The following is a 110,767-nucleotide window of genomic DNA, read 5'->3' on the forward strand; positions in this document are numbered from 1 at the left end:
ATATTGATACCAATAGAATCTCTGGGCAATTAATATAGAAAATAAACTATATCCCTGCTGGAAGCGCCTCTCATGAATATCCGTCACCTGACATTCCGTTTACTGCAAGTCTATGTGGCCGTCGTGCGCAGCGGCTCGGTCAGCGAGGCGGCGCGCCAGCTTCACCTGACCCAGCCCACCGTGTCCCAGCAGCTCAAGCGGCTCGGCGAGGCGGTAGGCGAGCCGCTGCTGAACAACCGCCAGGGCCGGCTGGTGCCCACCGAAGCGGGCCGCGAGCTGTACCGGGCCAGCCGGGAGGTGCTAGGCCGCTTCGATGACTTTCAGGATTATCTGGGTGCCCTGCGCGGCGGCGAGCGCGGCCGCTTCAGCATCGCCCTGGTCAACACCGCGCAGTACGTGCTGCCGCGCCTGCTCGGCCCCTACAGCCAGGCCTTTCCCGACGTTGATGTGACGCTGCATATCGGCAACCGCCGCCAGGTGCTCACACGCTTCGAACGCCAGGACGACGATCTCTATGTGTTCAGCCATCCTCCCTCGCTGACCCACGCCCTGGCCGGGCGTTTCCTGCGCAATCCTCTGGTGGTGGTGGGCCCGCGCGGCCATCCGCTGGCGGCGCTTGAGCGTGTCATCATGAGCGACTTGCTCGAGGAACGCTTCCTGCTGCGCGAGCCGGGCTCGGCCACGCGCATGCTGTTCGAAAGCTGGCTGCAGGAGCACGGCCTGTCACTGGGGCCGACCCTGCAGATGGCCAGCAACGAGGCGATTCGCGTCGGCGTGGCGGCCGGCATGGGGCTGGCCGTGCTCTCAGAGCACGTGCTGCCGCCGGAACACCCCGACCTGGTGATTCTGCCGGTGGAGGACTTTCCCATCGAGAGCCACTGGCAGTTCATCGTGCGTCGCGACCGCCGGCTGCCCCATGCCGCCTTGGGCTTCCTGCGCTTTGCCTCGGAGCATCTCGATGAGTGCGTGCAGCCGCGCTTCCTGGCCAATGAGCTGGTAGGGCTCCTCGGGCGGCTGGGAACGGAAGCCGGGGTTTAGGTGAGCTGCGCCGTTGTCATCTTCAGCACGACTTGGCAAAGCTACCCCTGCTTAAAAGGCACACCACGATCTACAACGAAAGGAGGCTCAAGAGGATTTGACTCCCCACCTGCCGCGCCCGCGCTCCGGTACCAGGCGGCCGAAGTAGAGCAGGCCGAAGATCAGCCAGGCCAGGGTGAGTATCAATGTGAAGACCAGCACCGCCGGTGCGCCGAACTGGGCGATGAGCGGCAGTGACGCTGCGGTGAACAGCCCGCCGCCGACCACCGGTTCGAACATCAGCTGCTTGTAGCCGAAGCTTTCGAAGGCGCCGGAGCGGTTCTTGGGGTCGGCCATGCGCATCAGCAGCAGGCCGGTGACGGTTACGCCCATGGACTGGCCGAAGTCGCCGATGCCGCGCTCGAACCAGTTCTCGGGGATCACCCGCGGGGCGATCACGATCAGTACGAATAGCGACCAACCGATGCCTGCAAGTGCCAGCAGCAGGAATGGAATGAAGTGCTCGCCGAGGGCGGTGAGCGACAGGGTGGCCAGCGCCGCGACGATGGTGAAGTCCAGCGCGGTGCCGGCAATGCGCGCCATGGTGCGGCTGGAGACATGCGGTTCGAGGCCGAAGCGTGTCACGCATAGCTGCACGATCACGCCGCCGATCATGGCGATGGGGAACAGCGGCACGTGGGCGAGGATCTCCAGGCCGTCGTTGGCGGCCCAGGTCTGCTGCTCGATCCACTGCAGGGCCGTGAGGATCAGCCAGCCGATGGCGATGGCGATGCCGACCAGGCCGATATGCAGGCTCAGCGGGTCGGCGGTTTCCTCTTCCTGGGCCAGGTCTTTCTTGAACTCGCTGTACTCCTCGGTGGGCGGCAGCTCGTTCTCCTCACCCTGGGACATGGCCTGGGCCTCGTCCAGTGCATCCGAGGTCTTGCGGGTCTTGTCCAGGTGGATGACGCCGCGCCGGGCGGCGATGTTGATCATCAGCGTACCGATCAGCACGCCCGAGACGATGCCCACGGTGGCAAGCCCCAGCGCCAGGTCGGCCCCCTCCTCGAAACCGAGCTCGGCGAAGGTGTCGGCCATGCCGGCCGCGGTGCCGTGGCCGCCCTCGAAGCCGATCTCTATCAGCGCGCCGGCCATGGGGTTCATGCCGAACACGGGCGCCAGGATGATCAACGCCAGTGACAGGCCCACGACGTACTGGCCCCAGGCCATGGTCTGGCCGACCACCACCTGGGGCCCGGCACGCATCCAGATGGTGCGCAGCCCGGGAATGGGGCGGCCGATGAAGAGGGCGGCGAACACCACGTTGATCAGCAGGCCGGGCAGGGCGGCCCAGCTTTCGAAGACATACTCGGGAAACAGGCCGGCGGCTTCCTCAAAAGGGGCCGTTACCGCACGGCCCGCCACCTCGGGGCCGAGCAGCAGCAGGATCGCACCGCCGATCACCGAGCTTGGTAGGAACAGTCGCCGCAGCCAGGGCGTCACGTTACGAATGGCATTGCTGGCCAGCAGCACCAGCGAGATAAGTACCAGCGCGATGAAAAGCTCGCCCACCGTCATGGTCATGTCGATCTCCTTCCTTGGAATCGCTCTCACGCTTCGACGCGTTTAGCTTAGTCGAACTTTGGGGCGCCACGTCTTCAGCGCCAAGCGCTTTGTTGCAGCCGACGTGCTTGGCTTGCCGAGCCGGGGTTGAGCATGCCATTAGTAATAGTTGATGCGTTCAGGACCCTTTGGCGATGACACGTTTATTCAAGAAGCACTATCACCCGGCCGGGACGGCGCCGGGCACCTTGCGCAATCTCACGCTGGAGCAGACGGCCTTGCTGGGGCCCGCCAGGTACACGCTGGCCTGTCGCGATGCGGGCCGCTGGGGTGAGGTGCATGAGATCCGCCCCGCCGATATCCCAGAGGCCAGCGCACAGGGTCCGCTCTGCTGGCTGCATGTGCAGGGCATGCCCACGGCGGAGGCGCTGGAACTGCTGGGCAACCGGGTGGGGCTGCATCCGCTGGCACAGGAGGACATCCTCAACGGCGGGCAGCGGCCCAAGGTCGAACGCTTCGATGATTCGCTGGTCGTCATCCTGGGGATTCCCGAGATCGATGACGAGGGTGCGCTACATCTGTACCAGACGACCCTGTTCATGGGCGGCAATATCGTGGTCAGCGTGTTGGCGGAACGCCTTGACCCCTTCACCGAGGTGCGGCGTCGGCTCAGGGAGCGCGGTGGACGGGCGCTGTCCGAGCCCGACGACTTGCTCTATGGCCTGCTCGATGCCGCCGTGGATCACGCCTTCCCGGTGCTGGACAGCGTGGGCGAGCGCATCGAGGAGCTCGAGGTGGAAATCCTCGACCGTCCCGACAGCTCGACCCTGGAGCGGCTGCATGGCTTGAAGCGTGAGCTGATCATGCTGCGCCGCTATCTATGGCCAACGCGTGAGGTGATCAACCAGTTGCTGCGCGATCATGACGATCTGTTCACGCCCGATACGCGCATGTGGATGCGCGACGTCTACGACCACACCGTGCAGATAATGGACCTGGTGGAGAGCTATCGCGACATGACGGCGAGCCTGCTCGACGTCTATCTCTCGAGCATGAGCAATCGCCTCAACGAGAGCATGCGCACCCTGACCATCATCGCCACTGTGTTCATGCCGCTCACCTTCATCGTCGGTGTGTACGGCATGAACTTCGAACACCCCACCAGCCCGTTCGCCATGCCCGAGCTGGGCTGGTACTGGGGTTATCCGCTGGTATGGGGCGTGATGATTCTGGCGGCCGTCGCCATGGTGGCATGGTTCAAGCGCAAGCGCTGGTTTTAGCGCAGCGCAGGGCAGGTCGCGCCAGCTGCCCCGGTACCGCCGGCTGGGGGAACTCAGCCCTGGCGAGGTATCAGGGCCTGCTCCAGGGTGGCGAGCCGACCGGGAACCAGGGCATCCTCCACTGCCGTGATGCGCAGCACATGGCCCAGCGCCGGATCGGCAGGGCGGGAGATCAGCTTGCCTTCGTCCAGCAGTGCCTGGTGCACTCTTCCGGCCAGCTCGGCGCTGGCCAGCCGCAGCCCCACGAAATTGGTGGCGCTGGGCAGCACATCGGCACCCAGTTCGCGCAGGTGGGCCGCCAGGCGTTCGCGGCGCTCACGCACCGACGCCACATGGGCGTTCACCTCGGCAGGGTAGTCCAGCACGGTTTCGGCGGCGGCCTGGCTCAGCGTCGACACTGCATAGTGGATTCGTACCTTCATCATTACCGCCAGGGTTTCCGGCTCGGCGATGGCATAGCCCACCCGCAGCCCGGCCAGGCCATGGGCCTTGGAGAGAGTGCGCAGGCGAATCACGCCCGGCAGCGTACGCCGCCCGAACTCGCCGTCGGCATCCTCGCGAAAATCATGGTAGGCCTCGTCGAGCAGCAGCCAGCAGTCGGCGGGTAGCGCGTCACGCAATGCCACCACGTCGGCGTCGCGGTGCAGGTGGCCACTGGGGTTGTCGGGGTTGGCCAGGTAAACCAGGCGCGCGCGCTGTTCCCGGGCGGCCCGAGCCAGGGCGTCGAGGTCCGGTGCCAGGCGACCGGGCCCTTCGTCGTAGGGTACCTCCACCAGCCGGCAGCCGTGGCCCCGGGCAAAGTAGCTGAAGGTAGGGTACGTGCCCCTGGTGCTCACCACCACGTTGCCCTGCGCGACCACGGCGCGCAGCGAGAGTGCGATCAGGCTGTCGGCGCCGGCGTCTACCAGCATGGCCTCCAGGGGAATGCCCTTCTGCTCGGCGAGGCGCCGGCGGATGCCCAGCGCCTCGCCGTCACCGTAGCTGTAGACGTGGGCCGCCATGGCATCGCCGAAGCGTTCGCGCAGGGCCCGGTGGGGCATGTCGAGCCCCTCGTTCGAGCCCAGTTGGTGGGGGATCTCCCGGCCCAGCCGGCGCTCCAGCACGCGCACGCCGGGAAAGGGATTGTGGGGGCCGTCACCGGTCAGGTGCTCGGGAAAGTGGGGCATCGGATCCTCGTTCATGGGCTTTTTCCTTTTTCCAGCATCACGATCGCCACGGCGGCCAGCGTCAGCAGCAGGGCGAGGAATACCTTCATGCTCAACGGCTCGCCCAGCAGCAAGATGGCACTGGAGACGCCGACGGTGGGGATGATCAGGGTGCTGATGGTAGCTTGGGCGATGGTCAGTCGGTTGACGTTCATGAACCAGAGCATCTGGGCGAGGGTAATCGAAAACAACAGATGGTAGCCAAGCGCCAGCCAGGTGCTGGCTTGCCAGGCGGCCGGGGGCGGCGGTGTTTCCCTGGCCATCATCATCACGATCATGGGCACCGCACAGAGCACGAATTGCCAGCCGGTGATCACCACCGCATGGCTCTGCCAGATGCCCCGCTTCTTGATCAGCACCGTGCCCAGCGCCCATGAAAGCGCCGCCCCCAGCATGATGGCCGGCCCCGCCAGACCCTGGGGCCCACTGGCCAGCGCCATCGGCCCCAGCAGCACGAGCAGGCCGGCCTGTCCGCACGCCAGCCCCAGCCACTGGCGGCGCGTGATGCGCTGGCCGAGAAGCCACCAGCCCAGCAGCAGCGCCCAGCAGGGCATGCTGAAGGCGATGATGGCCGCCTGGGAGGTCGGCATCTTGAGCTGGCCGAAGGCCGTGGCCAGGTTGAAGCCCAGGATGGTGAAGAACCCTGTGGCGATCAGCCAGGGCCACTCGCCGGCCGGCACGCGCAGCGGCAACCGCCGCCAGCGGGCCCAGCTCATCAGCAGAAGGGCCCCCGTGGAGAAGCCGATCGCCCGCAGCGTGAAGGGCGGCACGTCCATCAGGATGAACCGCACCGCCGGCCAGTTGCCGCCCCAGAACAGGCCGATGGTGGCGATCAGCAGCAGGGTGGTCAGCCGTCTGCTGTGCCGCAGGAGGGCAAGCTGGCTGCGTGCCAGGGTCAGGTTCATCGGGTTGCGCTCGGTAACGGTGCGGCACGCTGGCGCCACCCGCTGGGACCAAGCCCGCCGCCTTTCGTCACGAGTGTCAGCGTGACCTCGCGGCTGGCTCTTTGGCCTCTCCCGGGCCGGGTTGTCTTCGGGCTCATGCCGTTTCCAGTGCCTCCGGGCGGCCGGGAATGGCCTCTAGAAGCTGCCTGGTATAGGCCTGTTGCGGAGCCAGGAAGACGTCTCGCGCCGGGCCCTGCTCGACGATTCGCCCGTGCTGCATCACGATGATGCGATCGCAGATCTGTGCCGCCACCCGCAGGTCGTGGGTGATGAACAGCAGCGACAGCGACAGCTTCTGCTTGAGCTCCTCGAGCAGTTCGAGGATCTGCGCCTGGATCGAGACGTCGAGCGCGGAAACGGCTTCGTCGGCGACGATCAGTTCCGGCTCCAGGGCCAGCGCTCGGGCGATGCCGATGCGCTGCCGCTGGCCGCCCGAGAACTCGTGGGGAAAGCGGTCGGCGGTGCCGCCCAGGCCAACGAGTTCGAGCAGCTCGTCGGCCTGGGCCATCGCCCTGGCCTTGGGCGTGCCGTTGGCGATGGGGCCCTGGGCGATGGCGTAGCCGACCCGATGGCGCGGATTGAGCGAAGCGTAGGGGTCCTGGAAGATCATCTGGACCCGGTGGCGCTCGCGGCGCAGCGCCTCACCCTTCAGGTGCATGAAGTCGGTGCCGGAGAGGTGCATGCTGCCGCTGTCAGGGTGCTCGAGCCGCACCACGCAGCGCCCCAGCGTCGACTTGCCGGAGCCCGACTCGCCCACGACGCCGACGGTCTCGCCTTTCACCAGGGCAAAGGAGACGTCGCGCAGGGCGTGGACCTCCCGCGCCGGCTTGAACAGCCCGCCTCGCGAGCGGAACACCTTGTTGAGCCCCTCGACCTTCAGCAGCGGTGTGTCGGTTTCGGCACCGCGAGCCTCGGGAATCACGTCGCTGGGAATCGCCTCGATGAGCGCCCGGGTGTAGGCGTGCCGGGGGTTGTCCAGCACCGCCTTGGCGTCGCCCAGCTCGACGACCTTGCCGTGGCGCATCACGCAGACCCGGTTGGCGATCTCAGCCACCACCCCGAAGTCGTGGGTGATGAACATGACCGCCATGCCGCGGCGGCGCTGGAGGTCGAGGATCAGCTCGAGGATCTGGGCCTGGGTCGTTACGTCCAGGGCCGTGGTCGGCTCGTCGGCGATCAGAAGCTCCGGCTCGAGGGCCAGGGCCATGGCGATCATCACCCGCTGGCGCTGCCCGCCGGAGAGCTGGAAGGGGTAGGCGCGGATGGCTTTCTCGGGCTGCGGAATGCCCACCTCGTTGAGCAGGGCCAGTGCCTTCTCCTGGCGCTCCTGCCTGTTCAGCCGGCCGTGGGCCTCGAACACTTCGCTGATCTGGGCGCCGACCCGCATCAGCGGGTTCAGGGCGGTCATCGGCTCCTGGAAGATCATGCCGATGCGCAGGCCGCGCAGCTGTCGATGCTGCTTCTCGGAGAGAGTCAGTAGGTCCTGGCCGTCGAAGATGGCCTCGCCGCCTGCCGGGCGTACCCCCTTCGGCAACAGGCCCATGACGGCGTTGGCGGCCATCGACTTGCCGGAGCCGGACTCGCCGACCACGCAGAGGATCTCGCCGGGATGGACGTCGTAGCTGACATCCTCTACGGCGTAGGCGCGATCGGCGCCCTTGGGCAGGGCGATGGTCAGCTGGCGCAGGCTCAGCAGGGGGCTTGTGTCTGTCGGGTTCATGGTGTTCCCCTCGCTCAGGAGCGCTCGCGGCTCAGTTTCGGGTTCAGGGCGTCGTCCAGCCCTTCACCCACCAGGTTGAGCGCCAGCACGGTCAGCAGGATCGCCAGCCCCGGGAAGAAGCTCAGCCACCAGGCCTGGCGAATTACCGTGCGCGCCGCCCCGATCATGTAGCCCCAGGACATCACGTTGGGGTCGCCGAGGCCGAGGAAGGAGAGCGACGATTCCAGCAGGATGGCGGTAGCGACCATCAGTGAGGCCAGCACGATGATCGGCGACAGGGTATTGGGCAGGATCTGGCGCAGGATGATAGTGCGGTTGGACTGGCCGACCAGGCGGGCCGCTTCGACGTATTCACGATGGCGCAGCGACATGAACTCGGCGCGCACCAGGCGGGCGACGGGCGGCCAGCTGACCAGCGCGATGGCCACCACGATGGAGGTCACGCTGGGCTGCATGATCGCGACCAGCACGATGGCCAGGGCGAAGTTGGGAATGGTCTGGAAGAACTCGGTGAAGCGCATCAGGGCGTCGTCGATCAGGCCGCCGTAGTAGCCGGCCATGGCGCCGAGCGGAACGCCGATCATCAGGGCCACCAGGGTCGAGACCAGCCCGATCAGCAGCGAGACCCAGGCGCCATGCATGAGCCCGGCGGCCACGTTGCGTCCCATGGTGTCGGTGCCCAGCGGAAAGCCGTCGACCTCCAGCGGGGGCAGGAAGGGCCGCTGGACCATGCGCCAGGGGGATTCGGGAAAGACAAGGGGGGCGGAAATGGCCATCAGGATGATGGTGACCAGGATGATCAGCCCGACCAGGGCCCCGCGGTTCTGGGCGAAACGGGCGAAGAAGTTCATGAGGCCTCCTTGATGCGCGGGTCGGCCAGCCGGTAGACGAGATCAGTGAGGATGTTGAACACGATCACCAGGGCGGCGGAGAAGAAGAAGATCCCGAGCAGCAGGTTGTAGTCACGCTGCATCAGCGCCTCGTACATCAGGCGGCCGATGCCGGGCCAGGCAAAAACCGTCTCGGTGAGGATCGCGCCGCCGACCATCTGCCCGGCCTGCAGGCCCGCCAGGGTGATGATCGGCAGCAGGGCGTTGCGCAGGATGTGACGGCGCTGGATGAGCCGTGGCGACAGCCCCTTGGCGCGGGCCGTCTTGACGTAGTCCTGCTGGCTGGCTTCGAGCATCGAGGTGCGCGTCATGCGGGTGTAGATGGCCATGAAGAACAGCGCGAGGGTGGTGGCGGGCAGCACCAGGTGCTTGGCGACATCCAGCGCCAGGGCCAGGCCGGTGTAGCCGGCGCCAACGGTGACCATGCCGTAGGCGGGCAGCCAGTCGAGATAGACCGAGAACAGCACCACCGCCATCAGGGCGACCCAGAACAGCGGAGTGGCGTAGAAGAGCAGGGCGAGTGCCATGATCAGCGAGCCGGTGGGCTTCTTGGCACGCGCGGCGGCCAGGGAACCGGCCAGGATGCCCAGGGCCAGCGACAGCACGAAGGCGGTACCGGTCAGCAGCAGGGTGGCGGGCATGCGCGCCATGATCAGGTCGAAGACCGGCATCTGCTGGCGGTAGGAGTAGCCGAAGTCGAGCATGGCGATGCCGGACACATAGCGCCAGAGCTGGACGTACATGGGCTGGTCGAGGCCGAACTGCTCACGCAACTGGCGCAGGAACTGCTCATCGGTGGCTCCCGCCTCCCCGGCCAGTACGGCTGCGGGATCCCCCGGTGCCATATGGATCAGAAAGAAGTTGAAGATGACGATGAGAAACAGGACGACGACGGCCTTCAGTAGCCGCATGACGATCAATCTTGCATAGAGCATGCCATTACCCCCTTGACGACATGGTGCAGGTATAGGGCGGCCGAGGGCCGCCCCAGGCGGGCTCAGCGGTCAAGCCAGGCGTTCTTGAAGCCGTCGTTGAGGCCGATGCCGGTGGTCACCAGGTCCTGCACGTCGCAGCGGTAGATGGTCGGGAAACCGAGCTCCAGCAGCCAGCCCACCGGCACGTCCTCGTGGAGGATCTCCTGGACTTCCTGGTAGTAGGCCTCCCGCTGGGAGTCCGGATAGGCGGTGGCGGCCAGGTCGAACAGCTCGTCGACCCGCTCGTTCTCGTAGCCCTGCACGTTGTTCCAGGGCGAACCCTTGGCGATGTTGCTGGAGACATAGGTGCGCGAGATGCCCAGCGCCGGGTCGCCGTACTGAAAGAGGTAGGTGAAGGCGAGGTCGTAGTCCCAGTCGCCCAGGCGCTGGTTCCAGCCGCCCACGTCGGTGGACTGGGTGCGCACATTGATCCCCACTTCGCGCAGGTTCTGCTGTACGGCTTCGGCCCAGCGCACCCAGGTCTCGCCGTAGGGGATCGGCAGCAGGCGAACCTCTTCGCCGTCGTAGCCCATCTCCTCAAGCAGCTCGCGGGCGCGCTCGGGATCGTAGTCGTACGGCGGCAGGCTATCGTCCTGGAAGCGGGCGTTGGAACCGAAGGCGGACAGCGGCACCTGGCCCAGGCCGTTCCACAGCACATCGCGGGCGAACTCGCGGTCCATGGCATACATCACCGCCTGGCGGAAGCGCTTGTCGGCGGTGGGGCCCTCGCGGTTGTTCATCCACAGCATGGCGAAGGGGCTGAAGTACTCGTGGCCCGCCTCGGTGCGGCAGGTGTTGTCCAGGGCGCTCAGCCGCGGGATGTCGAAGTTCTCGACGGAGTTGGCCGGCAGCACGTCGAGGCGGCCGTTTTCATAGGCCACCGCTCGCGAGGAGGCATCGGGGATGATGTGCCAGTTGATCCCGTCGAGGTAGGGCAGGCCCTCCTCGTAGTAGTCGTCGTTGCGCACCAGTTGGATGACGCTGCCGCGACTCCAGCGTTCGAACTTGAAGGGGCCGGTGCCGATGGGGTGGCTGTTGGCCGGATTGTCGCGGAAATCGGTCCCTTCGTAGATGTGCTTGGGCATCATCGGCATGGTGCCCGCCTCGAAGGAGAGCAGGAAGGGGCCGAAGGGGTTGTTGAGCGTAAAGACCACGGTGTGGTCGTCCGGCGCCTCAATGCTTTCCACGTGGGAGAGAATGGTGCGGGTGCGCGGGTTCATCTCGCGCAGGTAGACGTCGGTGGAGAAGACCACGTCCGCCGAGGTGAAGGGCTCGCCGTCGTGCCAGGTGACCCCTTCGTGCAAGTGGAAGGTGTAGACCAGGCCATCGTCGCTCACCTCCCAGCTATGGGCAAGCTGCGGCATCGGGTTCAGCTCGGTGTCGTAGCGCAGCAGGCTTTCGTAGATGTTGCCGGAAACGGTCTGGGTCGGGGCATTCTGGTGAACGCCGGCGATCAGTCCCGGGGGTTCCGGCTGGAGTACCGTGTTGATGACCCCGCCCGAGCGTGGCTCTGCCAGCGCCGCGGTAGAGGCCAGGGTGGCGGCGGCGATGGCAATGGTCAAAGGCTTCTTCATGGTCTACCCCGTAGTGTTATGGCTTGTTGGTGGGACAGGTCGACTCTTGCGAGCCAGGGTGGAAACGCGCGATCAGCGTTGCGTCATGGCCGACTCGCCGCTCGCAGCACTGCATCACACAAGACTTGTGTGCCAAGGGCACAGTGTTCGGGCTCCGCGTACTCCCTTTCGTTGTGGCTGATGCCTTCCCGGCAAGGAATGAACAGCATGGCGGTTGGCGTCACGTAGCTCAGGTTCACCGCGTCATGGCCGGCACCGCTCATCATGGTGAAGGGGTCCAGGCCGTGGCTGCGCGCCGCTGCCGACAGGTCATCCACTAGGGTAGTGTCGAAACGCGTCACCGGCATGTGCCAAAGCTCCTCGATGTGAGCCGTGACACCCTCGCGTTCGGCCGCCGAGGCCACGTGGGCGCGCAGGCGCTGATCGAGCTCTGCCAGGCTGGCTTCGTCGGTATGGCGTATATCGACCTGCAGGGTCACCGTGCCGGGAATCACGTTGCGCGAGGGTTCGGCGACCTGGAAGTCTCCCACTGTCAGGCGCGATACCCCTTCGGGATCCTCCAATACGGTGCTGCGCATGGCCTCGATAAAGGCGGTAGCGGCCATCAGCGGATCTCGCCGGTAGCGCATCGGCGTGGGGCCCGCATGGGCGGAATCGCCGGTAAACGTGATGTCGTACCAGCGCAGGCCCTGAACGCCGCTGACCACCCCGATGGGCAGTGCCTTGTGCTCCAGCACGGGGCCCTGTTCGATATGCAGCTCCAGATAGGCGCCCAGGGGCAGGTCGTCGCGTGTCAGGGTACCCTGGAAACCCGACTGATCGAGCGCCTGGCCAAGGGGCATGTCGGCGCGATCGCGGGCGGCGCGGAACGCCTCCAGCGAGAGGCGACCACTGTAGACGCCGCTACCGCCCATGGCGGGAGCGAATCGGCTGCCTTCCTCGTTGGTCCAGACGATGAGTTCCAGGGGGCGACGGGTGGTAATCCCCGCTTCCTCCAGCGTGCGAAAGATCTCGAGCCCCGCCAGCACCCCCAGGATGCCGTCGAATCGCCCTCCCAGCGGCTGGGTGTCCAGGTGGCTGCCGATGCCGACCGGCGCCAGGCTGTCATCGCGCCCCGGGCGGCGGATGAAAAGGTTGCCGGCCTGATCGGTGCGCCACTCACAGTTCAGCGCATCGGTCCAGGCGAGCAGCTGCCGTCTCCCTGCGATATCGTCATCGCTGAGAGCCAGGCGTCGACTGCCCCCGTTGGGCGATGGACCAATGCGGGCCATGTCCATGAGCGAAGACCAGAGTCGTTGGCTATCGATGCACGGGTTGTCGATGTACGGGCTGGGGGTGGCGCTCATGCCGCTTGTCTCCATGCCAGGTGGGATAAGATGACGCTGCGTTCGGCGTGCCGCCCAGGGCGCCTGGCGCCCTGTCGAACGGTTTCATTGAATTGCCACAGGAGGTGGGCCCGATGCGGTCTGTGCATGACACCCTTGACTGGAACTTGCTGCGAACCTTCGTGAGCATCGTTCAGGAGAAAAGCATCAGCCGGGCAGCGCAGCGCCTCAACCTTTCCCAGCCTGCGGTCAGCCTTGCGCTCAAGCGGCTGGAGTCGCACCTGGGGCAGACGCTCATCGAGCGCGGCAGCCATCGGTTCCGGGTCACCGAGGCGGGCGAGCTTGTGTATCGAGACGCGCTCGAGATTTATGCCAACGTGGCACGGCTCGGTATCACGGTGCGCGACACCTCCCCCGAAGTGGCCGGCCAGATCACGCTGCTGCTGGTCAGCGGCATCCATTGCTCGTTCCTGGACGCGGTGTTGCGCGACTTCCATGTCCAGCACCCGCGCATCACCTGTGAGGTGAGCGTCATGTCGAGCCAGGATGTGGTGCAGGCGATGCTGCAGAAGATGGGCACCGTGGGGGTTTGCCTGATGCCCCATCCGGTCGAGGGGCTCAACAGCCAGCTGCTCGCCCACCAGCGCTACCGCTTCTACTGTGGCCGCTCCCACCACCTGTTCGGCAAGCAGAATCTTCCGTTGCAGGCCCTGGGGCGCGAGCCGTTTGTCTCCTTCACCAGCGCCCAGCTGTCCGGTGCGCTGGCGGAAATCGCTGTGTTCCGCGCCAGTGCGGCCATGACCGGGGATGTGGTGGTCACCTCCAGCAGCCTGGAAGAGATCCAGCGCTTCGTGCGCGCAGGCTGGGGAATTGGCTGCTTGCCGGAGCATACGGTCCAGGCGGATGTGGACAAGGGCAACCTGTGGCCGCTGCCGCCCTATGACGGCGTGCCGAATATCGACATTCACCTGGTCTGGCACGAAGATTCTCGCTTCTCCCAGGCCGAACGGTTGTTCTTCGATTACCTGCACAGCGCCATGGCATCGGTTGGGCTGGAACAGCGGCTGCCTTGAGGTGGCCTTGGTCGAGGGCATCCTGGTCGATCCGTCTTGTTGTTTACTCTAGGGGTACCGTTCCGAATCGCATAAGACAATTTTCCATTTTTTATCCATTGTATTAGCCCTGCTTATGCACTAGCGGGGCTTTTTTTACTTGCAAACCGGCGATAAGGGTGCAAAGCATAAAAAGCATGCTGGGTGGCCTGGAGGCGGCACACGTCGTGATGCCATCAGGAATATCTACCGGCTGGCGTTCTCGCTTCCACGACAATAACGGAGTCAATTCATGCTTAGCGAGTCGGAGCGTCGGGTCATCAATGTCTGTGATGAGCTCTTTGAAGAGACCCTGTTATTGACGGAATCCTTGGTCAGGGCCTATAGCACACTGGGCAATGAGCGTGAGGCGCTTGAGATCATGGAGGCGTGGTATCGCCAGGAGGGTCTTGAGGTAAATCGAGTGCCCATGCGGCAGTCCATCCTTGACGAAATGACGGGTAATACAGCGTCGATAGAGGCCCGATACAACGTGATGGGCACGCTCAATGCGGCATCGACGGGGGCGCATCTGGTCTTCAATGGCCACTTGGATGTGGTGCCGGCGGAGCCGGCTTCCTTATGGACGCGCGCGCCCTGGGAGCCGTGGCGCGATGCTGACTGGCTCTATGGTCGAGGGGCAGGCGACATGAAGTCGGGTATCGCCGCCATGGCCATGGCTGTCAAGGCAGTTCGGCAGGCCGGTATCGCGATCGAACATCCGCTGACGCTGCAGACCGTCATCGAGGAAGAGTGTTCAGGCCATGGCGCACTGGCCTGCGTGAAGGCGGGCCATGCCGGCGATTTCGTACTCATTCCCGAGCCTTTCGGTGCCACGCTGGTGTCTGGGCAGGTGGGCGTGCTGTGGTTTCGCATCGGCCTCGATGGCGTGCCTGCCCATGTGCTTGATACCAGCGCCGGAAGCAACGCCATCGAGGCGATTGCTTCGCTGTTTGGCGCCTTGAAATCCCTGGAAACAGAGATCAATGCGATGCCTCGTCATGCGCTCTATCAAGGCATGGAAAAGCCCTTCAACCTGAATGTCGGGCGCATCGAAGGAGGCGACTGGGCCTCCAGCGTTCCTGCGCATGCGAGCCTGGAAGGTCGCCTTGGCTTTCCTCCGGATATGGCTGTCGAAGACGTCATGGAAAGGGTCAGGCGCTGTGTCGATGAGGCGACAGCAGACCTGGGGGGCGGTATCTCCAATTTAAAGGTCGATTTTCATGGTTTTCGCTCCGAAGGTGTCGTTGTCGACATGCGCCATCCTGCGATTCATTTGCTCGGAGAGTGCCACCATGACCTCACCGGTGAAGCGGTCACGTCCCGGGCCCTGACCTGCACCACTGACCTCCGGGCATTTCATGTGCATGGGGGGGTGACGGGTACCTGCTATGGACCGGTGGCAGAAAACATCCATGGCATCGGTGAGCGGGTCAATCTCGAGTCTGTGCGGCATGTACTCAAGGCCTATGCCCTGTTTCTGTGCAGGTGGGGTCGAGAAACACCGCGGGATGACACCTTGGCGCAAGGGCGCTGAATCCTACCGGCCTCGCTTCGGCGTGATGCGATGGGCCATGACTTCTCACCTTAAGGAGATGGTGCTGTGGAATTCTTCTATCACCCGGACCAGGAGCGGCATGCACCGCCCAGCTTCCTGTTGAGAGGACGGCAGGTCGCCTCACCGGAAGGGCCGGTGCGGGCGCGGATGCTACTGGAAGGCTTGGCCAGCCTGGGCATTGCGGTAACATCGCCGGCGACGACGGATAGCCCCCGCCTGCGCGAACGCCTTGCTCGGGTTCACACCAGGCGCTACCTCGACTTCCTCGAGACCATACATGCGCGCTGGTCCGCGCTTCCGGAGGCGGCCGAGGTGGTGTCGCCCAATGTGCATCCTTGCGGGGGCGGCCATCACTATCCTCGCCATCCGGTGGGTCAGGTCGGTTGGCACATGCACGACATGGCCTGTCCCCTGACGGCAGACACGTTTCGCGGCGTCATGGCGAATGCCGCCAGCGCCGAGGCGGCGGCAGAAGCCGTGCTGGCTGGTGCCGCGAGTGCCTACGCGCTGTGTCGCCCGCCGGGACACCATGCGGGGCCGGATCGCGCCGGTGGCTTCTGCTTTCTCAACAATTCGGCGTTGGCCGCCGAGGTGCTGCGCGAGCGGTATGCGCGGGTGGCGATCCTCGACGTGGATCTCCACCATGGCAACGGCACCCAGGACATCTTCTATGCCCGCGGGGACGTCTGGACCGGCTCCGTGCATGCCGATCCGGCTGACTTCTACCCGTTCTTCTGGGGCGGCGCCGACGAGACCGGCGAGGGTGAGGGCCGGGGAGCCAACCTGAATGTGCCGCTGCCGCTAGGCAGTGACGGTACTGCGTTCATGGCCGCGCTGGAGACGCTGATCGAGGCCATGTCGTCGTTTCAAGCCGAGGCGCTGGTGGTGCCGCTGGGACTCGATGCCCACCGCGATGACCCGCTGGCAGGCCTGGCACTCGAGACCGAGGATTTCGAGGCGATTGGCCGGCGCCTGGCGGCCATTGCCCTGCCTACGGTGCTGATCCAGGAAGGCGGCTACCCCACCGAACACCTGGGCCGCAACCTGGCCGCCTTCATGCGTGGCTTCAACGGGGCCGAACGCCTCGGGGAGGGATGACATGCGCGTCGTGACCGCAAGCGAGGTGGCCGCGGCGCTGCCCTGGGAACCCCTGGTGCAGCGCCTGGCACACACCTTTCGAGAAGGCGTGGAGGCGCCGCCTCGTCATCACCATGCCATGCACCGGCCCGACGGCGAGGCCACCATGCTGCTGATGCCCGCCTGGGAGCGGGCGGGCTATATCGGGGTGAAGATGGTCAACGTCTTTCCGCAGAACGCCGACCACGGGCTGCCGGCGATTGCCGGCGTCTACCTGCTGAGCGAGGGCGCCCACGGCCGCCCGCTGGCCTGCCTCGACGGCAGCGAGCTGACCCGGCGGCGCACCGCCGCGGCCTCGGCGCTGGCGGCCCGTGAGCTGGCCCGCGACGACGCCGTCACGCTGCTGGTGGTAGGCACTGGCAAGCTGGCGCCCATGGTGATCGAGGCGCATGCGGCGGTTAGGCCCATCCGGCGGGTGCGAATTTGGGGCAGGAACGCCGGCAAGGCCGCGGCGCTTGCCGCCGAGTATGCCGACCGCTTTGACAGCCGGGCGGTCAGCGACCTGGAAGCGGCTACGCGGGAGGCGGATATCATCAGCTGCGTGACGCTCTCCACGCAGCCGCTGATCCGTGGCGCCTGGCTTTCTCCCGGCACCCATCTCGACCTGATCGGGGCCTTCCGCCCGACCATGCGCGAGACCGACGCCGAGTGCCTGGTGCGTAGCGAGGTCTTCGTCGATACCTACGCCGGCGCCCGGGGCGAAGCCGGGGATCTTCTCCAGGCCATCGACGAAGGCGCCTTCGCCTTCGACGCCATTCGTGGCGACCTCGCCGAGCTGCTGCGTGGCGAGAAGCCAGGGCGCTCGTCTGCCGAAGCGATCACCTTGTTCAAGTCGGTGGGAGCGTCGCTGGAGGACCTGGCCGCAGCCATCGAGGTGTGGGAGCGGCTGGAGTTGCTCGAATGAACCGCGCGGCCACGGGTTTCTTCTGGCACGAGCGCTGCTTCTGGCATGACCAGGGCGCCATCGGAGTGTTCTCGGCGCCCGGTGAGTTCCTGCAGCCCCAGCCCGCCTCGGAAAGCCCCGAGAGCAAGCGGCGGCTCAAGAACCTGCTGGAAGCCTCGGGCCTGATCGACGAGCTTGCGGTAGGCAAGCCGCCGCCGGCCTCGCGCGAGGACCTTCAGCGCTTCCACACGCCGCGCTACCTGGACGCGCTCGAGCTCGGCGACCGCACGGGCGGGGGCGATGCCGGCGAGTGCGCCCCCTATCGGCCGGGAAGTCTGGCGGCGGCAAGCCAGGCTGCTGGCCTGGCGGTGGCTGCCATCGAGGCGGTGGCCACCGGGGCCTTGGCCAACGCCTATGCGCTGTGCCGGCCTCCCGGGCACCACGCCGAGGCCGACCGCGGCCGCGGCTTCTGCCTGCTTGGCAATATTCCGGTGGCAGTGATGCGCGCCCGTGCGCTTGGCCAGGTAGGGCGGGTGGCGATTCTCGATTGGGACGTGCATCACGGCAACGGCCAGCAGGAAGCCTTCTGGCACACCCCAGAGGTGTTGACCATCTCCGTCCACCAAGCGGGCAACTATCCGCTGGAGACCGGCGCCTTCGAGGAGCAGGGCGGGGCAGGGGCGCTCGGCACCGATCTCAACCTGCCGCTGCCCCCGGGTTGCGGCATCGGTGCGTATGAATACGCCATGGACACCCTGGTGCTGCCGGCGATCGAGGCCTTCGCGCCGGAGCTGATCGTCGTGGCCTGCGGCTATGACGCCTGCGCCAAGGACCCGCTGGGCAAGATGCTGCTCAACAGCGCCACCTTTGCGGCCATGACCGCCCGGGTGAAGGCCTTGGCCGAGCGGATCTGCCAGGGCCGCCTGGTCATGGTCCACGAGGGCGGCTACTCGGAGGGCTATGTGCCGCTGTGTGGTCATGCCGTGATCCAGACCCTGGCGGGGAGCCGGATCACCGTGCCCGACCCCCAGAATGACGAAATCGCCGCTTGGGGCTACCAGGCTCTGCAGCCCCACCAGCAGGCGCTGATCGACGGCTGGCGAGAGCACTGGCAAGCAGCCTATTGGCATAGCCCGCCACACCATGAAGGAGAAAGGAGATGACCCCGCTGCACGATCGCGATGGCTGGATCTGGATGGACGGCGAATGGCTGCCGTGGAGAGAGGCGCAGGTGCATGCGCTGACCCACACCCTGCACTACGGCATGGGCTGCTTCGAGGGCGTGCGCGCCTATGCCGGGCCCAACGGCACCCACCTGTTCCGGGTGGCCGAGCACACCCGCCGCCTGCTGGACAGCGCCCACGCCCTGGACATCCCCGTGGCCTTCGATGCCGAGACCCTGATCGACGCACAGCGCCGCTGCCTGGAGCGCAATCGGCTGGCGAGTGCCTACCTGAAGCCCACGATCTTTCTCGGCTCCGAGGGGCTTGGGCTGCGCGCTAGAGGCCTGTCGACGCACCTGATGATCGCGGCCTGGGACCTCGGCGCCTACCTGGCACCGGAGGCCGCCAGGATCGGCCTGCGCGCCCTGACTTCATCGTGGGCGCGCCACCACGTCAACATCAGCCTGTGCCGTGCCAAGACCAGCGGCCACTACGTCAACTCCATGCTGGCGCTGAACACGGCGGTGAAGGCGGGCTTCGACGAGACCATCATGCTCGACCCCGAGGGCTATGTGGCCGAGGCCTCCGCAGCCAATGTCTTCGTGGTCCGCGATGGAGTGCTGCACACCCCCGAGGTCACCTCTTGCCTGCAGGGCATCACCCGCGACAGCGTCATTCGGCTGGCCAGGGACGTGCTCGGCATGGCGGTGGTGGAGCGGCGCATCACGCGTGACGAGCTCTATCTCGCCGACGAGGCCTTCCTGACCGGGACCGCCGCCGAGATCCTGCCGCTGCGCGAGCTCGACGGCCGTCATATCGGTGCCCGCAGCGGCGCCCCTGCCGTCGGGGAGGCCATCCCAGAGGGCTCGGTTACCGCACGCCTGCAGGGTCTCTACCGTCGCCTGGTGCGCGGAGAGCTGGAAGACGACCTGGCGGCCTTCGCGGCCTGGCTGACCCCGGCGTGACGAAGCGCCAGTGCGGCGAGGTGGCACGCCAGGGGCTCCCTGATCAGGGCGCCGGCACTTAGAACGTGCCCACCAGCGAGCCCACCGCGATGAGTACGATCAGCGAGATGATCGGCCCCACCACGGCCACCGCGGCAATGTCGAGGTAGGCCTGGCGGTGCGTCAAGCCGCAGATCGACAGCAGCGTGATCACCGCGCCGTTGTGCGGCAGGGCGTCCAGACCGCCGGTGGCCACGGCGGTGACCCGGTGCAGCAGATCGGGCGAGATGCCGGCCGCCTGGCCCATGGCCAGGTAGGTATCGCCAAGGGTGGAGAGTGCGATGCTCATGCCGCCGGAGGCGGAGCCGGTCATGCCGGCCAGCAGGTTCACCGCGATGGCCAGTGAAATGAGCGGATTGTCGCCGCCGGCGGTGGTCACCCAGGCGCTGATGGCGTCGAAGGCCGCCAGCGAGGCGATTACCGAGCCGAAGCCGACCAGGCTCGCGGTATTGAAGATTGGCAGCAGCGAGGCGTTGGCCCCGCTGTCCAGCGAGGCGGTCAGCTGCTGCAGGCGCGGCCAGTTGAGCGCAATCAGCACCAGGATGGAGAGCACCAGGGCGGCGATCACCGACCACACGCCGCGTACCGACTCGATGCTGGTGGCGCCATACACCGGGTTCGCCAGGTAGCCGGTATCCATGGCCGGGATGATTACCGTGGTGAACAGCAGATTGAGCGCGATCACCAGCACGATGGGGGCTAGCGCCAGGGGCAGCGAGGGCAGCCCCTGGCGCGGCTGTGGCTGTACCTCGGCTAGGTCGAAGCCTTCCCCCGCGGCGCGCTCGCGCAGGTGATCGGCCGGGGTGGGCTCGCTGTCATGCTCGCCATAGCCTTCGCCAGCGGCGCGGGCCTGCCTGGCGCGGTAGGTGAGCCAGGCCTGGCCCAGGCCCAGCATGACCAGTCCGGTCATGATGCCGAGCCCCGGTGCGGCGAAGGGCGAGGTGCCGAAGAAGGGCATCGGGATGGCGTTCTGGATCGCCGGCGTGCCGGGCAGGGCGGTCATGGTGAAAGTGAAAGCGCCGAGCGCGATGGTGCCGGGGATCAGCCGCTTGGGCAGGTTAGCCTTGCGAAACAGCGCTGCGGCGATGGGAAACACCGCGAAGGCCACCACGAACAGCGACACGCCGCCGTAGGTCATCACCGCACAGGAGAGCACCACGGCGAGAATGGCGCGGCTTTCGCCCAGGCGCTCGACGATGGCGCCGGCCAGCACCTCGGCGCTGCCCGAATCCTCCATCAGCTTGCCGAAGATCGCTCCGAGCAGGAACAGCGGGAAGTACTGGATGATGAAGCCACCGGCCGAGCCCATGAACACCTGGGTGTAGCTGGCCAGCAGCGGCGTATCCACCGACACCAGCGCCACCAGGGCGGCCAGCGCCGGGGCCAGGATCAGCAGGCTCAGGCCGCGGTAGGCCAGGTACATCAACAAAAGCAGTGCTATGACGATGGCGGCAATGCCGGTCATGCCTCGTCTCCCTTGCCGGTCTTGCCGTCACTAGCGCCTTTGTTGTCAGGCGCCTTGTGGTTGCCCCGCTTGCTGCCGGGCGACTTGTCGGTGGGCTGTTTGTCGGCAGGCAGCTTCGCACTGGGCTCTTCGGCGCTGGGCTTGTCCTGCTTGTCCTCATCGACATCGAGGCTCGTGCCGCTGGGGCGGGCGAGTGGGCGGAAGGTGTCGCTGAACACCGCATTGAGATCGAAGGTGGAGCACTGTCCCAGCTTGTCGAAGTTCTCCTTCAGCCACAGGTCGGCCCAGCCGCGGCCCTGGCGATAGAGGCGCGAGACGAAGTCCCACTGGGCGTTGAGCTTGCTCGAGGCGGAGAGCTTTTCAACCTCCTGCTCGGCATGGATCAGATGCAGGCGCATGGAGCGGTAGCGCTCCACCTCCAGTCCTTCGGCGTCGATCAGCTGCTGCAACAGCTGAATGCTGCGCAGCTCCTTGATCAGGCTGGTATTGAAGGTGATCTCGTTGATGCGGTTGATGATGTCCCGGGCGCTGTCGGGCAGCTTCTGGCGCACCAGCGGATTGACCTGAATGACCACCAGGTCCTGGCAGTCCATGTCGTCGACCAGCGGAAACAGCGCCGGATTGCCACTGTAGCCGCCGTCCCAGTAAGCCTCGCCGTCGATCTCCACCGCTGGGAACATGAACGGCAGGCAGGCCGAGGCCATCACCGTATCCACCGTGATATCGGGCTGTGAAAAGACCTTGGCACGCCCGGTACGCACGTTGGTGGCGGTGACGTACACCTTGGCCTTGCGACACGCATTGACCCGCTCGAAATCCACCAGCTTGCAAACCAGGTCCTTAAGCGGATTGAACTTCATCGGGTTGAGCTTGGCCGGGGCGATGAGCTGGGTGAGGCTCTCGAACATCAAGTAAGTCGGCGAGTTGTCGAGGCTGCTGTTGCCCATCAGCTGGTCCCACGGCGTCGGCTGGATGGGCGAGAAGCGCGCCGCCTCGCTGACGCCGCGCCAGAAGTTGTGCAGCGCCTGGCGCGCGCCCTCGCGCCCCCCGCGGTGCAGCCCGTCGGCCAGCACCACGGCATTCATCGCGCCTGCGCTGGTACCGCTGACGCCGTCGATCTCCAGCCGCTCCTCTTCCAGCAGCCGATCCAGCACACCCCAGGTCAGGGCACCATGCGAGCCGCCGCCCTGCAGGGCGAGATCGATATGCTTGCGTTCTTCCTTGGCCATGCCATCTCCCGGTGGTTTTCATATTGCATTGCAGTATAGGCCCTTGTGGCCGGCTTGCCTCCCACGATGGCGAAATGCCGAAGTGGGCCACATCGCGCATGAGGGCTTGAACTAAAGTCTAACAAAATGGATAATATGAAAAATGCTTCCATAAATAACGTCGGAGGCGGTTCCGCGAGGACCGTAGCGAATCCATGACTACCCTGAATTTCACCAGCATCTGGGATCTGCCCTTGATCAGCCGCCGCGAGCCGACGGAACCCGCCGCGACGGCACCTGCCGCCGAGCGCTTCCTCACCATCTGGGACAGCCCACAGCGCGTCGAGTCGGCCAGCCGCAAGCGCCCGGCACGCAAGCTGCCTAAGTTCTATCTCTAAGCGGTCGGTTTCCCTGCGCCAGGCAGGGCCTGGCCAGAAAGCAAAGCGCCCATGCCGATCGGCATGGGCGCTTTTTTCAGCGTGCCTGCGCTGGGCGCGCCAAGTTACGCTTCAGCATAGTCGCACGCCGAGCAGCAGCAGCGAGGCATCGGCGGTTTGCCAGCCCCACCAGACCAGTGCCAGGGTGGCGGTCAGGGCGCTCAGCGCAGCGAGTGTCGTAAGATGCAGGCGAATCATGCCTGGGCCTCCTGTGGTGTGGCCCGCTTGACGGGCGCCTCGCTGATGAACCAGTGCAGCAGGGCGGCGATCACCGAGAGCAGAATGGCAAGCTTCCATACCACATCATAGTCGCCGTGCAGGTCGTAGAGCATGCCGCCCAGCCACACGCCGGTGAACGAGCCGACCTGATGGAACAGAAAGACGATGCCGCCGAGCATGGAGAGGTGACGTACCCCGAACACCGAGGCCACGATGCCGTTGGTCAGCGGCACGGTGGAGAGCCACAGCAAGCCGATGGCGATGCCGAACAGATAGGCGCTGGCGGGGCTCAGCGGCATGAAGACGAAGGTGGCGATCACCGCACCGCGGATCAGGTAGAGCCAACTGAGCAGGCGTGGCTTGGAATAGATGCCGCCCAGCCAGCCGGCGGCGTAGGTGCCGAAGATGTTGAACAGGCCCACTAGGGCCAGCACCGTGCTGCCGACGTGTACGGCCAGGCCGTTGTCGAACAGATAGCCGGGCAGGTGCACGCCGATGAACACCACCTGGAAGCCGCACACGAAGAAGCCCAGGCACAGTAGCCAGAAGCCGCGGTGGCCGGCGGCTTCGTCCAGCGCCTGGCGCAGCGAGAGATCCGTGGCCAGGCGCGTGGAGGGGCGGTCCTTCAGCATGGCGCCGAGCGGTACCATCATCGCCGCCAGGGCCCCCATGGCCAGCAGCGCAGCCGACCAGCCCAGCCAGCCCAGCAGCCCCAGGGTGCCTGGCAGCATGGCGAACTGGCCGAACGATCCCGCCGCACTGACGATACCCATGGCCATGCTGCGCTTCTCCGGGGCTACGGCACGCCCCACGGCGCCCAGGATCACCGAGAAGGTGGTGCCCGAGAGCCCCAGGCCGATCAGCAGCCCGGCCGAGAGCGACATGCCCAGCGCCGACTCGGAGATCCCCATGAACAGCAGGCCCAGCGCGTACAGCGCGCCGCCGATGGCCACCACCCGGGCGGCCCCATAGCGATCCGCCAGGGCGCCGGTGAAGGGCTGGGCGAAGCCCCAGATCAGGTTTTGCAGCGCCAGGGCGAAGGCGAACACCTCACGCCCCCAGCCCAGGTCGCTGCTCATTGGCGCCATGAACAGACCGAACCCATGGCGCAGCCCCATGGCCAGTGAAATGACCAGGCTGCCGAGCAGGATCAGCAGCAGCGAGTGGCGGCGAAGGGCGTCCATGGCGTATTTCCCGTTTGCAGGCTAACGAGCATGAACTATCGCCCGTTATGGGTGCGGTGACAATGTCGCTGTTTGGCGACGTCGATGTTGCCGCTGTGCCACATGTGTAACAGCGCTTTACTTCGCTATCATGAACAGTGTTCGACAAACTGGAGAAACATCATGTCACGGCGCCTGTTACTTCCTTTTGTGCTCATCTTGGCCGCGATGCTGGTGGCTGGCTGCAGCTACCAGCCCGCACGCATCAAGTCGGAACCGCTGATTGTCATCGACGACGATCGCAGCGGGCATGCCGGTCGCTTCTGTCCTCCGGGGCAGGCCAAGAAGGGGCGGTGCTAAGCCGCATCGAGGCGGCAACGCATCGGCAATCAGCTGGCAGGTAACCCCCACGGTTCACGGAGTGGGCCACTGCCGGCAGACAGCTATAGAGAGTCGCACCCAGAAGGGTGAGTACGACGACTCCGCATGGGACCTGAAGGGCATCTTCCGCTCAAGCCAAGAGGTTAATGCCATGAAACCGTTCCTGCGTCTCTTCGCCCTGGCCTTCCTGCCGCTCCTGCTGGTGCTGGCCGGCTGTAGCTATTCACCGGCACGCATCAGTCCCGAGCCGTTGGTGGTGGTCGATGGTTCCCATCGGCATCATCATGGCGACAGGCACCGCTATCGGGAACGCCATGTCGAGCGCCACTACTATTACGACGGCAGGCGTGACGACCGGCGCCGCTACCGGGGTTTCTGCCCCCCTGGCCAGGCCAAGAAAGGCCGCTGTTGAAGCATTGAGCGGTTTCACAAAGCGTCGTGGCAGGGTATTTTGAAGCCCCTGACCAGAACGCTACAAGAAGCCGACATGCTCCACGTCTGCCTGCCGTCGTGCCCTCCAGCTGAACGAACTGCCCCAAGGAGCGAGGGGGCGTGCACCGCCACCTTGGGGGCGGTGTTTGCCTGCTGCATCAAGGAAGAGCGCCATGAAGCTGTTCTATCATCCTGACCAGGCGCTGCATGCGCCGGCTTCGATTGTGCTGCACGGCCAGGAGATGCCTTCACCGGAGAGCACGAGACGGGCCGAACTGCTGGCTGCGGGCGTGACCGCCTGCGGGTTCAACCTGCTCGAACCGGATGACGTGGATACGCCGCGCCTGCGCAGCCGCCTGAGCCGTATTCACTCCGCGCGCTACCTGGCGTTTCTCGAAACCATCCATGCCCGTTGGTCTCGGCTTCAGCAGGCTTCCGGCCCGGTCACCTCCAGCGTGCACCCCTGCGGCGGTGGGCTTCTCTATCCCGAGCATCCCATCGGCCAGGCCGGCTGGCACCTGCATGACCTGACATGCCCCATCGACGCCGACAGTTTTCGCGGCATCCTGGCCAGCGCGGCCACGGCTCAGGCCGCGGCCGAAGCGTTGCTGGGCGGGCATGGCACCACGTATGCGCTGTGCCGACCGCCTGGCCATCATGCGGGCCCCGACCGGGCCGGCGGCTTCTGCTTCCTCAACAACGCGGCTCTGGCAGCCACGGTGCTGCGCGAGCATTTCTCGCGGGTGGCGATTCTCGACATCGATCTGCACCATGGCAATGGAACGCAGGATATCTTCTATTATCGCGGCGATGTCTGGACCGGCTCGCTGCACGTCGATCCTCGGCAGTCCTACCCCTACTTCTGGGGCGGGGCGAACGAGGAGGGCATGGGCGAAGGCCTGGGCGCCAACGTCAATCTGCCGCTGCCGCTCGGCAGCGACGCCGCCCGCTACCTCGACGCCCTGGATGCGCTCTCGGCACGAATGGCGGCCTTTCGCCCCGAGGCAGCGGTTGTAGCGCTGGGGCTGAACGCGCACCGCGACGACCCTGCGGGCGGCATGGCCCTGGTCACCGACGATTTTCATGCCGTGGGGCGCCGCCTGGCGGCCCTGGGCCTGCCCATGGTTCTGGTGCAGGAGGGTGGATGCCCTACCGAGAGCCTCGGGGCCAACCTGACTGCCTTGTTGAAGGGCTTGTTCGGCGAATGATCCGACCTGGCCCGTGGCACGAATGCTGTTGCTGTACCTTCCCACTAAAACAGAGGAAAAGAGATGTCGATCAACTACTTCGAAAGCAACGCCCGCATGAGCCAGGTCGCCGTGCACAATGGGACCGTCTACCTGGCCGGCCAGGTGCCGAGCGACGCCAGCGCTGACATGCGTGGTCAGACCGAGCAGGTGCTGGCGCGCATCGACGAGCTGCTGGCTCAGGCCGGCAGCTCCAAGGAGCACCTGATTTCGGCTCAGGTCTGGGTTACCGACATGGCCGAGTTCGACCAGATGAACGCCGCTTGGGAAGCCTGGGTGGTGCCGGGTCGTCCGCCGGTTCGCGCCGCGCTGGAAGCCAAGCTGGCCAAGCCCGAATGGAAGGTCGAGATCATGGTGATTGCGGCGCTTCCGCAGGCATCCGCCTCGAACTGATCGGGATACCTCGCTCACCACGCATAAGCCGGTGCCGCCTGCCGGCGTGGCCCTCGACCGCGCTGGGTCGTAGGGTGTCGCTTGGCCGGCGGCCTGGGGCAAGCAAGCGATCGCAGCAGACGCGGGAGCGACATGAGTCAAGCCTTATTCATTGGAGGATTGCAGGCGCTGTGCCTGATTGCCATGGCATGGGGGGCGGCGGCGCTGTGGTATCGCCTGCTGTTGCCGCAGCCGTGGCGCAAGGCGGTGTTGGTCGGCTGGCTGTTGCTGGCACTGTTGCTGGTCGTGCTGAACCTGCAGGGGATGCGGCTGGCGCTGCTTGGTCAGGCGCTGCTGGTGGCGGGCCTGCTGATCTGGTGGTTTCGCCTGCGCCCCACGCATGATCGCCCTTGGGCCGATGATGTCGTGCACCTGGCCACCGGCGAGGTTCGCCAAGGTGAGCTGATCCTGCCGCATGTTCGCAATTTTCGCTGGCACACCCGGGACGATGCCGATGTGGCTTGGGAGAAGCGTCGCTACGAACTTGCCAAGCTCGATTCGGTCGACCTGATCGTGTCGAGCTGGGGGCGCCCCGGCGTGGCCCATGTCATGGTCTCGTTCGGCTTTGAAGGGGCTGACTTCGTGGTCTTCTCGGTGGAGGTGCGGCGCCTGAGCGGAGAGCGGTTCTCGGAAATTGGTGGGTTCTTCCGCCAGTACGAGATTGCCATCATTGCCGCCGACGAGCGTGATGCGGTGGGCCTGCGAACCCATGTGCGCGGGGAGCGGGTTTCGCTGTTTCGCCTGCGGATGCCGCGCAGTGCGATGCGCTCGCTGCTGCTGGCCTATGTCGAGGAGGCCAACGACCTGGCCGCTTCGCCACGTTTCTATAACACCTTAACCGCCAATTGCACCACGCTGATCTTTGCCATGGCGCGAGGTATCGGTGCCCGCCTGCCGTTTGACTATCGGCTGCTGGTGACCGGTCGGTTACCTGGGTATGTCTATAAGGTGGGCGGGCTGTGGCCTGGCTTCAGCCTGCCTGAGTTGATGCGCCGCGGCCGGGTCGACGAGCGTGCCCGGCAGGCCGAGCGGGACCTGCACTTCTCGCAGCGGATACGACACGACGTCCCCGGCTGGAACGACGACCGGCGGGCCTGAAGGCAGGCTTCCAGCGCGTCGTGCGCCAAGGGTGCTGAACCAAAGAAAACGCCACGCTGCGGCTCAGCGTGGCGATGGCTCCCTTGGCATCTTCCTGATGCCCGGCTGTCCCTGGCGCACTTCCCGTGCGCCTGCTTCCGTGTCCCATAATCGGCAGTGTCCGTTGCCTTTCCCTCTTCGGGTGGCGTCATCATTTCATCTTGCCGTGACAGCGACGTGACGTCCTGAAGGCGGCGAGATGAACGCGACGCCTTTCCAGCCTAGCCGTCCGAGGCGGCCGCTTCCAGTGAGCTGAGCAACCCCCGCAGCAGCGAGAGCTCCTTGCGGCTGGGCTGGGCCCGGGCGAACAGGGCCTGCAGCTGGGCCTCGGTGCGAGCGTGGGGCTGGGTCAAAAAGCCGCTGACCTGCATCACCCGGCTTAAGTGCTCCTGGAAATGCGCCATCTGCTCGCGGGTCGGCTGACGCTCCTCGGCAGGGCGCGGCAGGCGATACTCGCTCTCGGGCCGCAGGCGCCACGCCTTGAACGTTTCATAGGCGAGTACCTGTACCGCCTGGGAGAGATTGAGGATGCCGTACTCGGGGTTGGCGGGGATGCTGACCTGATGGCTGCACAGCCGAATCTCGTCGTTGGTCAGGCCGGAGCGCTCGCGGCCGAACACCAGCGCCACCGGGTCGCTTCCCGCATTGGCCACCAGCTCCCGGGCCATCGCCTCGGGTTCGTCGTAGTGGGGCAGGGGCAGACTGCGCAGCCGGGCGCTGGCGCCCACCACCTGAACGCAGTCGGATACCGCCTCTTCCAGCGAGGCCACCACTCGGGCGCGGTCGACCACGTCCTCGGCGCCGGCCGCCAGCCGCAACGCCTCGGCATCGGGAAAGCAGCGAGGATTGACCAGCACCAGCTCGGTCAGGCCCATGGTCTTCATGGCCCGCGCCGAGGCGCCGATGTTGCCGGGGTGATAGGTCTGCACGAGTACGATACGAATGTTGGCGAGCATGGGTCGGCTTGCTGACTGATGAAGAAGACGATAGTAGCGCAAAGCGTCTCAATTGGAACGGGCCGGGGGTACCGTCGGGCCGGTTTTGCGACGGGACTGCTTCGTCTGATACATGGCCTCGTCGGCGCGAGCCAGCAAGGCTTCGATGTCCTTTTCTCCAGGACGAGAGGTGGCGACGCCCACACTGGCACCCGCGTAGTCGAGCTGGATGATACCGAGGTCGAATACTCCACGGGTCAGGTCGGAGAGACGTTGGGCAATCACCTCGCGGACCGCGTCTGGCTGCTCGCGCGGGACGTTGCCGAACACGACGAACTCGTCGCCCCCGATGCGTGCAAGGGCGTCACCATCCCGGATGCCGGCTTTCAACGTTCTTGCCATCTCGATGAGAAAGCGGTCGCCGGCATCGTGTCCATGTTGATCGTTGATGTGTTTGAATCCGTCAAGATCGATGAAAGCCAGGTGAACGGTTGTGTTCATGCGCTCCGCATTGGCCAGCGCCCGCTTGAGTTCGGTTTCCATGGCGCGGCGATTGGGGATTCCCGTCAGCGGATCGGAAAGGGCGTACTCCTTGAATGTGGTGTGCTCCTGTCTGAGAGCGTCCAGCAGCCGATCCCTTTCGAGTTGACGGGCGATCAAGCGGCTGAACATGGCGAGCAGGCGCCGCGCGCGGGGACTGACAGGTTTCTTGTGCTTGCTGGCTCCGCACAGAGTTCCGTAGAGCTCGTGCTGGCCGATATGTACCGGCTCGCTGATATAGGTCTTGAGGCCAAGGGCACTCGCTGCCTTGGAATTTCCCCAGCAGCCAGGCACATCGTCGGTGAAGGGCGTGTTCTCATCCATTGCGCGCTTGCACAGGGTGTCCCCCCAGGGCACCGTCAAGCCCTCGGGAATCTCGAGATCTCTGGAATTACGAGAGAAGACGACCCTCTGCACATTGTTTTCCGAGTCGATACGGGTCAGATAAGTCGATTCGAGTCCGGTGACGGCTTCCAGCAGCTCGAGCAGAGAATTGACCAGCGATTCCAGGCTGTCATCTTCGGCAACCGCCACGGCCAACTTGTCCAGTATGTCCACCATGCTCGTCTCGTTCTCGCTTGTGACCGGTCGTGACGGCAGCGGAGCCGACCGTTTCCACCATAGTAACGCTTTTGAAACCGAGTCACATTCCTGCAAGACCGTCCATAAAGAACAAGCCCCGCACGATGGCGGGGCTTGCGAAGGGCTAAGGGGATGGCTGGCTTACATCATGCCGCCCATACCGCCCATGCCACCCATGCCGCCCATGTCCGGACCTTCCTTCTCTTCCGGATCGTCGGCGATCATGCACTCGGTGGTGATCATCAGGCCTGCCACGGAGCCGGCGGACTGCAGCGCAGTACGGGTCACCTTGGCCGGGTCCAGCACGCCCATTTCGAACATGTCGCCGAATTCACCGGTCTGGGCGTTGTAGCCGAAGTTGCCTTCGCCTGCTTTCACCTCGTTGAGGATCACGGAAGCTTCCTGGCCGGCGTTGGTGACGATCTGACGCAGCGGAGACTCCATGGCGCGCAGCGCGATGGCGATACCGTGGGTCTGGTCCTCGTTCTCGCCCTTGAGGTCCTTGATCTTGGTCAGCACGCGCACCAGGGCGGTACCGCCGCCAGGCACCACGCCTTCCTCGACCGCAGCGCGAGTGGAGTGCAGGGCGTCTTCGACGCGGGCCTTCTTCTCCTTCATCTCGACTTCGGTAGCGGCACCGACGCGGATCACGGCAACGCCGCCGGCCAGCTTGGCGACGCGCTCCTGCAGCTTCTCGCGGTCGTAGTCGGAAGAAGTCTCTTCGATCTGCGCGCGGATCTGGTTGACGCGGGCTTCGATGTCGCCCTCGTTACCGGCGCCGTCGATGATGGTGGTGTTCTCCTTGGACATGGTGATGCGCTTGGCGCTGCCCAGGTGATCCAGGTTGGCCTGCTCCAGGGTCAGACCGACTTCCTCGGAGATCACGGTGCCGTTGGTCAGGATGGCGATGTCCTGCAGCATGGCCTTGCGACGGTCGCCGAAGCCGGGCGCCTTGGCAGCCGCAACCTTGACGATGCCGCGCATGTTGTTGACCACCAGGGTGGCCAGGGCCTCGCCTTCGATATCCTCGGCGATGATTGCCAGCGGCTTGCCGGACTTGGCGACGGCTTCCAGCACCGGCAGCAGTTCGCGGATGTTGGAGATCTTCTTGTCGACCAGCAGCAGGTAGGGGTCTTCCAGCTCGACCGCCATGGTGTCCTGGTTGGTCACGAAGTAGGGCGACAGGTAGCCGCGGTCGAACTGCATGCCTTCGACCACTTCCAGCTCGTCCTCGAAGCCGCGACCTTCGTCGACGGTGATGACGCCTTCCTTGCCGACCTTCTCCATGGCTTCGGCGATGATCTCACCGATGCGCTTGTCGCCGTTGGCGGAGATGGTGCCGACCTGGGCGATGGCCTTGGAGTCGGTGCAGGGCACGGCCAGGGCCTCGATTTCCTTGACTGCCGCGATGACGGCCTGGTCGATGCCTCGCTTCAGATCCATCGGGTTCATGCCGGCGGTCACGCCCTTCATGCCCTCGGTGACGATGGACTGGGCCAGCACGGTGGCGGTAGTGGTGCCGTCGCCGGCAACGTCGGAGGTCTTGGAAGCGACTTCCTTGACCATCTGCGCGCCCATGTTCTCGAACTTGTCCTTCAGTTCGATTTCTTTGGCCACGGAGACGCCGTCCTTGGTCACGGTCGGTGCACCGAAGGACTTGTCCAGTACCACGTTGCGGCCTTTCGGGCCCAGGGTAGCCTTGACGGCGTTGGCCAGGACGTCGACGCCACGGGCCATGCGCTTGCGGGCGTCATCGGAGAACTTGACTTGTTTCGCTGCCATTTTTCGTAACTTCCTGTGAGTTCGTGAACGACGTATGAACGGAGTTGCGTAGGAGTGGCTTAGCCTTCAACCACGGCGAGAATGTCGGACTCGCTCATGATCAGGACTTCCTCGCCATCGATCTTCTGCTTCTCGACGCCAAAGCCATCCTTGAAAATCACGGTGTCGCCAACTTTGACGTCCAGCGGGCGAACGTCACCGTTGTCGAGAATCCGGCCGTTACCGACGGCGAGCACTTCGCCACGAGTCGGCTTTTCCTGGGCGTTGCCCGGAAGCACGATGCCGCCAGCGGTTTTTTGCTCTTCTTCAACGCGACGGATGACGACGCGATCGTGCAAGGGACGGATGTTCATTGCTCACGTTCTCCTGATGGTCTGTTATGCCATGATGAAAGGCATGGCGGTTCACATCACCCTTCCAGCGCGGCTGGAAGGTGGAGGCGAGGACGCCTTCCTTGTCAAAGACGCCGAGAGGTTCTCGGCATCGTAGCCTAGTGCTGACCGTGAAATGGGGCCGGGCAAGTTCCTTTCAAGGGCCAGCACGAAAAATTTTTCGCCGCACGGTACAGCCGCCCGTGGCGCTAGCGGCGCGGCTCGTCACGGCTGATGAAATCACCTTCCAAGGGGTCACCCTGGCGGCCCTGACGGGGTTTGTCGTGGGCCTGGTGGTGCTCGGCGTCGGCATTCGTCTCCTGCTCATGTTGCCCAGGGCGAGGCCCTTGGCCACGGCCCGCGGCGGCAACCAGCACGCGAAGATGGGCGCCGGCCAGCAGCCGGCCCAGCGTGCGGCGGGCGCCGGGAACGATACATGCCAGCCCGAGCAGGTCGGAAAGAAAGCCGGGGGCCAGCAGCAGGGCACCACCGAAGATCAGCGCGGCGCCGGTCAGCAGTTCGCTGGAGGGCAGTTCGCCCTGGCTCAAGCGCTGCTTGGCCCGGCTCAATGCGGCCGTGCCCTGCCGGCGAATGAGATGCAGGCCAACGAAGCCGGTGGAGAGCAGCAGTGCCAGAGTGACCGGCAGGCCGATATAGCTGCCGACGGTAAACAGGACGACGAAGTCGAGCAGGGTGAACAGCGTGAAGAGGATCAGGATGGGCATGACGACTCCGTCTAGGTGGCTTCACGCTATGTGGGGGCGTCTGCTCGCAAATCAAGCGTAGCTGAAGGCGGCTGGCAATGGCGCTGGCCGGGCGCTACGCTGCAGTGCAAAAAGCGGCGAATCAGTTCAAGTTATGGCATCTTGCCGCCGATTAACCCTGTAGCCGCAGCTGCGGGAATAAGCGACGTCCAGGGAAGGGCGCTTGCCTGTGGGATAGCCGGCAGGCAATGAATGACAGACCACCTCTGGGGACAGTGAATGAAAGTCGAGAAACGTGTAATTGCCATTACCGGTGGGGCCCGGGGCCTCGGGCTTGCCATGGCGCGTCGCCTTGGGCGTCAGGGCGCGTTGGTGGCCTTGCTGGACACCGATGCCGACGCCATGGACAAGGCAGTATCCGCGCTGCACAAGGAGAACGTGCGAGCCAGTGCCTTCACCGTGAACGTGGCGGACGAGGCCTCGGTGAAGCAAGCCTTCGGTGCGGTGTCGGCATCGCTGGGTCCGGTCAGCGGCCTGGTGAACAATGCCGGTATCCTGCGCGATGCGCTGCTGGTCAAGGCGAAGGACGGCAAGGTCGAAAAGACCATGTCGCTGGAGCAGTGGCGGTCGGTCATCGACGTCAACCTCACCGGGGTGTTCCTGTGCGGGCGTGAAGCCGCTGCCCAGATGATCGAGGCGGAGCACGACGGGGTGATCGTCAATATCTCCAGCATTTCCCGTGCCGGCAACATGGGGCAGAGCAACTATGCGGCCGCCAAGGCTGCCGTGGTAGCGCTGACCACCACTTGGGCCAAGGAGCTGGCACGCTACGGCATTCGCGTAGGCGCGGTGGCGCCAGGTTTCATCAAGACCGACATGACGGCCTCGATGCGTGACGACATGCTGGAGAAGCTGACCTCAGGTGTCCCGCTCAGGCGCCTTGGCGACCCCGAGCATATCGCCCAGAGCGTGGCCTTCATCATCGAGAACGATTACTTCACCGGCCGCGTGATCGAGTGCGACGGCGGCCTGCGGCTGTAGCTCGTTTCAGCCATGCATCCCCAAGGCGCTTATTGAATCGACGGCCTGCTGGTGGCCTGTCGCTGGGACAGCCGCTCTAGTGCCGAAGAGATGAAGCGCAGCGAGACCGGCATTATGCCGGCCTCGCCGTGTCGCCCAACCCAGTTGTCAGAACGTGATCTGATCCCGCAGCCTGGCGACCGTCGCCGGCCCGATGCCGCTGACCCGGGTCAGGTCGTCGGCGCTCTCGTAGTCGCCGTTCGCTTCACGGTCTTCGATGATTGCCTGGGCGCGGGTTGGGCCGATACCCGGCAGTTCTGTCAGCAGCTCCGCATCGGCCGTGTTGACGTTGATGGGTGCTACCTCCTGCGCCGAGGCCAGCGTGGCCACACTAAGCATCAGGCCCAGCAAGGCGGCTCGCAAGAAACCCTTCATGGGTCTTCTCCTTTTATCGTTGTCGATGCCGGGCACCGGCTGGTGCCCCGATAAACGCTAATGCAGAACACGCTGAACCATGCAGAGTCCTGAGGCGATGCGAGACGTAAGCGTGAGCGCATTTCGCACGCGGTAGTGGTCCTGGCACGCTGTCAGCCAATCACGCGAAACAGAGTAGGCTCAAGCCTGGTAAAGGCGGGGTGGTGATGTCTGGAAAGCCGAGTAGCGTCAGAGCGCTCCGAAAAACAAAGACCGGAAAGGGAAAAGCCGGGGTAAGGAAATGCAAGGAAGGTAATGCAAGTAAGGCATACAAGCGCCAGGGCAGTGCAGCTGCCGAAGCCTGGGCATTTTGCCTACCGGCGAGCGCCGGCAGGCATGGTCGGCTAGGCGTTCGCCACGGCGTCGGTGCGCGCCGCCAGGATGAAGTCGTTCTTGTGCAGGCCTTTCATTTCATGAGACCACCAGGTCACGGTGACCTTGCCCCATTCGGTGAGCAGGGCGGGGTGGTGGCCCGCTTCCTCGGCAATCTCGCCGACCCGGTTGGTGAAGGCCAGCGCCTGCTTGAAGTTGCGGAACTTGAAGACGCGCTCGAGCTGCTTGATGCCGTCGCGCTCCTCGACGCTCCACTCGGGAATGTCGCGCCTGAGCGTCTCGAGTTCGTCGTCGGTGACATGGGGTGCGTCCCAGCTGCACGCTTCGCACTGCTGTTCGGAAAGTTGGGTCATGGTCGCTCCTCGTCGGGGTTTGTTGGTATGGGTGTCGTCGCTTGCGTTCAGGCTTACGCCTTGGCTGCCTTCGGGGCCGGCTCGAAGCGCGGTTCGTGCAGGCCCAGCGCCATGGCCCGGTGCACCATGGCCATGATGTCCTGCTGGGAAAGGTCGTGCAGGGTCGTGAGATCGTCCAGTACGTAGTAGAGCGGCTGCAGGATGTCGATGCGGTACGGGGTGCGCAGCGCCTCGATGGGGTCGAATGGCAGATGCTCGGGCGTATCCGACAGTGCGTGCAGGGTCTCCTTGGGCGAGGAGATGATGCCGCCACCGTAGATGCGCCGGCCGGCCGGGGTATCCACCAGGCCGAACTCCACGGTCATCCAGTACAGGCGCGCCAGGTAGACCCTCTGCTTGGGTTCGGCTGCGAGGCCCAGGCGGCCATAGGTGGCAGTGAACTCGGCGAAGGCCGGGTTGGTGAGCATCGGGCAGTGGCCGAAGATCTCGTGGAAGATGTCCGGCTCCTTGAGGTAGTCGAGCTCTTCCGGGGTACGGATGAAGGTGGCCACCGGGAAGCGCCGGTTGGCCAGCAGCTTGAAGAAGGTGTCGAACGGGATCAGCGCCGGTACCTGGGCGGTTTGCCAGCCGGTGGCCGCCTGCAGCACGCGGTCGATGTCGGCGAGCTGGGGGATGCGCTCCTCGGGCAGGGCGAGGCGCTCCAGGCCGTCGAGGTACTCTTGGCAGACGCGACCTTCGAGCATGCCGAGCTGGCGCTGCATTAGGGTCTGCCAGGTGGCGTTGTCCTGTTCCGGCCAGTCGATATAGCCATTCTCGTCGGGCAGGCGGGCGCGGTAGCCGGTCTTGCTGGCGACATCGCTCAGATGCGGATGGGATGACGTCATGGGGCACTCCGGTCGGCTGAAATCTTGTGTTTGTGTGGCGAACCTTTGACTCGAGTCTAGGGCCGGTATGCGCCTTGCCTGTCAGGCTGCGGATGGCTTTTTTGATGGCAATTGAGGGTTTGGCGTAAAGAAATCATGACGGTGGATGCCGTTTCGCCTTCCCATAGCGTCGATTTCGGCAACTTCGAGGTTTGTCCTGTCTCGGGTGTCACGTTATCTTTACAGGCGAGTCACGTCGGCTTGACGTGCTTTTTCGCGCCCGGAGGCACCAGCGCCATGAGATTGAGGTTTCACTGCCAGAACCGCATCGGCATCCTGCGCGATATCGTGTCCCACTTCGTCGACTACGGCCTCAACGTGGCGCGGGGCGAGGTGGGCGGTGAGCATGGCAACGCCATCTATCTGCACATCCCCAACCTGCTCAATGTGCAGCTGGCCACGCTGAAGCCGGTGCTCGAGGCGATACCGGGGGTGTTCGGGGTGCGCCGGGTCAGCCTGATGCCCAGCGAGCGGCGCCATCTCGAGCTCGATGCGCTGCTCTCGTCGCTCTCCGATCCGGTGATGTCGATCGACATGGAGGGCCATATCGTTGCCGCCAACCGGGCGGCGGGGCAGCTGCTCGGGGTGCGCATCGACGAGGTGCCGGGGCTGTCGCTGAACCGCTACCTGCCTGACGTGGATCTGCCGGCGCTGGTGCGGCGCAACAATGCGCGGGTCAACGGCCTGCGCATCAAGCTGCGCGAGGCGACCTTCCTCGCCGATATCGCGCCGCTGCACCGCGAGCACCTCGACGATGTGGCTTCCCTGGCCGGCGCGGTGGTGACCCTGCACAGCGCCGACCGGATCGGCGAGCGCATCTACCAGGTGCAACGCCAGGAGCTGCGTGGCTTCGATGCGCTGTTCCAGGCCAGCCCCCGGCTGGCCGCGCTGATCCGCGAGGCGCGGCGCATGGCGCCGTTGGACGCGCCGCTGCTGATCCACGGCGAGACCGGTACCGGCAAGGAGCTGCTGGCGCGCGCCTGCCATCTGGCCAGCGCCCGCGGACAGTCGCCGTTCATGGCGCTCAACTGTGCCGGCCTGCCGGAGTCGATGGCCGAGACGGAGCTGTTCGGCTATGCGCCGGGCGCCTTCGAGGGGGCTCGCCCCGAGGGCAAGCTCGGGCTGCTGGAGATGACCGCGGGCGGCACCATCTTTCTCGACGAGGTGGGGGAAATGAGCCCGCGGCTGCAGGTCAAGCTGCTGCGTTTCCTGCAGGACGGCGGCTTTCGCCGGGTGGGCAGCGACGAGGAGACCTATCTCGACGTGCGGGTCATCTGTGCCACCCAGCAGGACCTGCCCCGGCTCTGCGCCGAGGGCCACTTCCGTCAGGATCTCTATCATCGGCTCAACGTGCTGTCGCTGGCGGTGCCGCCGCTGCGCGACTGTCTCGACGGCATCGAGGCCATGGCGCTGCACTTCATCGATCGCGCCGCGCGTCAGATCGGCTGTCGCATGCCGGCGCTGTCGCCGGCGGCGCTGGCCAGACTCTCTACCTATCACTGGCCGGGTAACGTGCGCCAGTTGGAGAACGTGCTGTTCCAGGCGGTATCGCTGTGCGAGGGCGACGCCATCGAGCCGGGCCACCTGCGCCTGCCGGACGTGGGCGAGGCGCCGGGGCTCTCGGGCATCGATCTCGACGGCTCGCTCGCCGGCATCATGGGCGACGTGGAGCGTCGTATCCTGGCCTCGCTCTATCCGCAGTATCCCTCGAGCCGCCAACTGGCCAAGCGGCTCGGGGTCTCGCACACCACCATTGCCAACAAGCTGCGCCATTACGGCATCGGTGCGGGTGACGCCTGACCCTCGACCAGCGTCGTGCGAGCGGCCAGCTCCCTGACCTCGGCGTAACGGTAGGCTTCCAGCGCGCCGAAGCCTGCCAGGCGGCGCGCCTTGAGCCGGGTGAGCAGGGGGCTGGTCAGGCCGCACAGGAAGCGCGCCAGCAGGTCCGGCGTGGCGGGATGAGGCTCGTCGCTGGCTGCCAGCTGTTGCGCCAGCTCGCCCGCGAGCCGTGCGACGGTCTCGCGTGTTATGGGCTCGAGCGGTTCGGGTTCGGGCAGGTTGGCAATGGCGCCGCGGCAGGCCGAGCAGTGGCCGCAGCGCTCCGGCGCCCGGGTGTCGCCGAACCATTCGGAAAGCCGGCGGCTCAGACACGCCGCGCTCTCGAACAGCGCCAGCATGGCGTGCAGGCGCTCGATCTCGGCCCGCTCCTTGTCGTGGAAATAGGCGTGCAGCTCCTCGCTCAGGGCCGCGGCGTCGATGTCGCTGCGCAGCACCTCATAGACCTCGGTCATCTGCTTGCTTTCGAGCACCATCCAGCCCTGGGCGACGAAATAGTCCAGCGCGGTGAGCACGCGGGCGCGTTCGACGTTGAGCCCGCGCTCCTCGCCCAGCCGTTCGAGGGCCGCGAAGTCGAGGTTGAACCAGGTGCGGGCACGCTGGGAGGCGTCGACAATCGCCTGGACGAAGGCGCTGCGTTCGCCCTCGAAGCGCGATACCAAGGTTTCGGGTTCGTCGTGCAGGCGGAAGCGGTACTCGGCGAAGTAGCTGTAGCGCGGCGCGATGTAGCCGCGCAGCTCGAGCTGCACCAGCAGCGTCTTGAGCGGCAGCGGACGAATGTTGCTGTGCTGGGAGAGCGAATTGAGCACCAGCTCCCACTGGCGTGCGGCCCCGGCCGCCTCGATCAGCTCGTCGATCACCTTGCGGATGCCGTGAAGCTCCGGGGTTTCGCCGTAGACGAAGTTCTCCAGCACGTTGACGTGATCGCGCCCGGCCAGCATCAGGCAGTCGGAGGGCTTTCCGTCGCGGCCGGCCCGACCGATCTCCTGACTGTAGTTCTCCACCGACTTGGGCAGATCGAAGTGCACCACGTTGCGAATGTCGGCCTTGTCGATGCCCATGCCGAAGGCGATGGTGGCGACGATGCAGGGTGTCTGGCCGGCCATGAAGTCGCGTTGGATGCGCTCGCGGGTCTCGGCGTCGAGCCCGGCGTGGTAGGCGGTGGCAACGAAGCCGGCCTTGCTCAGGTAGGCGGCCAGACGCTCGGCGGTCTGCTGCAGGGTGACGTAGACGATGGTGGGCTGGGGCGGCTCGCCGCCGAGCCGGGGGCGGAGCCACTGGACCAAGCGGCGCGGCCGCGTCTCGGCCGGCACTGGCGCCACCTCCAGATTGAGATTGGGGCGGTAGAAGCCGGTGGCGGTGACGTCGCCCTCGGCGATGCCGAAGCGCTCGCGCATGTCGGCGATGACCCGCGGCGTGGCCGTGGCGGTCAGCAGCAGTACCTGGGGGATGCCGAACTCATGGCGGTAGTGGGGCAGCTTGAGATAGTCCGGGCGGAAGTTGTGACCCCACTCCGAGATGCAGTGGGCTTCGTCCACGACCAACAACGAGATCGGCACGCGGCGGATGAAGGCGCGGAAGCGCTCGTTCTTGAGCCGCTCCACCGAGACCATGAGGATGCGGATCTCGCCGCGCTTGACGCCTTCCATCACTGCCGCCGTTTCCTCGCGGCTCTGGCCCGAGTCGATGCTGGCGGCGGCGATGCCGTGGCGCGCCAGGAAGGCCAGCTGATCCTGCATCAGCGCCAGCAGCGGCGAGATGACCAGGGTCAGGTGGGGCAGGTGCAGCGCCGGCAGCTGATAGCACAGCGACTTGCCCGAGCCGGTGGGAAAGATCGCCGCCGCCGAACGGCCGGCGGTGATCGCTTCGATGACCGGGCGCTGGCCGGGGCGGAAGTCGTCATAGCCGAAGACCTGCTGTAACGTCTGGTCGATCACTGGGGCACTCCCTGCTCGGTTATTTTGCGTTGCGCTTATGCGAAAGGTGAAGGCCATGACGACCACCGGACGCACATTCTCGCATATCGTCGGTTTCGACGAATGTCCGTTCCGGCATGCACAGGCGGTACGCCATTCGCGCATGGCGGCGTGATACCGCTGTCAATGGCGCGGCTGCCAGCCTCGTGGTGGCCCTGAACGTGCAGCCGATTGGTGCGCCTGGCCCGGGTGGGTAGAATGGCCGTTTGCGATCCAGCGCTAACCGATCAAGGACGCGGCATGGCTCACCTGCTACGCATCGTGATGATTCACGGCCATCTGGAAGGGGTGGTCGAGCTCAGTGTGGACGGGCACACCAACATCTGCGGCACCAACGCCTCGGGCAAGACCACCCTGCAGCGGCTGGTCCCGGTGTTCTTCGGCGAGCTGCCCAACCGGGTGGTGCCCAAGACCCGGCTCAAGTTCGACGCCTTCTACCTGCCGCACCGCAACAGCTACCTGGTCTACGAATATCGCCGCGAAGAGGGTGACATCTGCCAGGCGGTGCTGACCCGCAAGAGCGAAGGCGGCGTGGAGTACCGCTTCGTCGCCGCCCCCTATCGCCCGGAAGACTACCTGGTGCAGAGCGAGGCCGGCGTCACCGCCCTCGACTACGCCCAGTGGTTCAGCGGCCTGCGCCGCGAGGGGATCACCACCTCGCCCAAGCTGGGGGCCACTTCCGAATATCGCGCGGTGATCCAGAACGACTTCACCCAGCACGGCAGCGGCGCCGGCAGCCGCCGCGAGCTGCTGCGCCTGCGCCAGGTCGCCGCACGTTTCAGCCTAGTGCGAGCTGGGCAACGCATTCGCCACATGGAGAAGCTGGTCTCGGCGGTGCACGCCAAGGAGGGCAAGATGGATACCCTCAAGACCATGCTGGCGGCCATCTTCGAGGAGGATGGTGTCGAGCTGCCGGTAACGCGGATCCGCAATACCAAAGCGCGCGAGTGGATCGCCCGCATGCGTCAGTCGAAGCGCCTGGAACCATTGCAGCGCGCCCTGGAGTCCCTCGAGTGCCTCGACCGGGAAACCGCCGAACTCGAGGCGACGCTGTGGCAGCTGCGGCCCCAGCTCGAGGCCGACCGCCATCGCGCCGAGCGCGCCGGCGCCGATCTCGAAGCGCAGCTGAACGAACGCCAGCGCGGCTTCCAGACCCTTGAGCAGGCCCATGAGGAGGCGCGTGGCCGCCTTAATGCGCGGATCAGCGAACTCGACAGCGTGCTGGACCAGACACGCCGCGACCTCGACGACCTGCAGCGCCGCTTCGAAGCCTACGCCGAGGCCGACATGCCGGGGCTCGAACGCGACCTCGCCGCGCTGCCCCAGTGGCGCGAGCAGCGCCAGCAGCTGCACGACCACCTCGAGGAGATCCAGCGTGTGGCGCGCGAGAGCCGCGCGCGCCTGGATGCCAGGCTGGTCGAGCTCGGCGACCTGCAGGCACGCCACGGCGAGGAGATCCAAGGGCTGGTCGATGCGCTGGGCGACGAGAAAGAGCGCAGCCGTGAAGCCCATGACGAAGAAGAGCGCCGCCTGGATGCCGACTACCAGACTCGCCGCGAGGCGCTGGACCACGGCTACCGGGAACGCCTGGAGCAGGGCACCGCCGCCATTTCCGAGCTCAAGGCGCGGCTGGCCCACGGCGCCCCGACCCCGGAGGAGACCCGCGAGGCCGAGCAGGCCCAGGCACGGGTGGACCAGGCCCAGAGCGAGCAGCGCGCCGCCGCCGCTGCGGTGGAGAGCGTACGCAGCGAGCACGAGGCCTGCCGTGAGGCGCGCGATCTCGCCGAGCGCGAACTTGAACAGGGGCGAGCGCAGCGCTCCCGGGCCCAGGCGCGGCTCGATGGGCTGCTGGCCCAGCGCGACCCCGCCCAGGGCAGCCTGCGCCACTTCCTGCGTCACCACTGCCCGGGCTGGGAGCAGAGCCTGGGCAAGGCGATCGACCCGGCACTGCTCGAGCGTCGTGACCTTGCCCCGCAGCTGAACCCGCACGCCAGCGACGACCTGTTCGGGCTGACGCTGGATCTTGCTGCCATCGCCTTGCCCGAGCATGCCCGGGACGAGGCCGCCCTGCTGGCCGAGATCGACGCGGCCGGACAGGCGCTGGCCCAGGCCCAGGAGGCCGAGCAGGGCGCCGAGAAGGCGCTCAGGGCGTCCCATGCCAAGGTGCAGGAGGCTGCTGCACGCCTAGAGCGTGCCCGCAGCAGCGCCCGTCGCGCCGCCGAGGAGGTGGATTACGCCCTGCAGGCCCGCAGCCAGTGCCATCAGCGCCACGCCGCCGCACGCCAGGCGCGCGAGGCCACCTGGCGCGAGGCGCTGGAGGAGCGCCAGGCCCAGCAGCAAGCGCTACGCGATGAACAGCGCCAGGCCCTGCAGGCGTTGGCCGATACCCACCGCGCCCAGCGTCTGGAACTCACCGCCGATTTCCAGGGGCGTATGGCTGGCCTCGACGGGCAGATCGCCCAGCACCGCCGCCAGCTGGCCGAATTCAAGGAGGAGACCCGCCGCCAGCGCGAGGAGCTGCAGGCCGCCTACGATCGCGAACTGGCCGAGCAGGGCGTGGATACGGTGACCCTCAGCCAGACTCGCACCCGCCTCAAGGCGCTGGACGAACGCATCCGCCAGACCGAGGCGCGACGCGAGGAGTTGGACGACTACACCCGCTTCATGCGGGTGGCCTGGGGCGAGCGCAAGCCGAGCCTGGTGGCGCAGGAGGCCGACCTAGCCCGTGACCACCAGGCCGCCGAGCGCGAGCGTGAGACCCTCGACCAGCAGTTCCAGGCCGCCCGGCGCGAGCACCAGGCGGCGGTGGGCGAGCTCAAGGCGCGGCGCAGCGTCGAGCAGCAGCTGCTGGAGATGCTGACGCCGCTGCTGGCCAGGCTCGAATCGCTGCCGCTTGCGAGCGCTCCGGCTCCCCTGGGCGAGGCCCCGGGCGACACCGAGGAGCGCATCGAGCGGGCGCGCCAGGCACTGGCCGAGCATGCCCGGACCCTGGAGGCGCTGCGCCGCGGCTGCGAGAAGCTAGAGGCGGACCTGATCAAGGGCGCCAGCAGCGACTTCCAGGAGACCCTGGAGGCCGAGCGAGCCCGGCTCGAAGACCCGAGTCCGCGTCGCCTGCTGGCCGTGCTGGCCGGCATGCTGACGCTGCTGGAAGGGCAGCAACAGCAGCTGCTGCAGGAGGGCCGCAACCTTTCCGACGACCTCGACAAGTTCTTCACCGTGTTTCGTGACCTCAACCGGCGCATCAATGCCCAGAGCCGGCGCCTCTCCGACGAGGTGGCCGACGACCTCAAGCTGGAAGGCATCGGTCGCGCCGAGGTGAAGATCCAGTCGACCATCGACGAGCTCGGCTTCTGGGAGCCGCTCAAGCGCTTCGCCCAGCACTATCGCGAATGGCGCGACTCCGGCCAGCCGCTGCCCGGCGACGACTACCTCGACACCCTTTCCGATGTGGTGGAGCTGCTGCGCAGCGACCAGCAGTACAGCTTCGAGAGCCTGCTGCGCCTGGAGCTGCACCTCAATGAGGGCGGCACCGACCTGGTGATCAAGAACGACCGCCAGCTGCTGGAGTCCTCCAGCCACGGCATGGCCTACCTGATCCTGTGCAAGTTCCTGCTCGCCTTCACCCGGCTGCTGCGCGGCCAGGCCGAAGTAGCCATCCACTGGCCGATCGACGAGATCGGTACCTTGGCCTACCACAACGTCGAGAAGCTGTTCGATGCCTGCAACAACAACCGCATCCATATCGTCGGCGCCTTCCCCAATCCGGAGTCGGACGTGCTGCTGCTGTTCCGCAACCGCTACCTGATCGACCGCGACGAAGCCGACCCCGGCAAGCGTCGCCTCAAGCGCATCGAACCGCGTCTGAGCCGCCTGGCCCAGCGCCTGCAGGCCCGCGCCGAGGAGGTGGCGTCATGAGCGACGTGACTCACATCGAAGGCGCCGGGGTCGAGCGCTCCATGGTCGAGCTGGGCCCGCTGCTCGAACGCCTGTTGGCCGGCGAGTTCATCTGTGCGGTGAGCGATGAGGGCGCCTTTCGCCGCCTGCAGGATGAGGCCACCCGCGAGCGGATCGACGCCTACCTGCGACCGCTCAACCGCCGGCTGGCCGCCACCGATGAAGGCAGCGTCTACTTCCTGGCGTGGCGGCGGCTCGACGACGCGGCCCGCGAGCAGCTGTCGCGCCAGCTGGGCGACACCGTGGCCAGCCTGATGCCGCTGCTGGAGTGGCTGCAGCTGGTGCAGGAAGCGCTGGGCCGCGACGGCCTGGCCGCTCCCGGCGACGTGCTCAAGCCCGCCGACTTCAGCTCGCGCTGCGAGGATCACCAGGGCCTGCGCGAGCGTCTGGAGCGGCTGGCCACCGACCCCTTCTTCGGCTCCCAGAGCGACCAGCTCGACGCCCAGCTCAAGCAGGTCTTCAAGCGCCTCAAGGAGCACGGTTACCTGCAACAGCCCCACGCCGATCGCCAGTACTTCGTGGTTACCGGCAAGATCGATTACCTGATCGACCTGGTGCGCTTCATCCGCGATGAGGAGAACCTGCCCATCGACGATCAGGCGCCGGCGGAGCAGGAGCGCCTGCTGTGAGCGGCGCCTCTCCCAATGCCCTGGAGAGCCGCCTGATCACGACCGGCGTGGAACGCCTGGCGCTGCTGGGCAGGCACGCCGAGGCGCTGATGGCTGGCTACGCCCGCGACGAAGTGCCGCTGGAAGGGCTGAGCACCACTGCGCTGAACCGGCTGCTGGCGGCGCGAATCCTATGGCGGCCGGACGAGCAGAGTGGAGTGAAGCTCGCGCCCAAGGTGCGCGAGCTGATCGCCGAGATGCTGGCCGACGAGACTCGCCGCCACGTCAACGCCGACGTGGCCGAGACCCTGGAACTGATGCGCAGCCTGGTGCAGAGCTATCGCGAGGCACGGGATGCCGGTGAATACTGGCGCCAGGAGCAGCTGTTGCTGCGCCTGCGCCAGGAGGTCGACGATCTCAACGGCCGCTTCGCCGACGCCATTGACAGCCTATGGCGGCGTCTCAACGGCGACTTCGGCTTCGTCGCCCGACTCACCGACAAGATCCGCGAGAACGAGCGCGCGCAGAAGCAGATCGTGCGCCTGCTCGACGGCCTGGCGCTTATCGACTTCGATGAATTCATCACTCTGGTGGGTGCCGATGGCGCCCTGCGCAAGCTGCTGGTCAGCCGGCTGCAGCACCAGCTCACCCACCACTTCACCAGCCTGCGCGAAGTACAGCGGCGCCTGATCGAGCTGATGGCACGTTTCCGCCAGCAGCAGTCGCGCAGCCGGCTGGTGGCCGGCATGGTGGGCTTCCTGCGCGAGCATCCCGGCTTCGTGCCCGGCAACTATGCGCTGCGCAGCGATGTGCCGGCGCTGGTTAACCGTGCCGCGCCGCTGGTCGCCGCCGGGGCGGTGGCGCTGGACCGAGATGCCGATGCCCACACGCTGGCTGAGCTGCTGCATCGCCTGCCGCGACCCAGCTCGCGTTCCGAGCCGGTTGCCGCGGCTGCCGCCACCGAGCGCCACGAGGAGAGCCGGGTGGCGGCCCGCCAGCAGGCGCTGAAGGAGGACGTCGAGCGCTTCTACCTGGCGGTGGTGGACCGCGCCGGCGAAGTCGTCAGTGCCCTTGACTACTTGCAGCAGGCCGAGCACGAGTGGGGCGCGGAGATCTGGCTGTTTCAAGTCATCGCCGAATACCAGGGCCTGCCGCGCAGCGAGCAGGGCGCCTTTCGCCTGCGCCAGGAGGAGACCCAGGCCAGCCCCTTCAACCAGCTGCGGCTGATCCACGACGTGGTGCTGCAGCTCGCCTGAGGACGTTGCCATGCCGCTCTCACCGCGTGCCCGCAGGCTGTTGCGTGACATCGACCAGCGGCTGCGTCGCGGCCCCGTGGTGGATAAGCCACGAGGGAAGATCGTCGACGAAGTGCTGGCCTGGCTCGACGAGCGACACATCGATCCCGGCCCACGGCTCACCCACGCCTGGCTGCGCTTCGACCGCGCCCTGCTGGCGCAGATCGAGGACGCCATGGCGCTGAACGCAGAGGCGCCGCTGCCGGTGGTTCTCAGCGGGATGAGCAGCCTCGAGCAGGCCTGTCATGGCAACGCCGAAGAGAAGGGGCCTAGGGAAAAGCCCCGGGCATACCGGGTGCTGGCCAGCCTGCCTGCCGGCGCCCCGCGGCCGGGAATTGCCCAGGGCACGCGGGAAGTGCTCGACCTGGACCGGCGCCGGCTCGATCTCGATGCCTTCGAGGTGCTGGTGCAGGTCGAGAACCTCGACTGCCTCTATGCGCTGCCGGCCGAGCTTCCGGCACTGGCCGCCTGGGCGCGGCCGCTGATTCTGTACCGCGGCGACAGCCACTACGGCGGCGGCTTCAGGCCCCTGGTCGCCGCCTGGTCCCGCAGCGGCAAGCCGCACTTCTACTTCGGCGACTTTGATGCCAGAGGCGTCGGTATCGCCATGGAGACGGGCGCGACGCACCTGCTGCTGCCGCCGCTGGCGGGGGTTGCCCAGCGCGCCAACGCCGAGCACTTGCCTCCGGAACAGCAGAAGTACCTGCCGACCCTGCGCCAGCGCAGCGCCAAATTGCCGGCAGGACATGCGCTGGCCGGCTACCTTGAAATTTTGCTCTTCGAGCAACGTGGCCTGCGCCAGCAGTGGTTCGGCAGCGAGCTGGTCCGAGTGCCGCTTGGCTAGGGCTGGCCTGCTTTTTTACTCAACCAGAAAGGTGACGTCATGCACGTGATCATCGACCTTTGCGTGGTTCCTCTCGGCGTCGGCGTGTCGGTTTCGCCGCAGGTTGCAGCCTGTCAGCGGGTCATCGAGGCCTCGGGTCTGGAACATCACATGCACGCCTACGGTACCAACATCGAGGGGCCGTGGGATGAGGTGATGGCGGTGGTCAAACGCTGCCACGAGGAGGTGCATGCCATGGGCGCGCCGCGCATCACCACCACCATCAAACTGGGCACCCGCACCGACCGCGAGCAGTCCATGGCCGACAAGGTGTCGAGCGTAGAAAACAAGCTACGCGGTTCGTGATTCGCTCATGCCGTGGGTAGCGGCGTAAGCCAGGCATCGCCCAGGCGCAGCAGGTGGTCGGTGAGGGCGTCGAGCACCTTGCCGCCCTGGCGCCAGTGATGCCAGTAGAGCGGTACGTCGATCACCTGGCCGGGTGACAGATCGACCAGCCTTCCTTCGGCCAAGTGCGGGCCGGCGTCGATCTCCTGCAGGCGGCCTTCGCTCAGTTCGCGCTGGGCCTGACGCTCCGGCACCATGCCGTAGCCGAGCCCGGCCAGGGCCAGGCCGACGAAACCCTCCGAAGAGGGGCAGAGGTGGTGGGGGAAGGGCGGCTCGACGCCGTGCATGGCCAGGTAGCGGTGCTGCAGGCGGTCGTCGGGGCCGAACACGATGGCCGGCGCCCGGCGCAGCGCCTCAGGGGTGACACCATCGGCGAAATGACGCGCCACGAAGGTGGGGCTGGCCAGGGCGCGATAGCGCATGCTGCCCAGCGGATAACTGCGCGCGCCCTGAACCGGCGTGGGCGAGTCGCAGATACAGCCGGCCACGTCACCGTCGCGCATGCGCTTGAGCGCCACCTCCTGATCCTCCACCACCAGGTCGAACAGCACGGGATGCTCCTCGCAGAAGCGCCCGATGGCCTCCGGCCACCAGGTGGCCAGGCTGTCGGCGTTAATCGCCAGGCGCAGGCGCTGCTCGCCGCTGCCGAGCGCCGGTACCTCGCCGAGCAGGTCGCCTTCCAGCAGGCGCACCTGCTGGGCATGGTTGAGCAGCTTCCGCCCCAGCGGGGTGGGGGCGAGGCGGGGGCTGCGCACCAGCACCGGCTGGCCCAGGCGTGCCTCGAGCAGCTTGATACGCTGCGACACCGCCGATTGCGTAAGGCCCAGGTAGCGTGCGCCGCGCTCAAAACCGCCCTGATCGAGCACCGCCACCAGCGCCTCGAGCAGTTTGTAGTCGAACATTAGCTAAGCTAATCCCTCAGTTAGTTTATTCATTTCTTTCATGGCTGCGGCGAGCTTAGCCTTGGCGACACGAACCGTTCAAACGAAATTGCCAAGGAGAAGACGCAATGTGGTTGTCATGGCTCAACGGACTGTTGATCTGCGCCGGGCTAATCGTTGCCATCGGTGCCCAGAACGCTTTCGTACTGCAGCAGAGCCTGCGCCGTCAGCATGCCTGGCTGGTGGCGGGGGTCTGTGCACTGTGCGACTGGCTGCTGGTTGGCGTCGGCGTGTTGGGCCTCGGCCTACTGATCGCCCAGCAGGAAACGCTGATGGAAGTCGCCCGTTGGGCAGGTGCCGCCTTCCTGGCCTGGCAGGCATCGCTGGCGTTTCGTCGGGCCTTCATCGGGCAGGCGCTGGTCGCGGGTGGCGGCGGTATCCAGTCGTGGCAGGCTGCCCTGGCAGCGACGCTGGCGGTGACTCTGCTCAACCCCCAGGTCTATCTCGAAACCGTGGTTCTGCTTGGCGCCATCGGCGCGGTGCAGCCGAGCCCGCTGGGCTTTTTCATCGGTGCCGCCATGGCGTCGTTCGGCTGGTTCTTCGGCCTGGCGGCGGCAGCGGGCTGGCTGGCGCCGCGGCTGGCCAGCCCCCGTGTGTGGCGAGCCATCGACCTGGTGATCGGGCTCATCCTGGCCTGGGTGGCGTGGCGCTTGGCCAGCGGTGCCATGCTGCCGTGACGCGGGTAGACGAGGCTTGCTGTAACGTTTTTCTTACGGGGCGTCACGCTGACGCACCGCCGGCCAGGGCCGCCGCATGGCGCTTGGCCCGGGTGGCAAGTTTTCCTTACGCGCCGCCGTCGGTGGGGCGGCATTCGCGGTCTCGCTAAGCGACGGGGCGGCGTTCCGGCAGGGCAGGGGGCGCAGTAGGCTGCAGGCAGGTGTCGGCCCGCTGGAGCCGAATGCGACCCAAGTCAGTGCGCCTGACTCGTCAGGCTGACCCGCCCGCTGACCTCATAACAACGGCACTACCCCTGGAGGAAACATGAACGCACCCGCCAACACCGTCTCCCCGATCACCCGGGACAATCCGATCGGCACCAACGGCTTCGAGTTCGTCGAATACAGCGCCCCCAGCGCCGAAGGCATCGAGGAGCTGCGCGCGCTGTTCAACCGCATGGGCTTCACCGAGACGCGCAAGCACCGCTCCAAGCAGGTCTTCCTGTTCCAGCAGGAGAACGTCAACTTCGTGCTCAACGCCGAGCCGGACAGCCACGCCGCCGAGTTTGCCAAGGTGCACGGCCCCTGTGCCTGCGCCATGGCGTGGAAGGTGGCCGACGCCAAGCAGGCCTTCGAGTATGCCCTGGCCCACGGCGCCGAGGCGGTGGAGAACCCGGTAGGTCCCGGCGAGGTGGGCATTCCCGCGGTACGCGGCATCGGTGGCTCGCTGCTCTACTTCGTCGACAACAAGGTCGACAGCGAAGGCCGCACCATCTACGACATCGACTTTGAGCCTATCCTTGGCCGTTCGCCCAACGACAACAGCGTGGGTCTGAAGGTGCTCGATCACCTGACCCACAACGTCGACCGCGGACAGATGGACAAGTGGGCCGATTTCTACACCGAGATCGCCAACTTCCGCGAGAACCGCTACTTCGACATCAAGGGCAAGAAGACCGGTCTGCACTCCCGCGCCATGACCGCGCCCTGCGGCAAGATGCACATTCCGATCAACGAGTCGGCCGACGATAGCTCGCAGATCGCCGAGTTCCTGCGCGAGTACAACGGCGAGGGCATCCAGCACCTGGCCATGGCCACCGACGACATCTACGCCACCGTGCGGGGCCTGAGCGCCAACGGTGTGACCTTCCTCACCACCCCGGATACCTACTACGAGAAGGTCGACACTCGCGTGCCCAACCACGAGGAGAACGTCGAGGATCTGCGCGAGCTGAGCCTGCTGATCGACGGCGGTCCGGACGAGGGCGTACTGCTGCAGATCTTCACCGAGACCGTGATCGGCCCGATCTTCTTCGAGATCATTCAGCGCAAGGGCAACGACGGTTTCGGCGAGGGCAACTTCAAGGCTCTGTTCGAATCCATCGAGGAAGATCAGATCCGCCGCGGCGTGCTCAAGGCCGACTGACCGACAGGCGGCTCCCGGATGCGACGGGAGCCGCTTTTGGTTCCAGGCGCCAGAATGAAAACCTGAACACCTGACCTGATACAAGAAATTGACGTTGCACGCCTGGTGTTGCGCCGGGCATATTGCTGCGTCGATTCAGAACAACGACTCCCCGGGTGACTGATGACTACCGAGCAACAACCCCGTGTCCAGTGGCTAGGCCGCTGGGGCTTCGTGCTGGCGGCGACTGGCTCCGCCGTCGGCCTGGGCAATATCTGGAAGTTTCCCTATATGACCGGCGAGCACGGCGGCGGCGCCTTCGTGCTGGTCTATCTGGTCTGTATCCTGGCGGTGGGTGTGCCGGTGATGATGACCGAGATCGCCTTTGGTCGGCGCGGCCGCGGCAGCCCCATCGATGCGGTGCGCCGCGTGGTAACGGAGTCGGGGCGGTCGCCGCTGTGGTCGCTGCTGGGCTGGATGGCAATGCTGGCCGGCTTCATGATCCTCTCCTTCTACGTGGTGGTGGCCGGCTGGTCGTTCTCCTATCTGTGGAAGATGGTGACCGGTCAGCTGGGCGGCAGCGGCGTGGACGACATGGTGGCGATCTTCGTCGCCAATAACGAAAATCCCTTCAACCTGGGCTTCTGGAGCACTCTGGTAACGCTTGCCACCATGCTGATCGTGGGCAAGGGGGTACAGGCGGGCATTGAGCGCAGCGTCAGCTGGATGATGCCGGGCATGGTCATCATGCTGCTGATCCTGATCGGCTACGGCGTGTTCTCCGGCGGCTTCGGCGAGGCGTGGCGTTTCCTGTTCTCATTCAATACCGGCAGCCTGACCAGCGACGGCATGCTGGCCGCCCTCGGTCATGCCTTCTTTACCCTGTCGCTGGCTTCGGGGGCCATCCTCACCTACGGCAGTTACCTGCCGGCGCGGGCTTCCATCGCCCGCACCACCTTTACCGTGGCCGCTGCCGACACCCTGGTGGCGCTGATGGCGGGGCTGGCGATCTTCCCGATCATCTTCGCCAACGGCATGAGCCCGGAGGGCGGCCCGGGGCTGCTGTTCATGAGCCTGCCGCTGGCGTTCCAGGCCATGCCGCTGGGCACGCTGTTCGGCATCCTGTTCTTCGTGATGCTCTCCATGGCGGCGCTGACCTCGTCAATCTCCATGGTCGAGGCCACGGTCTCCTGGCTCGTCGACAACAAGGGCATCACGCGGCGCACCGCAGCCTGGGGCACCGGGATCGTGCTGTGGCTGGTGAGCACTCTGGCGATGCTGTCGTTCAACCTGGGCGCTGACTGGACCCTGGCGGGACGCCATTTCTTCGACTGGCTGGACTACCTGACCTCGCGCTGGATGATGCCGCTGGGCGGCCTGGGCATGGCGCTGTTGGCCGGCTTCGTGCTGAAGAGCGAGAGTTTCCGCGAGGAGCTGGGCCTGGCGCCGCACTGGCATGCCCTGTGGCTGTTCATGGTGCGCTACGTCAGCCCGCTGGGCATCCTGGTGATCTTCGTCGATGCGCTGGGGATCGCCCGCGTCGAGTTCGGCATGCACTGGCCCTGGCTGCTGGCCGTGCTGGCGCTGATCACGCTGGTCGGCGAGGTGGCAAGCCCGCGGCTGCGTCGCACCCTGGCGGGGTGAAGGCAAGGCTTGCCCCGCCGGGGCAAGCCGCCTCGTGTCGGGCCGGCGGTCATGCGACAATGACGGCCCTGCACGTTCCGAGCGTAGACCATGCCTTCCCCACGCAGTGAATCCATCGCCGAACTCCAGCGCCTGCGTCGCGGCCGTGCGCGGCGCGGCTGGCTCACGCGCAGCTTCCGCCTGCAGGTGATGCTGCTGGTGGGCGTGCTGCTGGCCGGCATGCTGCTGGCGCAGGGGGCCTATCTCAACCACCGCAAGGCCGAGATCATCAGCCAGCAGATGGGCGAGCGGGCGCTGGCGGTGGCGCTCAGCGTGGCGAACATCCCCGAGCTGATCGCCGCCTTCGACGACCCCGACCCCAGCGCTACCATCCAACCGATTGCCGAACGCATTCGCCGCGAAACCGGGGCCCGCTACGTGGTGGTGGGCAACACCGAGAGCCTGCGTTATTCCCACCCGCTGCCGGACCGCCTGGGCTTGCCGATGGTGGGGGGCGACAACGACCGTGCGCTGCTGCACGGCGAATCCTATATCTCCGAGGCAACCGGTTCGCTGGGCGAGGCGATGCGCGGCAAGACGCCGGTCTTCGATGCCGACGGCAACATCATCGGCCTCGTCTCGGTGGGCTTCATGCTCGACCGCGTGGCGCTGGATGTCGGCGAGCACACCAGCCTCGGCTGGTGGCTGGTGGCGCTGATGATCCTGCTCGGCTTCGCCGGTGCCTACGGGCTGTCGCGCCACCTCAAGAAAGTGATCCTCGGCCTCGAACCCTATGAGATCGCGCGCCTGGCCATGGAGAAGGAGGCGATCCTGCAGTCGATCCACGAGGGCATCCTGGCCATCAACCGCGACGGCCAGATCACCTTGGTCAATCACCAGGCGCGGCGCTTCCTGCAGCTGCCGCCCGCCGAGCAGGTGCTGGGTCAGCCGATTCAGGAGGTGGTGCCCAATTCGCGGCTGCTGGAGGTGCTGGCGAGCGGCGAGCGGCAGTTCGACCAGGAGATGTGGCTCGGCGACCATCCGGTGGTGGTCAACCGGGTGCCGGTACGCGGCAGCGGGGAGATCGAGGGGGCGGTGGCGACCTTCCGCAGCCGCCGTGAGATCGTCGACCTCTCCAATGCACTAAGCGCCGCCAGCCGTGACGTGGACACTCTGCGTGCCCAGGCCCACGAATATTCCAACAAGCTCTACACCATTTCGGGCCTGCTGCAGCTCGACCGCATTTCGGATGCCCTGGCGCTGATTCACCACGAGACCCAGCGCCAGCAGGCGCAGATGAACTTTTTGATGAAGCAGGTAGGCGACCCGGTGATCAGCGGCACGCTGCTCGGCAAGCTGACCCGAGCCAGCGAACTGGGCGTGACGCTGGAGATCGATGAGCAGAGTTCGCTGGCGGCGCCCCTGACGGTGAGGGGCCAGGAGGTGGTGATGACCGTGATCGGCAACCTGCTGGACAACGCCTGCCACGCCGCGCTGCAGCAGGGGCACCACCAGCCCCGGGTACGGCTGTTCTTCACCGACCTGGGTGAGCAGCTGCTGATCGAGGTCGAGGACAACGGCCCCGGGGTGCCGCCGGCGCACGTTGAGAAGATCTTCGACGAGGGATTCTCGACCAAGCCGGGCAAGCATCGCGGCATCGGCCTGGCCCTGGTGGCGCAGCTGTGCCGCGACCATGGCGGCGCCATCACCCTGGAGGAGAGCGAACTGGGCGGCGCCTGCTTTGCGGTGGTGCTCGACCGCTCGCTGTGCAGGACGGTGCCGGATAGTACACCCGCTCAGCCGGTGCCGCGCCCGACCTGACCCGTCTGATTACACAAGCACAACGACGCCGCCACAGGGGAGACGCGATGACACCCACGGACAGCCCGGACGCCTGTTACGGCATTCTCATCATCGAGGACGACTTCCGCATTGCCGACATCCACCGTGCCTTCATCGAGCAAAGCGACGGCTTTCGCGTGGTGGGGCTTGCCGCCAACGGCGCCGAGGCGCGCCGGCTCATGGCCCGCCACGGCGACGAGGTGCACCTGGTTCTGCTGGATGCCTACCTGCCCGATGTCGAAGGGCTGGAACTGCTGTGGCAGCTGCGCCGCGACTACCTGCATGCCGATATCGTCATGGTCACCGCGGCGCGGGAGGTGGAGACCATCTCCGAGGCGCTGCGCGGCGGCGTCTTCGACTACCTGATCAAGCCGGCGGAAGCCTCGCGCATGGCGCAGATGCTGGCCCGTTTCCGCCGTGAGCGGGCGGCGCTGGCCGGGCGCAGCGAGATGAGCCAGGAAGAGCTTGATCGGGCGCTGGCCCGGCTGCGGCCGGACCAAGGCGTGGCGGCGGGGACGCGAAGCCTGCCCAAGGGCATCGACCGCTTGACGCTGAGGGCCGTGATCGCTGCCCTGGAAGCGGCGCGCGAACCGCAGGCCGCGATGCAGGTGGCGCGCGTCATGGGCGCAAGCCGGTCTACGGCACGCCGCTATCTGGAGTTTCTCGTGTCGGTACAGGTGGTCAGTGCGGAACTGGGCTACGGTGATGTGGGAAGGCCGGAACGCCGTTATCGGCTGACCGGCGATGTGACGGCCTGGTGTGAAGAGGGTTGATAGGCCCCGTGAACACAATGCGCAAAATGCCCATAACGCACAATTTATCGTTTATGGTCATAAGCTTGTCGCTTCCGGTCGGCATCTTCTAACGTTCACGGCGTATGCGGGCAGAGACCCGCCGTCACCACAGCACAACAACACGACAGTTCCAGGAGTACGCCATGACTGCCAAGCCTGCCCTTATCCGTTTCAGCGCCCTCGTGCTTCCGCTCGCCGCGGTAGCCGGCATGAGTGCCGCCGCCCACGCCGATGACTGGACCCCGACCCGCAATATCGAATTCATCGCCCCGGCCAACCCGGGCGGCGGTTGGGACACCCTGGTGCGCACCACCTCCCGAGTGATTCAGGAAGAGGGCCTGGCTGAGCGCAGTTTCGGCGCCATCAATGTGCCGGGCGGCGGCGGTGCGGTGGCCTGGGCGCAGATCGCCCGTGACCGCGGCAACCCGCACAAGCTGTTCGCCACCAGCCCGCCGATCATCCTGGTGCCGCTGGCGGGTGCCTCCCGCTTCGACCACAACGATTTCACGCCCATCGCCCGGCTGATCACCGACTACTCCATCGTGCTGGTGCGGGAAGATTCCGATTACGGTGACCTGAACGAGCTGTTCGAGGCCATGCGCGAGAATCCGCAGCTGAGCGTGGGCGGCGGCAGCGCCCCCGGCTCCATGGACCATATCTCCATGGCCGGCCTGGCCGCGGCGGCGGGCCTCGATGCCTCCAGCGTCAACTACATCCCGTTCTCCGGCGGCGGTGAGGCCATGACCAGCCTGATGGGCGGCCATGTCGCGGCGGTGATCACCGGCGCGGGCGAAGCCTCCGGCCAGCTGGGCGAGGGCAGCCAGCTGCGTGCCCTGGGCGTCTCGGCACCCGAGCGCATGGGCGGCAACCTGGAGCAGGTGCCGACCTACCAGGAGCAGGGTATCGACTACACCTTCGATATCTGGCGCGGCGTAATGGGCACCCCGGACATGCCGGCCGAGGCGGTCGCGTACTACGAGGAGCTGTTCGCGCAGATGCTCGAGACCGATGGCTGGCAGCAGGCGCGTGACCAGCTGGGCTGGATCGATGCCTACCAGGACAGCGAAGCGTTCGGTGCCTTCCTGGACGAGCAGAAGGAGCAGTTCAGCACCATCCTCGGCGACCTCGGCCTGCTGGGCCAATAACCGACACGACAGCTCCGCTCGGGCCCGGGCCTCGCCTTGCGAGGTTCGGGCGCTCTCGAACGCGACACTTGGGTGACGCCCGCACGGCGGTCGCCCGGGGCAGACTTCCATGACACGAATCAACTCCAACCAGGTCATCGCGGTGATCCTGGCGCTGCTGGCGGCGGGCTACCTGGCCATGGCCTGGCAGATCCCTTCCTTTCCGCTGCCGCGTCCCATCGATTCCGATCTCTTTCCCAAGGTGCTGGGCTTCACCCTGCTGGGGCTTTCGGTGCTGCTGTTCTTCGAAAAGCCGACCGCCAAGGACGTGCCCGAGACGCCCGAGGCCGATGCACAGCCAGAACCCCTGCTGCTGCGGCCCTGGTCGCGCGTGGTGGTGACCGCCATCGCCCTGGCCGCCTATGCGCTGCTGCTGGTGCCGGTGGGCTTCGTGCTGACCTCGGTGGCGCTGGTGTTCGGCCTGGCCGCGTACTACGGCTATCGCCGCCACGCCGTCAACCTGGCCACGTCGCTGGGCGTGGTCCTGGCGCTGTACCTGACCATGACGCGCATCATGGGCGTCTATCTACCCACCGGCGTGCTGCCGATCTGAGCGAACGGAGAGCAAGCCCATGGAAGCCTTGAACAATCTCATGTACGGCTTCGGCATCGCGCTGGAGCCTATCAACATCTTCTACGTTTTCGCCGGTGTGTTTGCCGGCACCGTCATCGGCATGCTGCCGGGGCTGGGCCCGATCAGCGCCCTGGCGCTGATGATCCCGCTGACCTTCGGCATGGACCCCTCGTCGGGACTTATCCTCATGGCCGGGGTCTACTACGGCGCGATCTTCGGCGGCTCGACCTCGTCGATCCTGCTCAATGCCCCGGGTGTGGCAGGTACGGTGGCGACCTCCTTCGATGGCTACCCGATGGCCAAGCAGGGCATGGCGGGCAAGGCGCTGGCCATTGCCGCCTATGCCTCCTTCATCGGTGGCACCGTGTCGATCATCTTCCTGATGATGGTGGCGCCGCTGCTCGGGCGCGTGGCGGTGAGCTTCGGTCCGGCGGAGTACTTCGCACTGATGGTGCTGGGCCTGACCGCCGTAGTCAGTCTGTCCGACAAGTCGCTGGTCAAGGGGCTGATCGCCGCGGTGGTCGGGGTGATGATCTCGATCATGGGCATCGACCTGCAGACCGGCACCGAGCGTTTCACCTTCGGCTCGGTGCACCTGCTCGACGGCATCGAGTTCCTGGTGGTGGCATTGGGCATCTTCGCCCTGACCGAGGTGTTCTTCATGCTGCTGCGCGGCGGCGGCGGGAAGGAGCAGCCGCGCAACGCCATCGGCTCGCTGAAGCTGAGCCGACACGAGGTGCGCGAGATTGCGCCGCCGATCGCCCGCAGCTCGGTGCTGGGCTTCTTCACCGGCGTGCTGCCGGGTGCGGGCGCCACCATCGGCTCCTTTCTCGGCTACAGCATGGAGAAGCGTCTGGCCAAGGATGGAGACACCTTTGGCAAGGGCAACATCAAGGGCGTGGCGGCGCCGGAGTCGGCCAACAACGCGGCCTGTACCGGTTCCTTCGTGCCGCTGTTGACCCTCGGGGTGCCCGGTTCCGGCTCCACGGCAGTGCTGCTCGGCGCGCTGCTGGTGATGGGCGTGTCGCCCGGCCCGGCGATGCTGGTGGATCGCCCCGAGGTGTTCTGGGGCGTGGTGGCCAGCATGTACCTGGGCAACATCTTCCTGCTGGTGCTCAACCTGCCGCTGATCCCCTTGATCGCCAAGGTGCTCGACATGCCGCGGCCGCTGCTGCTGTCGCTGATCCTGATCTTCTGCATGCTGGGTGTGTACGGCATGAGCTTCAGCGTCTTCGACCTGCTGCTGCTGCTCGGCTTCGGCCTGCTGGGGCTCGGCATGCGCCTGTTCGGCTTCCCCGCTGCGCCGCTGATCCTGGCGCTGATCCTCGGCGATATCATGGAGGAGTCGATGCGCCGTGCGCTGCAGATTTCCGGCGGCGACTGGATGATCTTCCTCGACAAGCCGATCTCGCGCTGGCTATTGATCATTGCCGTGGCCTCGCTGCTGCTGCCGATGGTGAAGCGCTTCGTGCAGCGCCGGAATACGGCCCGCTAGCCGGACCGCCGCCTGCCACTCACGAAGGGAGCCCCACGGGGCTCCCTTCGCTGTTTAGGGGCGGGCGCTGAACCCTTCGACTGGTCCTGGCTGCGCCTGCGCGGCGCGGTTGCACGCTGCTGGTGCAAGCGGTGAGTGCGCCGGCGTCGGCATGCACCGCCAGGGCTCCCCTGGCTGCACGCCCGTGGTGCGACAGGGGAGCTTCGTCGTGTGATTGGCAATCACATCTTTTTGAAACTATGGGTAATTTTTTCTCGGTGCAGGGGTTGGCGCATGGGTTGCAAAGTCTTGTCGGTTTGCCGGCACTGCCGTTGGGCAGTGTTCGTTCACCACAACAAGCCCTTCCAAAGAAGGCGACAGGAGAACCCATATGAACGCTTCCCGTCACACCAAGGCTTTCCCGCTTCGTCCCATGGCCACGGCGCTGCTTGCTGCTGGACTGCTGGGGGTGGGTAGCCAGGCGCTGGCCGACAGCCATCCGATCAAGGTCGGCATCCTTCACTCGCTCTCCGGCACCATGGCGATCAGCGAATCGACGCTGAAGGATACCGTCGAGATGCTCATTGCCCAGCAGAACGAGCAGGGTGGCCTGCTCGGGCGCGAGCTCCAGGCGGTGGTGGTCGACCCGGCTTCGAACTGGCCACTGTTCGCCGAGCGTGCCCGTGAGCTGCTCGAGCAGCACCAGGTGGACGTGGTGTTCGGCAACTGGACCTCGGTATCACGTAAGGCGGTGCTGCCGGTGTTCGAGGAGCTCAACGGCCTGCTGTTCTATCCGGTGCAGTACGAGGGCGAGGAGTCCTCCGAGAACGTCTTCTACACCGGGGCGGCGCCCAACCAGCAGGCGATACCGGCGGTGGAGTACCTGATCAACGAGATGGGCATCGAGCGTTTTGCCCTGATCGGCACCGACTATGTCTATCCGCGCACCACCAATCGCATCCTCGAGGCCTTCCTCAAGGAGGAGCACGGCGTGGCGGATGACGACATCCTGGTCAACTACACCCCCTTCGGGCACTCCGACTGGCAGAACATCGTGGCGGAGGTGCGGCGCTTCGGCAGTGAGGGCAAGCGCACGGCGGTGGTCTCGACCATCAACGGCGACGCCAACGTGCCGTTCTACCGCGAACTCGGCAACCAGGGCATCGACGCCGGCGATATCCCGGTCATCGCCTTCTCGGTGGGTGAGCAGGAGCTCTCCGGCATCGACACCGCTCCGCTGGTGGGCCACCTGGCGGCATGGAACTACTTCATGAGCGTGGACACCGACGCCAACTACGACTTCATCGACGCCTGGATCGAGTGGAGCGGTGATGAGGAGGCGGTCACCAATGACCCCATGGAGGCGCATTTCATCGGCTTCAACATGTGGGCCGAGGCGGTGCGCAAGGCCGGCACCACCGATCCCGATGCGATCAAGGATGCGATCATCGGCGTGACCGTGCCCAACCTCTCCGGCGGCTATGCCGCGATGATGCCCAACCACCACATCACCAAGCCGGTGCTGATCGGCGAGATCCAGGACAACGGCCAGTTCGACATCGTGTGGCAGACGCCCTCCACGGTGGCCGGCGATGCCTGGTCCGATTACCTGCCGGGCTCGCGCGACCTGATGGCCGACTGGCAGGCGCCGATGCGCTGCGGCAACTTCAACGTGGCCACGGGCCGCTGCGGCGGCAGCACGGCGGCCGAAGAGGCCGAAGCGGCGCTGGCCGAGTAAGTCCCGCCCCCCGCTGCCCAAGTGCAGTGGGGGAGCACGCCTTCTCTACCGATTCGAGGAACGCTGCGATGAATTACCCCCCGATTCCCGGCCAGGAGACGGCCGGGGCGAGGGCCGGCGGCGCCGTGGCCAGGGGCGAACATGACGCCACGCCTCGCGCCTTCTGGCCGATACGGATTGTGCTGGCGCTGGTGTTGGCGCTCGGTTTCATCATGACGACTCCCGCCATGGCGCAGGATGCCGACACGCACGATGCCGCCGAGGCGCTGCTCGAGGCGCTGGACGTTACCAGTTTCGTCGCCAAGGGCGAGGCCATCGCTGCCGTGGCCGAAAGCGAGGATCCGCGGTCGCGCTACTGGCTGCAGGCGCTGCTCGACGGACGCCTGCAGCGCGACCAGGACGGGCGTTTCGTGGTGGTGGTCGACAACAGCGGGCGCAACTGGCCGGTGGAGGATGCACTGACCGGCGAGCCGCTGGGCGAGATGTCGCGCCGCGAGCTGGACCGCATTGGCATCAACAACGCCCTGCGCAACCAGCTGCGTAGCCTGATTGCGGTGGTCGACCTGTATGCCGCCGACGTGCGGCTGCGGCGGGCCTCGGCCGAGCGTCTGCTGGGCGAGGTCGACGACGACCTGGCGGGACCGCTGGCCGAGGTGATCGCCGAGGAGCCCGATGCCCGGGTCCGCGAACGGCTGGTCCAGGCGCTGGCCATCTACCGCCTGGAACAGGGGGAGATCGAGGCAATCGACGATCTGCGCGGCAGCCTGCACCCCCGCGTGCGTGTCGCGCTCGCCCGCGCGGCGTCGGGCGCGATGGAGGGCCGTGCCGCCAACGGCGACGATCCGGTCGTGGCCGACGCCGCTCGTGAGGCATTGAACGGCATCGAGCAGATGCTCAAGGTCAACCGCGCCGCCGAGACGCTCTATTTCGGTCTTTCGCTCGGCTCGGTGCTGGTACTCGCCGCCATCGGCCTGGCCATCACCTTCGGCGTGATGGGCGTGATCAACATGGCTCACGGCGAGCTGATCATGCTCGGCGCCTATACCACCTGGATGATGCAGCAGCTGCTGCCCGGCCAGCCGGGGCTGGCTCTGATCCTGTCGCTGCCCGCCGGGTTCCTGGTAGCGGCGCTGGCGGGCATCGCCATCGAGCGTGGCGTGATCCAGTTCCTCAAGGGGCGGCCGCTGGAGACGCTGCTGGCCACCTTCGGCATCAGCCTGATCCTGCAGCAGCTGGTGCGTACCGCCATCTCGCCGCTCAACCGCACGGTGGTCACTCCCGAGTGGATGAGCGGCTCCATCGCCATCAACGATGCGCTGTCGCTCACCCTCAATCGGCTCTACGTGCTCGGCTTTGCGCTGGTGGTGTTTGCCGCGCTGATGCTGATCATGCGCCGCACCCGGCTAGGGCTCGAGGTGCGGGCGGTGACCCAGAACCGCGCCATGGCGCGTTCGATGGGCATTCGCGCCACGCGGGTCGACATCATGACCTTTGCCCTGGGCTCGGGGGTGGCGGGGCTGGCCGGTGTGGCGCTCAGCCAGCTCACCAACGTGGGGCCCAACCTGGGCCAGAGCTACATCATCGACTCCTTCATGGTGGTGGTGTTCGGCGGGGTGGGCAACCTGTGGGGCACGCTGGTGGCGGGGCTCTCGCTCGGTGTCATCAATCAGGTTCTCGAACCCTGGGCCGGTGCGGTGCTGGCCAAGATCATCGTGCTGGTGTTCATCATCCTGTTCATTCAAAAGCGCCCCCGGGGACTCTTCCCGCAGAAGGGCCGGGCGGCGGAGGGCTGATTCATGCAAGCACAACGATTCTGGCTGCTGCGGCCGTTCGGCGAGCGTTCAACGCTGATCTTTCTCGCCGTGCTGCTGGCGGCGATGACCCTGGTGACCGTGCTGCACGTGGCGCTGCCGCCAGGCCATCCGCTCTACGTCAGTGCTTATACCGTTAACTTGTTCGGCAAGTATCTGAGCTATGCGCTGCTGGCGGTGGCGGTGGATCTGGTGTGGGGCTATCTCGGTATCCTCAGCCTCGGGCATGGCGCTTTCTTCGCCCTGGGCGGCTACGCCATGGGCATGTACCTGATGCGCCAGATCGGCGACCGCGGCGTCTACGGCCACCCGGTGCTGCCCGATTTCATGGTGTTCCTCAACTGGGACAGCCTGCCGTGGTACTGGTACGGCTTCGACATGGCCTGGTTCGCCTTTCTGATGGTGCTGCTGGTGCCGGGGGCGCTGGCGCTGGTGTTCGGCTTCCTGGCGTTTCGCTCGCGAGTCACCGGGGTGTATCTGTCGATCATCACCCAGGCGCTCACCTTCGCCCTGATGCTGGCCTTTTTCCGTAACGAGATGGGCTTCGGCGGCAACAACGGGCTGACCGATTTCCGCGAGATCCTCGGCTTCAACCTGCGCAGCAGCGACACCCGGCTGGGGCTGTTCCTGGCCACCGGCGTGGCCCTGGCGCTGGGCTACGTGCTGTGTCGGGCCATCGTGACCAGCAAGCTGGGCCGGGTGTGCGTGGCGACCCGCGACGCCGAGGCGCGCACGCGGTTTCTCGGCTACCGGGTCGAGCGTTTCCAGCTGTTTGTGTTCGTGGTCTCGGCCATGCTGGCAGGGCTTGCCGGGGCGCTCTACGTGCCCCAGGTCGGCATCATCAATCCCAGCGAATTCTCGCCGCTGTTCTCCATCGAGATCGTGCTGTGGGTGGCGCTGGGCGGTCGTGCCACGCTCTATGGGGCGGTGATCGGGGCGATCCTGGTCAACTACGCCAAGACGGTGTTCACCGGGGCGATGCCGGACGCCTGGCTGTTTGCCCTGGGCGGGCTGTTCGTGCTGGTCACGGTATTCCTGCCCAGGGGCGTGGCGGGGCTGCTGGCGCTCAGGCTACGCCGCCGCCAACACGATGACGCATCACCCACGGGCAAGGAGGCGACGGCATGAGCATTCTCAAATCCCTGGCCACGCGTGACCGGGTGTTCGATTTCCTGGTGCCGGCGGCGTCGCCTGTCGACGTGCGCCACGGGCCGATCCTCTACCTGGAGGACGTGACGGTCAGCTTCGACGGCTTCAAGGCGATCAACGACCTGAACCTGACCATCGACGACGGCGAGCTGCGCTGCATCATCGGGCCCAACGGTGCCGGCAAGACCACCATGATGGACATCATCACCGGCAAGACCCGGCCGGATACCGGTTCGGTGTGGTTCGGCAGCCGCCATGACCTGCTGACCATGAACGAGCCAGAGATCGCCAGCCTCGGTATCGGGCGCAAGTTCCAGAAGCCCACGGTGTTCGAGGCGCTCAGCGTATTCGACAACCTGGAGCTGGCCATGGCCGCCGACAAGCGCATCCTGCCCACACTCACCGCGCGAATGAGCGGCGAGATACGCGACCGCATCGACGAAGTGCTGGCGACCATCGGGCTGTTGGCGCTGCGCGAGCGCCAGGCGGGGATTCTCTCCCACGGCCAGAAGCAATGGCTGGAGATCGGCATGCTGCTGATGCAGCGCCCGCGCCTGCTGCTGGTGGACGAGCCGGTGGCGGGCATGACCGAGCAGGAGATGGAGCGTACCGCCGAACTGCTCACTGGGCTTGCCGGCAAGCAATCCGTTGTCGTGGTGGAGCACGACATGGGCTTCGTGCGCTCGATTGCGCGCAAGGTAACGGTGCTGCATCAGGGCAGCGTACTGGCGGAGGGCAGCATGGATCAGGTCGCCAGCGACCCACGGGTGATCGAAGTCTACCTGGGTGCCGAAGCCGAAGAGGAGACGCTCTGATGCTGGCGATCGACAAGCTCAACCAGTTCTATGGCGAGAGCCACACGCTGTGGGATCTCGACCTGGCCGTGCCGGCAGGGCAGTGCACCTGCGTGATGGGCCGCAACGGGGTGGGCAAGACCACCCTGATGAAGGCCGTCATGGGCGAGGTGAAGGTCTCTTCCGGCAGCATCCGCTATGCCGACGACGTCGAGCTGACCAGGCGGCGGGTGGAGGATCGCTCGCGCCTGGGCATCGGCTACGTGCCGCAGGGGCGACAGATCTTTCCGCTTCTCACGGTGGAAGAGAACCTGCGCACCGGCCTGGCGGCACGGGGCGACGGCAGGCGCAGCATCCCGGAGCGCATCTACGAGCTCTTTCCGGTGCTCAAGGAGATGAAGCACCGCCGCGGCGGCGACCTCTCCGGCGGGCAGCAGCAGCAGCTGGCCATCGGCCGGGCGCTGGTGATCGAACCGCGCCTGCTGATCCTCGACGAGCCGGGCGAGGGCATCCAGCCCAATATCGTGACCCTGATCGGCGAGGTGATTCGCAGGCTGATCGAGGAGGACGGTCTCACCGTGCTGCTGGTGGAGCAGAAGCTGCCCTTCGCACGCAAGTACGCCGACCGCTTCGTGATCATGGATCGCGGCAGGCCGGTGGCCAGGGGCGAGATCGGCGAGCTCACCGATGGGCTGATCAAGGAGCACCTGACGGTATAGCACCGCAGGAGCGTGCCCCTGCGGTGCTGGCGCCGGCGCGCCCTGGTCAGTGGCTGAAGGGGAGCGAGGAGTGGTGCAGCACGATGCGCAGCTCTCCCTCGTCGTCCAGGTGGTAGCCCCAGGTCTTGTCGACGGTGGTGGTGTTGCCGTCGGCATCGAGAATCGAGACGGTGCCCAGGGTCATGGCAACGTCACCGCTGATGAAAATGGCGGCGTTGTCGATCTTGACCTCCTGCCAGCCCTTCAGTGCGAAGCCGCTGTCGGCGGGGAAGTCCTCGTCGTGCCCGACGAAGTAGGCCAGCGCGCCCTCGGGAGTGGTGCGGAAGGTATGCGGGGCCTCGGCCAGGGTGGGCTTGAACAGCACCGGCCCCATTGCATAGCCGTACGCGCTGTCGATGATGTCGCGGGCAAGGGCGGTGGCGGCATCGATGCCTTCTTCCTCGTAGGTGCTCGAGATCGCGACCAGGGCGTCGCCCCAAGCCTGCTGGGCTGCAAGCACCTGCTCCTCGGTGATGTCGCCACCCAGGTGAGTGACTGGGGCGGCGCTGGCCAGTGCGCTCATGCCAAGACCCAGGGCGGCAGCGGCAATCGTCGTCTTGAACATCACGAATTCTCCCTTTCGGTTAGGTGAACAGTACATTCGAAAATGCGCTGTCACTCTAGCGCAGCCCTGCGGCGAAGCCATTGCGGCCGTCGGCGCTTCCACGGTTTTTCCCCTTATTCGGCTGCCCTGCGGCCTGCTGCGCTCGAACCGCTCGCTGCGCTGTTGCTCATGCACCATCGTGGTTCGACTGTTCGGGCAGCTGCACCGGCGTGATGCAAATGAGCGCCGGCAGCTGCACCTCGATGTGGCAAGAATGTGTCTCGGGTCTGGGGTGGGTGTTATTCAAGCTTTTGATAATGAACAATTTAAAGAGAGTGCTCAGGCTGTGGTACGGGCCTTGCTACTTCTGGGCAGATACGCTGAACGAGCCGCCCATGACCGCTTTCGCCACCTCCGCTTTCGCCAAGCCAGCGCCGCACTCCGGCCATCGCTTCGATGCCGAGCGTCACTGGGCGGCGTCGCTGACGCTCGGCTTCGACTGCCGCGATGGGCGTACGCGTATGGTCGAGGCGCGCCACCGCGGCCCGCTACGGGTGCAGCGGCCTTTCTACCCGGAAGGGCGAGATGGCGCCTGCCACGTCTACTTGCTGCATCCACCCGGCGGGTTGGTCAGCGGCGATGCCTTGAGCATCGCCGCGCGGGTCGAGCCGCAAGCCCATGCGCTGCTGACCACGCCTGCCGCCAACAAGCTCTACCGGGCCGACAGCCACGGCGTGGCCTGGGAACAGCGCACCAGTCTTAAGGTATCGCAGCACGGCATTCTCGAATGGCTGCCCCAGGAGACCATCGCCTTCGATGGCTCGCGGGGCGTGCAGGAGACGCTCATCGAACTCGAGGCGGGGGCGCGCTGCCTGGGCTGGGAAGTACTGGCGCTGGGCCGGCCGGCGAGCCGGCTGCCTTATGTGTCGGGACGCATCGATCAGCGCTTCCGGCTGTATCGCGACGGCAAGCCATTGTGGCTGGAGCGCCAACCGCTCGATCCGGCTCACCCGCGCTTCACCGGTCGCTGGGGGCAGGGCGGCGCCAGCGTACAGGCCACTTTATGGGCCGTGGGTCTCAGTGACGAAACCGCCGCCATCGAGGCACTGCGTGAGGCGCTCGCGGCGAGCCCGCGCTGGGCGGTGACCGTGCGCCACGGCGTACTGCTGCTGCGCTACCTCGGCCATGAACGCAACGAAGCCTGGGAGATCTGCCGGCAGGCCTGGGCCTGCCTGAGGCCGCTGCTCATCGGTGTGCCCGCTCATCCGCCCCGTATCTGGTTCACCTGACTCACCAGGAGAGACGCATGGAACTGACCCCGAGAGACAAGGACAAGCTGCTGCTGTTCTCCGCCGCCCAGCTGGCCGAACGACGCCGGGCCCGCGGCCTCAAGCTCAACTATCCCGAGGCCGTGGCGCTGATCAGCTTCGAGATCATGGAAGGTGCGCGCGACGGGCGCAGCGTGGCCGAGCTGATGAGCTACGGTCGCGAGATCCTCGGCCGCGACGATGTGATGGAGGGGGTCGCCGAGATGGTGCACGAAGTGCAGGTCGAGGCCACCTTTCCCGACGGCACCAAACTAGTGACTGTCCACTCACCCATTGTGTAAGGAGCCATCCATGATTCCTGGTGAGTATCAGCTGAAGGGCGGCGAGATCGAGCTCTGCGCGGGGCGCGAGCGGATCACGCTGGAGGTGGCCAATACCGGCGACCGGCCGATCCAGGTCGGCTCCCATTATCACTTCGCCGAAACCAACCCGGCGCTGGTCTTCGACCGTGCCAAGGCGCGCGGCTTTCGCCTGGACGTGGCGGCGGGAACGGCGATTCGCTTCGAGCCGGGCCAGACCCGTGACGTCACGCTGATCCCCTTTGCCGGCAGCCGGCACATCTACGGCTTCCGCGGTGAGGTGATGGGCCCGCTCTCTATCGCGCCCGCCCCCGCGCGCAAATCGTCATCCGGCGACGCAGCGAATGGAGACCCGTCATGAGCACGCCTAACAAGATCGGCCGGCAGGCCTATGCCGACATGTACGGCCCCACCGTGGGCGACCGGGTGCGCCTGGGCGACACCGAGCTGTGGATCGAGGTGGAGCGAGACGCCACCCACTACGGCGAAGAGGTGAAGTTCGGCGGCGGCAAGGTGATCCGCGACGGCATGGGTCAGAGCCAGCGCGCCGACGCCACGGTGATGGACACGGTGATCACCAACGCCTTGATTCTCGATTGGTGGGGCATCGTCAAGGCCGATGTCGGCATCCAGGCGGGCCGCATCGCGGCCATCGGCAAGGCGGGCAACCCGGACACCCAGCCCGACGTGGAGATCGTCATCGGCCCCGGCACCGAGATCATCGCCGGCGAGGGCAAGATCCTCACCGCCGGCGGCATCGACGCCCACATCCACTTCATCTGCCCCCAGCAGGTGGAGGAGGCGCTGATGAGCGGCATCACCACCATGCTCGGCGGCGGCACCGGGCCTGCCACCGGCAGCAACGCCACCACCTGCACGCCGGGCGCTTGGCACATCGGTAGAATGCTGCAGGCGGTAGACGAGCTGCCGATGAACATCGGCCTGCTCGGCAAGGGTAACGCCAGTCTGCCGGAGGCGCTCGAGGCGCAGATCGAGGCCGGGGTGATCGGCCTCAAGCTGCACGAGGACTGGGGTACCACCCCGGCCTCCATCGACACCTGCCTGAGCGTGGCCGAGCGCTACGACGTGCAGATCGCCATCCATACCGACACGCTCAACGAGTCGGGCTTCGTCGAGGACACCCTGGCTGCCTTCAAGGAGCGTGGCATCCACACCTACCACACCGAGGGCGCCGGTGGCGGTCACGCGCCGGATATTCTCATCGCCTGCTCCAAGCCCTACGTGCTGCCGTCGTCGACCAACCCGACGCGCCCCTACACGATCAACACCATCGACGAGCATCTCGACATGCTGATGGTGTGTCACCACCTCGATCCCAACATTCCCGAAGACGTGGCCTTCGCCGACTCGCGCATTCGCCGCGAGACCATCGCCGCCGAGGACATCCTCCAGGACATGGGGGTGATCTCGATGATCGCCTCGGACTCCCAGGCCATGGGGCGGGTGGGGGAGGTGGTGTGCCGCACCTGGCAGACCGCGCACAAGATGAAGGTGCAGCGCGGCCTGCTGCCGGAGGACGAGGCGCTCGGCGCCGACAACTTCCGCGCCCGGCGCTACATCGCCAAGTACACCATCAACCCGGCGATCACCCATGGCATCGCCCATGAGGTGGGCTCCATCGAGGTGGGCAAGCTGGCCGACCTGGTGCTGTGGAGCCCCGCCTTCTTCGGCGTCAAGCCGGCGCTGATCCTCAAGGCCGGCATGATTGCGGCGGCGCCGATGGGCGACCCCAACGCCTCGATCCCCACGCCGCAGCCGGTGCACTACCGCCCCATGTTCGGTGCCTTCGGCCGCGCGGCGAGCCAGAGTCGCGTGAGCTTCGTCAGCCAGGCGGCGCTGGACGCCGGCGTCGGGGAGCGGCTGGGGCTCGTGAGCCCACTGGTGGCGTGCAAGAACGTGCGCGGGGTGCGCAAGAGCGACATGAAGCTCAACGACGCCTGCCCCGAGCTCAGCGTCGATCCGCAGACCTACGAGGTGCGCTGTGACGGCGAGCTGCTGACCTGCGAGCCGGCCACCGAGCTGCCGCTGACGCAGCGCTACCACCTGTTCTGAACCATGACGACATCGCCAAGCCAGCTTGTCATCGCGAAACCTCACGTGGCCGCTGACACCACGGGCGAAGCGACGCGGTCGATCTTCATGGACGAAGATCGAGGAAAGCCGGCACAGGGATGTGCCGTCTTTCCGACCGCGGGAGCTCGCCCATGGTGTCAGGGTTTCGGTCACGTGGCGTTGAGCGAGGTCAAGGCTGGCGGCCAGCGAGGAGGCAATCGCAATGCTGAAACTGATCGAACGTCTGGGACCCATCGAGGGGCGCCAGGCCAGCGACACCCTCACGCTGCCCTATGAGCTGCGCATTCGCGGTCGGCTCAAGGCGGTCAGCGACTCCGGTCGCGAGCTGGGGCTGTTTCTCGACCGTGGCCCGGTGTTGCGCCATGGCGAGGGGCTGCGCGCCGAGAGCGGCGAGATCGTGCGGGTCAGGGCTGCCGACGAGCCGGTGGTGACCGCCCGGATCGAAGCGGGCCTGCCCCTGGCGCGGCTCGCCTACCACCTGGGCAATCGCCACGTGCAACTGGCGCTGGGCGAGGACTGGCGGGGTGGTTACGTACGCTTCCCGCCGGATCACGTGCTGGAGGAGCTGGCCGAGCTGCTGGGGGCGAGCCTGGAGCGGCACGAGGCACCTTTCGACCCCGAGCCGGGCGCCTACAACCAGCTGGGCCATGCACACGCTCATGGTCACGACCACGACCACGACCACGACCACGACCACAGCCACGACCATGAACATAGCCACAACCACGGTCATGGGCATCACCATGCCCCGTGAGGCGGCGCCCGTGAATGTCACGGCCCAGAGCGACGACCTGGCGCTGCTGGGGCTGTTGCAGCTGGTCAGCCCAGCGCTGCCGATCGGGGCCTTCGCTTTTTCCCAGGGCCTGGAGAGCGCCTTCGAGCTGGGCTGGGTAAAGGACGAGGCGAGCCTCGGCGACTGGCTGGCCGGCGTGCTCGACGACGGCCTGACCCGCTGCGAGCTGCCGGTGCTGGCGCGCCTGCAGCAGGCCTGGGCGGATGAGGATGCCGAGGCGATCGCGCAGTGGGATGGCTGGCTTGCCGCCAACCGCGAGACCGCCGAGCTGGCCGCCGAGGATTCGCGCCTGGGCGCCTCGCTGGCGCGGCTGCTGGGCAGCCTGGCGCTGCTGCCCGGCGACCGCTCGGGCGAGGCGCCCGGTCTACCGGCCGGGGTGGGCTACGTGACGGTGTTTGCCTGGGCCGCCCAGGTACGTGGGGTGGCGCCGCGCCGGGCCATGCTCGGCTTTGCCTGGGCCTGGCTCGAGAACCAGCTGGCGGTGGCCTGCAAGGCGTTGCCGCTGGGGCACACCGCTGCTCAGCGCCTGGTCGAGCGGCTGCGCCCGGCGTTGGTCGCCGCGGTGGATGAAGCCCTCGCGCTCGGTGACGACGAACTTGGCCCGGCGCTGCCCGGCCTGGCCCTGGCCAGCGCGTTGCACGAAACGCAGTACTCGAGGCTTTTTCGGAGTTGATTGTGATGAACCGTGGCGTCAGGTGAATTGGTACATGACGCACTGGGGACATGGGGAGCGCTGGCGAATCCACCTCGCGCGGCCGCTGGCATGACGGCCGAAGCGAAGCGGTCGATCTTCATGGATGAAGATCGAGGAAAGCCGGCACAGGGATGTGCCGTCTTTCCGACCGCTGAGACCGGCCGTCGGGCCAGGGTTTCGGTCGCGTGGTGTGGTGAGTCGGCGTGTTCCCATGTCCAGCCACGCTGCATTCAAGAATGAACAAGGAGTAACGACATGACACATTGCCTACGCGTCGGCGTCGGTGGCCCGGTGGGGTCCGGCAAGACGGCCCTGCTCAAGCAGCTGTGCCTGGCGCTGCGCGACCACTACGACATCGCCGTGGTGACCAACGACATCTACACCCGCGAGGATGCCGACTTCCTGCTGCGCCACGAGGCGCTGCCGGCCGACCGCATCCTCGGCGTGGAGACCGGCGGCTGCCCGCACACGGCGATCCGCGAGGATGCCTCGATGAACCTCGCCGCCATCGACGAACTGCAGGAGCGGCATCCAGGCCTGGAGCTGGTACTGGTGGAGTCCGGTGGCGACAACCTCTCGGCCACCTTCAGCCCCGAGCTTTCCGACCTGACCCTCTACGTGATCGACGTCTCCGCCGGCGACAAGATCCCGCGCAAGGGCGGCCCCGGTATCACCAAGTCGGATCTGCTGATCATCAACAAGATCGATATCGCCGAGCAGGTTCACGCCTCGCTCGAGGTGATGGAGCGCGATTCGAAGAAGATGCGCGGCGAACGCCCGTTCGTCTTCACCAATCTCTACGACGGCATCGGCCTCGAGGAGATCATCCGTTTCATTCTCGACCGCGGCATGCTGCCGGAGCGCCGGCCCCAGGCCCAGCCGGCCAGTGCCTGACGACCATTCGACTACCTTCGGCCTGGAGATCGCCATCATGAAAACGACCTGTTCATCATCCACGCAGCTGGCTCTGCTCGCGGCACCGATGCTCCTCCTCCTCGCCGGGCTGGCCGTGGCCCACCCGGGGCACGACCATACCCACGGCGGTGGTTTTGCCGCCGGCCTGGCCCACCCGCTGCTGGGGCTCGACCACCTGCTGGCGATGCTGGCGGTGGGGCTGTGGAGCCTGCGTCAGAGCCGCGCCTTCAGCCTTGCTGCGCCGGCTCTGGCCGCGGGCGGGATGCTGCTGGGAGCGGGGCTGGCCTGGGCCGGCATGGTATTGCCGGGCGTGGAGTTCGGCATCGCCATGTCGGTATTGCTGGCAGGGGTGCTGATCGCGGCGCTGGTCAAGGTGCCCACGCTGGTGGGGGCGGGTGTGGTCGTGCTGTTCATGCTGTTCCACGGCCATGCCCATGGCAGCGAGATGCCCCACGGTGCCTCCATGCTGGCCTATCTGGCCGGCTTCACCCTGGCGACGCTGGCCATCACCTACGCAGGGCGTGCGGCGGGGGCGTTCCTGATGGCGCGTGAGAACCGTATCCTGCGGGCGCTGGGCGTTGCGATCGCCGCTGCAGGGGCGCTGTTCGCCTTCGGCTGATACTCGGTCGTCAGCGCCGCCCTGGGCTCATGCCGGGGGCGGCGCTATATCAAAAAGTTGACATGGAAGGCTCAACCGCGCAGCTTGAAAAGAAAATAGCTAGGAGAGGCGTATGGATACGCTTTGGTTGGCGCTCAAGATCGTCGTCACGCTGCTGGTTGTGATTCTTTTCGTGCAGAACATCGTGCTGGTCGAAGTGCGTTTCCTGACGTGGAGTGCCCGCATTCCGCTGGCGCTTCTGCTGCTGGGTATCTATCTATTCGGCATGCTCAGCGGCAAGTCGCTGTTCCATCTGCTGAGCCGACTGCGCAAGGATCGCCAGCGATCTACGAGGTGAGCCGGGTGGTGAATCGACTTTCTGCCGTTGCTCTGCATCGCCTTGCCTCGCTGTTTGCCTTCATGCTGCTGATCGTTCTTGCGCTACAGGCAGGAAGGGCTCAGCAAGCCCTGCTTGTCACCCATGAAGCGGTCGATGAAGGCCTCGCGCTGATCACGGCCATCCAGGATCTCCAAGTCTCCCTGCTCGAAGTGGAAACTGGCGAGCGGGGTTTCGTCATTACTGGGCGCAGCGACTATCTGGTGCCTTACCAGAGCGCTCGGCAGCGGCTCGACGCCGAGCGCAGCTTGCTACTCGAACGGCTGGAAGCGAAACAGCGCCTATCGAATGATCGGTTGTCCCAGCTTGCGGCATTGATCGAGCGCCGGGTGAGTATTGCCGAGAACAACATTGCCGTGCGTGGGAGCGACGGGTTGGAAGCGGCCGCATTGCGGCTTCTGGCTGCCGGAGGGCGTCAGACCATGGCGCAAATTCACGGCATCCTCGACCCCCTCAAACGGGACGAGCGTGAGCGGCTGGCCGTACAGAGTGCGCGTGCCGCTGAGCAGGCTGCTCGGGCAAGAACGGTGGGCATCATCGGGATCGTGTTCGTGGTGATCCTCTTTTTGGCGGCCTTTGGTGCCCTGAATCGCGTGCTCACCATTCGACGCCTGTTGCTCGAACGTGCCGAGCATCGCGAGGCAAGGCTCCATGCTCTTCTACACGCCATGCCTGATGACCTCTATGTGATCGATCATGATAGGCGTGTCCTGCGACTGGTGGGGGATATGCCAGTTTCGGAAGCTTTCGTGCGTGAATTACACGAGCATCTGGAGAGCAGCGGTACCGAAGAGCTGCTGCATAGTTTCGTCTGGCATGACCCATACGATGCCGAGTTTGAAGTACGCATGCTTCCTACCTGGGACGATGAGCATCTTGTGATCGCTCGCAACATCACTCAGCGTCGGGAGATGGAGCGCATGAAGGCAGAATTCATCGCTACCGTCAGCCATGAGCTGCGTACCCCGCTCACGGCGGTGAAAGGGGCATTGAGCATGCTGCAGCAGGGTTACGCAGGTGAATTGACTGACGATGCTAGGCTGTTAGTACAGGTGGCCGATAAGAATGGTCAGCGTTTGGTGCGTCTGATTGATGACATACTCGATATCGAAAAGCTTGAAGCAGGTCAGCTGAAGGTTCACCTGCAGCAGGTTGATCTGCTGGCACTGGTCGAACAGGCGTTGGTCGACAACGCGCCGTATGCCGAGAGCTTTGGCGTCAAGCTGCAGCATGAATTTGTCGTAACCCAAGCTGAGCTCGAGCTGGATCCGCATCGTTTTTCCCAGGTGCTTGCCAATCTGATTTCCAATGCCTGCAAGCACTCTCCGGCAGGCGCCACCGTGACCATTATCGTCAGGTTGGTGAAACATGCGGGGGCCGACTGGTGGGAGGTGGCGGTGTCTGACAGCGGCGATGGAATTCCGCTGGAGTTTCAACCGCGCGTGTTCGAGCGTTTCGCCCAGGCGGATAGCTCAGATCGCAGACGCAGCGGCGGCACTGGACTCGGCTTGGCGATCACTCGAGGCCTGGTCCATGCCATGGGCGGTGAGATCGGGTTTACCTCGGTGCCTAAGGCCGGTACGGAGTTCCAGGTGCGCTTTCCTGCCTTGCCTAAGGACGGTCGATACACAAAACAAGCTAAGGAATCGACATGATGACCACGAGCGATCACAAGCCCCGAATCCTGTTAGCGGAGGACGAGGAGGATGTTGCCTTTCTGATTCGCTTTCTACTCGAGCGCCAGGGATTCGTGGTGGAGCACGCGCCAGACGGTCGTCAGGCGATCGAACTCCTCTCCGACACCCCCCCGGTCGATTTGGCGCTGCTCGACATCATGCTGCCCTACCATGACGGCCTTGAAGTACTGGAGCACCTGCGCCGACTGCCGGCCTGGCAGGACGTGCCTGTTATCATGCTCACCGCCAAGGCGCGTGAGACTGACGTGGTACGGGCCCTGGAGCTCGGTGCCGATGATTACGTGACCAAGCCGTTCCAGCCGGAGGAGCTGCTGGCTCGGCTGCGTCGTTTCATGAGGAGGCGTTGATGCAAGGTAGGGTGGATGCCCGATCTGCTGTCGTGCGGGGGCTGATCGGGGCGCTGCTGCTCGTGTCGACGCTCTCCAGCGCTGCACAGGCTCAGGAGCGGCGCACCGAAGTGGAAGCTTCGCTGCGCTACGATGCGCTGGACAGCGGTTTCGACGACTGGCTGACCCAGCGGCTCGATGTGCAGTCGACCCAGCGGGGCGAACCGACCTGGTACGGGGCACTGCACCGGGAGCGTCGCTATGGCACGTGGGATGAAGCACTGCTAGCGGGGGCTGCCGTGCCCTTGGGCGAGGCCTGGGTCGTGCAGCCCGAGGTGGGGCGCACGTTTTCGGCCGATTTTCTTGCCCGATGGCATGCCGACCTGCGCGTTCAGCGCGTGCTGGGGGGAGGCTACGTGGGCAGTGCCAGCCTGCGGCGCACCCGCTACGCGGGCTCCCAGGTCGACAGGCTGGCCCTGGGCATGGAGCGCTACTGGGGCAACTGGCGCGGTGCCTACACCCTCAATGTCAGTGACGTGGATGTGGCCGGCACCCCGGTAGGGCATGCGGTTGCGCTGGATTACTACTACGGCGAACGCAGTTCGGTGGGGGTGCGCGGCGCCCTGGGTCGTGAGGAAGAGGGACTGCCCGGCGGCGAGGTGGCGACCACGGATGTGGCCTCCGCGGCGCTGCTTGGTCGCCACTGGTTCGAAGAGAATTGGGCGCTGAGCTGGGAGCTCGGGGCGATCCGTCAGGGTGATCTCTACGACCGCTTCGGCGTTCAGCTGGGTGTGAGATATGCCTTCTGAGCTGGCGGCACTGCCGCAGTTGCTGTACCAGGCAGTTCAAGTCTTGACCACGCCGCCCGAGGACCCGGTGCTGCGTTTTGCCGTCTACAGCGCCATGGCGCTGGCCGCATTGACCCTGGCGGTCATGCTGCAGGTGCTGGTGCTGACCGAGCTGGCCAGCCGGCGCGAGCGTCGCCGCCAGGCGTTCACCGAGCAGTGGCGGCCGCGTCTCGCTGCATGGAGCATGGCGCATGGCGATGCGCTGCCCTGGCCGCCACGCGGCAGGCAGCAGGAGATCTGGTTCATGTTGCTGTGGCTGCGGCTGCGACGCCAGGTACGTGGGCCGTCGCAGCAGCGCCTCAATGCGCTCTTCGAAGGCATCGGCATGAGCAGTCGCGTGGTGAGGCTGCTGCGTGGACGTGGCGTCCATCGGCGGCTGCTCTCGCTAAGCTGTCTGCAATACCTGGCTGATACGCGCTACTGGGCGGAGGTGACGCCGCTGGTGGACGACAGCAACCCGGTGGTGGCGCTGACCGCGGCGCAAACCCTGGTGGCGATGGATTCTGACCGCGCTATGCAGCGCATCATCCCGCTGGTAGAGCTGCGCCACGACTGGGCTCTACCACGTCTCGAGGCGCTGTGTCGTCAGGCTGGCCCGGCGTCAGTCAGCGGCCCTCTGCTATCGCAACTCGTCGAAGGAGAAGATCCACCGCTACGTCTGACATCGCTGTTGGTCTGGGCGGAGCCTAATCGTGTGGCCCCCTGGGCCAGTCGCCTGCTTGCCGAGGGCTTCAGTACACAGGAAGGAAGGGAGGTTTCCCTCTGTGCCGCCTTGAGCTGTCTGGGGAAGCGCCGTGATCCGCGTGACAGGGCGCTACTCCTGCGCTGGTTGGAGGCCAGCTCCCCTCAGGTCCGCTTGGCGGCGGTTCAGGCGCTGCGTCGCCAAGCGGGGCCGGATGAGGTTCCTTTTCTCCTCGAGCGGTTGGCCGACGCCAGCTGGTGGGTGCGTCAGGCTGCCGCTGATGCCCTGGTCGAGCTGCCTGGTATGGCTGACGCCGACATTGAGGCCTGGCTGCAAGACGTGACGGATCGCTATGGGCAGGATGCCCTGAGGCGAGCCATTGCCGAGCGGCGTCGTTGAGGAGAGCGCATGGGCATCGATTGGGTGTGGTGGGGGCAGGTCGGTTTCATCGGTTATTTCATTTTGCTCAACGGCGGTTATCTGGCGCTCAATCTGCTCTCGATGGTGAGCCTGCGGCGCTACATGCGCCAGCGCGCTGAACTGGGGGAGCTGGCGCCCTATCTGGGGCTCGAGCCCGCCGTGTCGATACTGGTGCCTGCCTACAACGAGGCGGCCACCATACGCACCTCGCTGCTCTCGCTGCTGCAGCTGCAGTACCCCGAGTTCGAGCTCGTAGTGATCAACGATGGTTCCAAGGATGAGACCCTGGCGGTGCTGGTCGAGGCCTTCGAGCTTGAGCCATATCCTGAGCCGCTGCGACGCAGCGTGCCGCATCAGGAGGTTCGGGGCATCTACCGCTCCCGTCGCTACCCCAACCTGAAGGTGATCGACAAGGCCAACGGCGGCAAGGCCGATGCGCTGAATGCCGGGATCAATGCTGCCCGCCATGGACTGTTCTGTGCCGTGGATGCGGACTCCATCCTGCAGCGCGACAGCCTGCTGCGTGTGGTCCAGCCGTTTCTTGAGGACGAGCGCACCGTGGCCGCGGGCGGGACGGTGCGCATTGCCAACGGCTCGACGGTCCGCGGTGGCTTTCTGCTCGAGGCGGGAATCCCGGATAGCCTGCTGGCACGCTTCCAGATCGTCGAGTACCTCAGGGCGTTCCTGTTCGGCAGGCTGGGCTGGTCGCCGCTCAATGCGGTGCTGATCATCTCCGGAGCCTTCGGCCTGTTCGACCGTGAGCGTGTGGCCGAGGTGGGCGGCTACAGCACCACCACGGTGGGAGAGGACATGGAGCTGGTGGTGCGCCTGCATCGCTACCACCGCGAGCGCAAGATTCCCTATCGCATTCGCTACCTGCCCGATCCCATCTGCTGGACCGAGGCGCCGGAGGATCTGGGGACGCTGGGTCGCCAGCGCAGCCGCTGGCAGCGCGGGTTGGCGGAAAGCCTGAGCCGTCATGTGCGGCTGGCGTTCGGCCGGCGGGGCGGTGCGCCGGGGCGCCTGGCGTGGCCGTTCATGGCGCTGTTCGAATGGCTGGGGCCGCTGGTCGAACTGGCCGGCTACGCTTTCATGTTCGGCGGATTCGCCATGGGAATCATCTCGCCGGTGGCCCTGACCGTGTTCCTGCTGGTGGCTATCGGCATGGGCATCCTGCTGTCGGTCAACGGTCTGCTGCTGGAAACCCTGTCGTTTCGTGTCTACCAGAGGCGCCGGGACATGCTGCGGCTGTTTCTCGTCGCCGTGCTGGAGAACTTCGGCTATCGCCAGCTCAACACGCTGTGGCGCTGCCGCGGCCTGTGGCAGTGGTTTGCGCGGCGCAAGCACCAGTGGGGGGTGATGAAGCGCAGCGGCCAGTGGGGGCAGTAAGCCGTTAGTCCACCCGCGATACCGGCTGGCGTCGAGGGTCGACATACCACGGCAGGCCCCGCCTGGCGTTGTGCTCGAGTTCGGCGATCACCTGGGCGCCCAGCAGCAGGATCACGGCACCGATTTCCAGCGTGAGCAGCACTACGATCAGCGTGGCAAGCGAGCCGTAGACGACGTTGACGAACGAGAGGTTGGCAAAATAGAACATCAGCAGCAGGCGTACCCCTTCCCACAGCAGGGCGGCTACGAACCCGCCCACCACCGCCCGCCGGAGTGCGATGTTGACCACCGGCAGCACCTTGTAGATGGCGCTGAAGAGCAGGAACACGCCGATGAAGCTGAACAGGTTGAGCAGCGGGTCGGAGAGACCGGCGAAAGGCATGTGGCGCCCGACGATAGCCAGCCACAGCGCATCGATGGCCGCGGCCAGGCTCGCCAGCAGGGTAAGGGCCAGCAGGCCGGCACCCAGTACCAGCATGAACAGATAGGGCAGCAGCACCGACACCCACAGGCTGCGCTTTTGCGGCACTTCCGGCGCATGGAAGATGATCGCCAGCGCGTCTTCCAGCATGCGAAACACGAAGGAGCTGAACACCAGCAGCACCACGATGCCGAACAGGCCGATCATGTCTCGCGAGTCGAGCAGGGCGCGTACCGCGTCGAGCAAGACTTCGGCATGGGTTGGGGCGAGGTGCTGCACCTGCACGCCGATCACTTCGAGCAGCAGGGCCTCGTTGAACACCTGGGTCAACAGCACGGTCAGCAGGGCGAACAGCGGAACGATGGAAAGCAGGATGTTGTAGCCGACGCCACCGGCCAGCAGCAGCCCCCGATTGCGCAGAAAGGCGGCCAGCACGCGCCAGAGAAAGCGCGCCACATGCGGCATCAGGACCAGCAACGCGCTGAATCGGGTCATGCGGACGGTAACTCCCTGTATGCGTTTTGGCCCATTTTGAATCCGTATTGGAACTCAGGCTTTAATCCTTTCCTGAACAAGGTATTACCGAACCCGGAGGCTCACAAGCGAGCCGCTTCGCTGGATGGATGCTGAAGGTTCGCTACACTGGTGGCTGACGGCAGGCGTGGCGCTTGCCATGCCGGCCCCCGTTCATCCGGACAGCAAGGAGAGCTGTAATGCGCAATATCATCTATATCATTGGCCTGATCGTCGTGGTTCTGTTCATCCTGTCGATGCTGGGCCTGCGCTGACACGGAGCGACACTGCCCTACCCGGAGTTCATGGCCGGTGCGGTAATCCCGCCCGGCCATGCTTTTGACTGGCCGTGTGATCGGCAAGGGGGGCTGATAGCGGGTCACCGTCATGTTCCGTTCTGTGTCTCGGTTTGCAGCAGGAGGCTCACGATGCGATGCAGCTGCTCCTGCGAGAAACGTTGGCCCGCGGTGTCGGGGTGCGGGTCGGCGGTGAACACGACGGTCAAGGCACGGGCGGGAATCACATAGAGCCCCTGGCCGCCGAAGCCTCGCCCATAGTAGACCGGCGTATCCTCCAGGGTGGTGATGAACCAGCCGTATCCATAGCGGTCCCCCGTCCAGCGTGACGTGCCACGAGGCTGCCAGGAAGCTTCCACCCAACCCTCGGGCAGCACCCGTGTATCGCCGATCTTTCCATCGTGCCGATACAGCTCGCCAAGGGCGATCAAGGCATGAGGCGAGAGCGCCATGTCGTTGCCCCCGAAATAGATACCCTGTGGGTCGCGAGGCCAGGCTGGAAGGGTGATGCCGAGCGGCTCGCCCAGCAGGCGCCTGGCCAGGGCCAGGGTGCTTTCGCCGCTGGCCTGGGTCAGCGCTGCCGAAAGGATATGGCTGCTGCCGGTGGAGTAGAGCATCTCACCCCCGGGCCGATCAACGAAGGGGCGGGAGAGGGCATTGGCCACCCAGTTCCGGCTCGCCACCCACCCCCCGTAGTGGCGCCCCGAGGTGGGCTCCAACCCGGCCTGGAGCGACAGCAGGTGTCCTACGGTGATCTCTTCGACGCGAGGATCGCTATCATCGGGTACCAAGGGGCCAAGCAGCTCGACGACGGGCTGGTCGACGCCGGTAATCAGCCCGTCGGCGATGGCGGCTCCGGTCAGGGCGGCCAGTACAGTCTTGGACAAGGACTTGATATTGACCGGCTGGGTAGCGGGAGGGCCGTTGTAGGTCTGCTCCAGTACGATCTCGCCCTGTTCGGCCACGACCAGGGTATGCAGGCGCTCGATGCGTTTGGCCGCTTCGCTCGTGCGGGTCAGGATGCTGTGGCTCAGGCGCTCGGCGGCATGCACCGGAGCGGTGGTAACCGCGAGTCCCGCAAGGAGCAGGCCCGCCAGGGCCAGGGGAAGCAGAGCCCGGGACAAATGGACTCGATGCAACGCGCTTACGCTTGGGCTCGACATGCTGTGTCCTCCTTGGTCACATCCGGTCACGGTGCCTTGTGCCGATGTCGCCTTGCAGTTACCCGGTTCCTACTGCCATCTTGTGCCGGAAGAGGCATTCTGACAACTGAACGAACGGGGTTGCCATGGGCCATGATCTCCGCTTCCTGCTGCTGCTGACACTGCTGCTGGTTGGCTGTGCCGGGCGCGTATCCCCGCCGCCCGTGGATACGCTCGAGGCGCCTGTCGAGATCTTTCTGTTGGACCATGGTCGCCATGCGAGCCTGGTCATGCCTCATCGAGAAGGGGGGGTGGCCCGGTACAGCTATGGCGAATGGAAGTGGTATGTCGAAGGCAGGCAAGGCGTTTGGCGCGGGGTTGCTGCCATGCTTTGGCCGACCCGCAGCGGCATCGGACGGACCCAACACGGTGACATCGACTCGCCCCATTCCCATCTTGATCGGCTGGCACCCGAGGGCATCGAGACGATCTATTCCCTGCAGGCCGACGCCGAGCTTGTCATAGCGCTGCAGCAGTCCCTGGATACGCACTTCGCACGGGCGCGCATGGAGCCTGTCTTCAGCGAGGATTACGGACTGTATTTCGTGCCCTACCCACGGGACTACTCCGCGCTTCATCAATCGAATCTGGTGGTTGCCCAATGGTTGCGCCAACTGGATGTCGAGGTGAAGGGGTCTCCCTGGCTCTCCAACTGGCGCATCGAAGCCGCGCCCTGACCGGCACAGGCTCCCCCGGAGGCGCCTTGCCGCAGCTTTCGCCCGGCCACTTCGCTATGTATGCTGACTGTGAACACAACAGCGCTGCCGCCCCTGCGCGGTAAGCTCATATCGACCAGCAAGAGGGACTTGCCCAATGTCGGAGACAACCGAGAGCCCACTCTACAAGGACAGGCGCGTCATGGGGGTGGTGGCTGTAGCGATTCTTGCCATTCTTTGGGCGATCTTTGCCCATAACAGTGCCAGCAACCAGCGTGAGCGCAGTGCCGTTCTCGAAGAGCAATTGGCCGCCGCCCAGTCAGAGCAGCGTCGCCTGGTGGCGGAACTGAGCGAGCGCGATCAGGCAGGCGAGGATATCGCTGCCCTGCAGGCCCGCCTCGATGACCTCGAGCAGCAGCGCCAGGCGGCGGAAGACGCCATGCGAGAAGAACAGGAGGCTGCACGCGCCCAGCTCGAGCAGCTGCAGGCCGAGGCGCAGCAGGCCCAGCAGCAGCTTGAAGAGCTGCAGGGGCAGCGCGGTGAGCTCGACGCTGAAGTGGAGTCGCGTCAGGCTGAAATTACCGAGATGGAGCAAACGGTTACACAGCTGCGCAGCGACTACGAAACGGTCGATCAAGCGCGCAGCGATGCCCAGACGGCTCGCCAGGATGCCGAGGATGCGCGTCAGGAAGCCGAAGCCGCTCGCCAGGCCGTCGAGGAAGAGCGCCAGCAGGCCGAGGCCGCCCGCCGCGAAGCAGAAGAGCAGCGTGAGCAGGCTGAGTCGAGCCTGCAGGAGTTGCGCCAGGAGACCGAGGCGGCCCAGCAGCGTTTCGATGCGCTGAGCGAGGCGCTCAATGAGCGTGAGCAGACCTTGCAGGCGATGGAAAATGACATCGAGGCGCTGGAAGCCTGGCGCACCGAGGTTGAGCGTGAGGTTGGCAACGTTAGGGATGAGCGCAGCGCCGCCATGAGCGAGCTGGAGGAGACCCGTCAGGAACAGGAGTCGCTGGCCGGCGAGATCGAGGAGGGGCGCAGCCAGCTAGAGGAGCTCGAGCGTCAGATCGAGCGTCGCGAGCAGCAGCTGCAGCAGCTCGAGACCCAGTTGGCCCAGTGGCGTGAAGCGTTGGCCGAGCTGGAGCTGCCGGCACAGCAGAACCTGCAGCAGCAGGGCGAGCAGGGCGAGCAGGGCGAGCAGGGCCAGCAGCAGGGCGAGCAGGGCCAGCAGCAGGGCGAGCAGCGCCAGCAGCAGGGCGAGCAGGGCCAGCAAGAGCAGGAGCCGCAGGCCCAGCAGCAACAAACCGAGGCAGCCGCCGAGCGCGGTTGATTCGTCCAGCGGAACACGATGCGGCGGGCTTCGGCTCGCCGCATCGTCGTTTCAGGCCAAGGCTAATGGGCCCTCGGCGAGGGGCCAGGCACGTTATACTGTCGCCAGAGCAAGGCACGTACGCGCCTGTAAGGCACGTTGCCAACGTAGCAACCAAGGAGTCAGTCGTGATCGAAGGGGTCAAGCATATCGTGGCCGTGGCATCCGGCAAGGGTGGTGTCGGCAAGTCCACCGTTACCGTGAACCTGGCGCTGGCCATGGTGGCCGAGGGCTACCGCGTCGGCATTCTGGATGCCGATATCCATGGCCCAAGCCAGGCCCAGATGCTGGGCGTACCGGAAGGCGTGCGCCCTCAGCAGGCCGGCGAGAACAAGTTTCGGCCACTGGAGACTCATGGCGTACAGGCCATGTCGATGGCCTTCATGGTCGACACGCGCGAACCCATGGTCTGGCGCGGCCCGATGGTGGCGGGAGCCTTTCAGCAGCTGCTGACCCAGACTGCCTGGCAGGATCTCGATGTGCTGTTCATCGACATGCCGCCGGGCACCGGGGACATCCAGCTTACCCTGGCGCAAAAGGTGCCGGTAGATGGTGCGGTCATCGTCACGACCCCACAGGACATCGCCCTGCTCGACGCGCGCAAGGGCATCGAGATGTTCCGCAAGGTCAACGTGCCGGTGCTGGGCGTGGTGGAGAACATGAGCCTGCACGTGTGCTCCAACTGCGGGCACGCCGAGCCGATCTTTGGCGAGGGCGGCGGCGAGCGCATCGCCGGCGAATACGATACCCGTGTGCTGGGCAGGCTGCCGCTGGCGCTGTCGATTCGCGAGCAGGCGGATGGCGGCAGGCCCACGGTAATTGCCGAGCCGGAGGGAGAGGTAACCGCCACCTTCCGCGACATGGCACGCCAGATCGCCGACACGCTGCAGGGGCACTCGCCCGAAGCAGGGCCGAGCATCTCGTTCAGCGACTGAGCGGCAACGGTGGCGTGGCCGTGACGCCCGCCTGCGGGGCCGCTATCATGGCGGCCCCACATCTATCATTCTTCGGCACTTCTTTCAGGACGTCCCATGAGCATCAAACCCGACAGCTGGATCCGCCGCATGGCCGAGCGGGAAGGCATGATTGAACCCTTCGAAGCCGACCAGGTGCGTTACGTGAACGATCAGCGGGTGATTTCCTACGGGACCTCCAGTTACGGTTACGACGTACGCTGTGCCGATGAATTCAAGGTGTTTACCAACATCCACTCCGCGGTGGTCGATCCGAAGAACTTCGATGAGAAGAGCTTCGTCGACATCAAGGGCGACGTCTGCATCATTCCACCCAACTCCTTTGCGCTGGCGCGCACTGTGGAGTACTTCCGTATCCCGCGCAGCGTGCTGACCATCTGCCTGGGCAAGTCGACTTACGCTCGCTGCGGCATCATCGTCAACGTGACGCCGCTGGAGCCGGAATGGGAAGGGCATGTGACCCTGGAGTTTTCCAACACCACCAACCTGCCGGCCAAGATCTACGCCAACGAGGGCGTGGCTCAGATGCTGTTCCTGGAGTCGGACGAGGTGTGTGAGGTTTCCTACAAGGACCGCGGCGGCAAGTATATGGGGCAGAGGGGAGTGACTCTGCCCCGTACCTAATCATTTACTCTTCGTCCAGCTCTTCGGCGGCGTCGGCGTGGGAGAGGCGTAGCCCCTGGGGCGGCAGCGGAGTGCCGTCGAGCTGGGCGACTTCGCCTTCCAGGCGCAGGCGCCCCTCGAGGAACCACTTCACCGCGATGGGGTAGATCAGGTGCTCCCGGGCGTGCACCTTCTCCTTCAGGCTGGCTTCGGTCTCGCCCTCGCTCACCGCCACCACGGCCTGGATGGCGACCGGGCCGCCGTCGAGCTCCTCGGTGACGAAGTGCACGCTGCAGCCGTGCTCGGTCACGCCGTCGGCCAACGCCTTGGCGTGGGTATTCAGGCCACGGTAGGCGGGCAACAGGGAGGGGTGGATGTTGAGCATGCGGCCATGGAAGCGCTGCACGAAGCGCGGCGTGAGGATGCGCATGAAGCCGGCAAGCACCACCAGGTCCGGCTCGTGGCGCTCGATCACCTTGATCAGCGCGGCGTCGTAGCTGTCGCGGCTGTCGTATTCGCCGTGGGGCAACACCACGGCGTCGATACCTGCGTCGCGGGCGCGCTGCAGGCCGTAGGCATCGGCCACGTTAGAGATCACCGCCACGATCTCACCGCCCAGACGGTCGTGGGTTTGCTCGTCGATCAGCGCCTGCAGGTTGCTGCCGCTGCCCGAGATCAGCACCACCACCCGGCGTGCCCCGGTGGGCTCGGGGGTGAAGTCCGTCATCGTGTCGCCGTCGTACGCTCCACTCATGCCCCCAGATTCTCCAGCTGCACCGCTTCCTCGCCATCACCGCGGGCGATGATTTCGCCAATGCGATAGACCGTCTCACCCTGGGCCTGCAGGTGCGCACGCGCCTGATCGGCCTTGTCGGCAGGCACCACCACGACCATGCCGATGCCGCAGTTGAGCACGCGGTACATTTCCGTCTCTGCTACGTTGCCCTGCTGCTGCAGCCAGTCGAACAGCGCGGGGCGGGTCCAGCGCTTCACGTCGATGCGAGCGGCCAGGTGCTCGGGCAGCACCCGCGGCACGTTTTCCAGCAGGCCGCCCCCGGTGATATGGGACAGCGCGTGAACGGCGATGCCGCTCTCCTTGATCAGCGATAGCAGCGGCTTGACGTAGATGCGGGTAGGGGCGAGCAGGGCGTCGCCCAGCGACTGGCCGTCGATGGCGGTATCCAGCGATGCGCCGCTGACGTCGAGGATTTTGCGGATCAGCGAATAGCCGTTGGAGTGCGCGCCGCTGGAGGCGATGCCCAGCAGCACGTCGCCTTCGCCGACCTGGCTGCCGTCGAGGATCTCGGATTTCTCCACCACGCCGACACAGAAGCCGGCCAGATCGTAGTCGCTGCCCTCGTACATGCCGGGCATCTCGGCCGTTTCACCCCCCACCAGGGCGCAGCCGGCCCGCTCGCAGCCTTCGCCGATGCCGGCCACCACGTCGGCGGCGATGTCCACATCGAGCTTGCCCGTGGCATAGTAGTCGAGGAAAAACAGCGGCTCGGCGCCGGCCACCACCAGGTCGTTGACGCACATGGCCACCAGGTCGATGCCGATGCTGTCGTGGCGGCCGAGGTCCATGGCAAGGCGCAGCTTGGTGCCCACGCCGTCGGTGCCCGAGACCAGTACCGGTTCGCGATAGCCGGAGGGCAGCTGGCACAGGGCGCCGAAGCCGCCCAGCCCACCCATCACCTCGGGGCGCAGGGTGCGCTTGGCCACGCCCTTGATGCGATCGACCAAGGCATTGCCGGCATCGATGTCGACGCCGGCATCCTTGTAGCTCAGCGATGCCTTGTCGGAGTGGGGAGAGGTGGAATCGGTCATGGCCTGTCCTGTACGCAAACGCGGTGAGTGGTTCATTGGCTGGTGCGACGCCCGGCCGCCTTGGCGGCGAGGCGCAGTGGGCAAGATCGGGCCGGAATTGTAGCATCACGACGCACGGCTCGCATCGCCGTGGATAGCCAACGCAGGGAGGTGGGATGCGTAGAGAGTGGTGGGTCCTGATCGGGGCGGTGGCCATGGTGTGGCTGCTGTTCCAGTTGGAAACGATGCTGATGCCGTTCATTGCCGGCTTGATCCTGGCCTACCTAGCCGATCCGCTGGCCAATCGCTTCCAGCGCTGGGGCATGTCGCGAACCCTGGCCGTCAGCCTGGTGTTCCTGGTACTCACGTTGATACTGGTGGTGGCGCTGCTGGTGCTCATTCCGCTGGCGATCCAGCAGGCGCGCCAGTTCGGTCAGGTGATTCCCGGTATCTTCGAGTGGGTCGAGACGGCGCTGGCGCCGCAGATTCGCGCATGGACGGGCCTGGACGTGGCCGCCGACCTCGACAACCTGCAGGAAACGCTCGGTCAGCATTGGCAGGACGCCGGTGGCTACCTGGCCCAGTTTCTCGGACAGGTGGGGCGCTCCGGTGCGGCATTTCTGGCCTGGGTCACTTATTTCGCCCTGATCCCGGTGGTGACGTTCTACCTGCTGCTCGACTGGGAGCGGCTGTTGACCAACCTGCGCGCCTTGGTACCGCGCCGGCTCGAGCCCGACGCGGTCCGCCTGTCGCAGCGCTGCGACGAGGTGCTTTCGGCCTTCCTGCGCGGGCAGCTGCTGGTTATGCTGACGCTGGGCGCGATTTACGCTATCGGCCTCACGGCGATGGGGCTTCGCTTTGGTCTGTTGATCGGCATGCTGGCGGGGCTGGCCAGTATCGTGCCGTTCCTCGGCTTTATCGTTGGCATCAGCGTGGCGCTGATCGTGGCTTTCTTCCAGTTCGGCAGCCTCCTGCCGCTGCTGGGAGTGGTCGGCGTGTTCACGGTAGGGCAGGTCATCGAAAGCGTGCTGCTGCAGCCCAAGCTGCTGGGGGATCGCATCGGGCTGCATCCGGTGGCGGTCATCTTCGCCGTACTGGCCGGCGGCAATCTGTTCGGTTTCACCGGCGTGCTGCTGGCGCTGCCGGCCGCCGCCGTGATCATGGTACTCTTGCGCGAACTCAAGGATCGCTACATGCAGAGCACGCTCTACGATGCCAGCAAGCGACCGGGCTGTGACGAGGATTCCGCATGAGCCGAGCGCCGGCGCAGCTGCCCCTGGGGGTCGGGCTGCGTGACGATGCCACCTTCGACAGCTTTCTGCCGGCGGCAAACGCCAGCCTGCTAGAGCATCTTTCGCGCCAGCCGGAAGCCGACGGCGAGCCTTTCCTCTATCTCTGGGGTGCGCCGGGCAGTGGGCGCAGCCACCTGCTGCAGGCCGCCTGCCATGCCGCCTCGGATCGCGACCTGCGGGCCCTCTACCTGCCCCTGCGCGAGCTGGGGCACTTCCCGCCGCTGATGCTCGAGGATGCTGAGCGGCTTGACCTGGTGGCCATCGACGATATCGATTCGGTGATCGGCCGCCGCCGCTGGGAAGAGGGGCTTTTCCATGCCTTCAACCGCTTGCGTGATGCCGGCAAGCGCCTGGTGGTATCGGCAGGGGCTGCGCCGCGTCAGCTACCGGTGAAGCTGCCCGACCTGGCGTCGCGGCTGACCTGGGGGGTGACCTTCCAGCTGCAGCGGCTCGACGACGGCGAGCGCCTCAAGGCCCTGCAGCTGCGCGCCCGGGTGCGTGGCATGCAGCTGCCCGATGAGGTGGCGCGCTATATCCTGCATCGCGGTTCGCGGCGGCTGGATGAGTTGTTCGAGGCGCTCGCCGAGCTGGACCGGGCGTCGCTCTCCGCCCAGCGCAAGCTGACGATTCCCTTCGTCAAGCAGGCGCTGGGCTGGTAGCGCCTAGCGGCTGAGATTGACCTCGAGGCGCTGGCCGTTGCGCAGCGAGACCTGGCGCAGGATCACCTGGCGCTGACCGTTGGCCGGGTTGACCATGCTCCCCGACACGTAGAACTCACCCGGTGGCAGCCCCTGCAGCGAAAAGTGGCCGTTGCCGTCGGTGCGCGCATTGTGGGTATAGGCCTGGGCACGCGGATCGGCACGCTCCACGGCGCGTCCGGCCAGGGCGTGCTCGGCGGCCTCGGCCGAGTACGTGGTGACGGGGGCGACAGATATCGTCTCGTTGCCGCCCGGCGTGCCGTTGAGGCTGAGCCTGCCGCTGAGCGAAGCGCTGCCCGACTTGGGCAATGCGGCGTATTCGGCGGCGGGAAAGGCGACCTGACGCGCCACCCGGCCTGGTTCGGGCGCCGGGGCGCGCGCGGAAGGCTCGGCCTGTGGCGCATCGGGATCGCTGATATCAATGACTTCGATCCGCTCAGGGGGCGGCCCTGGCTCGATCATTTGACAACCGGCAAGCGACAGGCCCAGTAGGGCCGGAATGATCCAGGCTTTCATGTCTTGCTTCCTTTTGGCTATGCCCGTGCCGCTACGAGAATAAACGATGAATGAGTCGCGCAGACAGCCCGTGAGCTGAAAAAGCGCAGCCCCCGGCGAGTCAAGCTCGCCGGGGGCTGCTGCGTGAAGCGGGCGGCCGTCGGGCCGCGCCGGCTTACTTCGCCTGGGAAGCGGTCTGCGCCTGCTTCAGGTTGCTTTCCGCCAGCTTCTGGCTCTGCTGGAAGAAGTCCTGGTTCAGGGCGACGACCTTCTCGGCATCGCCCTTGAAGCGCTCGCCCAGTTCCTTGGCAACCTGCTGCTGACCTTCCAAATAGGTGCGCAGTCCGGCGGCATCCTGGACGTTCAGCAGGCCGCGCAGCTGGGCCAGGCTGGCATCGGCATAGGCCTTGGTGGCCTCGTACTGGGCGTTGACCAGCTTCTCGGTGTAATCGACCGACAGCGAGGCATAGGCGCGGGCCGGACCGGTGAAGAGCGAGTCGAGCTGCTTGGTGTCAAAGCTAAAGGCGTTGAAGTTGAAGGCATTTTTCATGGCGGAAATCTCCGTGGTCGCTAACGTGCCGAGCGGTGATTCCGCTCCGTTGATGGCAACGTATCAAAGCCTTTTTTGCACTGCAACATTTTTCTCGTTTCGTTATGTGCCACGGATTTCTTGTGGATCATGCGTCGCGGAAGGCATGTGCCGGCTGCCGCCGGGCGGTTGGGTGGGGCTGCCTTCAGGCCATGATTTCAATCCGATTGCGCCCGTTGCGCTTGGCCTGGAACATCAACTGGTCGGCGCGACGAATCAGGTCGTCGACGAACTGATCGCCTGGCCGCAGGGAGGCGATGCCGATGCTGATGGTCAACCCGCTGGTCTGGAGCAGGGTGCTGCGCAGTCGTTCGGCAATCTCGCGGGCACCGTCGGCCTGGGTTTCGGGCATGAGAATGAGAAATTCATCGCCGCCGTAGCGTCCGACCAGGTCGCTTTCCCGCACGCTGCTGCGAATTGAGCGTGAGACATCGCTCAGCGCTTTATCGCCGGCGGGGTGGCCCCGCTCGTCGTTGATCCCCTTGAAGTTGTCGATATCGAGCATCATCAGGCACAGCGACAGGTTGTAACGGTAGGCACGCCGGAGCTCAGTCTCGGCCAGCTCCATGAAGTGGCGTCGGTTGAAGGTATCGGTAAGGTGGTCATGGGTGGCCAAGTGCGTCAGCTTCTGGTTGGCCGCCATCAGCTCGGCGGTGCGCTCCAGCACGCGGCGCTCCAGCGTCTCGTCTTCCTTGAGGCTGGCCGGCGTGGCCTCCTTGGAGATGCCGAATAGGTGGGTGACCTGGCCCGACGAGCCGGTGAGCGGAATCAGCAGCGTCTGCCACAGCCCCTGACGCTGGTTGCCATGTGGGTCCAGACTTTCGCCTTCTTCCTCGTAGCGTAGCGGAGCCCGGGTCTCGACGCAGCGAGTGAAATAGGCGGTGATTCGGCTGCAAGTCGGAGTGGGAAGCACTTTCTCGATGCGTTCGCCGATGCAGGCGGCATCGTCGCGCAGCGTGGCCAGGCGAGTCGGGTTCACGGCTTCGACGATGTACTCGCCGGGCCCTTCCACCCGTACGATGAACATTTGCTCCGGGCAATATTCCCAAAGGCTGCGCAGCAGCATCATACCGGCGTTGGCATTGATCCTGTCCAGAAAGTGAGACGCCATCAAGGATGACGTAATCATCTGATATCCCTCCGTAAGTCCTTTTATTCGCAAGCTCCGTTCGTCCAGCCCTGCCTGGCCTGCCTGCTCATCGTTATGGTATCGCGCCGCAGCATAACCTTAGTTTGGCGAAGCTCTTGTTGCAGCATGGTTTTTTTCATTCGGTTCCGGGGTGGTGACAAAGCCTGTGCGGCTTCCCGGCATGGTGCATCTCAGCCGGCGGGATGGGGGTGCTTTTCTATACTCACAGGACATCGCTAAGTGAAATGAAACGAAAACGGCGGTTCAAGCATGAACGGGCAGACACGGAACGCTTCCTTTGCCAGCTGCAGCACCTGCTTTCTCGGCGCCCTGTGCCTGGCGCATGGATTGACCCACCAGGAATCGGCGCAGCTCGACGCCATCATTCCGGCGCCGCTTCGGCTGGAGAAGGGGCAGCTTCTTGTGCGCCAGAACGATTCGTTCACCAGCCTCTTTGCCGTGCGCTCCGGCAGCCTCAAGCAGGTGACCGTCACGGACTGTGCGGAAATGCTGGTCACGGCGCTGTGCCTGCCCGGCGACATGGTCGGATTCGACGCTATCGGCAGCGAGCGCATTGCGGGAGATGTGGTGGCGCTGGAAACCACCACGCTCTGCGAGTTTCCCTTCGCCGAGCTGGACGCCCTGTGCGGCCGCCTGCCCGGACTGCGCCGACGCCTGATGGCCAACCTCAGCCAGGCCATGCACGAGGAGCGCCAGCGGTTGCACCTGCTGCTCAGCAAGAAGGCGGAGGTGCGCCTGGCCTGCTTCCTGCTGGCCGTTTCCGAGCGCTTTCGTCAGCGAGGATTCTCGTCGCGCCATTTCCGGCTGCCCATCTCCCGCAGCGAGATGGGCAACTACCTGGGCCTGACCCATGAGACGGTGGGCCGGACCCTGACGGCGCTCCAGGCCAACCGGCTGCTCAGCGTGCGCGGGCGTGACTATCATTTGCTGGACCTCGAGCGGCTGGCGCTGCTGGCGGAGTCCACCGGGCGGCGCCAGCGTCGTTCCGATGGCGCTTAGCCGGCGCTGCGGCGCAGGGCGATGCCGTTGCGCTGCTCGATGAATTCGAGCATCACGCGTGCTTCGCTCTCCTTCTGCTGGGCGAACGCCAGGAAGGGGCGGTGCAGCTCCGGCGTGGCATTGGTATCGCTGAGCCATTGGAAGAAGTGGTGCGACTCGATGGCCGCGCCGAGGGCTTGCTGCAGCACCTGCTCGCCCATGATGTCATCCACGATGAAGGCGTGGCTGTGCGTCATGGCAAAGCTGCCGGCGTCGCGCGGTTTTTCTTCCACGCAGGCGCCCAGCGCCATGTCGTGAGCAACGGCTCGCAGGGCCTTCAGGCGCTGCTCGCACTGATTGCCCAGGGACGCCATGAGCTGGCTGGCATGCGGCATTGCCGGTAGGAAGCTAAGCGAGAGTCGGCGATAGCGTTGCAGTTCGCCTGCCTCGTGGGTGTAAGCGAGGGTGAGCTGTTCCTGGGGCAGGAGCGTAAGTGCGAGGGTCGTGGGTGTCATGACAAGATCCGCTGTCGTTGTTCTGGCCATCCGGCCTTCATTGTGTACCGCCGCCTCGGGTGGCGATGGCGAAGGCATAGTAAGCAACTCGCCACGCTGCGTGCGACGATAATTATCAAATCCCCAGCCGATATCGGTGTATCAAATTGTTGACTTGATATTCGTCAAATCGTGTGTTGCGCCTGCCTGTCGTCCGCATGCGATTGTGCTGTGCTTGCAAGGCTCGGGACGAGCCTCCATGGTGAAGGCAACAAGAGGCAGACGAGGGAGCGACATGAGCGACTTTCGTAGCGAGCGCGACAGCATGGGCGAGCTGCGCGTGCCGGCCCAGGCGCTTTACGGCGCCCAGACCCAGCGGGCGGTGGAAAACTTCCCGGTTTCGGGGCAGCCCATGCCGACGGCATTCATCCATGCCATTGCACGCATCAAGCTGGCCGCGGCCAGAGTCAACCAGGCGCTGGGCCTGCTCGATGATGAGCGGGCCGTGGCCATCACGCAGGCTGCCCAAGCCGTCATCGACGGTCGGCACGACGACCAGTTTCCGGTGGATGTGTTCCAGACCGGGTCGGGCACCTCCAGCAACATGAACGTCAACGAGGTGGTGGCCCACCTGGCCAGCCGCGAGGGGCTAAGCGTCGGCCCGAATGACCACGTCAACATGGGGCAGTCGAGCAACGACGTCATTCCTACCGCGATCCACCTGTCCGCCGCGCTGGAAGTCACCGCCCGCCTGCGCCCGGCACTGGTGCAGCTGCGCGCGACCATCGATGAGCGCGCCGTTGAGCTGGACCACGTGGTAAAGACCGGGCGCACCCATCTCATGGATGCGATGCCGCTGCGCCTCGGGCAGGAGCTGGGGGGCTGGTCGAGCCAGGTCGGGCAAGCGATCGAGCGGCTGGACAGCACCCTGCTGCGACTGTGCCGGCTGGCGCAGGGTGGCACGGCGGTGGGCACCGGGATCAATGCCCACCCGGAGTTCGCCGAGCGCATGGCGCGTGACCTGAGCGAGCAGACCGGCCTGGAATTTGTGCCCAACGACAGCTTCTTTGCCAGCCTGGGGGCCCAGGATGCCGCCGTCGAGCTCTCCGGGCAGCTGCGGGGGCTGGCCTGCGTGATCATGAAGATCGCCAATGACCTGCGCTGGATGAACTCCGGGCCGCTGGCCGGGCTGGGCGAGATCGAGCTGGAGGCATTGCAGCCGGGCAGCTCGATCATGCCGGGCAAGGTCAACCCGGTGATTCCAGAATCCGCCGCCCAGGCGGCGGCGCAGGTGATGGGGCTGGACGCGGCGGTCGCCGTGGCCGGCCAGAGCGGCAACTTCCAGCTCAACGTGATGCTGCCGCTGATTGCGAGCAACCTGCTAACGTCCATCACACTGATGAGCAACACGGCACGGCTGCTCGGCGAGCGAGCGATCGCCACCTTCCGCGTCAGGGAAGACCGGCTGGCCGAGCCGCTGGCGCGCAATCCCATCCTCGTCACGGCGCTGAACGGTGTGATTGGCTACGATGCCGCGGCGGCGATTGCCAAATCCGCCTACCAGGCCAGGCGGCCGATCATCGACGTCGCCGAAGAGCAGACCGACCTCGGCCGCGAAGAGCTCGAGCGCCTGCTCGACCCGCAGCGCCTGACGCGCGGCGGTATCCCCGAATAGGCGGCTTTCAGGCGGCCAGGCCTTCGCGCTGCGCGGTGATGTAGGCGCCGAGGCGTTCGACCTGGCGCGGCGTCAGACGCAGGGTGAGCTTGGTACGCCGCTGCAGGATGTCTTCGCCGCTCAGGGCCCACTCGTGGCCGATCAGGTAGTTCACTTCGGCGGCGCTGAGGCCGCCTCCGAAGTGCTCGCCGAGGTCGCGCTCGCTGGTGGCACCCTGCAGGAAGGTCAGGCACAGGCTGCCGTAGCTGCGAGCGAAGCGGGCGGCTCGCTCGGCGCCAAGCCACGGGTACTCCTTCAGCAGCCGCTCGGTGAAGCTGGACTGATTGTCGATGTCGCCGCCCGGCAGCGGGGCCGTCGCCGTCCAACTGGGGCCCATGTGGGGCAGGGCGGGGGCGAGCTGCTGCAAGGCGGCCTCTGCCAGCTTGCGATAGGTGGTGATCTTGCCGCCGAAGACCGAGAGCAGGGGAGCGCCGGAGGCGTCCAGCGCAAGGGTGTAGTCGCGGGTCATGGCGGAAGGGTCGGTGGACTCGTCGTCGCACAGCGGACGCACCCCGGCGTAGGTGGCAATCACATCCTGACGTGCCAGGGGCTTGCGGAAGTGGGCATTGACGACGCCGAGCAGGTAGGCGATCTCCTCCTCGCTGGCGGCGACTCGGCGCGGATCGCCCTCGTAGCGACGGTCGGTGGTGCCGATCAGGCTAAAATCATCCTCGTAGGGCAGCACGAAGACGATACGGCGATCGTCGTTCTGCAGGATATAGGCGCGCTCGTCTTGGTTGAGCCGCGGCACGATGATATGACTGCCCTGGATCATGCGAATCGAATAGCGCGAGGGGCGCTTGGCCTGCTCGCGCACGACGCGCTCTACCCAAGGGCCGGCAGCATTGACCAGCGTTCTGGCCTGGCGTTCGAAGCGTTCGCCGCTGCGCTGGTCTTCCAGCTCGATATGCCAGCGCCCCTGCGCTTCGCGTAGGCCGACACAGCGGGTCCGCACCAGGATCTCGGCCCCCTGCTGATGTGCCTGCAGGGCGTTGAGCACCACCAGGCGGGCATCGTCTACCCAGCAGTCCGAATATTCGAATCCGCGCTTGATGTCGGCCCTGAGTGGGTCGCTCGGCGTGAAACGAACACCGTGCGAGCCGGGCAGGGTCTTGCGCTTGCCAAGATGGTCATAAAGGAACAGGCCGGCGCGGATCATCCAGGCAGGGCGCAGGTGCGAGCGGTGGGGCAGGATGAACCGCAGCGGCCAGATGATGTGGGGTGCCTTGTTCAGCAGGATCTCACGCTCGCGCAGCGCTTCTCCCACCAGGCGAAACTCGTGGTGCTCCAGATAGCGCAGGCCGCCATGGATCAATTTGCTGCTGGCTGACGAAGTTGCGCCGGCGAGGTCGGCCTGTTCGCACAATCCCACGCTGAGCCCGCGACCGGCTGCATCGTTGGCGATGCCGGTACCGTTGATGCCGCCGCCGATCACGAAGAGATCAAGCAGGTCGTGGGAGGGAGATGCCATGGGTGAGGCTCCGATCGATCGCCGGCACGTGCCGGCCTGTAATGGTTGAAAACGAACATAGACCAATCGAAAACGAACATCAAGAGGGCGTGCGAAGATTGCCGGCGGGCAAGATGCCGGTGGCGTACAGCGAGAGCGGGCGTTAGGCGATATGCAGTGCCACGTCATTGGCCTGCATAAGGTGCAGGATACTCTCCGGGGGCTGGCGGTCGGTGAACAGGGCGTCGAGCTGGGCGATGTTGCCCTGACGTACCACTGGGTTGCGATGGAACTTCGAGTGGTCGGCGATGAGGAAGACCTTGCGCGAGTTGCGGATGAGCGCCTGGGCGACCCGGGCTTCCTGATAGTCGAACTCCAGTAGTGAGCCGTCCTCGTCGATGCCGCTGATGCCGATAATGCCGAAATCGACCTTGAACTGGTTGATGAAGTCGATGGTCGCCTCGCCGATGATGCCGCCATCGCGCGAGCGCACCTGGCCGCCGGCTACGATCACGTTGAAATCCTCCTTGTGCTGGAGAATGGCCGCCACGTTGAGGTTGTTGGTAATGACCTCGAGCCCCTCGTGCTCGAGCAGCGCCTCGGCCACGACTTCGTTGCTGGTGCCGATGTTAATGAACAGCGAGGCGTGATCGGGAATATGCCTGGCCACCAGTGCCGCGATGCGCTGCTTGGCCTCCAGGTTTAGGCTCTTGCGCGTGCTATAGGCGGTGTTCACCGTGCTCGACTCGAGGCCTGCACCGCCATGCACCCGGCGGATCAGGCCTTCTTCGGCCAGGGCATTCAGATCGCGGCGAATGGTTTGCGGCGTCACCGAAAAATGCTCGGTCAGCTGTTCGATGCTGGCGTATCCCTGGCGCTTCACCAGGTCGACGATGGCCGCTTGGCGCTGTTGCTGGTTCATCTCGGCTCCCTTGGGCTCTTGCCATGGGCGGGTCTGGCCGCGGGCGGGCCCGTCGGCACGGCGGACGTTGGTGCGCCGGGTATTCGAGGAGGCTGGCGCGTTGCGAACCTACTACAGTACCCTAAATGATCAAAAACGAACATGACGGGACGGGGCGTGCCATGGCCGACTATCTGCTTGCCATCGATCAGGGAACCACCAGTTCGCGAGCGATCCTGTTCGATCGCCAGGGGCGCGTGGCAGGCGTCGCGCAGCAGGAGTTCGCCCAGCAGTACCCTCGCGACGGCTGGGTCGAGCACGATCCCGAGGCGATCTGGGACACGGTGCTCGATACTTGTCGCCAGGTGATTCGCGATACCGGGGTGGCGGTCGACGCCATCGCCGGGATTGGCATGACCAACCAGCGCGAGACGACGCTGCTGTGGGATCGTCAGACCGGGGAGCCGGTCTATCCGGCTATCGTGTGGCAGGACAGGCGCACGGCCGAGGCATGCTCAAGGCTGCAGGCGCAAGGTCACGAAGCCCTGGTGCAGGCGAGCACGGGGCTGCTGATCGATCCCTACTTCTCGGCAACCAAGCTGGCCTGGCTACTGGACAACGTGGAAGGAGCGCGAGAGCGGGCCGAGCGCGGCGAGCTGGCGTTCGGCACCGTCGACACCTTCTTGCTGTGGCGGCTGACCGGAGGCGAGGTGCATGCCACTGATGCTACCAATGCATCGCGCACGCTGCTGTTCAATATTCATACACAGCGGTGGGACGAAAGGCTGCTCGCCCTGTTCGACATTCCTGCCGCGCTGCTGCCCGAGGTGCGCGACTCGAGCGACGACTTCGGCATGACCGAGGCCAAGTGGCTGGGCGGGGCGCTGCCGATCGCCGGCGTGGCGGGAGACCAGCAGGCCGCGCTGGTGGGCCAGGCGTGCTTCCAGCCGGGTATGGCCAAAAGCACCTATGGCACCGGCTGCTTCATGGTGGTGAACACGGGCGACACGGCGGCCATGTCGCGCAACCGGCTGTTGACCACGGTGGCATACCGGTTGCGCGGCAAGCCCACCTATGCCATGGAGGGCAGCATCTTCGTCGCCGGTGCCGCCGTGCAGTGGCTGCGCGATGGCCTCAAGCTGTTCGCCGATGCGGCCGAGACCGAGGCGCTGGCCAGCCAGACCCGTGCGGGTCACAGCGTCTATCTGGTGCCGGCCTTCACGGGGCTGGGGGCTCCGCACTGGGATCCCAAGGCGCGCGGCGCGATTTTCGGTTTGACTCGCGATACCGGCATCGCGGAGATCGTCGCCGCCGGGTTGCAGGCGGTGTGCTACCAGACCCGTGACTTGCAGCGCTGCATGAGCGATGACATGGGCGTCGAGCCCGGCACGTTGCGGGTCGATGGTGGCATGGCGGCCAACGCCTGGTTGGTGCAGTTCCTGGCCGATATGCTGGGCGTGCGCGTCGATCGGCCCCGTGTGCTCGAGACAACGGCGCTGGGAGCGGCTTATCTCGCTGGGCTGCGGCTGGGCTGGTATCGCGACCTCGACGAAATCGCCGAACTGTGGCACTGCGAGTCGAGCTTCGAACCCCAGATGCCCGACGCCGAGCGAGAACGACTTTATCAGGGTTGGCTGGAAGCGGTGGAGCGGGTCAAAAGCGCGCCGTGAGGCTTGCAAATGTCAGCGATATCGGTAAGATATGCATCCGTTGCCACGCGGTATTGGCAGCAAGGCAGCGTCTGACTTAGGTTGTCTGATACAGGACCATAGCTCAGTTGGTTAGAGCGCCACGTTGACATCGTGGAGGTCGGCGGTTCAAATCCGCCTGGTCCTACCAGTCATTCGATTTGCCAGCAGGACCATAGCTCAGTTGGTTAGAGCGCCACGTTGACATCGTGGAGGTCGGCGGTTCAAATCCGCCTGGTCCTACCAGATTCCGAAACGCCCCGTGACCTTGCGTCACGGGGCGTTTTGCCATGCGCGGGTCAATGAACGGCTTTAACGGCGGGCAACGGGCCGCCGCTCGAAGGCGCCGGCCCGCTGTCTACCGCTCGCGGGGTGCTTATTCCCAGCCGGGTACGGCGCCGCCGTCGAAGAGTTCATAGGCCCGCTGGGCCACTTCTTCGCTCTGGTAGGCGGAGACCAGCTGGCGAATCTCCTCGCGCTCCTCGTCGCCGGCACGTACGGCGATCAGGTTGACGTAGGGCGATTCGGCGCCTTCGCGGATCAATGCATCGTCCAGTCTCAGGCCGGCCGGCTGGGCGAAGGTGTTGTTGATGAAGGCCAGGTCGACGTCAGGCAGCACGCGCGGCAGCTGGGCGGCCTCGATCTCACGGAAGCGGAAATTCTGCGGGTTCTCGACCACGTTGACCGGCGTCGCTTCGAGGTTTTCCGGGTCATCGAGCGTGATCAGCCCGGCGTTGTGCATCAGGATCATGGCACGACCGCCGTTGGTGGGATCGTTGGGCAGCGCGATGAGGGCGCGCTCCGGCAACGCTTCGATGGCCTCGTGACGCGTCGAGTAGGCGCCGATCGGATAGACGAAGGTGTACCCCGCCACGGCCAGGTTGTAGCCGCGGTCTTCGATCATGCTGCGCAGGTAGGGCTCGTGCTGGAAGGCGTTGGCGTCGAGGCTGCCGTCGGCCAGCGCCGCGTTCGGCGAGACATAGTCGGTAAACTCGATGACTTGCACGGTCAGGTCGTAGCGGTCCCGGGCGATCTGCACGGCTACTTCCATGACCTCGGATTCCGGCCCCGACATGGTGCCGACCTTGATCGTACGAGTTTCCGCGGCGCTGTCGTCGTTGCCGCAGCCGGCCAGCATGACGGCGCTGGCCAGAGCGGCGATGCCGAACAGGCGGTTGAGGGTCACTTGCATGTCACTCTCCTTGGTTGTGTCGCCAGGGTGGCGGTGTCACAGCGATGACGATAATGGGCTGGGTCGATGCGTTACTTGCGGTCGCTCTTGCGTACCAGGGCGTCGCCCAGACTCTGGAAGCCCTGCACCATGATCACCAGAATGGCGACGGTGATCAGCATGATGGTGGGGTTGAAGCGGTTGTAGCCGTAGCGAATGCCCAGATCTCCCAGCCCGCCGCCGCCCACCGCGCCGGCCATGGCCGAATAACTGACCAGCGTAACCACGGTGATGGTCAGCCCGGTGATGATGCCGCCCCGCGCTTCCGGCAGCAGCACCTTGCGGATGATCTGGTAGGGGGTGGCGCCCATCGACTGGGCGGCTTCGACCAGGCCAGGGGGAATTTCGTTGAGCGCACCTTCGACCAGCCTCGCGACGAACGGAATGGCGGCAATGGTCAGCGGCACGATGGCGGCATTGGTGCCGATCGAAGTGCCCACGATCATGCGCGTGAAGGGGATGATCGCCACCATCAGAATGATGAAAGGGATCGAGCGGCCAATGTTGGTCACCATGCCCAGCACCTGGTTGAGCACCGGGCGGGCCAGGATCTGGCGTGGGCGGGTGACGTAGAGCAGCACGCCCAGCGGCACGCCGAGCAGCGCCGAGATCACGCCGGACACGGCGACCATGTAGAGCGTATCCAGGGTCGCCTGGAGGATCAGATCAATCATCGCGCTGGACATGGCCGAGCACCTCCACATGCAGGTCGTGTTCTTCGAGATAGTCGATGGCGCGGCGGGTCTGCTCGGGGGAGCCGAGCAACTCGGCGATCATCAGCCCCAGCGTGCGCTCCTGAATCGACTCCACCTTGGCCTGAAGAATGCTGACGTCGACCCCGCATTCGCGCGCCAGGCGCGAGATCAGCGGCGTCGAGACGGTATCGCCGGAGAACGCCAGCCGCACCACGGGGTGGGTGTGGTCGCTGGGTGCCTCCTCGAGCCGCTCGACCAGCGCCTTGGGCGGCTCGAGCTGCAGGAAGTCGTTGAGAAACTCGCGTCCCAGCCGGGTTTTCGGTGCGGTGAAGAAATCGCCAACCTCGGCCTCTTCGACTAGTTCGCCTGCGGAGATCAGGCTCACCCGGTGGCAGATCGACTTCACCACTTCCATTTCGTGGGTGATGAGCAGGATGGTGAGGCCGAGCTGCTGGTTGATCTCGCGCAGCAGGGCCAGAATGGAGCCGGTGGTCTGGGGATCGAGGGCCGAGGTGGCTTCGTCGCACAGCAGCACGCGGGGCTCGCTGGCCAGGGCGCGGGCGATGGCGACGCGCTGCTTCTGGCCGCCGGAGAGCTGTGCCGGGTACTGGCGAACCTTGTCTGCCAGGCCGGTGAGCGCCAGCAGCGGCATCACGCGCTCGCGGATGGCGGCTCGCGTCATGCCCATCAGCTCGAGCGGCAGCGCCACGTTGTCGTAGACGTTGCGCGTGGTGAGCAGGTTGAAGTGCTGGAAAATCATGCCGATGCGGTGGCGTGCACGATTGAGCTCAGCGGAGGAGAGCGAGGTCATCTCCTGGCCGTCTACCACGACGCTGCCTGTGGTCGGTCGTTCGAGCAGGTTGACGCAGCGGATCAGCGTGGATTTGCCGGCACCGGACAGGCCTATTACCCCGTGGATGCTGCCCTTGGGGACATGGAGGTCGACGTTTTTCAAGGCCTCGACCGTGCGCGTGGCGGCGGGTCGGGATGCGCCGAGGCGAAGGCCTCGCTTGGCGCTGCTGAGCGTATAGCTCTTGGAAACGTTGCGTAGCGTGATCATCTGGCTTCCACTGTAGGCATGCCGTGCGGGCGGCAGTGGGAGCGCCGAAACAAAAAAAGGCCACCCTGGCGGGTGGCCATCAACGCTGGACACACCCTTTTAGCTGCACTTCACGTCGAACCTCGGCAAGCCGATGCAGCAACGTGGGCGCCCGCAATCCGGGTACAAATCGGCGCCTGAAAATGTGGCGAGCATCTTACGACCAATGGCGAATGTTGTCAATTTATCTGGTTCATGTTTGCAGTAGGCGGGTTTGGGGCAGAAAGAAATCCTTTTTCTGAAAGTAAATGCAGGTTTTTATTCCTTAATGGCGGGTGGTGTCTTGCCGCGGCAGATAGACGTTCGGGCCGCAACTTCTTTACACTTCGCCTTTCGTCCATCGCCTAGCCGGGCAGCTGAGGAGTCAGCCATGTTTACGGGCATCGTTCAGGGTACGGCGGTCATCGTCGCCATCGAGGAAGCCGAAGCGTTCCGAACCCATATCGTGGAACTGCCTGAGGCGCTGCGCGAAGGCTTGGCACTCGGCGCCTCAGTGGCCCACAACGGCGTGTGTCTCACCGTGACCCGTATTGAAAGGGAGCAAGTGAGCTTCGATCTGATGCGCGAAACGCTGCGCGTGACCAATCTTGGTGCAGTGCAGGTGGGCGACCGGGTCAATATCGAGCGCGCGGCACGTTTCGGTGATGAAATTGGCGGCCATGCGATGTCCGGGCACGTCATGGCCATGGCCGAGCTGGTGGAGCTGGATGAGGCGCCCAACAACCGCCGGCTGTGGTTCGAGGTACCGCATGCGCTGGGCCGTTTCCTGTTCGACAAGGGCTATGTCGGGGTCGATGGCATCAGCCTGACGATCGGGCAGGCGCGGCGAGCGAATGCAGAGCATGGCCCGCGCTTCTGCGTCGACCTGATCCCCGAGACGCTGGCGCGGACCACCCTGGTCGACCGCATTCCCGGCGACCGCGTGAATATCGAAATCGACCCCCAGACCCAAGCCATCGTGGAAACGGTGGAGCGGGTGCTCGAGGCGCGAGGAGCCTGAGCAGGGCGGGTAAAACATCCGTTTCGTCAAGTCTGCGTTGGCTGCCGTTGTGGCGCCTGGCGCAGACTTTGCTTATACAGAGCGAACCGTGTCGCCGCCTTGCGTGGCGATGGGTGCCGGGCTCGCATCGCGAGCCGCCATTGAGTACCATGTGCGGCTTTTCTCGCCCCCTGGTCTCCAGTCCAGCCCTTGTGCGCAGGAACGCAAAACATGAAGAACATGCTCGAAAGACGCTTCAAGCTGACGGAACACAATACAAGCGTGAAGACCGAGGTTATTGCGGGAATCACCACCTTCCTGACCATGGCCTACATTATCTTCGTCAACCCCAGCATCCTCTCCCAGGCGGGTATGGACTACGGGGCGGTGTTCGTCGCTACCTGCCTTGCCGCGGCGGTGGGCTGTCTGATCATGGGGCTGTGGGCCAACTATCCGATTGCCCAGGCGCCCGGCATGGGGCTCAACGCTTTCTTCACCTACGGTGTGGTGCTCGGCATGGGCTACACCTGGGAAGCCGCGCTGGGCGCGGTATTCTTCTCCGGCTTCTGCTTCTTCCTGCTCAGCGTGTTCAAGGTGCGTGAGTGGATCATCCACTCCATTCCGCTCTCCCTGCGCCTGGGCATCGCCGCCGGTATCGGCCTGTTCCTGGCCATGATCGCGCTGAAGAACGCCGGCATCGTGGTGTCCAACCCCGCCACCTACGTGGCCTTGGGCGATCTGTCCGAACCGGCTGCCATCTACGCGCTGCTGGGCTTCTTCGCCATTACCGCCATGGCCTACCTGAAGATCACCGGAGCCGTGATGATCGGTATCCTTGGCGTTACGGTGCTGGCCATGGTGCTGGGCCACAACGCCTACGGCGGCCTGATGTCGATGCCCCCTTCCATTGCGCCGACCTTCATGGCCATGGACCTGATGGGCGCGCTCGACGTCGCCATGCTCAGCGTCATCTTCGCCTTCCTGTTCGTCGACCTGTTCGACACGTCGGGCACCCTGGTCGGCGTGGCCCACAAGGGGGGCCTGCTCGACAAGGACGGCAAGCTACCGCGCCTGAATCGCGCCATGATGGCCGACAGCGGCGCATCAATGGCTGGCGCTGCCCTGGGCACCTCGACCACCACCAGCTACATCGAATCCACCGCTGGCATCGCTGCCGGTGGGCGTACCGGCCTGACCGCGGTTGTCGTGGCCGGGCTGTTCCTGATCAGCCTGTTCTTCGCGCCGCTGGCCGGTTCCATCCCGGCCTATGCCACCGCCGGTGCGCTGCTCTACGTGGCGGTGCTGATGGCCGGCAGCCTGGCCCATGCCAATTGGGACGACCCCACCGACGCCGCGCCGGTACTGATCGCGGCACTGGCCATGCCGCTGACCTTCTCGATCGCCGAGGGCATTGCGCTGGGCTTCATCAGCTACGCTGCGATCAAGGCACTTTCCGGGCGTTTCCGCGATCTCAACCCGGCGGTGGTCGTGCTGGCGATACTGTTCGCCCTGAAGTTCCTCTTTCTGGACTGATCCATTTTCTCACCGAGACCCGCGATGAGCATTTACGGCGACTACATCAAGTCTGTCATCCGTACCGTCCCCGACTGGCCGCAGCCGGGGGTGAACTTCCGCGACATCACGCCCTTGCTGCAGAACAGCTCGGCCTTTCGCAAGCTGATCGACAGCTTCGTGCACCGCTACCAGGAGATGGAGCTGGATGCCATCGCCGCCATCGATGCCCGCGGGTTCATCATCGGTGCCCCGGTGGCCTACGAGCTGGGCTGCAGCTTCGTGCCGGTTCGCAAGAAGGGCAAGCTGCCGTTTCGCACCATCAGCGAGACCTACACGCTGGAATACGGCAAGTCGGAGGTGGAGCTGCATTCCGACGCCTTCCGTCAGGGTGACCGTATCCTGATCATGGACGACCTGATCGCCACCGGCGGCACCATGCTGGCGGCCGCCAAGCTCATCACCCGCTCCGGCGGGCAGGTGGTGGAAACCGCCACCATTATCGACCTGCCCGAAATCGGCGGGTCGAACAGGATTCGCGAGGCCGGCTTCGGCGTCTTTGCAGTCTGTTCCTTCAATGAAGACGAGTGATACCACCATGAGCACCCCCCGCTACCATCAGCACTTCACCGTCTCCTGGGATCAGCTGCATCGCGATGTGCGCGAGCTCTGCCATCGCCTGATCGAGCGCGACTTCAAGGGTATCGTGGCGATCACCCGGGGCGGGCTGATTCCCGCCGCGCTGATTGCCCGCGAACTCAATGTGCGCCTGATCGATACCGTATGCATCAAGAGCTACGACCACATGGACCAGGGCGGGCTGGATGTGATGAAGGGCGTGGAGCACGACGGTGACGGCTGGCTGCTGGTCGACGACCTGGTCGATACCGGCAAGACGGCGCGCAAGGTGCGCGAGATGCTGCCCAAGGCGCATTTCGTCACCGTCTATGCCAAGCCGGAAGGGCGCCCGTTGGTCGATCAATATCTCACTGAAGTGGCGCAGGACTGCTGGATCCAGTTCCCGTGGGATATGGGGATCGCCTACGTCGAGCCGCTGGCGGACCAGCTCAAGCGCTAGCAAGGGCAGGAGGAGCATGAACGGACCGCTACCCGATAGCTGGCGACGCTGGCTGGGGGATCAGTTCGACGCCCCCTACATGCAGTCGCTGCGTGACTTCCTGGCTGCCGAAAAGGCGGCCAGGAAGGTCATCTACCCGCACTCGTCGAACTGGTTTCGCGCCTTCGAGCTGACCCCGCTGGAGCAGGTCAAGGTGGTGATCCTTGGCCAGGATCCCTACCACGGCCCGAACCAGGCCCACGGGCTCAGCTTCTCGGTGCGCCCGGGTGTGGCGATACCGCCTTCGCTGGCCAATATCTACAAGGAGCTGGTCGCCGATGTGGGCTTCAGGCCGGTGGCGCATGGCTGCCTTGAACACTGGGCGCGCCAGGGGGTGCTGCTGCTCAACACCTCGCTGACGGTCGAGCAGGGCAGGGCGGGTGCGCACCGTGGCCAGGGTTGGGAGCCTTTCACCGATCGCGCGATCGCCACCGTCAGCGAGCACGCCGAGCCCAGCGTCTTCCTGCTGTGGGGCAGCCATGCGCGCCAGAAAAAAGCGTTGATCGATGCCTCGCGACACCTGGTGCTAGAGTCGCCGCATCCCTCGCCGCTCTCCGCGCACCGGGGGTTTTTCGGTAACCACCATTTCTCGCGGGCCAATGCCTTTCTCGAGCAGAATGGGCGTACGCCCATCGACTGGCAGCTGCCTGAAACCGCTGACTGAACGAAGGTAACCGGGTCGCAAGCCCGCCTTAACCTCTTGCGTCGATGAGGGTAGAATGGCGCGCGATTCGTCCATGCGACCAAGGTCGTTATGTCCATCCGCCGCGAAGAGGGTCTCCCCATGAGCGTCCACGCCATTCGACATCCACTGGTCCAGCACAAGCTCGGCCTGATGCGTGAAGCCGGCATCAGTACCAAGAGCTTTCGCGAGCTGGCCGGTGAGCTGGCCAAGCTGCTCACCTACGAAGCGACCCAGGACCTCGAGCTGGAAGAGCAGGAGATTCCCGGCTGGAGCGGCAAGCCGATTCCGGTGAAGCTGCTCAAGGGCAAGAAGGTGACCATCGTGCCGATCCTGCGCGCCGGGCTCGGCATGCTCGACGGCGTGACCGACCTGATTCCCAGCGCACGCATCAGCGTGGTGGGGCTTTATCGCGACGAGGAGACGCTGGAGCCGGTCCCCTATTTCGCCAAGTTCGCGAATGACCTGGACGAGCGCATGGCCATCGTCATCGACCCGATGCTGGCGACCGGTGGCTCCATGGTTGCCACCCTGGACATGCTGCGCGAGCGCGGCTGCCAGCAGATGAAGGTGATCGTGCTGGTGGCTGCCCCCGAAGGTATCCGGCGGGTGCAGGAGGCCTATCCCGACATCGAGATCTATACCGCTTCGGTGGACGATCACCTCGACGAAAATGGCTACATCGTGCCCGGCCTCGGTGATGCCGGCGACAAGATCTTCGGCACTCGATAGATCGGAGCCATACGGAGAAGACGCCCCTGAGATTGCCATCCAGGGGCGTTTTTCTGGCAGGACGCCTTCGCTTCAACCGACAAGACCTTCGCTTCACTACACGAGACAAGAAGGAAACCACCCATGAACGAACGCGTGGCGGCTGCGCAGGCGCCTTCCGAATCCCCAATGCGAGTGATCCTGACCGGGGCGCAAATGCTCTTTGTGGCCTTCGGTGCCCTGGTGCTGGTGCCGCTGCTGACCGGGCTCGACCCCAGCGTGGCACTGTTCACCGCCGGCGTCGGCACGCTGGTCTTCCACGGCGTGACCAAGGTCACGGTGCCCGTCTTCCTGGCCTCTTCCTTTGCCTTCATTGCGCCGATCCAGGGCTCGGTGGTGAATTTCGGGGTGCCCGCCACCATGGGCGGGCTGATGGCGGCGGGGCTGGTCTATGTGGCGATCTCTCAGGCGGTGCGGCTCAAGGGCACGGCCTGGCTGCACCGCCTGCTGCCGCCGGTGGTGGTGGGGCCGGTGATCATGGTGATCGGCTTGGCGCTGGCGCCGGTGGCGGTGAGCATGGCCACGGGTGAAACCAGTGACAACATCAGCTACGGGCCGGCCATCCTGCTGTCGATGGCCAGCCTGCTGGTGACCCTGGTGCTGGCGGTGTTCGGCCGGGGGCTGCTGCGGCTGATACCGATCATGGGCGGTATCGTCACCGGCTATGTGATGGCGCTGATAATGGGTTTGGTCGACTTCACGCCCGTGCGTGAGGCGGCCTGGCTGGCGCTGCCGAGCTTCACCGCCCCCAGCTTCCACTGGGCGGCAATCCTGTTCATGATCCCAGTGGCCATTGCGCCCGCGGTGGAGCATATCGGCGACATGGTGGCGATCGGCTCGGTCACACGCAAGAACTACCTGGAAAAGCCCGGTCTGCACCGCACCCTGCTGGGCGACGGCCTGGCCACCACCACCGCCGCGCTGTTCGGCGGCCCGCCCAACACCACCTATTCGGAAGTCACCGGCGCCGTGACCCTGACCCGGGCGTTCAACCCGAAGATCATGGTGGTGGCGGCCTGTATCGCCATCCTGCTGGCCTTCGTCGCCAAGCTCGGGGCGCTGTTGCAGACCATTCCCGGCCCGGTCATGGGTGGCATCATGACGCTGCTGTTCGGCTCCATCGCCGTGGTGGGGATGAACACCCTGGTGCGCGCCGGCCATTCGTTGACCGCGCCGCGCAACCTGGTGGTGGTCTCACTGATCCTGGTATTCGGCATTGGCGGCATGCAGTTCGGCGGCGGCCAGTTCACCCTGCAAGGGGTCAGCCTGGCCGCCCTGGTGGGCATCGTACTCAACTGGGTCCTGCCCGGCGCCGAAGAGGAGTGAGGCGCTTCGCCCTTTAGGCGTGATGCAGCTCCCTGCCGCCTTCGGAGAAGGTCGGTGGGGAGTTGGCGCTGACGATCACGCACTCCTCCTCGCCGAGATTGCGGAAGCGGTGGGGCAGGCGCGAATCAAAGTAGTAGGCGTCGCCTGCCCGCAGAATCCGTGCTTCGCCCGCCACGGTGAGTTCAATCTCGCCAGCGATCACCACCCCACCTTCCTCGCCCTCGTGCTCGAGCATGTCTTCGCCGGTATCGGCTCCCGACGGGTAGCGTTCGTGAATGATCGACATGCTGCGCCCGGGGCGGCGTGCCGCGACCAGCCGCCAGGAGAGATGTCCATCGCCGATCTCGGTGAGCTCGTCGGCACTGTAGAAGGCGCGGGGTACGGCCGGCTCGTCGCCGGCGAAGAAGGCGCTGATCGATACCGGAAGGGCATCGAGGATTTTCTTCAGCGAGCTCACCGAGGGGCTGACGCTATTCTGTTCGATCAGCGAAATGGTGCTGTTGGTGACGCCGGCACGCTTGGCCAGCTCACGTTGAGAGAGCTTGCGGGCCTTGCGCAGTTCGCGCAGCCGGGCTCCCACGTCAAATCCTGCCATTGGGTCGAATCCGTCGGGTCGTTCAATTTGTTTGACACATCATACCCGCTGAACCGGCCCGGGATAAGCGCCAAGACCTCCCTCGTGCCTCTTTCGACGGCGCATGGCGGCCTGACGTGGCACCGCAAGGGCGGGTCAGGCATCATGTTCCCTTTGCCGATGGACCCGCGGGAGCCGCTATGAACCCCAAGCACGATGTCACGGGCGTGATCCTGGCCGGCGGCCAGGGGCGCCGCATGGGGGGCTGCGACAAGGGCTGGGTCGAACTGGACGGCCGACCGCTGGTGGCACTGGCCCTGGAGCGCCTGGCTCCGCAGGTAGCCGAGGTGGTGATCGTCGCCAATCGCCATCTCGACGCCTACCGGCGCCTGCCGGCTCGGGTCGTGTGTGACGCCGAGGCGGGCTACCACGGGCCGCTGATGGGCATCTACAGCGCCATGCGGGCCGCTGCCACGCCCTGGGTGGCGATCACGCCCTGTGACAGCCCGGCGCTGCCGCACGACCTCGTGATGCGGCTGGCTGAGGCCGTGGGCGACGTTGACATCGCGGCCGCACACGATGGCGAACGCCTGCACCCCGTGGTCGCCCTGCTGCGTACGCGGCTGGCCGATGACCTGCACGCAGCCTTGCAGGGGGGGGAGCGAGCGATACGGCGCTGGTATACCGACCACGCCTGGCGCCCGGTCGACTTCGCCGACTGCCCCGAGTCGTTTGCCAATCTCAACACCGAGGACGAGCGACGGCGCCTGGAAATGCGCCTGCAACAGGAGAAAGGAAATCCATGAGTTCTGCCATGCCAGCGCCGCTGCGTTTCGATGATCGGTTGCCCTTGCTCGGCATCGCGGCGTGGAGCGGCACGGGCAAGACGACGTTGCTGGAGCGCCTGCTACCCAGACTGACCGCCCGCGGGATGCGTGCCGCCGTCATCAAGCATGCGCACCATGCCTTCGATGTCGATCAGCCGGGCAAGGACAGCCACCGCCTGCGCCAGGCCGGTGCCGCGCCCATGCTGGTGGCCTCGGGGGCGCGCTGGGCGCTGATGATGGAGACCCCCGGCCAGCAGGAGGCCGACCTGGCGGCGCTGATCGAGACGGTGCGCCCGCTCGCCCCCGACCTGGTGCTGGTGGAAGGCTTTAAGGCTTGGCCGCTGCCCAAGCTGGAGCTGTACCGCGCCGAGCTGGGCCAGCCGCTGCGGGTCGCCGACGACCCCTGGATCAAGGCGGTGGCCAGCGACGCGCCCCTGGTGACACCGCCCGGCGTCGATGCCCTGGCGCTGGACGACCTGGAAGCCATCGCCGACTGGGTGCTGGCATGGCCGGCGCGCTGGCCGACCGAGCAGGTGCCGCGTCTGGAGTAGGGCAGGACACCGTTATCCCGGCAGGCTTGCGTCCGCCCCCGGTGGGCCGAGCGTACGCCATACTGACAGTCATCCTTCGTTAATCGAGGCCTTTTCCATGCCCCTCACACACCTCAATCAGCGCGGTGAAGCCCACATGGTGGATGTCGCCGACAAGCCCGAAAGTCGCCGCGAGGCCAGCGCGGCCGGTTATATCCAGATGAAGCCGGCGACCCTGGCGCTGCTGACACAGGGCGGCCTGCCCAAGGGCGACGTGCTGGCCACGGCACGCATCGCCGGCATCCAGGCGGCCAAGCGCGCCCATGAGCTGATTCCCCTGTGCCATGCCCTGGCCCTGACCAAGGTGAGTATCGACTTTCGCATCGATGAGGAAGCGTCGCGGGTCGAAGTGACCGCCGTATGTCGCCTCAATGGGCGGACCGGTGTCGAAATGGAGGCGCTGACCGCCGTTTCGGTGACCTGCCTGACGCTCTATGACATGTGCAAGGCGGTGGATAAGGAGATGGAGATCGGAGGCGTGCACCTGCTCTCGAAGCGGGGCGGCAAGTCGGGGGATTATCAGCGCCATGCCGCGGACCCCATCGTGACCGGAGAAGGCGCAGTGGGCCAGGTATCAGTCGGCACACGCTGCGATATCGATGCGGCCTGCGTGCAGGTGAAGTTTCTGGCCGAGCTGCGTGAACGCCTGGGCGTAAGCGAGGTTTCGATTCCCCTTGATAGCCTGGAGAGCAGTGATGTCGGCGGTCTCAAGGCATCGCTGCTGAAGCGTGACCAGCGCTTTGCACGACTGACCGAAGGCCGGGTGCTGTGCGCCGTCAATCAGGTCATGGCCATTGACGCCACGCCCATCACCAGCGATGACGAAGTGGCTTTCTTTCCGCCCGTCACAGGAGGCTGAGATGATCAGGGTTCAGCACGCCGCCTTCGACGCCGGTGCCGAGCAGCGCGACCTGTTGGCGGGACGCAGCGATATTGGCGCCATCGTCAGCTTCACCGGCCTGGTCCGTGACTTCAACGAACGGCCCGATGTGTCGGCGCTGACGCTCGAGCATTATCCCGGCATGACCGAGGCTGCGCTGCAGGCTATCGTGGCCGAAGCCGAAACGCGCTGGCCGCTGCAAGGGGTGCGCGTCATTCATCGGATTGGACGGCTTGCCCCGGGGGATCCTATCGTACTGGTGGTAGTGGCGAGCGCGCATCGGCGTGCCGCCTTCGAAGCCTGTGATTTCATCATGGATTATCTCAAGACCAGAGCCCCCTTCTGGAAAAAGGAACACAGCGATACGGGCGATTATTGGGTCGGCGAACGTGAGTCGGACCTGCGCGATGCCGGTCGCTGGGAGAGAGAGAAACGATGACGACACCCTTGCAACTGATCGACGATTTTGGCAGGCGCGTTCGCTATGTACGCATCTCGGTCACGGACCGCTGTGACTTTCGCTGCGTTTATTGCATGAGCGAAGAGATGACCTTCCTGCCCCGCGCGCAGATATTGACGCTGGAGGAGGTAGGCATGGTGGCGCGAGCCTTCGTCGAGATGGGGGTGGAAAAGATACGCTTGACCGGGGGCGAGCCGCTGGTCAGGCGCGGGATTGATGCGCTGGTGGAACAAATCGCAGCGCTGCCGGGGCTTAAGGACCTGGCCATGACCACCAACGGCGCGGGGCTCGACAAACACGCCGGCCGGCTGCGCGAAGCCGGGCTTTCCAGGCTTAACATCAGCCTGGATACGCTGGATGCTGAGCGGTTTCACCAGCTCACACGAACGGGTAATCTCGAGCGCGTGCTCAGCGGAATCCGCGCGGCGCGCAGCGCCGGCTTCGATAGAATCAAGCTCAATGCAGTGATCCTCAAGGGGCGCAACGACGACGAGATCGTGGATCTCGTCGACTTTGCCCGAACAGAGCGCGTCGACATCAGTTTCATCGAGGAGATGCCCCTCGGCGAGGTATCGGATCACTCGCGTGCGGAAACCTTCTGTTCGAGTGATGAGGTGCAGGCCGCCATCGAACGTCACTATCCGCTGCTGGCCACCACCGAGACCACGCTGGGTCCCTCGCGCTATTTTCGCATGCCCGACAGCGAGACCCGAGTGGGCTTCATCTCGCCGCACAGCCACAATTTCTGCGCCAGCTGCAACCGGGTTCGCGTGACAGCGGAAGGCCGCCTGCTGCTGTGCCTGGGCAACGAGCACTCCGTCGATCTTCGTGCTGTTCTCAGGCGCCACCCGGGCGATCTCGATGCCTTGAAGCAGGCGATCGTCGAGGCACTTCCGCTCAAGCCCGAGCGCCATCATTTCACTACGGATGGCGATGTCCAGATCGTTCGCTTCATGAACATGACCGGAGGCTAAACCCACCATTGCGTCTGATTTACGGGTGCCTTTCTCAGCCCGACTGAGCGCGATGGTCGAGCGGCTTTTCTTGCCTATTTGCTTTCACAGCATATACTTTTGACGAGTAAGCGATCCGCTTGCTCGTTTTTTTCTTGCATGGAGGAGGCCAATGTCCAGCGAAACTCTGGAGCGCATTGCTCGAAACAAGAACGTGGCGCGTGCTGCGGCCCGCCAGCTGAGCATGGAGCAGTTGCACAAACTCTCCGAGGTGATTGTCGAGGTCATCGAACAGAAAAAAGAGGAAGACCAGCAGCGCAAGCAGGAAGAGGCCGACAAGGAACGCAAGCTGGCCGAGATCCGCGAAGCCATGAGCGATGCGGGGCTCTCCGTGGAAGATCTTGTCGGCGAGCCGCCGCGCCGCCGTCGCGGCCGTCCACCGAAGAACGCCACTCTTTCTTGAGCCAAGGATGCACCAAAGGCCTCCTGCCTGCCCATGGCCAACGGGCAGGGCCGGCAGGGTTAAGCCGAGCTGCTTGCCCTGCCGTCCTGCTGACGAGTCCTAGCCGTTTTTCAAGCGGCAGCCCAGAGAAGAGACCTCCGGTTTGACGGTATTTCCCTGCTAGGCGCCGCCTGACTGTAGCGCCTTTATCTAGCCATCCAGTGCCCGACGGGTGTCCCGACAGCGGCATGCGGCGTCGCAGCGCTGTGCCGCTGTTTACGATCTGCCAATGCGTCGGCCAGGCGCCAGGCCGATAGGCGCTTTTTTTACTCTTTATGCCAGGGCGCCCAGCAGCGACTGGGTGCTGACTAAGGCGTCGAGATAGCAGCGATGGAGCTGGTCAGCCGCCACCTCATCTTCCCCTGCCGCGAGTTGGTTCTCGTGGTTTTCGCATAGCTGAAGCAGTGCTCCCAGGGGGCCTGTCCGTTCCGTCAGCGCCGCCATGACGGTTGGCGGGAGGGGAATCTGGGCCAACAGGGTGTCGCGTTCTTCTTCCAGCAGGGCGTCCATCAACGAGAACAGCCCCGTATTGAAGGCATCGTCTGGGTTCAGCGCAGGAAACGGTGCCGCCAGGTTGCGGCACATGTAGGCGCGGGTCAGCGCCGTTCTCAGCAGCAGCAGGGAGGTGGGCTGGAGGTTGGCCAGGGTCAGGGTAAGAATCAGGCGACGCAGCTCGATCAGGCCGAGCACCTGGACGGCGCGCTGCAGGTCGGTCACCGTACCGCCGCGATTGAAGAAGGCGGAGTTGGCGCGACGCAAGATGGCTACATGCAGGTGCGGTACCTGCAGCACAAGCGCCTGCAGGCGCTGCAGGTCGTCGTCCTCTTCATACAGGCTGCGGACCAGGCGGATCTGCGCGGCCCGGTTGCCGTGCTTGCCGCGTGATGTCGTGGCGATGACCTGGGGGCGGGTCAGGTAGCGTGCATTGAAAAGCTGACAGCCGATGGCCTGACAATGCGCCAGCTCTTCCATCGAGCGGACGTCTTCGGCATACAGCTTGATATGGCTCGAAGACAGCTGTTGATGCAGCGTCTCGTTGAAAGGACTCGATCCGGTGAGTGTCACGATGTCGGTGCGTGACCAGAGCGCCTTGGCGTGCTCGTTGAACAGGCTGCAAGGCATGATAATGCGATAACCCCGTTCGCGCAGGTCGTCG

General features: G+C 65.5%; 108 protein-coding genes and 2 tRNA genes (1 of these 110 running past the window's edge). 72 read left to right on the plus strand and 38 right to left on the minus strand.

The features are described 5' to 3' along the window. Positions 1 to 72: 72 nt before the first annotated feature. Positions 73 to 1,038 (plus strand): LysR family transcriptional regulator, encoded by a 966-nt coding sequence (locus ACT7B3_RS06490; protein WP_444677946.1) that lies wholly within the window; start codon positions 73 to 75, stop codon positions 1,036 to 1,038. Positions 1,039 to 1,125: 87 nt separating this feature from the next. Here the strand turns inward: ACT7B3_RS06490 and ACT7B3_RS06495 are convergent, their stop codons facing one another. Beyond that, positions 1,126 to 2,601: a sodium/glutamate symporter gene (locus ACT7B3_RS06495; RefSeq protein ID WP_445157288.1), complete on the minus strand. Its 1,476-nt coding sequence runs from the start codon at positions 2,599 to 2,601 to the stop codon at positions 1,126 to 1,128. Between the two features lie 173 nt (positions 2,602 to 2,774). Here ACT7B3_RS06495 and corA point away from each other — a divergent pair, with 173 nt between their 5' ends. Next, the gene (gene corA, locus ACT7B3_RS06500) at positions 2,775 to 3,860 is read left to right on the plus strand and encodes a magnesium/cobalt transporter CorA (protein ID WP_445157289.1); all 1,086 of its coding nucleotides are present in this window, start codon (positions 2,775 to 2,777) and stop codon (positions 3,858 to 3,860) included. A 53-nt stretch (positions 3,861 to 3,913) separates the two neighbouring features. Here corA and ACT7B3_RS06505 read toward each other — a convergent pair whose 3' ends face one another. From ACT7B3_RS06505 to ACT7B3_RS06535, 7 genes are all read right to left on the minus strand, one after another. Further along, positions 3,914 to 5,026, minus strand: a complete 1,113-nt coding sequence (locus ACT7B3_RS06505) for a pyridoxal phosphate-dependent aminotransferase (protein ID WP_444679350.1) — start codon at positions 5,024 to 5,026, stop codon at positions 3,914 to 3,916. A gap of 11 nt (positions 5,027 to 5,037) precedes the next feature. Further along, on the minus strand, positions 5,038 to 5,970 hold the full coding sequence (locus ACT7B3_RS06510; RefSeq protein ID WP_445157290.1) for a DMT family transporter: 933 nt from the start codon (positions 5,968 to 5,970) through the stop codon (positions 5,038 to 5,040). 133 nt (positions 5,971 to 6,103) lie between these two features. After that, positions 6,104 to 7,729, minus strand: coding sequence for an ABC transporter ATP-binding protein (locus ACT7B3_RS06515; protein ID WP_445157291.1), 1,626 nt, complete (start codon positions 7,727 to 7,729; stop codon positions 6,104 to 6,106). A gap of 14 nt (positions 7,730 to 7,743) precedes the next feature. Continuing rightward, positions 7,744 to 8,580, minus strand: coding sequence for an ABC transporter permease (locus ACT7B3_RS06520; RefSeq protein ID WP_445157292.1), 837 nt, complete (start codon positions 8,578 to 8,580; stop codon positions 7,744 to 7,746). Further along, on the minus strand, positions 8,577 to 9,554 hold the full coding sequence (locus ACT7B3_RS06525) for an ABC transporter permease (protein ID WP_445157293.1): 978 nt from the start codon (positions 9,552 to 9,554) through the stop codon (positions 8,577 to 8,579). Before ACT7B3_RS06525 ends, ACT7B3_RS06520 begins: the two co-directional genes overlap by 4 nt. 62 nt (positions 9,555 to 9,616) lie before the next feature. Then, positions 9,617 to 11,167 (minus strand): ABC transporter substrate-binding protein, encoded by a 1,551-nt coding sequence (locus tag ACT7B3_RS06530; protein WP_444677941.1) that lies wholly within the window; start codon positions 11,165 to 11,167, stop codon positions 9,617 to 9,619. A gap of 83 nt (positions 11,168 to 11,250) precedes the next feature. Continuing rightward, positions 11,251 to 12,513, minus strand: a complete 1,263-nt coding sequence (locus ACT7B3_RS06535) for a M20 family metallo-hydrolase (RefSeq protein ID WP_445157294.1) — start codon at positions 12,511 to 12,513, stop codon at positions 11,251 to 11,253. A gap of 113 nt (positions 12,514 to 12,626) precedes the next feature. Between ACT7B3_RS06535 and ACT7B3_RS06540 the strand changes: the two genes are divergently transcribed. The 6 genes from ACT7B3_RS06540 (at position 12,627) to ACT7B3_RS06565 (ending at position 19,289) form a co-directional block, all read left to right on the plus strand. Beyond that, on the plus strand, positions 12,627 to 13,565 hold the full coding sequence (locus ACT7B3_RS06540) for a LysR family transcriptional regulator (protein WP_445157295.1): 939 nt from the start codon (positions 12,627 to 12,629) through the stop codon (positions 13,563 to 13,565). Between the two features lie 271 nt (positions 13,566 to 13,836). Beyond that, positions 13,837 to 15,120 (plus strand): ArgE/DapE family deacylase, encoded by a 1,284-nt coding sequence (locus tag ACT7B3_RS06545; RefSeq protein ID WP_445157296.1) that lies wholly within the window; start codon positions 13,837 to 13,839, stop codon positions 15,118 to 15,120. Positions 15,121 to 15,186: 66 nt separating this feature from the next. After that, positions 15,187 to 16,239, plus strand: coding sequence for a histone deacetylase family protein (locus ACT7B3_RS06550; RefSeq protein WP_445157297.1), 1,053 nt, complete (start codon positions 15,187 to 15,189; stop codon positions 16,237 to 16,239). Between the two features lies 1 nt (position 16,240). Further along, a complete protein-coding gene (locus ACT7B3_RS06555) occupies positions 16,241 to 17,182 on the plus strand; it encodes an ornithine cyclodeaminase family protein (RefSeq protein WP_445157298.1) in 942 nt (313 codons plus the stop codon). Continuing rightward, positions 17,179 to 18,324 carry a class II histone deacetylase gene (locus tag ACT7B3_RS06560; protein WP_445157299.1) on the plus strand — a complete coding sequence of 382 codons (1,146 nt, stop codon included), beginning with the start codon at positions 17,179 to 17,181 and terminating at the stop codon, positions 18,322 to 18,324. Before ACT7B3_RS06555 ends, ACT7B3_RS06560 begins: the two co-directional genes overlap by 4 nt. Next, a complete protein-coding gene (locus tag ACT7B3_RS06565) occupies positions 18,321 to 19,289 on the plus strand; it encodes a branched-chain amino acid transaminase (RefSeq protein ID WP_445157300.1) in 969 nt (322 codons plus the stop codon). Before ACT7B3_RS06560 ends, ACT7B3_RS06565 begins: the two co-directional genes overlap by 4 nt. A 58-nt stretch (positions 19,290 to 19,347) precedes the next feature. Here the strand turns inward: ACT7B3_RS06565 and ACT7B3_RS06570 are convergent, their stop codons facing one another. After that, positions 19,348 to 20,793, minus strand: coding sequence for a GntP family permease (locus ACT7B3_RS06570; RefSeq protein ID WP_445157301.1), 1,446 nt, complete (start codon positions 20,791 to 20,793; stop codon positions 19,348 to 19,350). Beyond that, complete coding sequence (locus tag ACT7B3_RS06575; RefSeq protein WP_444677930.1) at positions 20,790 to 22,022, minus strand: patatin-like phospholipase family protein; 1,233 nt, start codon at positions 22,020 to 22,022, stop codon at positions 20,790 to 20,792. The genes ACT7B3_RS06570 and ACT7B3_RS06575 overlap by 4 nt, the downstream gene beginning before the upstream one ends. Positions 22,023 to 22,216: 194 nt before the next feature. On the opposite strand from ACT7B3_RS06575, the gene ACT7B3_RS06580 reads away from it, so the two are divergent. Continuing rightward, a complete protein-coding gene (locus ACT7B3_RS06580; protein WP_444677929.1) occupies positions 22,217 to 22,399 on the plus strand; it encodes a hypothetical protein in 183 nt (60 codons plus the stop codon). Between the two features lie 111 nt (positions 22,400 to 22,510). On the opposite strand, the gene ACT7B3_RS06585 is transcribed toward ACT7B3_RS06580, so the two are convergent. Then, positions 22,511 to 22,636, minus strand: coding sequence for a hypothetical protein (locus ACT7B3_RS06585; protein ID WP_444677928.1), 126 nt, complete (start codon positions 22,634 to 22,636; stop codon positions 22,511 to 22,513). After that, positions 22,633 to 23,841, minus strand: a complete 1,209-nt coding sequence (locus ACT7B3_RS06590) for an MFS transporter (protein WP_444677927.1) — start codon at positions 23,839 to 23,841, stop codon at positions 22,633 to 22,635. Before ACT7B3_RS06590 ends, ACT7B3_RS06585 begins: the two co-directional genes overlap by 4 nt. Positions 23,842 to 24,003: 162 nt before the next feature. On the opposite strand from ACT7B3_RS06590, the gene ACT7B3_RS06595 reads away from it, so the two are divergent. The 5 genes from ACT7B3_RS06595 (at position 24,004) to ACT7B3_RS06615 (ending at position 27,410) form a co-directional block, all read left to right on the plus strand. After that, the gene (locus tag ACT7B3_RS06595; protein ID WP_444677926.1) at positions 24,004 to 24,180 is read left to right on the plus strand and encodes a hypothetical protein; all 177 of its coding nucleotides are present in this window, start codon (positions 24,004 to 24,006) and stop codon (positions 24,178 to 24,180) included. Between the two features lie 172 nt (positions 24,181 to 24,352). Further along, positions 24,353 to 24,613 carry a hypothetical protein gene (locus tag ACT7B3_RS06600; RefSeq protein ID WP_445157302.1) on the plus strand — a complete coding sequence of 87 codons (261 nt, stop codon included), beginning with the start codon at positions 24,353 to 24,355 and terminating at the stop codon, positions 24,611 to 24,613. Positions 24,614 to 24,806: 193 nt separating this feature from the next. Further along, a complete protein-coding gene (locus tag ACT7B3_RS06605; protein WP_445157303.1) occupies positions 24,807 to 25,841 on the plus strand; it encodes a histone deacetylase family protein in 1,035 nt (344 codons plus the stop codon). 63 nt (positions 25,842 to 25,904) lie between these two features. Further along, positions 25,905 to 26,273: a RidA family protein gene (locus tag ACT7B3_RS06610; protein WP_445157304.1), complete on the plus strand. Its 369-nt coding sequence runs from the start codon at positions 25,905 to 25,907 to the stop codon at positions 26,271 to 26,273. 132 nt (positions 26,274 to 26,405) lie between these two features. Next, the gene (locus ACT7B3_RS06615) at positions 26,406 to 27,410 is read left to right on the plus strand and encodes an Lnb N-terminal periplasmic domain-containing protein (RefSeq protein ID WP_445157305.1); all 1,005 of its coding nucleotides are present in this window, start codon (positions 26,406 to 26,408) and stop codon (positions 27,408 to 27,410) included. Positions 27,411 to 27,670: 260 nt separating this feature from the next. Here ACT7B3_RS06615 and ACT7B3_RS06620 read toward each other — a convergent pair whose 3' ends face one another. The 5 genes from ACT7B3_RS06620 to ACT7B3_RS06640 all read right to left on the minus strand — a co-directional run bounded on the left by ACT7B3_RS06620 (position 27,671) and on the right by ACT7B3_RS06640 (position 32,384). Beyond that, positions 27,671 to 28,405: an RNA methyltransferase gene (locus ACT7B3_RS06620; protein ID WP_445157306.1), complete on the minus strand. Its 735-nt coding sequence runs from the start codon at positions 28,403 to 28,405 to the stop codon at positions 27,671 to 27,673. Between the two features lie 48 nt (positions 28,406 to 28,453). Then, positions 28,454 to 29,485 (minus strand): sensor domain-containing diguanylate cyclase, encoded by a 1,032-nt coding sequence (locus ACT7B3_RS06625; RefSeq protein ID WP_445157307.1) that lies wholly within the window; start codon positions 29,483 to 29,485, stop codon positions 28,454 to 28,456. Between the two features lie 162 nt (positions 29,486 to 29,647). Next, positions 29,648 to 31,288: a chaperonin GroEL gene (gene groL, locus ACT7B3_RS06630; RefSeq protein WP_444677919.1), complete on the minus strand. Its 1,641-nt coding sequence runs from the start codon at positions 31,286 to 31,288 to the stop codon at positions 29,648 to 29,650. A 59-nt stretch (positions 31,289 to 31,347) separates the two neighbouring features. Then, a complete protein-coding gene (locus ACT7B3_RS06635) occupies positions 31,348 to 31,641 on the minus strand; it encodes a co-chaperone GroES (RefSeq protein ID WP_010628243.1) in 294 nt (97 codons plus the stop codon). A 227-nt stretch (positions 31,642 to 31,868) separates the two neighbouring features. Continuing rightward, positions 31,869 to 32,384: an FxsA family protein gene (locus ACT7B3_RS06640; RefSeq protein WP_444677918.1), complete on the minus strand. Its 516-nt coding sequence runs from the start codon at positions 32,382 to 32,384 to the stop codon at positions 31,869 to 31,871. Positions 32,385 to 32,642: 258 nt separating this feature from the next. Here ACT7B3_RS06640 and ACT7B3_RS06645 point away from each other — a divergent pair, with 258 nt between their 5' ends. Then, positions 32,643 to 33,404 carry an SDR family oxidoreductase gene (locus ACT7B3_RS06645; RefSeq protein ID WP_445157308.1) on the plus strand — a complete coding sequence of 254 codons (762 nt, stop codon included), beginning with the start codon at positions 32,643 to 32,645 and terminating at the stop codon, positions 33,402 to 33,404. Positions 33,405 to 33,551: 147 nt separating this feature from the next. Here the strand turns inward: ACT7B3_RS06645 and ACT7B3_RS06650 are convergent, their stop codons facing one another. The 3 genes from ACT7B3_RS06650 to phhA form a co-directional block, all read right to left on the minus strand. Next, positions 33,552 to 33,818 (minus strand): ComEA family DNA-binding protein, encoded by a 267-nt coding sequence (locus ACT7B3_RS06650; protein WP_444677916.1) that lies wholly within the window; start codon positions 33,816 to 33,818, stop codon positions 33,552 to 33,554. Between the two features lie 383 nt (positions 33,819 to 34,201). Beyond that, positions 34,202 to 34,543, minus strand: a complete 342-nt coding sequence (locus tag ACT7B3_RS06655; RefSeq protein WP_444677915.1) for a 4a-hydroxytetrahydrobiopterin dehydratase — start codon at positions 34,541 to 34,543, stop codon at positions 34,202 to 34,204. 53 nt (positions 34,544 to 34,596) lie between these two features. Beyond that, positions 34,597 to 35,427, minus strand: coding sequence for a phenylalanine 4-monooxygenase (gene phhA, locus ACT7B3_RS06660; RefSeq protein WP_445157309.1), 831 nt, complete (start codon positions 35,425 to 35,427; stop codon positions 34,597 to 34,599). 276 nt (positions 35,428 to 35,703) lie between these two features. Between phhA and ACT7B3_RS06665 the strand changes: the two genes are divergently transcribed. Next, entirely contained in the window at positions 35,704 to 37,266 is a 1,563-nt protein-coding gene (locus ACT7B3_RS06665) for a sigma-54-dependent transcriptional regulator (RefSeq protein WP_445157310.1), read from the plus strand. Here ACT7B3_RS06665 and ACT7B3_RS06670 read toward each other — a convergent pair. Then, complete coding sequence (locus tag ACT7B3_RS06670) at positions 37,239 to 39,239, minus strand: RecQ family ATP-dependent DNA helicase (protein ID WP_445157311.1); 2,001 nt, start codon at positions 39,237 to 39,239, stop codon at positions 37,239 to 37,241. The two genes, ACT7B3_RS06665 and ACT7B3_RS06670, sit on opposite strands and share 28 nt — an antisense overlap. Before the next feature lie 279 nt (positions 39,240 to 39,518). On the opposite strand from ACT7B3_RS06670, the gene ACT7B3_RS06675 reads away from it, so the two are divergent. Genes ACT7B3_RS06675 through ACT7B3_RS06695 form a run of 5 tightly spaced genes read left to right on the plus strand, consistent with a single transcriptional unit; the run spans position 39,519 to position 46,324 of the window. Next, positions 39,519 to 43,193: an ATP-binding protein gene (locus ACT7B3_RS06675; protein ID WP_445157312.1), complete on the plus strand. Its 3,675-nt coding sequence runs from the start codon at positions 39,519 to 39,521 to the stop codon at positions 43,191 to 43,193. Positions 43,194 to 43,234: 41 nt separating this feature from the next. Continuing rightward, positions 43,235 to 43,861, plus strand: a complete 627-nt coding sequence (locus tag ACT7B3_RS06680) for a condensin complex protein MksE (protein WP_444679347.1) — start codon at positions 43,235 to 43,237, stop codon at positions 43,859 to 43,861. Next, a complete protein-coding gene (locus ACT7B3_RS06685) occupies positions 43,858 to 45,096 on the plus strand; it encodes a hypothetical protein (protein WP_445157313.1) in 1,239 nt (412 codons plus the stop codon). The genes ACT7B3_RS06680 and ACT7B3_RS06685 overlap by 4 nt, the downstream gene beginning before the upstream one ends. Before the next feature lie 10 nt (positions 45,097 to 45,106). Beyond that, positions 45,107 to 45,979: a DUF7281 domain-containing protein gene (locus ACT7B3_RS06690; protein WP_445157314.1), complete on the plus strand. Its 873-nt coding sequence runs from the start codon at positions 45,107 to 45,109 to the stop codon at positions 45,977 to 45,979. Between the two features lie 39 nt (positions 45,980 to 46,018). Continuing rightward, complete coding sequence (locus tag ACT7B3_RS06695) at positions 46,019 to 46,324, plus strand: MTH1187 family thiamine-binding protein (protein ID WP_445157315.1); 306 nt, start codon at positions 46,019 to 46,021, stop codon at positions 46,322 to 46,324. 5 nt (positions 46,325 to 46,329) lie between these two features. Here the strand turns inward: ACT7B3_RS06695 and ACT7B3_RS06700 are convergent, their stop codons facing one another. After that, positions 46,330 to 47,265, minus strand: coding sequence for a LysR family transcriptional regulator ArgP (locus ACT7B3_RS06700; protein ID WP_445157316.1), 936 nt, complete (start codon positions 47,263 to 47,265; stop codon positions 46,330 to 46,332). Positions 47,266 to 47,372: 107 nt separating this feature from the next. Here ACT7B3_RS06700 and ACT7B3_RS06705 point away from each other — a divergent pair, with 107 nt between their 5' ends. The 13 genes from ACT7B3_RS06705 to urtE all read left to right on the plus strand — a co-directional run bounded on the left by ACT7B3_RS06705 (position 47,373) and on the right by urtE (position 63,067). Continuing rightward, the gene (locus ACT7B3_RS06705) at positions 47,373 to 47,981 is read left to right on the plus strand and encodes a LysE/ArgO family amino acid transporter (protein ID WP_445157317.1); all 609 of its coding nucleotides are present in this window, start codon (positions 47,373 to 47,375) and stop codon (positions 47,979 to 47,981) included. A gap of 304 nt (positions 47,982 to 48,285) precedes the next feature. After that, positions 48,286 to 49,386 (plus strand): 4-hydroxyphenylpyruvate dioxygenase, encoded by a 1,101-nt coding sequence (gene hppD, locus ACT7B3_RS06710; RefSeq protein WP_445157318.1) that lies wholly within the window; start codon positions 48,286 to 48,288, stop codon positions 49,384 to 49,386. Between the two features lie 162 nt (positions 49,387 to 49,548). Continuing rightward, the gene (locus ACT7B3_RS06715) at positions 49,549 to 51,009 is read left to right on the plus strand and encodes a sodium-dependent transporter (protein WP_445157319.1); all 1,461 of its coding nucleotides are present in this window, start codon (positions 49,549 to 49,551) and stop codon (positions 51,007 to 51,009) included. Positions 51,010 to 51,099: 90 nt separating this feature from the next. Then, positions 51,100 to 52,809 (plus strand): ATP-binding protein, encoded by a 1,710-nt coding sequence (locus ACT7B3_RS06720; protein ID WP_445157320.1) that lies wholly within the window; start codon positions 51,100 to 51,102, stop codon positions 52,807 to 52,809. Positions 52,810 to 52,856: 47 nt separating this feature from the next. Beyond that, complete coding sequence (locus tag ACT7B3_RS06725; RefSeq protein ID WP_445157321.1) at positions 52,857 to 53,603, plus strand: response regulator; 747 nt, start codon at positions 52,857 to 52,859, stop codon at positions 53,601 to 53,603. 164 nt (positions 53,604 to 53,767) lie between these two features. Further along, positions 53,768 to 54,769 (plus strand): tripartite tricarboxylate transporter substrate binding protein, encoded by a 1,002-nt coding sequence (locus ACT7B3_RS06730; protein ID WP_445157322.1) that lies wholly within the window; start codon positions 53,768 to 53,770, stop codon positions 54,767 to 54,769. A 109-nt stretch (positions 54,770 to 54,878) separates the two neighbouring features. Continuing rightward, positions 54,879 to 55,361: a tripartite tricarboxylate transporter TctB family protein gene (locus ACT7B3_RS06735; RefSeq protein ID WP_444677904.1), complete on the plus strand. Its 483-nt coding sequence runs from the start codon at positions 54,879 to 54,881 to the stop codon at positions 55,359 to 55,361. A 19-nt stretch (positions 55,362 to 55,380) separates the two neighbouring features. Next, positions 55,381 to 56,877, plus strand: a complete 1,497-nt coding sequence (locus ACT7B3_RS06740) for a tripartite tricarboxylate transporter permease (RefSeq protein WP_444677903.1) — start codon at positions 55,381 to 55,383, stop codon at positions 56,875 to 56,877. 370 nt (positions 56,878 to 57,247) lie between these two features. Continuing rightward, complete coding sequence (gene urtA / locus ACT7B3_RS06745; RefSeq protein ID WP_445157323.1) at positions 57,248 to 58,594, plus strand: urea ABC transporter substrate-binding protein; 1,347 nt, start codon at positions 57,248 to 57,250, stop codon at positions 58,592 to 58,594. A 212-nt stretch (positions 58,595 to 58,806) separates the two neighbouring features. Beyond that, positions 58,807 to 60,387 carry an urea ABC transporter permease subunit UrtB gene (gene urtB, locus ACT7B3_RS06750; RefSeq protein WP_445158851.1) on the plus strand — a complete coding sequence of 527 codons (1,581 nt, stop codon included), beginning with the start codon at positions 58,807 to 58,809 and terminating at the stop codon, positions 60,385 to 60,387. Positions 60,388 to 60,390: 3 nt separating this feature from the next. After that, a complete protein-coding gene (urtC, locus tag ACT7B3_RS06755) occupies positions 60,391 to 61,533 on the plus strand; it encodes an urea ABC transporter permease subunit UrtC (RefSeq protein WP_445157324.1) in 1,143 nt (380 codons plus the stop codon). Beyond that, the gene (gene urtD, locus ACT7B3_RS06760) at positions 61,530 to 62,369 is read left to right on the plus strand and encodes an urea ABC transporter ATP-binding protein UrtD (protein ID WP_445157325.1); all 840 of its coding nucleotides are present in this window, start codon (positions 61,530 to 61,532) and stop codon (positions 62,367 to 62,369) included. Before urtC ends, urtD begins: the two co-directional genes overlap by 4 nt. After that, the gene (gene urtE, locus ACT7B3_RS06765) at positions 62,369 to 63,067 is read left to right on the plus strand and encodes an urea ABC transporter ATP-binding subunit UrtE (protein ID WP_445157326.1); all 699 of its coding nucleotides are present in this window, start codon (positions 62,369 to 62,371) and stop codon (positions 63,065 to 63,067) included. Before urtD ends, urtE begins: the two co-directional genes overlap by 1 nt. 46 nt (positions 63,068 to 63,113) lie before the next feature. On the opposite strand, the gene ACT7B3_RS06770 is transcribed toward urtE, so the two are convergent. Next, a complete protein-coding gene (locus ACT7B3_RS06770; RefSeq protein WP_445157327.1) occupies positions 63,114 to 63,671 on the minus strand; it encodes a phosphoribosyl-AMP cyclohydrolase in 558 nt (185 codons plus the stop codon). 374 nt (positions 63,672 to 64,045) lie between these two features. Between ACT7B3_RS06770 and ACT7B3_RS06775 the strand changes: the two genes are divergently transcribed. The 14 genes from ACT7B3_RS06775 to ACT7B3_RS06840 all read left to right on the plus strand — a co-directional run bounded on the left by ACT7B3_RS06775 (position 64,046) and on the right by ACT7B3_RS06840 (position 76,130). Next, positions 64,046 to 64,939, plus strand: a complete 894-nt coding sequence (locus ACT7B3_RS06775) for an urease accessory protein UreD (protein WP_445157328.1) — start codon at positions 64,046 to 64,048, stop codon at positions 64,937 to 64,939. Between the two features lie 17 nt (positions 64,940 to 64,956). After that, the gene (locus ACT7B3_RS06780) at positions 64,957 to 65,259 is read left to right on the plus strand and encodes an urease subunit gamma (protein WP_103967785.1); all 303 of its coding nucleotides are present in this window, start codon (positions 64,957 to 64,959) and stop codon (positions 65,257 to 65,259) included. Positions 65,260 to 65,269: 10 nt separating this feature from the next. Beyond that, positions 65,270 to 65,638 carry an urease subunit beta gene (locus ACT7B3_RS06785; protein WP_444677898.1) on the plus strand — a complete coding sequence of 123 codons (369 nt, stop codon included), beginning with the start codon at positions 65,270 to 65,272 and terminating at the stop codon, positions 65,636 to 65,638. After that, positions 65,635 to 67,350 carry an urease subunit alpha gene (ureC, locus tag ACT7B3_RS06790; RefSeq protein ID WP_445157329.1) on the plus strand — a complete coding sequence of 572 codons (1,716 nt, stop codon included), beginning with the start codon at positions 65,635 to 65,637 and terminating at the stop codon, positions 67,348 to 67,350. The genes ACT7B3_RS06785 and ureC overlap by 4 nt, the downstream gene beginning before the upstream one ends. Positions 67,351 to 67,573: 223 nt before the next feature. After that, positions 67,574 to 68,125 carry an urease accessory protein UreE gene (gene ureE, locus ACT7B3_RS06795; RefSeq protein WP_445157330.1) on the plus strand — a complete coding sequence of 184 codons (552 nt, stop codon included), beginning with the start codon at positions 67,574 to 67,576 and terminating at the stop codon, positions 68,123 to 68,125. After that, a complete protein-coding gene (locus ACT7B3_RS06800) occupies positions 68,103 to 68,837 on the plus strand; it encodes an urease accessory protein UreF (protein ID WP_445158852.1) in 735 nt (244 codons plus the stop codon). The genes ureE and ACT7B3_RS06800 overlap by 23 nt, the downstream gene beginning before the upstream one ends. A 276-nt stretch (positions 68,838 to 69,113) precedes the next feature. Further along, positions 69,114 to 69,752 carry an urease accessory protein UreG gene (gene ureG / locus ACT7B3_RS06805; protein ID WP_444677895.1) on the plus strand — a complete coding sequence of 213 codons (639 nt, stop codon included), beginning with the start codon at positions 69,114 to 69,116 and terminating at the stop codon, positions 69,750 to 69,752. Between the two features lie 37 nt (positions 69,753 to 69,789). Next, positions 69,790 to 70,392 carry a HupE/UreJ family protein gene (locus ACT7B3_RS06810; protein WP_445157331.1) on the plus strand — a complete coding sequence of 201 codons (603 nt, stop codon included), beginning with the start codon at positions 69,790 to 69,792 and terminating at the stop codon, positions 70,390 to 70,392. 112 nt (positions 70,393 to 70,504) lie between these two features. Continuing rightward, positions 70,505 to 70,729 carry a lipopolysaccharide assembly protein LapA domain-containing protein gene (locus tag ACT7B3_RS06815; RefSeq protein ID WP_444677893.1) on the plus strand — a complete coding sequence of 75 codons (225 nt, stop codon included), beginning with the start codon at positions 70,505 to 70,507 and terminating at the stop codon, positions 70,727 to 70,729. Positions 70,730 to 70,737: 8 nt separating this feature from the next. Continuing rightward, positions 70,738 to 72,423 (plus strand): sensor histidine kinase, encoded by a 1,686-nt coding sequence (locus ACT7B3_RS06820; RefSeq protein ID WP_445157332.1) that lies wholly within the window; start codon positions 70,738 to 70,740, stop codon positions 72,421 to 72,423. Then, the gene (locus ACT7B3_RS06825) at positions 72,420 to 72,812 is read left to right on the plus strand and encodes a response regulator transcription factor (protein WP_445157333.1); all 393 of its coding nucleotides are present in this window, start codon (positions 72,420 to 72,422) and stop codon (positions 72,810 to 72,812) included. Before ACT7B3_RS06820 ends, ACT7B3_RS06825 begins: the two co-directional genes overlap by 4 nt. Beyond that, positions 72,812 to 73,600, plus strand: coding sequence for a YaiO family outer membrane beta-barrel protein (locus tag ACT7B3_RS06830; RefSeq protein ID WP_445157334.1), 789 nt, complete (start codon positions 72,812 to 72,814; stop codon positions 73,598 to 73,600). Before ACT7B3_RS06825 ends, ACT7B3_RS06830 begins: the two co-directional genes overlap by 1 nt. Continuing rightward, on the plus strand, positions 73,590 to 74,720 hold the full coding sequence (locus ACT7B3_RS06835; protein ID WP_445157335.1) for a HEAT repeat domain-containing protein: 1,131 nt from the start codon (positions 73,590 to 73,592) through the stop codon (positions 74,718 to 74,720). The genes ACT7B3_RS06830 and ACT7B3_RS06835 overlap by 11 nt, the downstream gene beginning before the upstream one ends. A gap of 9 nt (positions 74,721 to 74,729) precedes the next feature. Then, the gene (locus tag ACT7B3_RS06840; protein WP_445157336.1) at positions 74,730 to 76,130 is read left to right on the plus strand and encodes a glycosyltransferase family 2 protein; all 1,401 of its coding nucleotides are present in this window, start codon (positions 74,730 to 74,732) and stop codon (positions 76,128 to 76,130) included. 4 nt (positions 76,131 to 76,134) lie between these two features. On the opposite strand, the gene ACT7B3_RS06845 is transcribed toward ACT7B3_RS06840, so the two are convergent. Together ACT7B3_RS06845 and ACT7B3_RS06850 are read right to left on the minus strand one after the other, a co-directional pair. Further along, a complete protein-coding gene (locus tag ACT7B3_RS06845; protein WP_445157337.1) occupies positions 76,135 to 77,046 on the minus strand; it encodes a YihY/virulence factor BrkB family protein in 912 nt (303 codons plus the stop codon). 403 nt (positions 77,047 to 77,449) lie between these two features. After that, entirely contained in the window at positions 77,450 to 78,484 is a 1,035-nt protein-coding gene (locus ACT7B3_RS06850; RefSeq protein ID WP_445157338.1) for a serine hydrolase domain-containing protein, read from the minus strand. 164 nt (positions 78,485 to 78,648) lie between these two features. Between ACT7B3_RS06850 and ACT7B3_RS06855 the strand changes: the two genes are divergently transcribed. From ACT7B3_RS06855 to dcd, 4 genes are all read left to right on the plus strand, one after another. Beyond that, positions 78,649 to 79,239, plus strand: coding sequence for a hypothetical protein (locus ACT7B3_RS06855; protein WP_445157339.1), 591 nt, complete (start codon positions 78,649 to 78,651; stop codon positions 79,237 to 79,239). A 136-nt stretch (positions 79,240 to 79,375) separates the two neighbouring features. After that, positions 79,376 to 80,542, plus strand: a complete 1,167-nt coding sequence (locus tag ACT7B3_RS06860; protein WP_445157340.1) for a hypothetical protein — start codon at positions 79,376 to 79,378, stop codon at positions 80,540 to 80,542. Positions 80,543 to 80,712: 170 nt separating this feature from the next. Next, entirely contained in the window at positions 80,713 to 81,516 is an 804-nt protein-coding gene (apbC, locus tag ACT7B3_RS06865; RefSeq protein ID WP_445158853.1) for an iron-sulfur cluster carrier protein ApbC, read from the plus strand. 96 nt (positions 81,517 to 81,612) lie between these two features. After that, the gene (dcd, locus tag ACT7B3_RS06870; protein ID WP_444677881.1) at positions 81,613 to 82,179 is read left to right on the plus strand and encodes a dCTP deaminase; all 567 of its coding nucleotides are present in this window, start codon (positions 81,613 to 81,615) and stop codon (positions 82,177 to 82,179) included. A 4-nt stretch (positions 82,180 to 82,183) separates the two neighbouring features. On the opposite strand, the gene purN is transcribed toward dcd, so the two are convergent. After that, positions 82,184 to 82,912 carry a phosphoribosylglycinamide formyltransferase gene (gene purN, locus ACT7B3_RS06875; protein ID WP_445157341.1) on the minus strand — a complete coding sequence of 243 codons (729 nt, stop codon included), beginning with the start codon at positions 82,910 to 82,912 and terminating at the stop codon, positions 82,184 to 82,186. After that, entirely contained in the window at positions 82,909 to 83,985 is a 1,077-nt protein-coding gene (gene purM, locus ACT7B3_RS06880; RefSeq protein ID WP_445157342.1) for a phosphoribosylformylglycinamidine cyclo-ligase, read from the minus strand. Before purM ends, purN begins: the two co-directional genes overlap by 4 nt. Before the next feature lie 155 nt (positions 83,986 to 84,140). Between purM and ACT7B3_RS06885 the strand changes: the two genes are divergently transcribed. Beyond that, complete coding sequence (locus tag ACT7B3_RS06885; protein WP_445157343.1) at positions 84,141 to 85,217, plus strand: AI-2E family transporter; 1,077 nt, start codon at positions 84,141 to 84,143, stop codon at positions 85,215 to 85,217. Further along, positions 85,214 to 85,915 carry a DnaA regulatory inactivator Hda gene (gene hda / locus ACT7B3_RS06890; RefSeq protein ID WP_445157344.1) on the plus strand — a complete coding sequence of 234 codons (702 nt, stop codon included), beginning with the start codon at positions 85,214 to 85,216 and terminating at the stop codon, positions 85,913 to 85,915. The genes ACT7B3_RS06885 and hda overlap by 4 nt, the downstream gene beginning before the upstream one ends. A gap of 3 nt (positions 85,916 to 85,918) precedes the next feature. On the opposite strand, the gene ACT7B3_RS06895 is transcribed toward hda, so the two are convergent. From ACT7B3_RS06895 to ACT7B3_RS06905, 3 genes are all read right to left on the minus strand, one after another. Continuing rightward, entirely contained in the window at positions 85,919 to 86,470 is a 552-nt protein-coding gene (locus ACT7B3_RS06895) for a carboxypeptidase-like regulatory domain-containing protein (protein ID WP_445157345.1), read from the minus strand. A gap of 154 nt (positions 86,471 to 86,624) precedes the next feature. Next, a complete protein-coding gene (locus ACT7B3_RS06900; protein ID WP_444677879.1) occupies positions 86,625 to 86,999 on the minus strand; it encodes a phasin family protein in 375 nt (124 codons plus the stop codon). A gap of 184 nt (positions 87,000 to 87,183) precedes the next feature. Then, positions 87,184 to 88,167, minus strand: a complete 984-nt coding sequence (locus tag ACT7B3_RS06905; protein WP_445157346.1) for a diguanylate cyclase — start codon at positions 88,165 to 88,167, stop codon at positions 87,184 to 87,186. A 270-nt stretch (positions 88,168 to 88,437) separates the two neighbouring features. Here ACT7B3_RS06905 and ACT7B3_RS06910 point away from each other — a divergent pair, with 270 nt between their 5' ends. Beyond that, on the plus strand, positions 88,438 to 89,187 hold the full coding sequence (locus ACT7B3_RS06910) for a helix-turn-helix domain-containing protein (protein WP_445157347.1): 750 nt from the start codon (positions 88,438 to 88,440) through the stop codon (positions 89,185 to 89,187). Here the strand turns inward: ACT7B3_RS06910 and ACT7B3_RS06915 are convergent. Next, positions 89,184 to 89,681: a hypothetical protein gene (locus ACT7B3_RS06915; RefSeq protein WP_445157348.1), complete on the minus strand. Its 498-nt coding sequence runs from the start codon at positions 89,679 to 89,681 to the stop codon at positions 89,184 to 89,186. The genes ACT7B3_RS06910 and ACT7B3_RS06915 overlap by 4 nt on opposite strands. Positions 89,682 to 89,955: 274 nt before the next feature. Here ACT7B3_RS06915 and ACT7B3_RS06920 point away from each other — a divergent pair, with 274 nt between their 5' ends. Then, entirely contained in the window at positions 89,956 to 91,335 is a 1,380-nt protein-coding gene (locus ACT7B3_RS06920) for a class II fumarate hydratase (RefSeq protein ID WP_445157349.1), read from the plus strand. 7 nt (positions 91,336 to 91,342) lie between these two features. Here the strand turns inward: ACT7B3_RS06920 and glpD are convergent, their stop codons facing one another. Further along, the gene (gene glpD / locus ACT7B3_RS06925) at positions 91,343 to 92,845 is read right to left on the minus strand and encodes a glycerol-3-phosphate dehydrogenase (RefSeq protein WP_445157350.1); all 1,503 of its coding nucleotides are present in this window, start codon (positions 92,843 to 92,845) and stop codon (positions 91,343 to 91,345) included. 142 nt (positions 92,846 to 92,987) lie between these two features. Beyond that, positions 92,988 to 93,746, minus strand: coding sequence for a DeoR/GlpR family transcriptional regulator (locus ACT7B3_RS06930; RefSeq protein WP_444677875.1), 759 nt, complete (start codon positions 93,744 to 93,746; stop codon positions 92,988 to 92,990). Between the two features lie 161 nt (positions 93,747 to 93,907). Between ACT7B3_RS06930 and glpK the strand changes: the two genes are divergently transcribed. From glpK to ACT7B3_RS06945, 3 genes are all read left to right on the plus strand, one after another. Continuing rightward, on the plus strand, positions 93,908 to 95,395 hold the full coding sequence (gene glpK, locus ACT7B3_RS06935; protein WP_445157351.1) for a glycerol kinase GlpK: 1,488 nt from the start codon (positions 93,908 to 93,910) through the stop codon (positions 95,393 to 95,395). Positions 95,396 to 95,487: 92 nt separating this feature from the next. Further along, positions 95,488 to 95,564, plus strand: a tRNA-Val gene (locus ACT7B3_RS06940). 18 nt (positions 95,565 to 95,582) lie between these two features. Then, positions 95,583 to 95,659 (plus strand) — tRNA-Val (locus ACT7B3_RS06945). A gap of 130 nt (positions 95,660 to 95,789) precedes the next feature. Here ACT7B3_RS06945 and ACT7B3_RS06950 read toward each other — a convergent pair. The 3 genes from ACT7B3_RS06950 to ACT7B3_RS06960 all read right to left on the minus strand — a co-directional run bounded on the left by ACT7B3_RS06950 (position 95,790) and on the right by ACT7B3_RS06960 (position 98,399). Further along, positions 95,790 to 96,605, minus strand: a complete 816-nt coding sequence (locus ACT7B3_RS06950; RefSeq protein ID WP_445157352.1) for a MetQ/NlpA family ABC transporter substrate-binding protein — start codon at positions 96,603 to 96,605, stop codon at positions 95,790 to 95,792. 71 nt (positions 96,606 to 96,676) lie between these two features. Further along, entirely contained in the window at positions 96,677 to 97,330 is a 654-nt protein-coding gene (locus ACT7B3_RS06955) for a methionine ABC transporter permease (RefSeq protein ID WP_445157353.1), read from the minus strand. Then, positions 97,311 to 98,399: a methionine ABC transporter ATP-binding protein gene (locus ACT7B3_RS06960; RefSeq protein ID WP_445157354.1), complete on the minus strand. Its 1,089-nt coding sequence runs from the start codon at positions 98,397 to 98,399 to the stop codon at positions 97,311 to 97,313. Before ACT7B3_RS06960 ends, ACT7B3_RS06955 begins: the two co-directional genes overlap by 20 nt. Positions 98,400 to 98,808: 409 nt before the next feature. Here ACT7B3_RS06960 and ACT7B3_RS06965 point away from each other — a divergent pair, with 409 nt between their 5' ends. The 7 genes from ACT7B3_RS06965 to ACT7B3_RS06995 all read left to right on the plus strand — a co-directional run bounded on the left by ACT7B3_RS06965 (position 98,809) and on the right by ACT7B3_RS06995 (position 104,825). Continuing rightward, positions 98,809 to 99,438, plus strand: a complete 630-nt coding sequence (locus ACT7B3_RS06965; protein WP_445157355.1) for a riboflavin synthase subunit alpha — start codon at positions 98,809 to 98,811, stop codon at positions 99,436 to 99,438. A 219-nt stretch (positions 99,439 to 99,657) separates the two neighbouring features. Then, on the plus strand, positions 99,658 to 100,950 hold the full coding sequence (locus tag ACT7B3_RS06970) for an NCS2 family permease (RefSeq protein ID WP_445158854.1): 1,293 nt from the start codon (positions 99,658 to 99,660) through the stop codon (positions 100,948 to 100,950). A 24-nt stretch (positions 100,951 to 100,974) separates the two neighbouring features. Further along, on the plus strand, positions 100,975 to 101,520 hold the full coding sequence (locus ACT7B3_RS06975; RefSeq protein WP_444677873.1) for an adenine phosphoribosyltransferase: 546 nt from the start codon (positions 100,975 to 100,977) through the stop codon (positions 101,518 to 101,520). 7 nt (positions 101,521 to 101,527) lie between these two features. Further along, entirely contained in the window at positions 101,528 to 102,007 is a 480-nt protein-coding gene (gene gpt, locus ACT7B3_RS06980; protein ID WP_445157356.1) for a xanthine phosphoribosyltransferase, read from the plus strand. Positions 102,008 to 102,023: 16 nt separating this feature from the next. Further along, on the plus strand, positions 102,024 to 102,710 hold the full coding sequence (ung, locus tag ACT7B3_RS06985; RefSeq protein WP_445157357.1) for a uracil-DNA glycosylase: 687 nt from the start codon (positions 102,024 to 102,026) through the stop codon (positions 102,708 to 102,710). Between the two features lie 120 nt (positions 102,711 to 102,830). Next, entirely contained in the window at positions 102,831 to 103,460 is a 630-nt protein-coding gene (gene upp / locus ACT7B3_RS06990; protein ID WP_444677872.1) for a uracil phosphoribosyltransferase, read from the plus strand. 123 nt (positions 103,461 to 103,583) lie between these two features. Further along, positions 103,584 to 104,825, plus strand: a complete 1,242-nt coding sequence (locus ACT7B3_RS06995; protein ID WP_444677871.1) for a uracil-xanthine permease family protein — start codon at positions 103,584 to 103,586, stop codon at positions 104,823 to 104,825. A gap of 13 nt (positions 104,826 to 104,838) precedes the next feature. On the opposite strand, the gene ACT7B3_RS07000 is transcribed toward ACT7B3_RS06995, so the two are convergent. Next, positions 104,839 to 105,420, minus strand: a complete 582-nt coding sequence (locus ACT7B3_RS07000) for a cupin domain-containing protein (RefSeq protein ID WP_445157358.1) — start codon at positions 105,418 to 105,420, stop codon at positions 104,839 to 104,841. Between the two features lie 179 nt (positions 105,421 to 105,599). Between ACT7B3_RS07000 and mobA the strand changes: the two genes are divergently transcribed. The 6 genes from mobA to ACT7B3_RS07030 all read left to right on the plus strand — a co-directional run bounded on the left by mobA (position 105,600) and on the right by ACT7B3_RS07030 (position 109,572). Next, positions 105,600 to 106,205: a molybdenum cofactor guanylyltransferase MobA gene (gene mobA / locus ACT7B3_RS07005; protein ID WP_445157359.1), complete on the plus strand. Its 606-nt coding sequence runs from the start codon at positions 105,600 to 105,602 to the stop codon at positions 106,203 to 106,205. After that, positions 106,202 to 106,777 (plus strand): molybdopterin-guanine dinucleotide biosynthesis protein B, encoded by a 576-nt coding sequence (mobB, locus tag ACT7B3_RS07010; RefSeq protein WP_445157360.1) that lies wholly within the window; start codon positions 106,202 to 106,204, stop codon positions 106,775 to 106,777. The genes mobA and mobB overlap by 4 nt, the downstream gene beginning before the upstream one ends. Before the next feature lie 97 nt (positions 106,778 to 106,874). After that, positions 106,875 to 107,675, plus strand: a complete 801-nt coding sequence (gene moaC, locus ACT7B3_RS07015; protein WP_445157361.1) for a cyclic pyranopterin monophosphate synthase MoaC — start codon at positions 106,875 to 106,877, stop codon at positions 107,673 to 107,675. A gap of 1 nt (position 107,676) precedes the next feature. Continuing rightward, positions 107,677 to 108,135: a molybdopterin synthase catalytic subunit MoaE gene (gene moaE, locus ACT7B3_RS07020; RefSeq protein ID WP_445157362.1), complete on the plus strand. Its 459-nt coding sequence runs from the start codon at positions 107,677 to 107,679 to the stop codon at positions 108,133 to 108,135. Continuing rightward, complete coding sequence (moaA, locus tag ACT7B3_RS07025; RefSeq protein ID WP_444679345.1) at positions 108,132 to 109,130, plus strand: GTP 3',8-cyclase MoaA; 999 nt, start codon at positions 108,132 to 108,134, stop codon at positions 109,128 to 109,130. The genes moaE and moaA overlap by 4 nt, the downstream gene beginning before the upstream one ends. A gap of 151 nt (positions 109,131 to 109,281) precedes the next feature. Beyond that, the gene (locus ACT7B3_RS07030) at positions 109,282 to 109,572 is read left to right on the plus strand and encodes an H-NS family histone-like protein (RefSeq protein WP_445157363.1); all 291 of its coding nucleotides are present in this window, start codon (positions 109,282 to 109,284) and stop codon (positions 109,570 to 109,572) included. A gap of 312 nt (positions 109,573 to 109,884) precedes the next feature. Here the strand turns inward: ACT7B3_RS07030 and ACT7B3_RS07035 are convergent, their stop codons facing one another. Next, a protein-coding gene (locus ACT7B3_RS07035) for an EAL and HDOD domain-containing protein (protein WP_445157364.1) crosses the window boundary here: on the minus strand, positions 109,885 to 110,767 show its 3' portion. It continues 317 nt past the right edge of the window; 883 of the gene's 1,200 nt are visible here — the last part of the coding sequence; the start codon falls outside the window, past its right edge; the stop codon is at positions 109,885 to 109,887.

Source organism: Halomonas sp. E14 (assembly GCF_052568415.1).

Bases quoted from the DNA above. Each gene is read 5' to 3' on its own strand.
- ACT7B3_RS06770 (WP_445157327.1), bottom strand. From the start codon at position 63,671: ATGTTCAAGACGACGATTGCCGCTGCCGCCCTGGGTCTTGGCATGAGC.
- ACT7B3_RS07000 (WP_445157358.1), bottom strand. From the start codon at position 105,420: ATGGCAGGATTTGACGTGGGAGCCCGGCTGCGCGAACTGCGCAAGGCC.
- ACT7B3_RS06595 (WP_444677926.1), top strand. From the start codon at position 24,004: ATGTCACGGCGCCTGTTACTTCCTTTTGTGCTCATCTTGGCCGCGATG.
- ACT7B3_RS06525 (WP_445157293.1), bottom strand. From the start codon at position 9,554: ATGCTCTATGCAAGATTGATCGTCATGCGGCTACTGAAGGCCGTCGTC.
- purN (WP_445157341.1), bottom strand. From the start codon at position 82,912: ATGAGTGGAGCGTACGACGGCGACACGATGACGGACTTCACCCCCGAG.
- ACT7B3_RS06540 (WP_445157295.1), top strand. From the start codon at position 12,627: ATGCGGTCTGTGCATGACACCCTTGACTGGAACTTGCTGCGAACCTTC.
- moaC (WP_445157361.1), top strand. From the start codon at position 106,875: ATGCCCCTCACACACCTCAATCAGCGCGGTGAAGCCCACATGGTGGAT.
- ACT7B3_RS06640 (WP_444677918.1), bottom strand. From the start codon at position 32,384: ATGCCCATCCTGATCCTCTTCACGCTGTTCACCCTGCTCGACTTCGTC.
- ACT7B3_RS06645 (WP_445157308.1), top strand. From the start codon at position 32,643: ATGAAAGTCGAGAAACGTGTAATTGCCATTACCGGTGGGGCCCGGGGC.
- dcd (WP_444677881.1), top strand. From the start codon at position 81,613: ATGAGCATCAAACCCGACAGCTGGATCCGCCGCATGGCCGAGCGGGAA.
- urtC (WP_445157324.1), top strand. From the start codon at position 60,391: ATGCAAGCACAACGATTCTGGCTGCTGCGGCCGTTCGGCGAGCGTTCA.
- ACT7B3_RS06665 (WP_445157310.1), top strand. From the start codon at position 35,704: ATGAGATTGAGGTTTCACTGCCAGAACCGCATCGGCATCCTGCGCGAT.
- ACT7B3_RS06825 (WP_445157333.1), top strand. From the start codon at position 72,420: ATGATGACCACGAGCGATCACAAGCCCCGAATCCTGTTAGCGGAGGAC.
- urtA (WP_445157323.1), top strand. From the start codon at position 57,248: ATGAACGCTTCCCGTCACACCAAGGCTTTCCCGCTTCGTCCCATGGCC.
- ACT7B3_RS06930 (WP_444677875.1), bottom strand. From the start codon at position 93,746: ATGAACCAGCAACAGCGCCAAGCGGCCATCGTCGACCTGGTGAAGCGC.
- ACT7B3_RS06570 (WP_445157301.1), bottom strand. From the start codon at position 20,793: ATGACCGGCATTGCCGCCATCGTCATAGCACTGCTTTTGTTGATGTAC.
- ACT7B3_RS06490 (WP_444677946.1), top strand. From the start codon at position 73: ATGAATATCCGTCACCTGACATTCCGTTTACTGCAAGTCTATGTGGCC.
- ACT7B3_RS06810 (WP_445157331.1), top strand. From the start codon at position 69,790: ATGAAAACGACCTGTTCATCATCCACGCAGCTGGCTCTGCTCGCGGCA.
- ACT7B3_RS06735 (WP_444677904.1), top strand. From the start codon at position 54,879: ATGACACGAATCAACTCCAACCAGGTCATCGCGGTGATCCTGGCGCTG.
- hda (WP_445157344.1), top strand. From the start codon at position 85,214: ATGAGCCGAGCGCCGGCGCAGCTGCCCCTGGGGGTCGGGCTGCGTGAC.
- ACT7B3_RS06625 (WP_445157307.1), bottom strand. From the start codon at position 29,485: ATGGTGGACATACTGGACAAGTTGGCCGTGGCGGTTGCCGAAGATGAC.
- ACT7B3_RS06840 (WP_445157336.1), top strand. From the start codon at position 74,730: ATGGGCATCGATTGGGTGTGGTGGGGGCAGGTCGGTTTCATCGGTTAT.
- ACT7B3_RS06960 (WP_445157354.1), bottom strand. From the start codon at position 98,399: ATGATCACGCTACGCAACGTTTCCAAGAGCTATACGCTCAGCAGCGCC.
- ACT7B3_RS06535 (WP_445157294.1), bottom strand. From the start codon at position 12,513: ATGAGCGCCACCCCCAGCCCGTACATCGACAACCCGTGCATCGATAGC.
- ureE (WP_445157330.1), top strand. From the start codon at position 67,574: ATGCTGAAACTGATCGAACGTCTGGGACCCATCGAGGGGCGCCAGGCC.
- ACT7B3_RS06800 (WP_445158852.1), top strand. From the start codon at position 68,103: ATGGGCATCACCATGCCCCGTGAGGCGGCGCCCGTGAATGTCACGGCC.
- glpK (WP_445157351.1), top strand. From the start codon at position 93,908: ATGGCCGACTATCTGCTTGCCATCGATCAGGGAACCACCAGTTCGCGA.
- ACT7B3_RS06920 (WP_445157349.1), top strand. From the start codon at position 89,956: ATGAGCGACTTTCGTAGCGAGCGCGACAGCATGGGCGAGCTGCGCGTG.
- ACT7B3_RS06730 (WP_445157322.1), top strand. From the start codon at position 53,768: ATGACTGCCAAGCCTGCCCTTATCCGTTTCAGCGCCCTCGTGCTTCCG.
- ACT7B3_RS06965 (WP_445157355.1), top strand. From the start codon at position 98,809: ATGTTTACGGGCATCGTTCAGGGTACGGCGGTCATCGTCGCCATCGAG.
- ACT7B3_RS06505 (WP_444679350.1), bottom strand. From the start codon at position 5,026: ATGCCCCACTTTCCCGAGCACCTGACCGGTGACGGCCCCCACAATCCC.
- ACT7B3_RS06740 (WP_444677903.1), top strand. From the start codon at position 55,381: ATGGAAGCCTTGAACAATCTCATGTACGGCTTCGGCATCGCGCTGGAG.
- ACT7B3_RS06995 (WP_444677871.1), top strand. From the start codon at position 103,584: ATGAACGAACGCGTGGCGGCTGCGCAGGCGCCTTCCGAATCCCCAATG.
- ACT7B3_RS06575 (WP_444677930.1), bottom strand. From the start codon at position 22,022: ATGGCCAAGGAAGAACGCAAGCATATCGATCTCGCCCTGCAGGGCGGC.
- ACT7B3_RS06775 (WP_445157328.1), top strand. From the start codon at position 64,046: ATGACCGCTTTCGCCACCTCCGCTTTCGCCAAGCCAGCGCCGCACTCC.
- ung (WP_445157357.1), top strand. From the start codon at position 102,024: ATGAACGGACCGCTACCCGATAGCTGGCGACGCTGGCTGGGGGATCAG.
- urtE (WP_445157326.1), top strand. From the start codon at position 62,369: ATGCTGGCGATCGACAAGCTCAACCAGTTCTATGGCGAGAGCCACACG.
- ACT7B3_RS06970 (WP_445158854.1), top strand. From the start codon at position 99,658: ATGCTCGAAAGACGCTTCAAGCTGACGGAACACAATACAAGCGTGAAG.
- ACT7B3_RS06700 (WP_445157316.1), bottom strand. From the start codon at position 47,265: ATGTTCGACTACAAACTGCTCGAGGCGCTGGTGGCGGTGCTCGATCAG.
- ACT7B3_RS06785 (WP_444677898.1), top strand. From the start codon at position 65,270: ATGATTCCTGGTGAGTATCAGCTGAAGGGCGGCGAGATCGAGCTCTGC.
- purM (WP_445157342.1), bottom strand. From the start codon at position 83,985: ATGACCGATTCCACCTCTCCCCACTCCGACAAGGCATCGCTGAGCTAC.
- ACT7B3_RS06860 (WP_445157340.1), top strand. From the start codon at position 79,376: ATGTCGGAGACAACCGAGAGCCCACTCTACAAGGACAGGCGCGTCATG.
- ACT7B3_RS06815 (WP_444677893.1), top strand. From the start codon at position 70,505: ATGGATACGCTTTGGTTGGCGCTCAAGATCGTCGTCACGCTGCTGGTT.
- ACT7B3_RS06495 (WP_445157288.1), bottom strand. From the start codon at position 2,601: ATGACCATGACGGTGGGCGAGCTTTTCATCGCGCTGGTACTTATCTCG.
- ACT7B3_RS06905 (WP_445157346.1), bottom strand. From the start codon at position 88,167: ATGATTACGTCATCCTTGATGGCGTCTCACTTTCTGGACAGGATCAAT.
- ACT7B3_RS06705 (WP_445157317.1), top strand. From the start codon at position 47,373: ATGTGGTTGTCATGGCTCAACGGACTGTTGATCTGCGCCGGGCTAATC.
- ACT7B3_RS06915 (WP_445157348.1), bottom strand. From the start codon at position 89,681: ATGACACCCACGACCCTCGCACTTACGCTCCTGCCCCAGGAACAGCTC.
- ACT7B3_RS06675 (WP_445157312.1), top strand. From the start codon at position 39,519: ATGGCTCACCTGCTACGCATCGTGATGATTCACGGCCATCTGGAAGGG.
- ACT7B3_RS06695 (WP_445157315.1), top strand. From the start codon at position 46,019: ATGCACGTGATCATCGACCTTTGCGTGGTTCCTCTCGGCGTCGGCGTG.
- ACT7B3_RS06895 (WP_445157345.1), bottom strand. From the start codon at position 86,470: ATGAAAGCCTGGATCATTCCGGCCCTACTGGGCCTGTCGCTTGCCGGT.
- moaA (WP_444679345.1), top strand. From the start codon at position 108,132: ATGACGACACCCTTGCAACTGATCGACGATTTTGGCAGGCGCGTTCGC.
- urtB (WP_445158851.1), top strand. From the start codon at position 58,807: ATGACGACTCCCGCCATGGCGCAGGATGCCGACACGCACGATGCCGCC.
- glpD (WP_445157350.1), bottom strand. From the start codon at position 92,845: ATGGCATCTCCCTCCCACGACCTGCTTGATCTCTTCGTGATCGGCGGC.
- mobB (WP_445157360.1), top strand. From the start codon at position 106,202: ATGAGTTCTGCCATGCCAGCGCCGCTGCGTTTCGATGATCGGTTGCCC.
- ACT7B3_RS06955 (WP_445157353.1), bottom strand. From the start codon at position 97,330: ATGTCCAGCGCGATGATTGATCTGATCCTCCAGGCGACCCTGGATACG.
- ACT7B3_RS06950 (WP_445157352.1), bottom strand. From the start codon at position 96,605: ATGCAAGTGACCCTCAACCGCCTGTTCGGCATCGCCGCTCTGGCCAGC.
- ACT7B3_RS06560 (WP_445157299.1), top strand. From the start codon at position 17,179: ATGAACCGCGCGGCCACGGGTTTCTTCTGGCACGAGCGCTGCTTCTGG.
- ACT7B3_RS06975 (WP_444677873.1), top strand. From the start codon at position 100,975: ATGAGCATTTACGGCGACTACATCAAGTCTGTCATCCGTACCGTCCCC.
- ACT7B3_RS06610 (WP_445157304.1), top strand. From the start codon at position 25,905: ATGTCGATCAACTACTTCGAAAGCAACGCCCGCATGAGCCAGGTCGCC.
- ACT7B3_RS06835 (WP_445157335.1), top strand. From the start codon at position 73,590: ATGCCTTCTGAGCTGGCGGCACTGCCGCAGTTGCTGTACCAGGCAGTT.
- urtD (WP_445157325.1), top strand. From the start codon at position 61,530: ATGAGCATTCTCAAATCCCTGGCCACGCGTGACCGGGTGTTCGATTTC.
- ACT7B3_RS06585 (WP_444677928.1), bottom strand. From the start codon at position 22,636: ATGATTCGCCTGCATCTTACGACACTCGCTGCGCTGAGCGCCCTGACC.
- ACT7B3_RS06780 (WP_103967785.1), top strand. From the start codon at position 64,957: ATGGAACTGACCCCGAGAGACAAGGACAAGCTGCTGCTGTTCTCCGCC.
- ACT7B3_RS06565 (WP_445157300.1), top strand. From the start codon at position 18,321: ATGACCCCGCTGCACGATCGCGATGGCTGGATCTGGATGGACGGCGAA.
- ACT7B3_RS06855 (WP_445157339.1), top strand. From the start codon at position 78,649: ATGGGCCATGATCTCCGCTTCCTGCTGCTGCTGACACTGCTGCTGGTT.
- ACT7B3_RS06635 (WP_010628243.1), bottom strand. From the start codon at position 31,641: ATGAACATCCGTCCCTTGCACGATCGCGTCGTCATCCGTCGCGTTGAA.
- ACT7B3_RS06590 (WP_444677927.1), bottom strand. From the start codon at position 23,841: ATGGACGCCCTTCGCCGCCACTCGCTGCTGCTGATCCTGCTCGGCAGC.
- ACT7B3_RS06655 (WP_444677915.1), bottom strand. From the start codon at position 34,543: ATGACCCAACTTTCCGAACAGCAGTGCGAAGCGTGCAGCTGGGACGCA.
- ACT7B3_RS06510 (WP_445157290.1), bottom strand. From the start codon at position 5,970: ATGAACCTGACCCTGGCACGCAGCCAGCTTGCCCTCCTGCGGCACAGC.
- corA (WP_445157289.1), top strand. From the start codon at position 2,775: ATGACACGTTTATTCAAGAAGCACTATCACCCGGCCGGGACGGCGCCG.
- ACT7B3_RS06680 (WP_444679347.1), top strand. From the start codon at position 43,235: ATGGTCGAGCTGGGCCCGCTGCTCGAACGCCTGTTGGCCGGCGAGTTC.
- ureC (WP_445157329.1), top strand. From the start codon at position 65,635: ATGAGCACGCCTAACAAGATCGGCCGGCAGGCCTATGCCGACATGTAC.
- hppD (WP_445157318.1), top strand. From the start codon at position 48,286: ATGAACGCACCCGCCAACACCGTCTCCCCGATCACCCGGGACAATCCG.
- moaE (WP_445157362.1), top strand. From the start codon at position 107,677: ATGATCAGGGTTCAGCACGCCGCCTTCGACGCCGGTGCCGAGCAGCGC.
- ACT7B3_RS06545 (WP_445157296.1), top strand. From the start codon at position 13,837: ATGCTTAGCGAGTCGGAGCGTCGGGTCATCAATGTCTGTGATGAGCTC.
- ureG (WP_444677895.1), top strand. From the start codon at position 69,114: ATGACACATTGCCTACGCGTCGGCGTCGGTGGCCCGGTGGGGTCCGGC.
- mobA (WP_445157359.1), top strand. From the start codon at position 105,600: ATGAACCCCAAGCACGATGTCACGGGCGTGATCCTGGCCGGCGGCCAG.
- ACT7B3_RS06555 (WP_445157298.1), top strand. From the start codon at position 16,241: ATGCGCGTCGTGACCGCAAGCGAGGTGGCCGCGGCGCTGCCCTGGGAA.
- ACT7B3_RS06580 (WP_444677929.1), top strand. From the start codon at position 22,217: ATGACTACCCTGAATTTCACCAGCATCTGGGATCTGCCCTTGATCAGC.
- ACT7B3_RS06720 (WP_445157320.1), top strand. From the start codon at position 51,100: ATGCCTTCCCCACGCAGTGAATCCATCGCCGAACTCCAGCGCCTGCGT.
- ACT7B3_RS06520 (WP_445157292.1), bottom strand. From the start codon at position 8,580: ATGAACTTCTTCGCCCGTTTCGCCCAGAACCGCGGGGCCCTGGTCGGG.
- ACT7B3_RS06530 (WP_444677941.1), bottom strand. From the start codon at position 11,167: ATGAAGAAGCCTTTGACCATTGCCATCGCCGCCGCCACCCTGGCCTCT.
- ACT7B3_RS06715 (WP_445157319.1), top strand. From the start codon at position 49,549: ATGACTACCGAGCAACAACCCCGTGTCCAGTGGCTAGGCCGCTGGGGC.
- ACT7B3_RS06690 (WP_445157314.1), top strand. From the start codon at position 45,107: ATGCCGCTCTCACCGCGTGCCCGCAGGCTGTTGCGTGACATCGACCAG.
- ACT7B3_RS06620 (WP_445157306.1), bottom strand. From the start codon at position 28,405: ATGCTCGCCAACATTCGTATCGTACTCGTGCAGACCTATCACCCCGGC.
- ACT7B3_RS06885 (WP_445157343.1), top strand. From the start codon at position 84,141: ATGCGTAGAGAGTGGTGGGTCCTGATCGGGGCGGTGGCCATGGTGTGG.
- ACT7B3_RS06900 (WP_444677879.1), bottom strand. From the start codon at position 86,999: ATGAAAAATGCCTTCAACTTCAACGCCTTTAGCTTTGACACCAAGCAG.
- phhA (WP_445157309.1), bottom strand. From the start codon at position 35,427: ATGACGTCATCCCATCCGCATCTGAGCGATGTCGCCAGCAAGACCGGC.
- ACT7B3_RS06845 (WP_445157337.1), bottom strand. From the start codon at position 77,046: ATGACCCGATTCAGCGCGTTGCTGGTCCTGATGCCGCATGTGGCGCGC.
- ACT7B3_RS06830 (WP_445157334.1), top strand. From the start codon at position 72,812: ATGCAAGGTAGGGTGGATGCCCGATCTGCTGTCGTGCGGGGGCTGATC.
- ACT7B3_RS06650 (WP_444677916.1), bottom strand. From the start codon at position 33,818: ATGAAGGGTTTCTTGCGAGCCGCCTTGCTGGGCCTGATGCTTAGTGTG.
- ACT7B3_RS07030 (WP_445157363.1), top strand. From the start codon at position 109,282: ATGTCCAGCGAAACTCTGGAGCGCATTGCTCGAAACAAGAACGTGGCG.
- groL (WP_444677919.1), bottom strand. From the start codon at position 31,288: ATGGCAGCGAAACAAGTCAAGTTCTCCGATGACGCCCGCAAGCGCATG.
- ACT7B3_RS06515 (WP_445157291.1), bottom strand. From the start codon at position 7,729: ATGAACCCGACAGACACAAGCCCCCTGCTGAGCCTGCGCCAGCTGACC.
- gpt (WP_445157356.1), top strand. From the start codon at position 101,528: ATGAGCACCCCCCGCTACCATCAGCACTTCACCGTCTCCTGGGATCAG.
- ACT7B3_RS06600 (WP_445157302.1), top strand. From the start codon at position 24,353: ATGAAACCGTTCCTGCGTCTCTTCGCCCTGGCCTTCCTGCCGCTCCTG.
- ACT7B3_RS06910 (WP_445157347.1), top strand. From the start codon at position 88,438: ATGAACGGGCAGACACGGAACGCTTCCTTTGCCAGCTGCAGCACCTGC.
- ACT7B3_RS06725 (WP_445157321.1), top strand. From the start codon at position 52,857: ATGACACCCACGGACAGCCCGGACGCCTGTTACGGCATTCTCATCATC.
- upp (WP_444677872.1), top strand. From the start codon at position 102,831: ATGAGCGTCCACGCCATTCGACATCCACTGGTCCAGCACAAGCTCGGC.
- ACT7B3_RS06615 (WP_445157305.1), top strand. From the start codon at position 26,406: ATGAGTCAAGCCTTATTCATTGGAGGATTGCAGGCGCTGTGCCTGATT.
- ACT7B3_RS06605 (WP_445157303.1), top strand. From the start codon at position 24,807: ATGAAGCTGTTCTATCATCCTGACCAGGCGCTGCATGCGCCGGCTTCG.